This is a genomic window from Cytophagaceae bacterium ABcell3 (assembly GCA_030913385.1).
Classification (GTDB): domain Bacteria; phylum Bacteroidota; class Bacteroidia; order Cytophagales; family Cytophagaceae; genus ABcell3.
This window is the reverse complement of record CP133159.1, coordinates 4097783-4185000: the sequence shown is the minus strand read 5'-3', so window position 1 is coordinate 4185000 and position 87218 is coordinate 4097783. Positions and strand designations below refer to the sequence as shown.

The following is an 87218-nucleotide window of genomic DNA, read 5'->3' as shown; positions in this document are numbered from 1 at the left end:
TGAGCTGTGGGTAGGGGTGAAAGGCTAATCAAACTGAGAAATAGCTCGTACTCCCCGAAATGTTTTTAGGAACAGCCTCGAGGTCGAGTCTATGAGAGGTAGAGCTACCGATTGGACTAGGGGGAGTCACATCCTACCAAATCCAGACGAACTCCGAATGCTCATAGATATACTCGGGAGTGAGGGCTGGGGTGCTAAGGTCCCAGTCCGAGAGGGAAAGAACCCGGACCAACAGCTAAGGTCCCCAAATCTACGCTAAGTTGAACTAAGGTGGTCCAGCTGCCGAGACAGCCAGGATGTTGGCTTGGAAGCAGCCATTCATTTAAAGAGTGCGTAACAGCTCACTGGTCGAGCGGCAGGGCATCGATAATAAACGGGCATCAAGCGTGGTACCGAAGCTTTGGATTTGTGCATTTGTGTACAAGTGGTAGGGGAGCATTCCAAACAGCGGCGAAGGGGAACTGTAAGGTTTTCTGGAGCGTTTGGAAAAGCAAATGTAGGCATAAGTAACGATAATGCGGGCGAGAAACCCGCACACCGATAGACTAAGGTTTTCCCGGCCATGCTAATCAGCCGGGAGTTAGTCGGGACCTAAGGAGAACCCGAAAGGGGCATTCGATGGACAACTGGTTAATATTCCAGTACCGGCGATATGGAGTGATGGGGAGACGGAGTAGTGAAAGGCCTGCGCACTGACGGAATAGTGCGTTTAAGCAATTAGGTATAGGGCCGGTAGGCAAATCCGCCGGCCTTGCTGAACTGCGAAAGTACTCAGCGGCTTCGGCCAATGAGATAATGGCCCTAACCAGACTTCCAAGAAAATCCTCTAAGCGTTAATCCGTATTGCCGCCCGTACCGTAAACCGACACAGGTAGTCAAGGAGAGAATCCTGAGGTGCTCGAGTGAGTCATGGCTAAGGAACTCGGCAAAATGGCCCTGTAACTTCGGGAGAAGGGGCGCCTACCCAGCAATGGGAGGCCGCAGTGAAAAGGCCCAGGCGACTGTTTAACAAAAACACATGTCTTTGCGAAATCGAAAGATGAAGTATAAGGACTGACACCTGCCCGGTGCCGGAAGGTTAAGGGGGGACGTTAGGGGCGACCCAAAGCGTTGAACTGAAGCCCCGGTAAACGGCGGCCGTAACTATAACGGTCCTAAGGTAGCGAAATTCCTTGTCGGGTAAGTTCCGACCTGCACGAATGGTGTAACGATCTGGGCACTGTCTCAGCCATGAGCTCGGTGAAATTGTAGTAGCGGTGAAGATGCCGCTTACCCGCAACGGGACGGAAAGACCCCATGAACCTTTACTATAGCTTTACATTGACTTTGGGTAAGGGATGTGTAGGATAGGCCGGAGGCTATGAAGCGGTGTCGCCAGGCATCGCGGAGCCGTCCTTGAAATACGGCCCTTTCCTTATCTGGAGTCTAATCCCGATATCTATCGGGAGACATTGTATGGTGGGTAGTTTGACTGGGGTGGTCGCCTCCAAAAGAGTAACGGAGGCTTTCAAAGGTACCCTCAGCACGCTTGGTAACCGTGCGCAGAGTGCAATAGCAAAAGGGTGCTTGACTGTGAGGCCAACAAGCCGATCAGGGTCGAAAGACGGATATAGTGATCCGGTGGTTCCGCATGGAAGGGCCATCGCTCAAAGGATAAAAGGTACTCTGGGGATAACAGGCTGATCTCCCCCAAGAGCTCACATCGACGGGGAGGTTTGGCACCTCGATGTCGGCTCGTCACATCCTGGGGCTGGAGAAGGTCCCAAGGGTTCGGCTGTTCGCCGATTAAAGTGGCACGCGAGCTGGGTTCAGAACGTCGTGAGACAGTTCGGTCCCTATCTGTTGTGGGCGTAAGAAGCTTGAGAGGAGCTGACCTTAGTACGAGAGGACCGGGTTGGACGAACCTCTGGTGTATCTGTTGTGCCGCCAGGTGCATTGCAGAGTAGCTACGTTCGGACGAGATAAGCACTGAAAGCATCTAAGTGCGAAACTCGCCTCAAGATGAGGCTTCTATACAGGGTCGTCAGAGACTATGACGTCGATAGGTTGCAAGTGTAAAGGCAGAAATGTCAAAGCTGAGCAATACTAATTACCCGGAGACTTTCTTTTTTGCGCTGCCAATTTCTATTAGTCTGCTTTTCACATGTTAAAAATATTAGAGCTTCCCCAAATGTAGGGGACGGCCAACAAGGTGACCGCAAGTATAGCGGTACACCGAAAAAAAACTTAATGGTGATCCCGATAGCTATCGGGGTAGCACAGGTGTCCGCCAAAAGGGTGGTAACCTTAAAGATCTTAATGGTGACTATTGCACGGGTGTCCACCTCTTCCCATTCCGAACAGAGAAGTTAAGCCCCGTCGCGCTGATGGTACTGCGGTAAAACGTGGAAGAGTAAGTCGTTGCCAGTTTTGTACAAGCCTTGTCGTGTAAACGGCAAGGCTTTTTTTTATGTATGTAGAGCCGATTTTCAATCGGATCACCTGGTATTTTGCGAAAGTTAAGTAGTAGGCTAAGTGCGAAACTTGCTTTTACTAAGTTTCCCTGGACTTTTTCCTGCAAATCCCTATCTAGGTTCTTCCTCCACACCTCCAAGGTCCACTAAAACCTTGGAGGTGTGGCTTTCATGCCCCTTTACCATTAGAGAGGATACTGTTGTGTCTGCTATGTCCGATAGTTTCAAGTTTGACAATTGTGTTCCGTAGACAGGAAGAATAAATTAACTGTACAAGCTAGTCTAAACCACCAACAGTGGGTTATTCTCACTCCCCCTTAACGTCATCTTGAAAAGTTTTTTTTGAACACTGGCAGTATCTTAAGAGGAGTAAGAGCTGCTCGAAACATTATCAATCAGCAAATAAACCTCTTAAACATACTATATGCGTTTACTAACCTAGTGCCTATTTCTGTTCTTTTATTCTTTAGCCAAACAAGGTGCTTCCAGAATAGCGGTGTGTTGGTTGTCCCTGTTGTATTAATATTATCCTACATGTATTATTCCTTTTGCCGTACGAGATTCGAAATGTGGGAGGGTAAGGTGTTCTGTTTAACAAATTTGACTGGGTGGTATCGCAAACAAACAAAACCTGCAACAGTACCTCTGCTAGCATTTTCAATACCACGCTGCGTTTATATTATTCGCTGACGCTAACTTAGTAGGGTTGTTTCAATATTTCTGCTTTACATGTATGTATATAAACTTTATAAATTGTACAAAATATAACAAGCTGACCTGAATACGATTACGGAGAAGGAGTTTGGGACAGTTGTTTTTGGAGTTAAATCATTAGCTGCACTACTTGATAGTGTGGACGTGCAGTTTTTTTGTGTCTTATCAAGAGTTTAAGCATCTATAGGTATATCGATTGTGGTTGTACTAAAATACCTTTTGTTTAACGTTTTATGTTTTAATTCTTTCTTATTTTTGTAGCTTCACTAGCTTATATAGGCTTCATTATTATTGGGATGATTGATTATAAAACAACACATCGGGTACCATTTATTTTCTTTGTTTTCTTTTTGATGGGTTTAGCGGCATACGCTGTTATTCTGGTTTTTCATCCAGTAATGTATGACAGGATCTCACTTGAGGATAGTTTTGTAGAAAACCTTACTGCCTTGTCTTTATTTGGATGTGGCCTTTTGTTGCTTTTTGGTGGGGCGAAGTCATCTAAAAGTCAAGTAAGGAAAATAGCTTTGATTGTTATGGGAGTTGTTTTTTTATGGGCTGCAGGTGAAGAGATTAGTTGGGGGCAACGTATTTTTGATTGGGAAACCGCTGAGTCCTGGAAAGAAATTAATGATCAGGATGAAACAAATATCCATAATATTAATAAATCCTTTTTTGATAGGTTGGTAGATAGAGGTACAATTGCTTTTGTCTTTGTTACTGCTGTTCTTTTGTCTTTTGGCTACAGGGACTTCTTTGGTATACCCGTCCCTTCTTATTTTATAATTTTGGCCTTTGCAATTACTCCATTTTACCATCAGTATAGGACAAGTGGCTTTGATTACTTTTATTTGACTTACATTCCTTTAGGTATATTGCTTTTGAGAAGTGTTTTAGTAAAAGAACTAAAACTGGCAATGAGTACGGTCATTACTTTGGTTGTTGTGTTTCTTATAGGTGTGTTACATACTACTTTTAGTGAAAATTTCCCAAGCCACAACAATAGTGCACATGAAATCAGAGAATTTCTATTTTCTTTATGTTGTTTAGCCTATGGTTGGGAAATTTATTCCTATAAAGCTGATAAAGACCATTGCTATATTAATGAAAAAGCTGGCCCTATGTGGAATACTGTGGGTAATTGAATTTCAATTTAGAGGAAATAAAGTAAATCATGTTGATAAAATTTGTAATATTCCGATATCCACGAGCTCTTCTTTTAGCTAGTTGTATTTTGCTGTTAATCCCTTCCATGACACCATTGGCAATCTGGGACTCGACATAATTGGTAATTCCTTGCCAGTGGGACTTTATTGTGTTTACAAACTTCTTGAAGGCATACAAGCCTTCCTCTTCAACAAGGTCACACCAGTAAGCCAAGAAAGCAGAGCCCTCTTCTTTTGTTTTAAACTCCCAAAAGCTCTGAAATAAGGTCTTTAACCGATAAGCCTTCCCAATAGTTGGTAACAGTTCAATAAGTACCTGCCGGTCCTGCTTCTGTTTAGCGCTAAGTTTGTGTGTGGACTTTAATAGCGTGTATTTGTGTCCTTTAAGTATTGAGTGTTCTCGGACTTCTCGCTTACGTACATCGTCCATAGCTTCATTAAGCAGTTTGACTACATGAAATTTATCAAATGTTACCGAGGTGTTAGGAAAATGTTCGAGCATGCCTGCGATAAAACCTGTAGACATATCAATGCATGCGTCGGTAATTGACAGATGTTCAACACCCTTTGCTTTTAAATGGTCTTTAATTCTTCCGATAGTGTGCCGATCCTTGCCTGGAGTAACATGAATCACACGGCGAGTAGCCAAATCTGCTGCTACGGTCACATAATCATGTCCTTTTCTTACAGAAGTCTCATCAATACCCAATTGGGTCACCGAGCTTTGATCATCTGCCCGATAGGCAATTTGTATCCAGTAGTTAAATATATTCCATATGCGCTGTGGGTACTCATTCACTAAATCAGCTGCTTTGTTCACGGGCATCTCTCGCTCAATCAAAGCCATGCTAAAAGCCTCAAACAACAAAGTAAAACCACTTCCTTTTCTAGCCCACGGCACTTCCACGGTTTTTACCTTTCCATCCGTTGTTTTGATTCGAGGGACTTTGCAATGAAGATAACATTCATGTTCAAAAAAATTGAGGTGACGCCAAGTCCTATATTGAGTATCATGAACTTTACTTTCTGGTTCAAATACGAAACCACGCTCAAAGCTAATGGTTATATGAAGTTCTTGTTTACCATTGGATGCTTCCTGAAACCTAACATCGGTTACCGACCAAGGCTTTGTTAACTGCAAAGCCAATTGAAATATTTCGATACTGTTCATTTTGTAAAAATAACTACATTATATCACCTTTCCACAGTAAATCATATAGACCCAAAAAGCTTCTATGAATGTATTGCAGGCAAATTGAATTTTAGGAAAAAACTTGATCATTCTATAGAAAGGAAGTTATATCTTACAAAAAACATTAAGAAACGTTCTGGGGAAGTTGAAATTTCCCTACTACGCATTGGGAAGTCTGTGTAGTAATGGCTAATGTCTATTTGGCTATACAAATTGGTTAATCCAAAAACATATCTAGCGCCAACTTCGATTTTTTCATTTAGCATACTGCTAACACCAGCTACTAGTGAGAAGTTGTAAAGGTTTTGTTCGTTGATATTTAAATTTGTTGTAAGTAAATGACTTAATTGAATACCTCCTTCAAAGGATAGGTTTTCAACAAATTTATACTTCAGTAAAACAGGAATGTCAATGTATAATAAACTGTTTCTTGTATAAGTATTATACATATCACTGGCAAACCTGTACCCTCTGTAAGATATCAGTAGTTCAGGTTGAATAGAAAACTTATCATTGAGCGACTTTTCAATTTGTACACCGGACAAAAAACCTGGCACCCCTTTAATATCTAGATACCTCCCTAGGTCTCCTCTCGCGGTCGAAAAAGATCCTCCTGCCACTATTCCTATTTGCATATTTTGCCCATAGTTTATATGATGAATGAATAAAATAAGAAATAGAACTTGTAAAGTAAGCCTAGTTTTCATATTTGATTGATTTATAAATAGAAAGACAGGATGTTGTTTTTTAGCATTTAATGAATACATAAAAATACCTCAAATTTATAATGAATTCTATATATTGAGGGTTAAAATTATATGTTGTATAATTAAACAAGGTAGTAATGTGCCCTGATTTTGTAATAAGGAAGTTGATGAAGTCTATAAAAAAGAAAGGAAAAAAAGTAGCGAGGGGGGGAATTGAACCCCCGACCTCAGGGTTATGAATCCTGCGCTCTAACCACCTGAGCTACCTCGCCGTTGAATTAGGTGTGCAAAGGTAGCTGTAATTTTGAATAAAGCAAATTTTTTTAAAGAATAATTAGATTTGAACCGTATTTTTTTTCATATTGACTAAAATTTAAACATATAGAATAGATGGATAAGAATAAGTTTGTAATTGAGTTTGAGTTGAATGCATCACAAAAAATGCTTTACCCTTATATTAATACAGCCCAAGGCTTAGCTGAGTGGTTTGCTGACAAGGTAGATTTTGAGGAAGATAAGATTTTTTATTTCGAGTGGGACGGTGCTAGGCACAAAGCAAAAAAAGTATCCCAAAAAATGAATCAGCTGGTAAAGTTTGAGTTTCCCGATACAAAAAACGAAGACGGTAAAGATGCTGCATATCTTGAGTTTCAACTTGATACCAATGAATTGACACAAACCTCTTTTTTGAAAATAATTGATTATTCGGAATTTGAGGATAGTAAAGATATGGAGGAGCTCTGGAATAATCTTATACAGAATTTAAAAGATAAGGTTGGAGGTTAGCTACTTTAAGCTTTCAAAAGCATTTTTTGCTCTTTCAGTTGCTTGTTTATGGTCAATGATAGGGGTAGGGTATTTGCCTGTTTCATATTCTGGTACCCATTTTTTAATGTAATCAAATTTTGGGTCGAAGCGTTTTTGTTGGAGTGTTGGATTAAAAATTCTTATAAAGGGTTGCGCATCGGCTCCAGTGCCAGCTACCCATTGCCAGTTTCCAACATTTGCGGCTAAATCAAAGTCAAGGAGTTTATTGGCAAAATACCTTTCTCCTAATGTCCAATTGAGCAGCAGGTGTTTTGTGAGAAAACTTGCAACTACCATGCGTACCCGGTTATGCATGAAGCCGGTTTCGTTGAGCTGCCGCATTCCCGCATCTACAAGAGGGTAACCGGTGGTTCCTTCGCACCATCTTTCAAATTCAGCGTCACTGTATCGCCATGGCAGGTTGTTTAAGTTTGGGTTAAATGCTTCATGTTCTGATTTAGGGAAATGATAGAGAAGTTGCATATAGAATTCTCGCCATATAAGCTCATTTAACCATGTGTCATTTAGTTTAGCCGCTTTTTTGACCATAGCCCTTGTGCTGGCAGTTCCAAAGCGTAGATGTACTCCTATTTGTGTTGTTGGGAGACTTGGATTGTCTCTGGTTTCATCATAGTGTCTGATGATTTTATTGTCTGGTTGACTAGGGGGAAAAGTCATTGATGAACGCACAAACCCGAAATGGGATAGGGAAGGAAGGTTCTGCTCGTGTCTCTTTAGGTTATGAAGGAAAGCTTCTGAGGGGTATGCTTGGGGGCTTTTGTCTGAAAATTGTTTTTTCCATTGATTCTTGTAAGCTGTAAATACTTTGTATGGGCTGCCTGATTGGGTTAAAACTTCTTCTTTTTCAAATATTACCTGATCTTTATGCAGGTTTAAGGTGGCTCCTTTTTCTTTAAGCAGTAGAGAGATCTGTTTGTCTCTGTTTACTGCATATGGCTCATAGTCGCTGTTTGCATATACTTTTTCAATTTGGTATTGATCCAATAGTTTGGAGAATACATTTTCAGGAGTGCCGTGTTCTACTAGCAAAGAACTTTTATGTTTTAAAACTTCATTGTGTATGTTGGAGAGCGCGTCGTAAATGAAGGTAATACGAGGATCGTTTTTATCTAGGTTGGCCACGATATTAGTGTCGAAGATAAAAAGTAGTAAAACAGGATTGTTGCCTTTCAAAGCTTTGAGCAGCCCGTGATTATCTTTAACTCTTAAATCCCGCCTAAGCCAAAAGATGTTTATTTTCATATTTTTTTGCTGAGTCTCTCTGTACACAACAAGCCTATTGATATAGAGTTATTTTTTTCTCTTACGTTTCTGTGGGACTTTGCTCTCCTCATTCTCCCTCTCGTCATCATCATCATCATCATCTTCTTCTTCCTCTTCTTCGTTATTGCCCTCTTCTTCTTCCTCTTTCTTTACAGGAATATAGTCAAGCTCTAATGAGTTGTTCTGTTTGCTGTCTTGCCTTTCTTCAGATGAACTTCCTTCATCAGGAGATTCAAGTTTTTCTTCCTTTTCTTGGGCTTTTTCTAATCTATGTTGGAATTCGTTCAGTTTTTCTAAGAACTCCGTTTCTGAATCTTTTGATACATTTTTACTCCGCCTCTTTCTGTTCATTAATAAATCATTGAGGTTGTCAAAGCTTTGAGTATGAAGGACACTAGCACCAGCAGTGGTCACATGGGTGTTGGTCAAAGAGGTGAGTAGCTGGTTAGTGTTGTTTCGATTGTACATTTTCAAACGAAACTTACCATCTTCACTGATCAGGTACTCTATTGTCCATTCGCCAGCAATGTTAGAAATATTGTTTATGGCGTGTTCTGTTTCAGGCTGCTGTTGGTTAACATTGCCATCTCTACTAATTCTCAATCTTCCGTCCAGCATTGTATAGGACATTCTTAACTGAAAAGTATTAAGCTCGTCTAAGCTCATACTGTTCAAGTCTAGGTCAATTTGCAAGTTTTCATCAACTTGGGAAATCCATGCGCTTAATTGGTGCATAAGTAGCTCGCTTAAATTCCCCTCGCCATAAGATGGCCGGCCTGTAAAGCTGTTTTTGGGTGAGAAGTTCCTTAACATAAGCAAGCTGAATACCTGCCTGTTTAACTCATTTTCATTAGCTTGTATCTCAGATTCAAATGCAGTTACATCTTGGGCGAGGTTGTTTGGGTAGCCACTTATTTTTATATCGAGACCAATGTCAGGAGCTTCCAGATTCCCTGTAACATCTAGTATAGTTTTTACTGGATATTTTCTGGCACCTTCTGTTTTTGCTGTTTCCTCGTCTAGGTTAACCAGAATGTTCCGTAAGGAGACATATTGATCATAGCTGGCCGTTATGTCTAAAATTCCACCATAAGGATCCCCTGTCCAGGTTATGGAGCTTCCTGGGTGTATGGTAAACTCTTTGTTTATTAATCCTGCAAGGGTGAAATTATATGCTCCCTTGGTAATACGATAGTTGCCATACAAGTGAAAGTCTCCTCTTGTATCTATGTCCATTTTTATATTTCCTTCACCATTGCCTCTGATGATATCTCCTGCACGCTTGTCAAATATAATTTCCATGTACGCATCAGGTGTCACATCGAGGTTGAAATCGAGTCTAATTCCTGAAAGGTCAACTTCTTTAGACGTGCTATCCTGTGCTTCTTCTTTATCTTTTTTACTTTTGAAACTTATAAACTCTTGCTTTTCATAACTACTTGTATGATGGAGAGGAATATGTATTCTGGAACCTTTGTTAGTCGTGGCGTTGGCATTTATTTCCAAGTCGTCAAATGTGCCTAGCATTTCCAAGTTTCCTGTCATAAAAGCCGTACCGTAAAACATGTCGTTTTGGTCTTCATTGAGATTGAAAACTTGAAACTGGTTGAGGCTTGATTTTAGGTTAACCACAAAGTTGTTAAAGTTGTCATGAAATAAGCCGCCATCCAGATAAGAGATATTGTCTTTTTCGTCTTTTAGCTTCAGGCTTTTAAAGCCTATAAGGTTGTCATCAAAATAAATGAAATCATCAAAAAAGTATGTGGTACCCAAATAATCTACTTTGAATTGCCCTTGGTGCACATCTGCTTTTCCATTGTATTTCATGCTGCTCAGTGGCCCTGTAATCTTGAATGTGCCAGTTACTTTACCCGAAATATCAGAGGCAAAGCCTTTTAATATAGGGTTTAACAGTTGCAAGTCTGTGTTGTTCAGGTATGCTGTTAGGTTGGCCTCGTGCTCTTCTTCTCCTTTGCCTTCTTTAATATAGCCTTTAAGGTTTACGACTGTTTTGGCAACCCGTTCTACATCAATGTCCAGTGAGAGGTGCCCTTTTTTCTGATCATAAGCTGTAAATCCTGAAACGTTGCCTATGCTTATGTTTTCCAATACCAAATCCTTGATATAAGTATTGCTGTTTATATTAAGGTTGCTGAAGATATCTTTGAAAACTACTTTACCATCTAAAACGCCTTTTATATTAAAGCCTTCTATAAGCGGGTTAACTGTTTCAAGTTGGAAGTTTCCTACAGTCAAAGTTGCGCTTTTCTGAGCATCGCGATCAGAGAATGTGCCATTTAAAGATAGGGCTTGTAAACCATTAAATATGCTGAAGTTGTTAAAGGTGATATCTTTGTTGTTATAAAGAATTTCTGTATGGTCGGAAATAGTCCATGTTTTCTCCAATAGGGTAAAAGAGGAGTTTTCCATTGTCAAAGACATGGTGTTGTCTTTTTCCAATGAGAGATTCCCATTTAGTAAAATATTGTTGTTGCTGTTCTCTTGGTATATCCTGTTAAAGAACTTTATGTTTCTGTTGTCCCATATTCCTTCAAGCTGTAGGTCCCGGGTCTTCGGAGCTTTTGCAAATTGCTGGTTCTTGCTGTTTAAGTAGAAAATGCCTAGTACGGCAGAGCTATCTGCTACTTTTGATGTAGAGAGGTCCAGGTAAGCATTGTAGAGCTCATTTTCTTTGTAGTGAATTGTATCAAACTCAGTATGGAGGTTGAGTATAGATGTTTGACCAGAAGTAAAATGTCCGTTGATTTTCAAGTTCTTGCTTAAATGTAAGCCTGGTACATAAATAGAAAATAAGGCATTGAGCCTTTTTATGTTTACGTCAAAATTAAGCGAGTATTCAGATAGCGATGTTGTATCTTTGGTTTTGTAATACTCAGATATTGCTTTTTGGTCATTTTGAAGGTCAAGTAGGTACTCTTTGTATAGCGTTTCGACATCAGACATTAGTCTGGTAAACTCGAAATTACCTTTTGCTTGAACTGTTAATAGGTCTGAAAAAACATTTAAAGAACGCCCTTCATCACTTTTGAGGCTTTGTGCATATAAGTAATCAATGAAAACCTCTTTGTTTTCCAGGTATAGGAGGTATGTATCCGTAAATTGGATACTGCCGATTAAATCATCTAGGTTGAGACCTTTGAAGTTAAGGTCAAGGTTGGTTTTTACTAAAGTTTCTACTTTGCTTAACCCTAATGGTTTTAAGTTGGCTTTGTCAAATGCTGCTTTAATATTTACAATATCATTGTTGTCTCGCAAGTCTACTTTTCCTGTTGCATTAAAAACAAGGTTCGTATCCTTAACAGAAATGTCACCATTAAATAAACGATTGGTTAAAGTGGCTTTGGTCGTAATGTTTTTGTAGTTATAATTATATAGGTCTATTTTGGATATTTGGGCATTTACGTCTACCTCAGCATCTGTCAAAGCAAAGCCTTTCCCTTTGATTTCTCCCTCCATATCTATTTTGCCTGTGTGAGGCGTTTCCAGCAATTCTCCTAAATTGAAGTCTTCTGTTTGAATTTTGCCACTATAGGTAGTCAATTGGTCGGGTTTGTCGGGAAACTTTAAATTGATGTCTGATATTACCCGTCCCAGATCCGAGTCAAAATTCCCGCTTGCGACAAAATCATAAGGGAAACCTACAAATTCGCCGTCCCCGGAAATATTGCCGAATTTTGTGAGTACATGGAATGTCTTTTTATCAAAGTATTGACGTAAGTCGCTTGTTTCTATATTAGACTTTTTGAATTTGAAATCAATAAAGGTTTCGTCTGTATCAGGCAGACCATCAAAGCTTCCTCTACCTCTAATGATGCTATTATTGCCAAATGCCAAATCAAGATCTTTGACCGTAAACCTGTTTACCCTACCGTTGAAGTTTCCTGAAACTATAGCGTTTTCTTTGTAATGCTCCAGGAGAGGAATGAAATTCGCCAAGTCATCCAGCGATATCTTGCTATTTCCTGCATGTGCCGTAATGTCGATTAGCTCGTTAAAGTCTGCCAGGTCTAGAATATCATCATATTCAAATAGCAGGTAGTCTTTTAAGTGGCTTTTGCCTATTTTGGCATCGAGGGCAGCAAACTCCATTTTGGATTTGGTGATAAGATAGTCTGACTTGAGGTTGTGAATTCTCATTTTAGACTGTGTCTCAAAACCTTTGAGCGAGTTAACTTTTATTGCAAATGTGTCTTGGTGTACTTTTAAATTATTGATATCCCCATAGATGCTGTCAATGGTGAAGTGATTATAGTCAAAACCTACTTTGTCAAGGATCTTCCTTTGGTCAAAATAAGTAAACTGCATATTTTCCAGTTTGACACGGTCAACTATAAAAGGGATGGTGTTTTCCGGATCTTGGACTTCGCCCCCTAGTTGCCTTATAGATTCAAGAAATTCAGTAATATTTACTTCTCCTTCAGGAGCGAAGCGAATAACCTTCACCGAGCCGTTTTTAAGTGTAACCTCTTGCAGACGGAAGTCCAAGTTTGCCAAAGTTCCTAGTTCAAAGTCTATAAGTGCTTCTTCGGCAAAAATCATTTGATTTAAAAAGCGATCTTCTACGCTTAGGCCTTTGATTTTGATTTGATCAAACCAAGAAATGTCTACCGAATTGATATTGACAGGGTGGCCTAATTCTTTTGATAAATAGTTTGTTACTTTTTTTACCGCTTTGGTTTGAACGGCCGGAAATTGTATGGCAATGATTGCTGAAACCAACAGAAAAAATAGGAAAAGTAGTATTATTAAGGTTGTTTTGAAGAAACCTTTTAAGAATTTTACCAAAAAGTGTTTAATTTGGGTCAAATTGAATTCCTATGGATTTAACAATCTTGGCTATAGAGTCGTCTTGCGATGAAACCTCTGTTGCTATAATTAAAAACGGCAATATTCTTGCCAATGTTGTGGCTACCCAGTCCATACATGAAAAATATGGGGGTATTGTCCCTGAGCTTGCCTCAAGGGCGCATCAACAAAATATAGTCCCTGCTGTAGCAGAGGCTCTGAACAAAGCAAATATAACAAAATTTATGTTAAATGCCGTAGCATTTACCAAAGGTCCTGGACTTTTAGGTAGCTTGCTGGTAGGTGTTTCTTTCGCTAAATCATTTGCTTTGGGGCTTGGATTGCCGCTAATCGAAGTAAATCATATGGAAGCCCATATCCTTGCACATTTCATAGAAGACCCTAAGCCCTCTTTCCCTTTTTTGTGCTTAACGGTAAGTGGGGGACATACACAAATTGTTAGGGTCGATGACCATTTGTCAATGACTGTACTAGGTGAAACGCAGGACGATGCAGTGGGCGAAGCTTTTGATAAATCGGCTAAACTTTTAGGATTACCCTATCCCGGAGGGCCTTTAATTGATAAATATGCCAAAGAAGGAAACCCTAAAGCTTTTCCTTTTCCAGATGTTGATATGCCTGGTTTGACATATTCATTCTCCGGGATTAAAACCGCTATCCTTTATTTTTTAAGGGATAAACAGAAAGAAAACCCTGACTTTATAGCTCAGAACTTGCCTGACATTTGTGCCAGTATCCAATTTACTTTAATTCGGATTTTGCTAAAGAAACTTGTAAAAGCGTCTAAAGAAACTGGCATTACAAACATTGCTATTGCTGGAGGTGTCTCTGCTAATTCTGGTTTGCGTAAAGCATTAGAGGAGGAAGCTGCTAAAAGAGGGTGGGATATATTCATACCACGCTTTGAATATTGCACAGACAATGCTGCTATGATTGCTATGGCTGCACATTTTAAATACCAAAAGAAACTTTTTACTGATCAAGAGGTTTGTCCTGAGCCACGAATGAAGATTTGAGCATGTGGTTAATTTATGACTCCATTTCAGAGCCTTAGGATTTTGTAATTCTGAGGCTTTTGCTATCTCGCTTCCTAGGCGTAACGGTTAAAAAGCTTTTACTGTTACCCCAATAGTTCCTTGCATACCTGTGACTCTGAAAGGGAACTGGTCAATTTGGGGAACGTTATTTGCATAATGATATCCGCCGTATCCTATACTTGCCAGTAAAGCCAAGCGGTGGGTTAGCCAAAAGCGGTTTTCCACAGCTCCTATAAAGCTGACGCCAGGCGCACTTGATGCCAAATCAGGATCCTCTCCATTTCTCATAGACAAGTTGCTGTAGCCTACTACAAATGAGGTGGATAGTGTGTAAATGTCTGTACTAAAGAGGTGTAGGGTAGAACCAATTCCAACATTTAGTGCCTGAACTCTGTAGGGAAGGCGGTTGCTAATCCTGTTGTATTGAAAAAAGCTTGTAATACCTACCTTCTCATGAATGTTGTAAGTGAGCCGAACGGGTACCTGCCAAGAATCATTTGCTGAAGGTGCGTCTTCAGAAAACCACCTGTAGCTACCGTAGCCAACTCCTATATCAGATAATATGCTCCCTCTTGTCAAACTTTGTGCCTGAATGCTAGTTATAGAACAAATTAAACCTATTAACAGTAGGAATTTTTTCATTTTAAATGTTACTTTTTAGAAATAAAAGAAAATATACTATAGATTTGTTAAGAATAATGCAGTATTTTTTGACATAGAAAAAGGAGGACAAGAATGGCCGGGGATAAGAAAATCCAAAAAACGGTAAATATCAGGAATAAAAAAGCTTCATTTGAATATCACTTTGTGGATGTTTATGTAGCGGGTATAGCCCTTACTGGAACAGAGATAAAGTCCATTAGGCAGGGGAAAGTAAACATCCAAGATGGTTTTTGTTACTTTAAAGGAGAAGAGTTATATGTGAAAAATATGCATATTTCTAAATATGAAGAAGGTACGCATTTTAACCATGATCCATTACGCGAGAGAAAACTTCTCCTAAAGAAAAAAGAGTTAAGAAAGCTTTTTGAAAAGTCTCAGGAAAAGGGCCTGACCATTATTCTTGTGCGTTTGTTTATTAATGATCGAGGATTAGCAAAGTTGGAAATTGCATTGGCCAAGGGTAAAAAACTTTACGATAAGCGGGAAGATATAAAGCAAAAAGATATAAAGAGGGAAATGGACAGAATGAAATATTGAGTCGTATGGGGTTCTCATCTGCAGATAGCAATAAGCCAACAAAGTACGGGATTTGCCATTTAAGTGTGGTTTCTGTCCGAAAAGAGCCATCTGATAAGAGTGAAATAACCACCCAATTATTATTTGGTGACGGCTTTGTCATTTTAGACGCTTCAAAAGATGGGAAATGGCTGTATATCCACATTGCATGGGACAATTATACCGGTTGGATTGATGCCAAACAGTTTAAAGTTATTTCTGAGGATTTTTTTAAAATACTCCATTCCATGCAGTGGCCTTTTTGTAAAGACTTGGTAGGGCTTTTGCATGGAGCTCATAGGGTAACGCCTGTACTTTACGGAAGCAGCCTGCCCGTGCTAAACAATAATATTACTTCTATAGAAACAGAAGCCTTTCGGTTTCAAGGAGACGTAAACTACCCGATCAAAGTGGCCAATTTTCAATATATGAAAACAGTGGCTTGTTATTACCTGTCTGCTCCTTACTTATGGGGCGGAAAGACACACTTTGGTATCGATTGTTCAGGCTTTATTCAGCAGGTTTCAAGAATTTGTGGAATAAAGATGCCTCGGGATGCCTGGCAGCAAGCCAAGGAAGGGCAAGTGGTTTTCCCTGGGAGTGCCAAACCTGGCGATTATGCTTTTTTTGCTGATGAGCATGGCGAGGTGATACATGTCGGGATAATTCTTGAACATGATAAAATTATCCATGCATCCGGTGAGGTTCGCGTCGATTTTGTCGACTCTAAAGGAATTTCATTGAAAAGAGGCAAGAATTACACACATCTTTTACATTCCATCAAGCGCGTTTTGCCAGACTAATAACCTGAACTTTAAGGGAGACTGGGAAGTTATCTTTCTTAAGGAAAGTGTTCTATTTTTCAGGAATATTTTATACCTTTGCGCTCCGTCTTTGGCGGATTGCGATTATTTCTAAAAATTTTATTGTTTAACCACGTAAATTTCAGCAGGATAGCTCTACTGTTGATGTATTAAAGAGCTGTTATAATGACAGATAATTTTGATTGGGATTTGGCCGATAACAAAGGCTTTGGCTCAAATTATTCCGAAAAGGAAAAAAGTCAGATGGAGCAAATGTATGCTGACACACTGACTCAGGTTAATGAAAAAGAGGTTGTTAAAGGTACTGTCGTAGGTATTACTGACAAAGATGTAATCTTAAACATTGGATTTAAGTCTGATGGTTTAGTTCCTTTGTCTGAATTCCGTGACATTGAAGACCTTAAGCGCGGTGATGAGATCGAAGTTTTCGTTGAAGACAGAGAAGATACTAACGGTCAGTTGGTTCTTTCAAGAAGAAAAGCTAAGATCGTTAAAGCTTGGGAGCTTATCCAAGGTGCGCTTGATAATGATGAGATTATTGAAGGTTTTGTTAAAAGAAGAACCAAAGGTGGTCTTATTGTTGACATTTATGGTGTTGAGGCTTTCCTTCCAGGTTCTCAGATAGATGTTAAGCCTATCAGAGACTTTGATGTTTTTGTAGGTAATAAAATGGAAGTTAAAGTGGTGAAAATCAACTACAGCAATGACAACGTGGTTGTTTCTCACAAAGTACTTATTGAGAAAGATATTGAGAAGCAGAAAGCTGTTATTCTTAATAACCTTGAAAAAGGACAGGTTCTTGAAGGTGTTATTAAGAACATGACTAACTTCGGTGTGTTCATCGATCTTGGTGGTGTTGATGGCTTGCTTCACATTACTGATATTTCTTGGGGTAGAATCAATCATCCTGAAGAAGTGCTTCAACTTGACCAGAAGGTTCACGTTGTTGTTCTTGACTTTGACGATGAGAAGAAGAGAATATCTCTTGGCATGAAACAGCTTACTCCTCATCCTTGGGATTCTCTTTCTGAAGATATTCAGATTGGGTCTAAGGTTAAAGGTAAGATTGTGAATGTTGCTGATTATGGCGCATTCCTTGAGATTTTACCAGGTGTTGAAGGTTTGATCCACGTTTCTGAAATGTCTTGGTCTCAACATTTAAGAAATCCTCAGGATTTCATCAATGTTGATGATGAACTGGAAGCTGTTGTTCTTACTATCGATAGAGATGAAAGAAAAATGTCTCTAGGTATCAAGCAGCTTACTGAAGATCCATGGACGAAGCAAAATGTACTTACTAAATATGCGGTTGGTACTAAGCATAAAGGTATCGTTAGAAACCTAACTAACTTTGGTCTGTTTATTGAACTTGAAGAAGGTATAGACGGCCTTGTACACGTATCTGACCTTAGCTGGACCAAGAAGATCAAGCACCCTTCTGAGTTTATCAAAGTAGGAGAGGAGCTTGAAGTAGTAGTTCTTGAGCTAGATGTAGAAAACAGAAGACTTGCTTTAGGACACAAACAACTTGAGGAGAATCCTTGGAATACTTTTGAAACTATCTTTACTCCAGGATCTGTTCATAAGTGTACCATCATTTCTAAAAATGATAAAGGTGCTGTTCTTGAGCTTCCTTATGGAATCGAAGGTTTTGCAGCAAGCAAGCATCTACAGAAAGAAGATGGTAGCAATGCAGATGCTGGTGAAACTTTAGACTTCAAAGTATTGGAGTTCTCTAAAGATGAGAAGAAGATTCTTTTATCTCACACTAAGGTTCACTCTGAAACTAAAGAAGAGGCAGCAGCGGCAGCAGCTCCTAAGAAAAAATCTGGTGGTAAGGGTGGCGCTGCAAAACAGCCTGAAGCTGAGAAGTCTACTCTTGGTGACATAGAAGCACTTTCTGCGCTTAAAGAGCAAATGGAAGGTGGAGCTAAAAAGGAAACCAAAGACAAAAAAGAAGGTGGCGAAAGCGCTGAATAAATAATTTGAAAAATAAAGTCCCCTTTTTGGGGACTTTATTTATTTTTTTATAACTTTGCAATCGCAAAAGGGTTCCGTGGCCGAGTGGCTAGGCAGAGGTCTGCAAAACCTTTTACAGCGGTTCGAATCCGCTCGGAACCTCAAAAAAGAAAAGCTCCTAAAATTAGGAGCTTTTTCTGTTTTATAGCTAGTTTAAACATTCTTTGTTTGATCTAAGTTTTTTAAAAGTTCTTTTTTCTATTCACCTATGGTTTCTTGTCCTTTTTGTAATGTTTCTGAAAATGATGCTTTTTTTAGCAGCTCTAATTTTTTGGCAATTTATAATTTGGCACCTATCCTTCCAGGGCACTCTCTGATCATTCCTCGTAAACATAAAGAAAGCTTGTTTGAGTTAAGTGATGATGAGCTTGGGGAGTTTATGAAACTGGGTCGAGATGTGGCTAAAATACTGTCTTATGAGCTGAATACAGACGCTTTTGACTGGACTATCCAAGAGAAGGAAGCAGCTGGGCAAACCGTCCCTCATTTGCATTTACATGTTATTCCTAGAAGACTTAATGACTTGCCTAGTCCAGGGGACTGGTTTCAAGAACTTGAAAAAAGCAAGGCAGAAGACAGTAGGAAAAGGAAGAAGCTTTCCTGTGATCAGTTGAGTGCTATAACTAAAAGATTGAAAGGAGTGGCAGAAGGTTTGAAGAAAAAATAGCCAGATAGTATGCCTCTTGGGTAAAATAAAAGCGAACCCCTTTTGAAGTTCGCTTTGTGATTGTTATTCTACTAACTCTTCTTCGTGAAATGTAATTTTTGCATTGACACCAAAAGAAGTTATTTTATTATCGGTTACTTTTCCGTTCATTTCCTGAATGTAAACAGACTTTACCTGACCTCCTGTTCTTGCTGCTTCATTCACTGCGTTTTGGGCCGCATCAGAGAAACTTTTGTCCGAGGTCGCTATTACTTCTACCACTTTTACTATACTCATATCAGACAACTGTTTTAGTTAAACCATCCTTTATTCTTTAACATGGGTCTTAGCAAGGTAGTTCTAGTGCTTTTCCCGAAGGAGCAAAACTCTGCCAAAGCTACTTTCAGCTTGCAGGTGTACTCCAATAATAGAGTCCGATTATGTTTTATTGGAAAGTAACCTTGATACTCACTTCATAGGATATTGTCTGTCCGTCTAAGGTATTATCATTTAGTTCGTTTAATTGAATGTTTTTAATGTTGCCTTTTTCAGCAGCTACTGTCAAAGCATTTTGAGCTGCATCAGTAAAACTTTGGTAGGAAGTAGAAATGATGTCTACCACTTTATGGATACGCATGCCTAGGGAAATTGATAATGTATTGGTAAAACCTATGTATCTGTTGTAAAGTTCTTTTTCAAGTGTTTTTTGCTTATTTATATAAAAAGTTCCTTAAGCTTATTAATTTTTTTTCTCATGAGATAATAACCATTCGTAAACCTCCGGGTTCGCATATGTCTTAGTCCATGAATCGTGAGCTTCATCAGGATATATTGTAAGCTTTACGTTTCCTCCTGCTTCTTGGAGTGCCTTGACCATGTTTTCGGTTTCCCATGGCGGGACAATGTTGTCTTTTGCACCATGAAATGCCCATACAGGAAGGCTTTTGATTTTATGGGCTGATTCCGGATCCCCTCCACCGCAAATTGGGATGGCAGCCGCAAAAATCTCTGGATAGTTTATGGCCAATGTCCATGTGCCATAACCTCCCATGCTAATACCTGTTATATAAACCCTGTTTAGGTCAGGCTTAAGGTCGTGTAGTACTTCATCTATAAAACTTTTCAGTATCGTTACTGACCAGTAAGTGCCAGAAGGACATTGAGGCGAAACCACTATAAAAGGGAAACTGCTTTGTGATTCTATTATTGCCGGTAAGCCTTGTGTAGTTAACAGTTCAAGATTGTTGCCCCTTTCACCAGCGCCATGAAGGAAAAAAATTATAGGAAACTCCCCAGGGGTATGTTCTGAATATCCATCTGGTAAATAAAGCAAGTAATTTAAGCCGATTTCTGATTTCTTCGATAAATGTTTCAGGATCATAAATACCTGTTCGTTTTTTTTATAACAATAAAAACGGGTAATGGTTATAGGAATTAAGTGAAAAAACGGAAAAAATCCCATTATGAAAAGATTTGACAAGAAAGTGATCGTGATAACTGGCGCTTCCAGTGGTATAGGTCGTGCGACAGCTTTAGAGTTTGCCAAGCAAGGAGCTTCTGTGGTACTTGCTGCCCGTCGTGGTGATGCTTTGGAGCAAGTTGCAGAAGAGTGTAGATCCCTTGGGGGAAAAGCTATGGCTGTAGCACTTGACGTTACCTATGAAAATGATGTCAAAAATATGGCAAGTAGGGCTATCCATGAATTTGGCCATATTGATGTTTGGGTGAACAATGCAGCCGTTTCTTTAATGGGGCCGTTTGAGGATATGCCAACAGAAGACATGAAACGTGTAATGGATATAAACCTCTTTGGCTATATTAATGGGGCTAAGGCTGTCCTGCCACATTTCAGGCAGCGGAAAAAAGGTACCCTTATTAATGTGTCTTCTGCAGTAAGTATCACTGGGCAGCCTTTCTCTATGGGCTACACTACTAGTAAATTTGCCATTAGAGGATTTAGCCTGAGCCTTGAGCAAGAGCTGTCCGATGAAAAAGATATTCATGTGTGCACTGTGTATCCAGGAGTAATTGATACCCCGATTTTTAACCAAGCAGCCAACTATATGGGAAGGGCTGTTAAGGCTCCTGGTCCTGCCATGGATGCTAAGGAGGTTGCTGAAGCTATTGTGAGCTTAGCCATTTTCCCAAGAAAAGAAGTTTCTGTAGGTGCTGTGTCTAAAGTTTCAGGTGTACTGAAAACACTTGTCCCTAATGTTTATGATAAGCAATACCGGAAGGTTATTTTTAAAAATCATTTTAACGAACATGCGTCAGAACCTTCAAAAGGTAACCTGTATGAACCTATGAGACAATATGCTCAAGTAAGTGGGGGCTGGCAAAACAATAAAGAAGAGCAAGAGAAAAATGGAATTGGAAAGAAAATTTTGGCGGGAACAGTTTTGGCGGGAGCTGCTTTGGGAGCATTTTTGCTTGCTGGGAAAAACGGACAACCTGTGAAAGAGGAAAGAGAGGTGGCTGAGAATCCCGATAATGCCGATAGGGTATATCCTTAAGCATAAAACATGCAATAGGGCTTTTATTGTCAAACATTTTCCTGTTTTTGTAAAAGTCCTATTGCTTACTTTGCATGTGGCTCAAATTGATTTTATTAGTTTGTTAATGACTTTGGTAAGCTTAGGTTCTGAAGCGGTAGCAATTTCCACTATTTCATCTATGCTTACAGGGTGAAGATTTTCTGGATCACACTCATCGGTTATTAGTGAGATAGCAAAAACTTTCATGCTCATGTGTTTTGCTACGATAACCTCAGGCACGGTAGACATACCTACTATATCTGCACCTATTCTTCCTAAAAAACGATACTCTGCCCTTGTCTCCAAGTTTGGGCCATTCACGGCTGCATAAACTCCTTTGTGTGCCACAATTCCTTCTTCCGTACAAATCTGAAGGGCTTTTTCTATCAAGCTTTGGTCGTATGGTTCGCTCATGTCCGGAAAACGTGGCCCAAAGCTGTTTTCGTTGTTCCCTGTTAGTGGGTTTGCTGTCTGGAGGTTAATATGGTCATCTATAATTACCAAATCTCCTTTTTTCATGTGGTTAGATATACCGCCAGAAACATTGGAAATGAATAAGTTTTCAACTCCCATTAATTTCATTATCCTTACAGGAAAGGTGATTTGGAACATACTGTATCCTTCATAAAAATGGAAGCGGCCCTGCATGGCCATCACTACTTTGTTGCCTAACGTTCCAAAAATCAATTTACCTGCATGATGTTCTACTGTACTAAGGGGAAAGTGCGGGATGCTTGAATAAGGAATTTCTAGCTCAACATTTAAATCCTTGACAAGGCCTCCTAAACCTGTGCCCAGTATTATACCTGTGTCAGGAGTGGCATTGTATTTTCTTTTTATATATCGGAGGGCTTCTGAATATCGCTGGTCCATTTGAAAAAGTGCTATGTGTACTTAATACACGCAAAAGTAAAACTTTATTATTTTAGAATAAACCTATATTAAATTAATTTTTTTATAACCGTTTAATTTTATGTTTTGTAAGTGTTTGTGTTTCAGTGTTGCTAGATGTAGTCGGGTTTATTGGCTAATTTAATGAAAATTTTGTATTTGTCAAAGAAAATATACTTTAAAATATTGATTGTCTTGTTTGTATGTTTTAAACTGTTTATGTTTGTGTCGATTTTTTAGAAATGCTTCTTCGGTTTATGTAGTAAGTTACACTATGTCATTACATAGTTACAGTTCTGCTCGCGAAGGGTTGTTTTTTTGTCGGATACTTACTTCATACTCCGAGTATAGCAAAAGCCAATAGCCTTATTGGTTTAACTTGTTTTTTTCTGAGCCATAAATTTTTTTAGATATGTTCAGGATAACTTTTTTTAAACTTTTTTTGACATTTTGTTTTGCTTATTTCAAAACTCAGGGGCAGGAACTTGTTAGGTATGAGGCCTCTGGATTTTCTGGTGAGCACCTTATCCATAAAGAGGAAGAAGCTTTAAACGCCTCTGGTCTTGATTATGGAGCTACAGGATCTTCTTCGTCATGCTCTCATGTAAGGTTTCACCGAACGAGGTTTAACTATTCCTCATTAGAAGAGGCTTCTGGTGGTGGGGGATATGTTGAGTTTTCATTAGTGCCGGACGATGGGCAATATCTTGTACTTGCAGAACTATCAGTTACCCATTTGCGTAGGTCTGGCACTGGGCCTGAAAAGTCTATCCTGTCTTATAGTCTAGATGATGGGGAAACATGGAGTTACCAGAACAGTACACAGGATGTTCCTGTTTCAGCTTGTGGTGATTTAACAGATTACCATGCTGCTTTCCCTTTGAATAATTTGATTGCTAATAATCAAGTGAAGTTTCGGTTTACCGCTTGGGATGCAGAGAGCGCTTCTGGAATCTTCACTTTTTCGGAAATAATTGTTAAAGGGACGCTAAGGTCAGAAACGGATGAGCATTTACCGGCGCCTAGAAGTCAAGCTTCTTCAATTACATTCTCCGAAATCACGCACCAGTCCATGCAGGTTTCATGGACAAGTGGTAATGGAGAAGGACGGATCGTGGTTGTTAACACTGAAAACGCTTTTTCTGAGCCTGTAGACGGAGAGGATCCTGCGGCTGATCCTGTGTATAGAGGTAGTGGACAGCAGGTGGTTTACAATGGCGGAGGGGACAAGGTGACCATTGAAGGGCTTGAACAGTATAAGCATTATTGGGTAAGGGTGTATGAATATAATAATTATGGTCCTTATATAAAATACCGGATCAATCAAGTGGCTGGTAATCCAGCCTTTATGCACACTGCACACGATCCGGAATGTTCAGGACCTTCTTGTGCTGAAAGACTTTATTCTGCAAACTCTGGTCTGCAAACATCAAACCCTGCTACTAATACTCAATTGTGGACTTCGAGTGAAGAGGGGGAAGGATTGCCATATTTTTTTGGAAGCCCTTATGTTGATTTTGTGGTTAAAAATGGTCACAAGGTGGTGCATAGGAGCTCCGATTTTGACATGAAAGACCTTGTTGTTGAAGAAGGTGGCCACTTTTTGACCGAACGGGAAAGCAATATCCCTATTTATGTCAATATTTTTGGAGACATTATATGTCGTGGAACGATAGGGCATGAAGAGCAATTTGATGCGATCTCGTTTGGGATTGAAGATGGAACCCATAATATTAAGGGAGAAGGTAGTTTTAATTGCGCAAGAATTAGAAAGAACAACAGAAGGTCAGGGAATGGGGTGTCTTCTTTGAGAATACAGGCTGATGTTAAGTTGTGGTGGTCTTCTTCGGCTGCTTTGTTCAATGACCGAGCTGCTCTAGATAGCTATTTTGATGTAACGGTTGAGAGGGGGGCAAAGGTTTTTTCGGCAGGGGATATTTCAATAGATGGTATTGCCGGAGGTGCCAGTGGTGAAAGAGGCGGGCGCATTGCCGTGCATGGTGCACTTGAATCAAATGGGACTGTGTTTTTGTCAAACAACAATGATACGCAGCCAACAGAAATAAGGGTGGAAGAAAACGGTATTGTAAGGTGCCATAAGCTTGGCTGTGCCCCTAGTGGACCGGCTGGCGCTAGCTTGACCGTAGAAAACTCTGGTATTCTTGAGCTAACAAGTGCTGACAATCCATTTTTAGATTTCTCGGAAATTAACAATGTCTTTGACTTGCTTCCTGGGAGTATAGTTTCTTACGCTTCCAATGAAAACCAGTATGTGAACCAAGCTTTAAATTACCAGACATTACAATTTAGCGGTGAAGGAGAAAAGTTTATCCAGGATTCTCTGAGGGTAAAAGGAGACTTGGTGGTTACGGGCGCTTCATTACATTTTAGTAATTACATGACTTTTGTTGAGGGCAATTTGCATACAGAAGGCTCATGTGTGTTTGACGGGGTATTGTCTTTTTGTGGAAATAAAAGGCAGTATGTTAATGGCCCAGTGTATGGTAGTGATGTAGTAATAGATAATATAGAAGGGGTAGTTTTAACAGACTCTTTCTTGGTTAGTGGCGTATTGACCTTAAAAACGGGCAGGTTATCTACTGATGGAATGCTGGTTGTTGATTTAAGTTCTGGTGCTATCAGCGGCGCGGGCAAAGGTAATATGAACGGAGGGGTGACGTTACGAAAAGGTATCGGCAGGGGGCACTATTTTTATTTTTCTGCACCACTTCCAGGGATAATGTTGCAGCAAGTGCACGAAAATGTAGGAATAGGTTCAGGTCCTGCTGCTAATTTTTATTATTATGACGAAACTATTCCTGACCCTGATAAAGAAGTGGGGTGGACTCCTGTTTCAGATTTTAGTACTGAGCTAAATTCAGGCCAAGGGTATGCTTTGTATTTACAAAAGCCTCAAGAACTCATTTTTTGGGGTAATTATGATCATGCTTTAGAGCATGCAGAAGCTGTTCTGCCTAATACGCCGTCTGGAAACCCTGATGCCGATGGATGGCATTTGGTAGGGAATCCATATCCTTCTGCTATAGATTTTGAGTCTGATGCCTGGACCTTAGATAATATCGGTAAAACGATTTACATCTATACGGTACCTACGGAAGAGGATTGGTATGAAGAGGGAGATGGATACTGGAATACCTACGTCAGGGGAGGTGGAAGCCTAAACGGAGGTAGTCGGTACATAGGGTCTATGCAAGGGTTCTGGATCAAGGTTACTGCAGAGGGGGGAAATGGTCGGTTTAGGATACCGCGCCAGGCCAGGATTGTTCATGAAAATCCGCCCGTGTTAAGACGGGGAGTATCTGTACCTTTTTTAAAGTTGGCTGCAGGGAAAAAGGAGGGAGGTTTTCGGGACGAGACGTTAATACGTTTTTCTGATGATGCGACTAATGGTTTTGACTCGGAACTAGATTCGTATAAATTTTTAAACTCTGCTGGTTTGACTTCTATATACTCGGTAGTTGATGATAAGAAGTTGTCGGTAAATACATTGGAATATGGCAATGACACTATACGTGTGCCTTTAACTGCTTTTTTTCCAGAGGATGGGGAGTTTGTTCTGCAGCTCGATTCTTATGCGCTTTTGCAAGACCATTTTGATGTGGTGTTGGAAGATAAGCAGGATGGTAAACGAATTGACTTGTTGAGAGACTCCATTTATACTTTTACTTCAAAAAGTGATATTGTAGACAATAGATTTGTGCTACACTTTTATAATAAGCATTCAACTTTAAGTGCAGAGCATATAAGTGATAGAAATCTTAATGTTTACGCTTTTGAAAGGGAAATTGTAGTGGACAGCGAAGGGTTTAATTCTTCTGAAATGGAAGTGTCTATCTATGACGTTTCTGGCGTTCAGCGCTTCTATACAAAACTACCTAATAACAAGGAGCAAAAACACATAATCAATCCGGGGCTAAAAGAAGGTATATATTTGGTTAAGGTTTTAGTAGGTAAACATTTTTATAGTAATAAAGTTGTACTGGTTGGTTCTTAAGTTGTTAAGAAGTGAGTGGCTGGTTTTCGCTCCATGATATATTTTTACTATGAGGAATTTGTTATTTTTTTTAGCAGTATTTATGTTTTTTGATACCAATGTTCATGCAGACAATGAAGATTCTTTTAAGGGTAGAAGAGGCTTTGGGCAAAGCCCTAACCCTACAGGGACATTAGGTAGGTCTGAGACAGGATTTTCATCTTCCGCATTTGGGAGGTCTCAAAATCCTAGCAACAAGGGTTTTTCTGTATTTGGTATGCCACCTGCAATGCCGTCGGTACCTATGGATGCTGATCCGCCTGCTATTCCTGTAGGCGCACCGGGCTATAGTATGTTCTTTGTACTAGCTGGATTAGGTATTGGCTGCTATTTCATAAGGAAAAAGGCCGATACAGCTCATGTTAATAATAGATAGCGGCGACAATGATAAATATGAGTAATGCTACTGCGAGCCAGAAGAATAAGCCCATTGCCAAAGGGTACTCTTTTTTGATATCATCTTCAGGCGTTTTGTCAAGGTCGTAAATTTTGGATTTTGTAGAAGACCTGATTTTCTTGTTGTCACGGTGCATGGTGGCGGCTATAATAAAAGCCACAATGACTCCCGCTAAAAGGCCTGGTAGCCAGTAAAAGCCGTAAACCGGCGTACCTAAAGGTCTAACCCACCAATTAGCAGCCAAAGTTACCAAGAATATTAATACCAGCAGAAACCAAAACCCTCTCTTGGGTAGCTTTATTTTAAGAACGCTGGTAAATATAACCGTTATTGCCAATGCTGTCAGCAGTGCAAGAATAACTACTAAAACCTGTTCTGCCATCTTTAGTTAGTTGGTTTAGTCATGAAAACCCTTGTTCTATATTTTTGTTTCAGATAAACATGGTGTTATTTTAGCCTGAATTATATGTTAGATTTTGCCGTGAGGGATATTTTAAATCAGACCTTTTGGGTCAAAAGGCATAGCGGTACTATGTTTAAGACACAAATGTGAGCGAAGCGGCTGATTTGAAGTTGTTCGCTTACGTAATAAAAAGTTTTATCGCATATTTCAGGGTTAGCATTTTCCTTCTTACATGAAGCCACTTGTTACAGTAGTTTGTTTAAGTTATAATCACCAGGGCTTTCTTGCTGAAGCGCTTGATTCTGTTTTGGGGCAGACATATTCCAATATTGAAGTTATTGTGGTAGATGATGCTAGTACAGACGATAGCAGAGAAGTAATAGCGCATTATGTAAAACAGAATCCTTCTATCAAACTTATTCCTAATGGTCAAAATTTAGGAAACTGTCGTTCTTTTAACAAAGCCTTAGATATCGCATCGGGTGAATATATCATAGATTTTGCAACTGATGATGTTATGCACCCGGAAAGGGTAGAAAAGCAAGTTGCAGCATTTGAAAGGTTATCTGATGATTATGCTGCTGTATTTACCAATGCAGCTTATATAGATGAACATGCTGGTTTTCTCAAGTATCATTATAGGGCAGAACAGTACCCTTCTGTTCCTTGCGGAGATATTTATAAAAGTATTTTGAGCAATAATGGTATTATTTGCACGCCTACACTAATGTTTCGCACTCATGTTGTACGAGCTTTGGGAGGATATGACGAGCGGTTGAGTTATGAGGATTTTGATATTTGTCTCCGGGTTGCCCGGAAATATAAATTTTATTTTCTTAAACAGGTATTGACGGAATGGCGGATCGTAGCAGGTTCTCACAGTAAAACAGCTTTGCATGCTAAGAATATATCCACTTTTAGGGTATGTATGAAGGCCTTCTGGTTGAACAAGACCCCAAAAGAGCACAAAGCCTTGGCTAAATTTATTAAATATAACTTACGCTATTGTGTCTTTATAAATGATCATATGTATGCCTTGAAATATTGGAGCTTGTTAAAGTGCCTTGATCGGTCAGTATTTTGGTATGCACCTTTGTTTGTGATAGCCAAGTTGAAGATAAATATCTTTCCTCTTTACCGGCTTTATGTAAAATTAAAATATGGTTATGAAATCTCAAGGTAACTATGTGCACGGTAAGTGATGAAAAAAGAAGTGCGGTTACTAAGTTTTTCTTTTGAGAAAAAAAGCCAGGTGTTTTGCCCTGGCTTTGTAAAGTAGTGAATTATAATAAATCGTTAGCTAAATTGGCAAGCTCTGAGCGTTCTCCCTTTTCTAGTGTAATATGCGCATAAAGCTTGTGGTTCTTTAACCTATCTATGAGGTAAGAAAGACCATTACTTTGGGAGTCTAAGTATGGGGAATCTATTTGGTATACATCTCCAGTAAAAATTATTTTGGTGTTTTCACCGGCTCGGGAAATAATTGTTTTTACCTCATGAGGTGTCAGGTTTTGTGCTTCATCTACGATAAAACATATATTTGAAAGACTACGCCCTCTAATGTAGGCCAATGGAGTTATCACCAGCTTTTCCTTATTAAGCATATCTGTAATTCTTTGATAGTCAGAATCACCTTCGTTAAACTGGTTTTGTATAAATTTCAAATTGTCATACAACGGCTCCATATAAGGGTTGAGCTTAGACTTAATATCGCCAGGTAAGTAGCCTATGTCTTTATTGCTCAATGGTACTACAGGTCTTGCTAGATATATTTGTTTAAACAGCTTTCTTTGTTCTAGAGTACCTGCTAGTGCTAAAAGAGTTTTCCCTGTACCTGCTACTCCTTGAATGGTTACCAGTTTTATGTCAGGGTTCATAATGGCATGAATAGCGAAGGTTTGTTCAGCGTTTCTGGGTTTAATGCCGTACACTGTTTTTTTCTCCACATGCTCCAGAAGCTTCGAGTCTGGATTGTAATAACTAAGTGCTGAACTTTTGTCACTTTTGAGTATGTAAAAGTGGTTTTCAGAAACTATTTCTTTGCCAAGAAAGTCGGGAGAACATGACCCTTTTTCATAAATTTCATTGATAACCTCTGCAGGAATGTTTTCTAAAGTTGTTTTGCCTGTAAAAAGGGTGTCAACATTTTTTACTTTCCCTGTTGAATAGTCCTCGGCTGGCAGGTTTAATGATTTGGCTTTCAGGCGCAGATTTATGTCCTTGGTAACCATTATTACCTTTGCATCCTTCACTTCATTTTGAATGTTTAAGGCTGCATTTAGTATTCGATGGTCTGCCTTTTTGTCGGAAAATATTTTCTCTGCGTTTGTTTTGCTATCAGTGTCTGTAAACATGACCACTTTTAGCTTTCCTTTGCCTTTGCCGATAGGGATCCATTCTTGAAGAGAGTAGTCTCCTGATAGCTCATCCAGAAAACGTATGAATTCCCTAGCTTCAAAATTGATTATATCATTGCCTTTTTTAAAGTTGTCCAGCTCCTCTAGCACAGTTATCGGAATGGCTACATCATGCTCCTTAAAGCTTTTAACAGAATTATGATCATGTAGAATTACAGAGGTGTCTAGTACAAAAATCTTTTTATCCTTTTTCGCTTTTGCCATAGTCAGAGATTTAAAAAAAATATATATTATTAATATTGAACGTAATTTAAGACATTAGTGGTTGACATAAAAATGAACTTTTATAATAAAACAGTTTGAAAAAGTAACTGTTTTTAGTGTTTTTGATTGATTGTCAATATTTTTAAGAAATTAATAAAAATTTTATAACTATGGCTTCGTTTGATGTAGTAAGTAAACTTGACCCTCAGACCTTGGATAATGCTATTAATGTGGCAAAAAAAGAAATTTTAAACCGCTTCGATTTTCGTGATTCTAAGAGTTCGGTCGACTTGGACAAAAAAAGTAATGTTATTCACATTGTCACTGAAAACACCATGCGGATGGATGCCATTATAGATGCAATCGTTACCCGCATGGCCAAGCAAGGTCTTGATGCCAGGTCTTTGGATAGAGGAAAAGATGAATATGCGTCTGGTTCCATGATTAAAAAAGATATTAAAGTGAAGACAGGGATTGACAAAGAGACTGCCAAAAAAATGGTAAAAGATATTAAGGACTCTAAGTTGAAGGTTTCTGCAGCAATTATGGATGATACATTGCGGGTTACTGGAAAGAAAATTGATGATCTCCAAAGCGTGATTGCGTTGCTGAAAAGTAAAAATTATGAACTGGCGCTTCAGTTTACCAATATGAAATCTTAACGTTGTGATACAGAAGAACAATAAAAAAGTAATGAATGCCTGGTGTATGTATGACTGGGCCAATTCCGTTTTTGCACTGACCATTACCACAGCCATTTTTCCGGTTTACTTTAATTTAGTGGCTAAAGGCGAAGACGGGTCTCCTTATATCCCGTTTTTGGGTACTGTTAAGCACAGTTCTGTGGTTTTTACCTGGTCAGTGTCCATTGCTTTTTTAATTATTGCTTTTCTTTCACCCATTTTGTCTGGTATTGCAGATTCAGGTGGGCGTAAAAAGGCTTTTATGAAGTTTTTCGTCTATTTGGGTTCGGTATCTTGTGCTTTGCTTTTCTTTTTTGACAGCCATACCATTAACCTGGGAATTGTATGTTTTATTCTGGGGGCAGTAGGTTTTGCCGGTAGTATAGTTTTTTATAATGCCTATTTGCCGGAAATAGCCACTCCTGATCGTCATGACAGGTTAAGTGCTAAGGGGTTTTCCATGGGGTACATTGGCAGTGTAATACTGCTAATCCTTAATATTCTTATGTTGGAAATGCCCCATTGGTTTGGTATGGCAGCAGGTACAACACTTCCCGCTCGAATTTCTTTTCTTTCGGTAGGCGCTTGGTGGCTGTTGTTCTCTTTTTATTCTTTTTATTATTTGCCAGCAGATGACAAAACCAAAAAGGTCAACTTAGATCAAATTAATAAAGGGTTTAAAGAGATTAATTCTGTATTCAAAAGCTTGAAGCGTTACCCGATGCTGATGCTGTTCCTTGCCGCTTTCTTTTTTTACAGCATGGGTTTTCAGACCATTATGTATTTGGCGAGCATTTTTGGGGCGGACGAACTGAAGCTTCCTCAAACAGGGTTGATAGTAACAATTTTAATTATTCAATTGGTAGCGATAGGGGGTGCCTATATGTTTGCGGCAATGTCTGAACGTATTGGGAATATCATGACCTTGTTCTATGCTTTGATCCTTTGTGTGGGCATATGTGTGGCTGCTTGGTTTATTCAAACAGATGTACAGTTTTATGCGCTTGCGGTATTGGTAGGGCTTGTAATGGGTGGATTGCAAAGCCTGTCGCGCTCTACCTATTCTAAAATGCTGCCTGAGACAAAAGATACTGCTTCATATTTTAGCTTTTATGAGTTTACCGAGAAAACGGGAATTGTACTTGGTACCGCAGTTTTTGCAGTAGTTACTGATGTTACAGGGAGTATGAGAAACAGTATTTTAGCTTTGCTGCTATTTTTCTTTGCAGGGCTATATTTCCTATGGCGCGTGCGCAGGGTTTCTAAGAGTAAGGTAGGCGAAGTACGTCAGGTGGAAACAAATTCTGTTTGATTTTAATAAAAAAAGGTTTAAGTTCGCATTCCTTTTCCAGGGACCTTAGCTCAGTTGGTTTAGAGCGCTGCCTTGACAGGGCAGAGGTCGTGGGTTCGAATCCCTCAGGTCCCACTTTTAAAAAATACATATAGTTTATTTGAAGTGTTTGTACCGTTTATGTTGAAATAATGCATAACAACGGTATCCTACTTTTTCCCCTGTCTAATGAGCGTGTGTTGTCCGCTATGTTTGTCTAACAATGTTTCTAAGGTTCAAGTAACAATCAATGTTCGGGCGTATTATTTATGCCATACATGTGCATTGGTTTTTGTAGGTAGCGGGGTGTTGCCTTCTGCCGAACAAGAGAAGGGGAGGTATTTGCAGCATCGAAATAGCATTGAAGATTCAGGCTATGTGGACTTTCTTCAATCTATCATAGTGCCAGCGCTACCTTACCTTAATGCTGAAATGAAAGGCTTAGACTATGGTTGTGGTCCTGCACCTGTGTTGGCTGAGCTTCTAAAGGGTAAAGGGCTTTCTTGTGATGCTTATGATCCTTTTTTTAGAGATATCCCACTTGATAGTAAGTATGATTTTATATTTTCAACGGAAGTCTTTGAGCATTTCTTTTCTCCTAGGCGTGAATGTGAAAAAATTATCTCATTGCTAAAGCCTGGAGGTGTGTTATTGGTTATGACATCCTTTTTTCCTGGATTAACCAGTTTTGACCAGTGGCATTACAGAAGAGACTTTACTCATGTCGCTTTCTATCAGGAAAAGACCTTTCAATATATAGCTGATAATTTTGGGATGCGTATTATGTACTGTGATGGGAGAAATAAGGTAATATTAAAAAAGACAGGATAAACCTGCCTTTTTTAATACTAAAGTGTGCGGTAGTTACTTTAACTTAAGCTTTTTTGCGTAATGTTTTCTTGTATAAGAAGGACTAGATTCAATGTTGGTGATAACCTGTTTTAGGTTATGGTGCAGTTCGTTTTTTACCAAGCCTTTATAAACATAGTCCATTTCAATTCCTATTTCACTTTTTCTAATTTCCCTTTTCATTTGGGATATTAGGTGGTTTAAATGTGAAAGTTCAGAATCATCAATACCAAATTCCTGTTTTAGCGATGAAAACTCCCTTGTGAAATTATCCAGCCATTCATTAAGTTCGGAATCTTTTGTTGGTAAAATTCTTCCTTTGTTTTCGGTAAAATTCATAGGTTAAATGGTTTTAACTTAATTAGCAAAACTATATATATCCTTTTAATAATCCAAATTTGTATAGAACAAGGTGCTGTTTTTTCTTACATCAGTCTGTTTTTTGACAACCTTTGCAAGGTTGATCCGTAGTTTGGGGTTGTTTTAAATTGCAGGCATTCAGTCAATGCAATACCAGAAGCTTTTTGTATATTTGACTATATTTCTGGAGCAGGATCCTTGATGTACCTTTGTGTAATGATGGTTGCGCTAAGTGTTGCTGTATTACAGTATGACATGATTTATAAAACATTATGGTGTCAATAAACCCATGTTTTTTCAGTATTTATAAGTTGCTGGTATGCTTTATTGCCATTGTTTTTATGGGCAGCTTAGCCTCCTGCTCAGGAACCAAAACGCTTCCGGTCAGTAATAGATTGATTAACAGTAACTGTTTTTACAGCCCTCTACCCGAAGGTAAATATGCCCCTGATAGTAATTTTGTCCCAGATAGTAAACTGCTCGATAGATTTTCTGAAGATGCTTTGTTTATTGCCCATATTACAGGGTTAAAAAAGAAATTGGAGCGCTTGTATTTGGCAGAAGAAGAAATTAAGCGAGGATATAGTTTAAGTGCTAGGTTAGAGCTGAATGAGGTTCGTCAACAAATTGATCATCACATATCTCATGCTTCTTTACAGGTGTCTGCGCTCGCTTCAGTATTGGAATGTGAAGATGAAAGAGCAGATCAAGTGGCTAGCTATTTATTGCATCAACAAAATAAAGCGCAGCAACATCTTACTGTAGCAGCTATTACGATAGGTGCGGTTACAGCCATAGCTTCAGGTATTGTATATTCCAGACGGCCTGATGCACCTGCGGTAGATGGAATAGGCATCGTTGGGGGTATTGCAGAAGTGCTCATTGGTATTCGGTTGCTTCTTTTAAGTAAAAAAGTAGATTTTTGGCATCAGCAGAATCATCTTCGGGAAATTTGGTATGGGCCTAAGTCTTCTGACTTATATCCTCCTTTTATATGGGCGTATCTAAACTCTGTGAGAACGGATAGTGAAGTGACTATTCGGGAGCAAATAATCGACAAGTGGATAGGCTTGGAACAATTGGCGTCAGAGGATAAAAAAGAACACAAAAGACAGGTGGCGCTTTACTTTGGCAAAGGAGGAAAATACTCGGCAGATGACTTGACGAATCGGGCTAATATGCTTGATCAATTAGAGGCTCAAGTTAGCCTTCTCAAACAAGGACTTTCTAAACTCTCTTACGAAATATATGAGCAAAAGTAAAAAACCGCAGAGGTTGTCTTTGGGTGTCTCTGCGGTTTTATTAGATTTGTTAATTCCTGATTCTCGCTTCTGGTTCATCTGGTCTATTCCTTTCTATGATAGAGTCTGATTCATAAATTCGGACGCCGGTGCCGCCACCAGCGGTTTTGTTTATGGTAGTATCAGCTCCTTCTCTTGGATGTTCTATAATCCTTCCCTCCTCAAGTTCTGCTGCCTCTCTTGCTGCTGGTCTTGAGGGGTCTCCACAAGAGGCTGTTAATAACAAGCCTGCTATCATTGCCAGATACAAATGTACTTTCATAATATTATCCCCTTTTATTGTTTAACAGACCTGTAGTTTGTTTTGTTAAACATGAATTATGCTGATAGATCTCATCTTGAGACTAAAAAATAATTTAGCACTTTTAGGGCGCAAAGCGCAGAAGCGCTGTGGTAAAGGTATATATATAAGGGAAGCGGCTGACTTGAAGATATTTTGCTACGTAAAAGAACGTTTTATTGCGTGTAAAGCTGAAACAGTAGTACTTCTGAAAGGGAGTGTCTTTATGTCAGATGTTTTGTTTTTTTTCTCCTTATGGCTAGATTCTTGTTATTTACTGGGAAGTGTTAAAGTGGATTTTGCACAAATGGAGAACTCTATAGCATAAATTGAGTTTACATCAGACAAAGCGCGCAACTTTTCTTCTGGCGCTTCTGTATAGTAATCTTATTAAGAAAAGTGAAAATGGAATTTAAGCTTATTACTGATTTTAGTGACATAAAGCCAAAAGATGTGGTTCGGAACCCTAGCGAAAGAAGGCTTTACGAAATTGTGGATGTTGACGAAACTTTTCATAGGGTGCTTTTGAGGTTTTATGTTACAGATCACGAAGCAGATGCTGACAGAAAAATTATGGTGCATCAAGAGGCTCTACTTAACCGATGGCAAAAAATGGTTTGATTTTAGACTGATTAACTAAGGGTAGGCTAATAAGTCTACTTTTACTTTGCATTATCTTGCGAATGGCTGGTTTATAATATGATTATTTGTAGTTTTTTATAAACTTAGCAACTTTATTCCTCTTTTCGGGTTGTTAAGTAGGTGTATTTTTCCTTATATGCTTTAATTTGCCTCAATGAAATTACCTATTAACAAGGACTACGATTCTGAAGTTTGTGGTAGTCTTCCGTTGCATTTAGTAAACCATGTACAATCCTATGGCTTTTTGCTTGTCCTAGATTATAAGGAGTTCAAAGTTGTTCAATGTAGTGAAAACAGTAGTGAGTTTTTAAATGTAGATATTGATGGAATATTGGGTAAGCCAATTGAAAAGCTTTTTAGTGAAGGGGCTTTCAAGGAGTTTTATACCAAGATTGAGCAGCGCGGATCTAATGATAGTATCCCTTTCAAAACTTCTTTAAATGGCAATGATGGGTCAGGGTTTATATGTAACATGACTATTCATTTTAAAGAAAAATATTTCCTGCTTGAAATAGAACCTGATTCTGAAGTAAATAATAAAAGCTTTAGTGATGTTCACCGTGATTTGAAATATATCCTTTCATCACTAAAAAAAGGTAAGGATTTGGAAGAACTTACCGCCATTGCTGCCCGAGAAATAAGAAAATTTGCGGGGCTAGACAAAGTGATGATTTATCAATTTGATGAAAATTGGAATGGGTTTGTCTTAGCAGAAGATAAAATTGATAGCCTAGAGTCTTACCTTTACCTATGGTTTCCCGCTTCGGATGTGCCTAGACCTGCCAGGGAGCTTTACTTGAGAAACCCATATCGTCTGATTCCTGACCGGGGTTTCCGCCCTTCTAAACTAATGCCTGTAGTCAACCCATTGATTAACTCATTTACAGATATATCCGACTGTAATTTGAGAGGTGTCGTTGCGGTGCACTTAGAATATCTGAAGAATATGAATGTGCAGGCATCTATGTCTTTGCCAATAATTGTCAACGGGAAGTTGTGGGGACTTATTTCTTGTCACCATCAAACAGCTTGTGAGTTGAGTTATGAAATGAGGGCGGTTTTTGAACTGTTAGCGGATATTCTGTCGTCTCAGATTTCTGCAATAGAAAAAGAAAAAGAACTCTCGCAAATGGCTATAATGAGCGAGAAGCTGGCAGGTATAATAGAGAAACTTTACTCAGTTGATAATATTGCCTCTGCTTTGCTTAATGAAGATACTGATATACTGAATCTTTTTGGTTTGGATGGGGTAGCTATAGTTATAGAAGGGGTGACGTCTGCTGTTGGGAATGTGCCAGGGCAAAAGGATATTAATGGGGTTGTACATTGGTTGCAGCGAGAAAATATTGATAAAGTGTTTACAACCTCTAGTTTAGTAGAGTATCATTATGAAAGCATCGATTATGCTGACATTGCTAGTGGTTTATTAGCTATACCTATATCTTTGCGCGACGGTAGCTATATCTTAGGTTTTAGACCCGAAGTTGTACAGAATGTACGTTGGGGAGGAAATCCAGAAGAGAGGGTTCAAATGGAAAAAGATGGCATAAACTACCATCCCCGCTCTTCTTTTTCTGTGTGGCAAGAAACTGTAAAGCATACCTCTGAGCCTTGGAGTTCCCGGGAAATTGAAATTGCAGAAAAACTGAGGGTTGCAATTCTTGAGAAATTAGTGAATGTTTAAAATTGCCAAGAAATAATGGATACACAGGTAGATCCTAATAATCAACTAAACTATGTGGTGGGGATAGGGGCTTCGGCAGGTGGTCTGGAAGCTATCAATGAAATGTTTGATAATGTACCTCCTGATGCAGGCTGTGCTTTTATTTTAGTCCAACATCTATCTCCTGACTATAAAAGTTTGATTGCTGAGCTTTTGGCCAAGCATACTGAAATGAAGGTGATCGAGGCTGAAGATAATATGCTGGTGCGGCCTAACTGTGTATATGTTATTCCTGTAAAAAAATACCTTACTATAAGATTTGGAAGGCTTAAGGTGTCTGAGAAAGAGGTGGCTAAAGCACCTAATGTTGCTATTGATAAATTCTTCGAATCTCTGGCTTTTGATCAAAAAGATAAGGCTATTTCTATTATTTTATCAGGAACAGGTTCTGATGGAACAAAAGGCGCCAAGGTGGTAAAGGAAAACGGAGGGAATGTCATTGTTCAGGATCCATTGTCTGCTAAGTTTGACGGAATGCCTAATAGCGCTATATCGGCTGGGGTTGCCGATGTGGTGGTGGCACCGGAGTTTATTGCTGAAGAAATTATTAAACTTACTTCTAACAAGCCAAAACGTAAATCATATGTAGAGAAAGTGTCTGATCAGCAAAGAGATGTGTTGGGAAAAATTTTGGATATTGTAGGACGAGAAACATCTTTTGACTTTAACTTATACAAGAAACCTACCATAGTTAGGAGGCTTTTAAAGAGGATAGCCCAACTTGAAATTAGTTCTCCGGAAAAATATCTTCGTTATTTAAAAGAGAACCCAGAAGAGGTTCATCTTCTTTACCAAGAGTTTCTAATCACTGTTACTCGTTTCTTTAGGGACAATGAGGCGTTTCATATTTTGGGGACCACGGTTTTACCAGAAATTTTAGATAAAAAAGATGGGGGTGATATAGTTAAAATCTGGGTGGCAGGGTGCAGTACAGGGCAGGAGGCCTATTCCATTGCTATTCTAATTATGGAATATATGGAAATGAAGGATAAAAATTTCGATGTTAAAATTTTTGCCACAGATCTGGACAAAGACGCCATTGATGTTGCCAGTAAAGGCGTGTACCCTCATAGTATAGAGGGGGAGGTAAGTTCAATAAGGTTGGGCCGTTATTTTTCTAAAGTAGGAGGTGGTTATCAAATTAACCAATCTATTAGGAGAATGGTTATCTTTGCCCAACATAATATTATAAAAGACGCCCCTTTTAGCAAGACGGATCTTATTTCTTGTAGAAACTTACTTATTTATTTTCAGCCGGAGCTCCAAAAAAAGGTTTTGGCCACTTTCCATTTTTCACTAAATCCAGATGGAGTACTGTTTCTTGGGCCAAGCGAAAATCCAGGAGTTGCAAAAGAGTACCTTTCCACATTGCACTCTAAATGGAAGATTTATAAAAAGAATAAACATGCTGGCGCATTGAGTGATAGGGGGCAAGTATCGTCGGCTTCTGTTTACAATAGCTTTGCCAGCAAAGAGCATTTTGAGAAGGTTCAAAGTAGAAAAGGTGAAGATATTAATGAACTGTTTTGTAGTTCAGTGTCAGAAGATTTTCATTATGCTGGTGTGTTTGTCAATGATAGTTTAGATGTTAAACAGGCTGTAGGGGATTTTAAAAAGTATTTAAGTCTTCCTGAAAAGAAGCTTACCATGAACCTACAGAAAATGGTGCATCCAGATTTGGTTGTGACGCTTTCGAGCTTGGTTCGTCAAGTTTTAAAAAGACGGGAGAAAGTTGTTAAGAAAGGAGTTAAAATTAGGGATGGCGAAAATATAAGGGTTATTAGTTTGGTAGTGAGACCCGTAGAAGATAAGCCTAAAACCGCATTCATTCTTTTTGGAAAGGAGTATGACTTTTCTGTTGCAGAGAGAGCTGATAGCGCAGAGGTTGATGATAATGAGATGAGGGTTCATTATGAGGAACTTGAGGGTGAATTGAAAGAAACCAAGGCTAACCTGCAAAGTACAGTAGAAGAGTTAGAAACTTCTAATGAAGAACTGCAATCTACTATAGAAGAACTGCTTTCTGCTAATGAAGAACTGCAAAGTACCAACGAGGAACTGCAATCCTTGAACGAAGAACTGCATACTGTAAATAGTGAGCATCAGCAGAAGATTAAAGAGCTGATAGAGTTAAATGATGACCTTGATAACTACTTTCGAAGTACTGACATTGGTCAGGTGTTTGTCGATGAGGCCATGAGGGTTAAGAAGTTTACTCCTGCTGCTACCAAGTTGGTCAATTTGATCGAAGCAGATATCGGCAGGCCATTAAACCATATTTCTAATAATATTCAATATCAAGAACTTCAGGAAGACGTAGAACAGGTGGTTAAGCACCATACTATCGTTGAAAAAGAAATTGGGCTGAAAGAGGGTAAGTTTTTTCAGATGAGGGTTGTTCCATATATTACTCAGGCTGGCGGTTATAATGGAGCGGTTATGACCTTTGTGGATATTACCCGAGTTAAATCATTAAACAACTTGTTTGGTGGAGTGCTTTCTAGTTCTGTAAATGGTATTATGGCTTTTACTGAAGAAAGAAATGCTGATGGAGAGTTAATTGACTATAGGTTTGTTCTGTCTAATAGGGCGGCTAATTCTATGATTGGTTTTGAAGAGGAAGATATTGCTGGGCACAAAATGCTAGAGGTTATTCCTGTTTTTAAAAGTCAAGGTTTGTTTGATAAGCTCAGGAAGGTTTCTGAAACAGGAATACCTTTACGTCTAGAACATTTCATGATGATAAACAATCATAAAATATGGTTATTGACCTCTGCTGTGCGCATTGAAGGAGGTATCGCTCTGAGCATGTCCGATATCACTGAGAAAAAGAAAAGTGAAGAAAATACCAGTCTTGCAATAAAAAACCTTAAAAATACTGAAGAGAAGCTACGAAAACTGAATGAAGAGCTTGAGGTTAGGATCGAGGAGCGGACTAAGGAACTGCGTGATAATGAAGAACGTTTTAGGCTGGCGGTCAAAGCTACCAATGATGTTATTTGGGATTGGGACATACTTTCTAACCAAGTATGGTGGAGTGAAGGGTTGAATGATTATTTTGGTATAGATAATGCAGAAGACAGCAGTATCGGCATTGAGACTTTTTATGATAATATACATGAAGATGACCGCGAAAAGGTAATTAAAGGGATAAATAAGTCTTTAAATACTGGCGATAGTGTATGGGGTGATGATTTTAAATTTAAAAAAGCCGATGGTTCTATTGCTTATCTGTTTTCTCGTGGCTATGTCCTCAAAAATGAATATGAAATGCCTTACCGCATGGTTGGCTCTATGATAGATCTTTCAGACCTGAAACAAACACAAGAAGAACTCAACGAAACTAATGAGAATCTAGTCAAGATCAATAATGATCTTGACAACTTTATTTATACTGCATCGCATGACTTGAAAGCTCCAATTTCCAATATCGAAGGACTTGTGTATTCACTCGAAGGCGAATTAGCGGAGAATAAAAATGAGCATATCCTTGAAATGTTGGATTTGATAAAAACTTCTATAGAGCGTTTCAAAAACACCATCAAGGATTTGACTGAGATCTCTAAAGTGCAGAAAAACCTGGAGAATGAATATGACTTTATAAATGTGGAAGATGTGCTTAAGGAAATTAAAATGGTTATTCCTGAGATAATAGAAGAGAATAATGCAAAAATTAATTTGCTCTGTCAGCCATCGTGCAAGTCTATAAAATTTTCGAAGAAGAATTTTCAAAGCATCCTTTATAACTTTATAACCAATGGGATTAAATATCGAAAGCCAAAGGTGGCCCCTGTAATTGATATAGATATTTGGGAGGAGGGCGACTTTAATGTTTTGATGATACGGGATAATGGTTTAGGAATTGAACCGGAGAAAAAAGCTAAAGTATTTGATATGTTTAAAAGGCTTCACGACCATGTGGAAGGTACAGGTCTTGGGTTATATATAGTTAAAAGAATAATGGACAACTCCGGGGGTAAAATTGAAGTAGATAGTGAACTAGGAGAGGGGAGTACTTTTAAGCTTTATTTCCCAAAATAATGTCAAGAAAAGATAGAAGTATGCCATAAGAGGCAAGTAGTCGCCAAAAAAAATCCCCATTTCTAACTATGATCAGAGATGGGGATTTTTTGTTGCAGTTCTCATATTATTTTTCTTTTGTAGAAAAAGGTACCATTGTTAAAAGGTTCATTAGGTCGTTGCTGATCAGGGTTTTTACTTCCTCTTTTGGCTTCCCTAGCTTTGATTCCAGCTTGTTTAATAAAACTTCTTCTTTGGAAAACTCGATCCTGTTGCCCGCAGGCCTAACATTTTTTAAAGATCTGTTAAACTTTCTTCTCGCAAATATAAAGGTTGCTTTTGCTCTGTGTCTTCTCATATTTTTCTTTTTTAAAAGATTAAAAATTGATTTTTACTTACATTGATATAAAGGTATACTCTTTTAATGTATTCCGCAAGTCTAAATCAATAATGTTAAAAATATGTTGATAATAACTAAGCTCTGTACGGAAATTAATATGTTCTTGCTATAAATAACCTTTAAAATGTGTTAATTGTTGTTGTTATATTACACAAAGCTTGTTTTAGACATACATTTCCCTGTAATCCAGCGCCTTTTTTAGTTTGTCTTCCGTTAACGGTTTTTGCATAAAAAACCACTTGTCTTCCCTTATTTTGTCAAACTGTTCTTTGTCTTTCTCATAAGTAGAATTGGTAAGAATTATTAGTCTTACCTGGGTTTTGTTGCAGAAGTTCTTTCTTTTAAAGTATTCCAGAAACTCAAACCCATCCATAAAAGGCATGTTCAGGTCAAGTACAATGAGTTCGGGAGCTTTTTGGTTGTGTGTTTCTATGTAGTTTTGAAGTATATTTAAAGCCTGTTCTCCATTTACAGCTACTAGAAGTTTTTCAACAGGAAGTTTTCTTTCAATTAGTCTGCGGTTTACCAAATTGGTGGTTCCGTCATCATCTATTAGTAATATGCCATTGATTTTTTTCATAATCTATTGAGATGGTAAGATTATTAAAAAAACCTTGGGTTGTTAAATTTGTTCGAAGTGTACAGGTTGAGGTGAGGGCAGAAAAAAGCAAAAAGAAGATGTTGGAAATGTAGCAGAAGTTAATGCTATACTCGGGATAGAAATAAAAAAGCCGGATTTTAAGGAGTGTTTCCTTTGAAATCCGGCTGTAATGTTGGGGTGCTATTTTTTATTGATCGATAGAAATAAGTTCTACCTCAAAGATAAGCGTGGTGTTAGGTCCTATTTTTCCGCCAGAGCCTCTTTCACCGTATGCCAGATCTGAAGGAACGTATAGTTTCCATTTTGAACCAACAGGCATCAGTTGTAAAGCTTCAACCCATCCTTGGATAACACCGTTGACAGGGAAGGTCGCAGGCTGTCCGCGTTCTACAGAACTGTCAAAAACACTGCCATCTATTAATGTGCCGTGGTAATGGGTAGTTACTTTGTCAGTTTCTTTAGGCTTAGGGCCATCGCCTTCTTTTATTATCTCATATTGTAGTCCACTCGGAAGTTCTACTACACCTTCTTTTTTCTTATTTTCTTCCAAGAACTTTTTTCCTTCAGCAAGGTTCTTTTCCATTTTCCTTGTCTGTTGCTCTTGCATATAAGCTGTCAGAATCTCGTTGGCTTTTTCTTGGCTTATTTGCAGGTCTTCGCCTTTATAAACATCCTGGAAAGCTTTGTTAAGCATTTCAAGATTAATATCTTCAAATCCCTGTGCCATTAAATTTTGGCCAATGTTGATGCCAAGACTATAGCTGATGGAGTCTTTCTCTGAACTGAGAGTACTTTGTTGTGTCATTTTCTTAGAATTAACTTTTCCTTGTTTTTTTTGCGCAAAACCTGCAAACGAAACAGGTATAAATGCTAGACAGATTAAATAGGCTCTGATTTTCATTGCTTTAATGTTGCCGTGAGGACACGAAATTATAATTTTTAAATTCAAAACGGAAAAAAAATACATTTTTTCTTGAATCCATGAACATGATGCATCCACATACAGTTCATTTTTTCGGCTCTAAATTGAATTGTTATAGTTGAAAATGATCAATAGGTTATCAGTTGTAAAGTCATCGGCTGGCCTAGGTAGGGAGCAGAATAAGTAAAGCGGTTGTATTTAATTTTTTTGACAAAGACACATAGTTAATAACACCAGCTTGGTTTTTGCCGTTCTTTTATATAGAGGAGGATGATTATGAAAAAAATGATGGATGTATTAGATAAAGTTGCAGCCAAATGGGTAAAGGCTGTAAGCCCTGCAAAAAGAAATAGATCTACTATGCTTCCTGAGGATGTGGATCTCAAGCCAAAGGATGGGAGAAATCTTATTGCTTCTGATGATGTTGGCAATGGTGTCAGTTCGCTAGGACGGATTGGAAAAGCTGGTAGATATATGACAAGTAGAAATAACCTTACCAATAGGACTTTTACTGAAAGGGGAAGGTATTACAGGCGTACAAGAATGAGAAGGAGGTGTGCTTAGAAAGCTCTTGTCTGTTTTTTGTTATCGAGTTTTTTTCTGTTCTTTTTTAGAAACATACACGTATTGAAAGTTTAAAGTTTTATTTTCTGATGTGTGGCTTTGGTCAGGTGGCGAAGGTTTGTCTTCTCCATCTTTCTTTTCTTTTACCTCTTGGTCTGTTCCTTCTAGCCAGTAGGGGTACTCTTCTTCTTTATCATGATCTTCATTCATCCATTCATACTCGGGCTCTTTGATTGGAAGGTTCCATGACCTAAAGTGCCAAGCCACGAGCAGTCCAGAAAGTGCTCCCATTAGGTGGGCTTCCCATGAAATGTGCATGTTGAATGGAAATAGCCCCCAAAAAAGGCTTCCATAGAGAAAGGCAATAAGCAAAGAAAGTGCTATGGAAGGCCTATCTTTTCTAAATATTCCCCCGAAAAAAAGGAAGAAAGCGAAACCGTATAACAAACCACTTGCCCCGATGTGAAACGATTCCCTGGCAAGGCACCAGATCCACAGGTTGGTAATGGCCCAGATTAAGAACAATATCTTATAGAAGATGTCATAGTAAAAGAACCTAATGGCTGTCGTGAGCAATATAATGGGTATGGCATTAGAATAAAGGTGCGATGTGCTGCTGTGAATAAATGGGGAAGTGATCAACCCTGGCAAACCTTTGATGTTTCTTGGATAAATGCCTAATTTGTAAAAGTTTAAAGAAAGTTCTCGATCCAGTAGATATACTAATGCCGCAATAGCGACTATCAATGTCCCTGGTATGAGGCTTTTAAATAAACGTTTTTTTTCTTCTAGCATATATTCTTAAAATTATCAACAAAGTGATCATGGAAATGGTTTTTTTATTGGTAATCTGGCACTTTTTTTAATATAAGCCTAAATTTGAAAAAAACATACCTATATGAGTAATACTATTATAAGAGTAGGAGGGGTGCCTGAGCATTTTAACATGCCATGGCATGAAGCTATAGAGCAGGGAAAATTCCGGGAAAAAGGCCTGGAGGTTCGGTGGACTGACTTTCCAGGTGGTACGGGGGCTATGAACAAAGCACTTCGGGAAAATGAAATTGATGTAGCAGTTATTCTTACAGAAGGATTTATTGCTGATGTGATCAAAGGAAACCCTGCTTCAATTCTTGGGTTTTATGTTGTTTCACCTTTACGCTGGGGTATTCATGTTCCTGCAAAATCTGATATAAAAGAGGTTGAAGATATCAAAGACCGAGTATACGCTATCAGCAGGCCAGGTTCCGGATCTCACTTAATGGCTTTTGTCGACGCTGATAAAAGAAAATGGGATGCTTCAGCCTTAACCTTCAAAGAGGTAGGGAATCTAAACGGGGCCAGAGAAGCATTGAAGACAGGGGCTGCCGAGGTGTTTTTTTGGGAAAAGTTTACGACTAAGCCATATGTAGATAATGGCGAGTTCCGAATAGTCGGGGAAAGGCCCACGCCATGGCCATGTTTTGTGTTGGCTGCCAGAAATGCATTTATTGAGGATAAGCTTGAGGAAATTCGGAGCTTGTTGTCAGTGTTGAGAGAGCAGTGCAAGGTTTTTATGCAAGATTCCGACAATGTTAGTAAAATAGCTAAAAGATATAGTCTTAGAAAGGAGGATGTGGAGACTTGGATTGCTGGTACTGAATGGGCAACGGGACCACAGGTTTCATTAAATACCTTAAGTGAGGTGATGAAAACTTTAAAAAAGCTTCAGGTGGTAGAGGAAGTTGTCCCGCCAGAGCAACTTTGTTCAGTTGCTTGCAGAATGGTATAAAAGTCAAATGGCTGTTTCTCGATTTGTGAAACAGCCGTTTTATCCTGGATATAATTAAGTATAAAAGAACAATAAATCAGCACGCCATTGTTGGTAAAGCGGCTGATTTATTGTTGCTTTTATGCAAAATAGCTTTGAATTGCATGCCTGCCCTTTCTTATAGAAGAACAAGAAGTAGTACAATAGCTAAAAGTAGTGCACCACCAGAAATATACAACCCTGGGCCTCTTTGTTCAGCTTTAAGTTCTTTTTTAATACCTCTGACTTCTTTTCGCAGCTCTTTCTTTTCTTTTCTGTTGAGCTCACTCTTGTCCATTTCATCAATCTCCTGCAATCTTTCCATTAGCTGATCTTCTTTAGAGACCACTTCTGTGGTAGCAGGGGTTCCATCTTTTGTACTTGCAGCCTCTACATTGAAACTTGCAAAAGTTGTCATTGCTGCTAAAGTTATCGCTTTAAGTGTGAGTTTTTTCATGTTCTATAAGCTTTTTATTTTAAATAACAGGAGAGTCAGGTGATTGTTAAGAAGATGGTGGTTGCATCTTAAAATTTTTGCTATAATTTCTATGCGCATGATTCAAAATCCGTATATTCAAGGGAATTATGAAAAGTTTATTTGTTTTATTAATTCTTTTCCTGCATTTGGAATATGGATTAACTGCGCAAAATTTAAATAGGATTGACGGAGGTAGTGACCTGTATAGTAGCTATAGTGCAAAACTGGATTCTTCCTTGCAAACTTTTATATTTCCCCAAAAGGTGTCATCGATGAGTGTTGAATTCGCGGAAAATGGGTTTGTGTTAGGGTTTCAAGTGGTGATTGGAAGGGACTCTTTTTCTGTAATGCCACTTTTGCATCCTCAAGACGGAGAAGGTCAACTTTCGGAGCTTATTATTTTTGACAAACCTGTTGACAAATTTAAAATACTTAACCCTGTTTCTGATATTGAACTGACTTTGCATGTAAATCATTTGCCAGCTTTTGGCACTACTCCAAAGGGAAAGGATAAAAATATATTAAAATCAGGAAGCACAACAGTTTGTGAAGGAATAGACATAGTTACTCCTGAAATCTGGCGTGATGGCTTGGAAGGGCCAGTTGCGCCACCTAGTGAAACTCAGGTAAAGCATGTGGTGGTGCACCATTCGGCGGGGGCAAACAATTATAGTAGTGCTGTAGATGTAGTTAGAAATATTTACCTTTTTCATACTAAGCCACCATCAGAAGGAGGGAGAGGGTTTAATGATATTGCTTATAACTACCTGATCGGTAATGATGGATCGATATTTCAAGGTAGGGATGACCAAGGTCTGTTTGACCCCGACAATGTTTTGGGCGCTCACTTTTGTGCAAAAAACAGCAATACTATGGGGGTTTGCCTGATGGGTACTTTTAGCGCAGTCAGGCCTTCTTTTGAAATGGCAGAATCTTTATATGGCTTGATATCATGGAAGCTTCGGAAGGAAAGCCTTAGCCCTTTTAGTTCTTCGCAACACCCTATCAGTAATCCTGACAGGTGGCTTCAGGTGGTGGCTGGTCATCGGCAAGGGTGTGGCAGTACTGATACGAGCGCTTTTAACACTAGCCATACTTTATGCCCTGGTGATTCTGTCGCTCATATGTTAGGGGAGATGAGAAATCATATCTATGGAAAGATGCAAAGTTGTGATTATGTGAGCAGTATTGAGGAAGGCGAGGAGGATGAGGTGCGGCTATGGCCAATGCCTGCGTCTGCCTTCTTTAAAGTGTATGTGCCAGGAGAGCATGCTTATAATTTGTCTATATACACTTCTGAAGGTGTACTGAAAAAGTCACAAACTATAAAGGCCAAAGTAGAGGAACGGGTAAATATTGCAGGTTTAGCTAGTGGCCTTTATTTTGTATATTTAGAGACCGGAGGCTTAAGAAAGGTAAGGAAGCTGATTAAACAGTAGTTTTGCTAACAAGCAGAAAAGCTACTATAAGTTATAGTAGCTTTATAAAGTCTTGCTAAAAAGGACCATAGATCAAGGTTTGTACAAGACCGTTTGCCACCGCCATAATAATGGCAAAAATAAATGCCCAAAAAAAGTTTGCGACTTTAAACCCTAGCACCAGTTTATCAACCAGTAGAATAATTAAACCAGAAATGACAAAGCTGAATAAGCCAAAGGTTATCCATGTCAATGGGAGTGCCAATATGTTCAGGACCCAACCCAACGTTCCATTTAGAACTGAAATTAGAATACCTGTCCATATGGCATGTCCATAGCTTTTTACAGATATTCCTTTTAAGTATTTAGCTCCCAGCCATACAGCCAAACCGTTCAATAGTACGACTACTATTATATTCCACATAAATGTTTTTGCTCTTTGTAAAATAGTTATAGTTGATTAACCTTCTCTTGGTATCTTTGTTAAAATAGATAGGTAAAAGCATAGATTTTTTACCCTAGTTTTTATTATTATAGCATTTCAATGTTTCATAGCTTGTTTATAAGAGCATAGCTGTTGCAAAAGAAGTTTTTCGAAAAGTGATTTTTAGGAGATTTTTATTATGAGTTTGTCTATTGTTATAATGATCGCAGCCTGGATATTCGTAATTGTTTGGATAGGTTCTGTGATTTATACCCAACGGAATATACACCCGCGGGCACTGTTCATTCTTTTTATAGTAGAACTCTGGGAAAGGTTTAGTTACTATGGAATGCGATCCTTATTGGTGCTTTATATGATTAATCACTTAGCATATAGAGATGACCCTGCTTATGGGATTTACGGAGCTTATGGTGCTTTGGTCTATGCTACACCCGTTTTGGGAGGGATAATAGCAGATAAGTTTCTAGGTTATAGGAAGTCTATTTTATTAGGCGCTATTCTCATGGCATTTGGGCATTTTGCACTGGCTTTTGAGTATGAGTATGTATTTTTCCTGGCTTTAGGTTTCTTGATTATAGGGAATGGCTTTTTTAAACCTAATATTTCAAGCCTTGTGGGGCGTTTGTATCCAGAAGGTGATCCTAAAAAAGATAGTGCATTTACTTTGTTCTATATGGGTATCAATACCGGGGCTTTTCTTGCGCCATTGACTTGTGGTGCTGTTGGAGAGATTTTCGGGTGGCATTATGGTTTTGGATTGGCTGGAATTGGGATGGTTCTGGGGCTTGTCATTTTTATTTACGGCAACCGCTCGGGAGCTTTTGGAATGCAGGGCCTTCCGCCCTTGGAGGGAGAAATCCATAAAAAAGTATTAAAGGTATTTTCAAGGGAGCAGTTGATATATATACTTTCTTTTTTGTCTGTTCCGCTTTTTGCTGTACTGGTAAATCAGAATGAAATAAGTAGCCGGATACTTATGGTGGTAGGCGCATCTATGATTATCTACCTTTTTGTTTTGGCTTTAAAAGAAGAAAAAGTGGCAAAGGAAAGGTTGTTCGTTATTTTGATCCTTTTCTTTTTTACCACCATGTTTTGGACCTTCTTCGAGTTGGCAGGAAGTTCTCTTATGTTGTTTACCGATAGAAACGTGGATAGGGAAGTGCTAGGGTTCCCTTTGCCTGCCAGTATATTTCAAAGTGTAAACCCTTTATTTATAATTTTGCTTGCACCTGCTTTTGCAGCGCTCTGGTCTTTTTTGGGCAAACGCGGAAAAGAACCGTCTGCTCCTTTAAAGTTCTCTACAAGTTTGATCCAGTTAGGGCTAGGTTTTGGAGCGTTGGTATTAGGGGCTCAGTTTGCCGGTGAAAATGCACTTGTGCCTTTAGTTTTTCTTATTTTAGCATACCTGCTTCATACGACAGGGGAATTATGTATATCACCAATTGGGCTCTCGTTGGTAACCAAATTGTCTGCGACTAAAATTGTAGCTTTTGTAATGGGTATATGGTTTTTATCTTCCTCTTTTGCGCATTTAATCGGGGCTGAAATAGCTAAGCTCACTTCTTTGCCACAAGAAGAAGGTGATGTGGAAATTCCGCTACAAGCAAGCCTTTCAGTGTATACGGAAGTTTTTGGCCACATAGCATGGATTTCTATTGTAACAGGGATCTTCCTTATTTTCCTAGCACCTCAATTAAAAAGGTGGATGCATGGTGTGAAGTAGGGTAGAAAACTTGTATTGTAGACAGTCGCGGCTTTTATTGATAAGAGTAAAGTTTTTTGGAAGGCAGCGTACCTTGCCTATTGGTGGCTTTTTTAGCAGCCCTCTTATATCTTTACCTGGTGCAGAATGTTTTTTTGGGGGGAGTAGAATAAACCTGGAAAATGCAGTAAAGCTTTCTATTATATAACAAAATAACTTCAAATCAGTCGGCTCACATGTATGTATTAACCATAGCGCCGCTAAGCTTTTCGGTATTAAAACACTAATTTATTGTTGTTTTGCTCTTTATGACGAAATCTTCGCATAATTTAGGACAAAAAAAAGCAGGAACTTTTCCTAGTCCCTGCTTATAGTCAAAAAGACACCTGTATTTACTAAACTTCTTCTTCTAGTTCTGCATTTAACTCGCTTGTTGGCCTTGCTGGTCCTCTGTTTACAAAAACCTTTACGGGTTCTGACTTTTTCTTTTGAATGGCCTTTCTTAGCACCAGTTCAAAATCAGAAAGTGCATTAATAAAGTATATATAGGAATCATAAGGTGAGTTATATGGGCTAAAGTAGTTATGCACCATTCCGTCACCCCAATTTTTTGTGCACATATAATAAAAATGATCCGAGATCTGGAGTTTAGACCATTTTTCCAAAATATGAGGGTTTTTTAGTCTTTTTACATCTTCTTCAAGGGCATATAGCTTCGATAGGGTTTCTGACTGCATAGGGTTGCTCAACCATGCAGAAAGGTCTCTTTCTGTGTCTGCCCATGATGTATAGTGGTGTGCGTCATACAACCCTTTGGCATCGTATAGGTCAACGACTTCAGAAGGGGTGTTGAAGCTGAAGCCTTCCATTTTTAGTACTTCTTCTGGTAAGTGGTCCAGAAAACGGAATATGCCAGTTCCTTCCCATTGGTGTTCGCCAAAGGTTTCATAATCCATGAACAAGTTAATGGTATCAGCTTGGTAGCTATTTATTTTTAGCCAGTCGGCGTATTTTTGAGCTGTTAAAGGATACTCTGACCAATTGGTGTCAGAAAACCTGAAAGCTACATCATCAGACAGTTTGTGGTTTTTCAACAGGCACTTGATCTTTTTGTTGTTTGGTGGAGAGTAAAGGATATTAGGAGTTCTCCCATGCAGCAGCCGATCTACGCCTTCTGCTAAAATGGCCTTGTAGCCCATGCGCTGTACAAAGTCGGCCATTTCATTGTTGTATATCAGTTCGGTATTTCTAAATACTTTTGGTTTCTGGTTAAAATGCTGCTGTATTTTTGCCCCATGTTTATCTACTTGCCTTACAAACTCATCTTTTGAGTACATATAGCACAATGAGTGGTAATAAGTTTCGGCCAAAAACTCAACACAGCCAGTATTTGCCAATTCTTTAAAAGAATCAAGTACATCTGGACGGTATTTTTCAAACTGCTCTATAGCTACCCCACTGATGGAAAATGATAGTTTGAATTTTTTACCGTGCCTTTTGATCAGTTCCAACATTTTTTTGTTGGCAGGAATATAACATTTGTCAGCAACCTTGTTCAGTATTTCCCTGTTAAGGTTTTCGTCTTCATACTGATGATCATTACCAATGCTAAAGAAGGAATACTGCTTTAGCCTGTAAGGTTGATGTACCTGGAAGTATAAGCAAATAGATGACATATGTTAGTTAAGGTTTATATAAAGTTGTTATAAATATTACTTACTTTTTCGGCAGCATTTTCCCAACTGCATTCGTTCAAATCTTCAAATGCATCTTGTATGACAGTTTTTCTAAGGGCATCGTTTTGCAATAAAGAGATTATATGGGCAGACATTCTGTCGATGTCCCAATAGTCTGCTTTGAGTGCTCCGTTAAGAACTTCAGAAACCCCAGATTGTTTAGAAATAACACAAGGAACACCAAACTGTGCAGCCTCTAGAGCCGATAGGCCAAAAGGTTCTGAAACAGAAGGCATGCAGTAGACATCAGCTATAGCCAGTAGCTTGTGTACTTTTTCTTTGTCCAAAAAGCCAGTGAAGTGGAGCTTGTTGCCTATTTGTTTATACGCACCGGTTTCAATGAGCCCTCGTAAGCGGTCGCCTGTACCTGCCATTACAAACCTGACGTTAGGCACATGGCTTGTTACTTTAGATGCTATGTCCAGAAAATATTGGGGGCCTTTTTGTCCTGTTACCCTCCCTAGGAAAAGGATGAGTTTTTCAGGAAAATCCTTGATGTCATGGTACACATGTACTGGGTCTGCGCCATTGTGTACCGGATGGATTTTTTTAGGGTCTATGCCGTAATGGTTTTTAGCAATAGAGCCTGTATAATAGCTTACAGGTATGACACTGTCTGCAAACTGCATGGCTTGTTTTTCGAGGTCAAAAATCCAATTTTGAGCTTCTGGGCCACTGCGGTCATACTCTAATGAGTGGATGTGAAGCACAAGTGGTTTTCCCGTCCTTTGTTTAATTTCCATGCCTGCTATAAAAGTCATCCAGTCATGGCAATGAATGATATCAAAGTCTTTGTCGGCAGATAGTCTTAAAGCATATTTGGCATATTCAGAAACTTTCCAAGCTACATCTTCACCATAAAGTTCGCCAAACTGAAAAACATTAAACTCAGTGTCAAAGCGTTCATGGTAGGATTCCTGATATTTGTCAGTAGACGTTTCTTTTTCTATTTCCCCTTGTTTTATAGATCTTCCATAAGGAAGTATTTCAGCCTCAATAGTTTCTACTTCACGGGCGAATTCTTTATAATGTCTGCCGGTTTCAACCTTCTTTAAGTTTTCTATGTCAACATTGTTGAGACCTATCAGCTCCACATTCTCAACCATAAAGGAAGGGTCGGATTTTGGAATGATCATGGTTAAGTCTGCATACCTTGATAAGGCTTTGCAAAGTCCTAGGCAGGCAACTCCAAGACCTCCATTTATTATAGGAGGAAATTCCCAGCCAAGCATTAAAATCCGTGGTCTTTTCATAAACTGAAATTTTTGAGCAATGGAAAAAATTATTAAAAGCAATTCACTCTGCAGGGTGCCTTGATTTCGTACTTACCTTAACTGTAAACCCTGCGAATGGTTTAAAGAAATATTTTTATTTATAAATTTAGGATAATTTAGGGAATATGTTCTAGAAAAAGTACAATTATTGGCATCTATTCGCCCAAACCCCTTTTTTTAACGTTTGTTTATATTATACGGATGAAATGAACATTTTGCCGGGTTTGGTGTAAAAAAGATAGAGGAGGTTTAGCTTTGAGGTAAAAATTAATATTTTAGGCTTTATATTAAGATAAAAGCAATTTTTATAGTTTTTTTGTGAGTATATGGAGAATTACATGAATATTAACCATAATCAGGTAACAGTTCAACAATTTCCTGATTATGTACAAAAGTGGGATAGGGAAGACAATGATTTTTATTTCTATTGTACTAAAGCAGTTCTGAAAGTATCAGTTGTTTCTGACAAAGTTTTAAGATTTCGGTTTGCTACCGAAGATGGATTCCCAAATGACTTTTCATACTCTGGTGCCTATACCTATAAAGGCAAGGTCAAGTCTCTTGACTTTGTTGAAGAAGAGGATCACTTTATTATCATCACTAGTTTTCTAGAGTGTATTATAACTAAAAAGGGGCTTACCACCAAAATTCTCGACAAAGAGGGCAGGGTGCTTCAAGAGGACGAAAAAGGTTATCATTGGGAGGAGCATAAAAAATACGGCGGAAATATTGTGATGACCAGTAAGAAGGTTCAGAGTGGAGAGCACTTCTTTGGTTTAGGCGATAAAGCTTCTGATTTTGACCTTCGGGGAAGCAGGTTTGAACTCTGGGGCAAAGATACCTACGGATATATGAAGCACTCCGATCCGCTTTATAAAAACATCCCGTTTTTTCTCAGCCTCCATCACAAGGTAGGTTCTGGGGTTTTCTTTGATAATTCTTTTAGGAGCTTTTTTGATTTTGGGCACGAGCGGAAAAATGTATATAGCTATTGGGCCCAAGGCGGGGAAATGAACTACTATTTTATATATGGCCCCAGTTTGTTGGAAGTGGTAGAGACTTATACATTGATGACTGGCACCCCTGAAATGCCGCCTTTGTGGTCGTTGGGCTACCATCAGTGTAAGTGGAGCTATTACCCAGAAAAACAGGTAAGGGATATATGCCGTCAGTTTCGGGAAAAAGAGATTCCCTGCGATGCTATTTACCTTGACATAGACTATATGGAAGGGTTCAGGTGCTTTACCTGGAGCAAGGAGTACTTCCCTGATCCGAAAGGTATGGTTTCCGATCTTTCAAAAAGTGGATTTAAAACAGTGGTGATTATAGATCCTGGAATTAAGGTAGATAAGGATTACTGGGTTTATAAGGAAGGATTGGAGAAAGATTACTTTTGCAAACGTATGGATGGCCCACTGATGAAAGGTTCTGTATGGCCGGGCGAATGCAATTTTCCTGATTTTACCAACCCTGAAGTGCGACAGTGGTGGGCTGATTTGTTTAAAGGTTTAATGGAAACCGGTGTAAAGGGGGTATGGAATGATATGAACGAACCGGCGGTTTTTGAGATTGAAACTTTCCCATACGATGTTAGGCATGATTATGACGGGAATCCTTGTAGCCATAGGAAAGCACACAATGTTTATGGCATGCAAATGGCCAGAGCTACTTATGAAGGGGTGAAAAAGTATATGAACCCTGACCGTCCTTTTGTTATTACCAGGTCGGGATATGCTGGTGTTCAACGTTATTCTTCTGTATGGACAGGGGACAATGTTGCTACGTGGGAGCATTTGTGGCTTGCCAATGTTCAGTGTCAACGGTTGAGTGTTTCTGGTATTTCGTTTTGTGGCTCTGATATAGGTGGTTTCATAGAGACTCCTTCTGGGGAAATGTACATACGGTGGCTACAATTAGGGGTATTCCACCCGTTTTTCCGTACGCACTCATCGGGTGACCATGGCGACCAGGAACCGTGGTCTTATGGGCCGGAGTATGAAAAATTAGCAAAGAAATTTATTGGTCTAAGGTATCAGTTGTTGCCTTATGTTTATACGACTTTTTGGCAATACCACAAATATGGTACGCCTATGTTGCGGCCTATTGTGTTTACCGATCAGCAGGATACAGAAACCCACTTCCGTCAGGATGAATTTGCTTTAGGCGACAATCTGCTTGCCTGTCCTGTATACCAAGAAAAAGCCGATGGAAGATGGTTGTACCTGCCAGCAGGGAAGTGGTTTTACTATTGGACTGATGAGTTGGTCAACGGAGGTACGGAAGTTTGGGCTGAAGCTCCAATCGATAAAGTGCCTATTTATATTAAAGCTGGCGCTGTCATTCCTCACTACCCTGTTATGCAATATGTTGGTGAATTCGAACTTGAAGCACTGACACTGCATGTTTACTATACCAACAAGAGCCATAAAAGTACTTTGTATGAGGATGATGGTGATGGTTATGGATACGAGAAGGGGGAATGTGTAATCAAATCTTTTAAAACCAGTGGCGCTGAGGGATCATTTTCTGTGCTACAAGGGACCAATGGGACATTTGAACCTAGATATCAGCATTATGAAGTTGTTTTTCACGGCCTTCCTTTTGAACCATCGGCAATTGAGTGTGATGGAGAAGGTGTGGAGTTTGATGTAGAGGAAAGTTTAGTGACCGTTAAAATAAATAAGAACTTTCAGAAACTTATTCTTACGGCTTAGGTGTTATGCCTGTACATAACATAACCTGCTAAGCCATCTGAAAAAAATGCCTTTCGTGGATAAACCATCGGAAGGCATTTTTTTCTTACCCTTGCATTTTGAAAAAGGAGATGCACATCAGGATCCAACCCGCTATAAACAGCAAACCTCCAATAGGTGTCACTGCGCCCCATTTAGTAACACCGGAAAGAATAAGTATGTAAAGCGATCCGCAAAATATCAAGATACCGCCAATAAAGCAGTAACCTGCATAATCTAAAAGGCGACTTTGGTAGAAACTGCAAATGATTCCCGCAGCAAGTAATGCCAGTGAGTGGTAAAACTGGTATTTTACTGCTGTTTCAAAAGTCTCTGTTCTTCCTGCCGCTTCTAGAGTGGCACGTAAAGCATGTGCGCCAAAAGCACCTATCATTACCGCAAGGGCACCAGAGATACTGGCTGCTATTAAAAAGATTTTCTGCATAGTTTAAAGTCCGTTTGTTTAGTTTTGATATACTCTTTTCCCAAATATAGCACTACCTATTCTCACCATGGTGCTACCTTCTTCTGCAGCTATTTTATAGTCACTGCTCATTCCCATAGATAGTTCCTGAAAGGCAGGTAGCAAATTCTTATAATCAGTTTTTAATGTATCAAAAAGCTTTTTCAGCATACTGAATTCACCACGAATAACTTGTTCGTTATCAGTATTGGTTGCCATGCCCATTAGGCCAGTTATGCGGATATGTTTCATTTCCTGAAATTCTTGTGAATTTAGGATTTCAAGTACTTCCTCTTCCGATAAACCGAACTTTGACTCTTCTTTGGCAATATGCATTTGAAAAAGGCAATCGATGACGCGGTCGTTTTTTTTAGCTTCTTTGTTTATTTCTTTAAGGAGCTTCAAAGAATCCACCGAATGGATCAAGCTTACAAAAGGAGCAATGTATTTAACTTTGTTTCTTTGTAAGTGCCCGATCTGGTGCCATTCAATATCTTTGGGAAGTTCTTCATATTTGCTGGTCATTTCCTGCACTTTGTTTTCTCCAAAAGCCCTTTGTCCCGCCACGTAGGCTGCCATGACAGTTTCGGCTGGATAAGTTTTGCTTACGGCGATAAGTTTACAGCTATATGGGCTTAATTTCTGCTGTAATACATCTATGTTCTGCTGTATATTCATGTCCTAGGTCCGCCTTTTTTTGTGATTTTTGGTAAAATTGTGCAATTTGGAAACCTTCTTAAACTTTAGTTATTTAAGATATATACAATAATAAAAGGAATATTTCAAAAAAGTATACATATATGCCATTATTAGGTTCTCTACTTAAGAAAGGGATAAAGTTATCAAAGGTTATAGAGCAGGAAACCAAGCCTTCTGAAGAATTGCAGAAAAACGAGCTTCTGAAACTTTTAAAAAAAGCAAGAAATACTCAGATAGGGAAAAAGTATGGCTTTAAGGAAATCATCCCGGTGTTTGGTGACAAAAATAAAGCAGCTTTTTATGAAAAATACCGTTCGCTGGTTCCTGTTTACAATTATAACAAGATTTATAACGAGTGGTGGCAAAAGGCAAAAGAAGGTGAAAAGGATGTGTGCTGGCCGGGATTGGTAAAGTACTTTGCTTTGAGTTCAGGAACATCAGAGTCTGCCAGTAAATATATTCCGCTTACTGATGATATGAATAAGACCATCAAGCGGACCAGTATAAGGCAGATTTTGTCTCTTTCTAATTATGATTTGCCTCCTGAGTTGTTTGAGAAGGGTATTTTGATGCTTGGCGGAAGTACCCACCTCAATAAAAACGGCCACTACTTTGAGGGGGATTTGAGTGGGATACAAGCGAGTAAAATACCTTTTTGGTTTCAGCATTTTTATAAGCCAGGCAAAAAAATATCTCAGCATCGCGAATGGGACAAAAAGCTTGACGAGATTACTGTCAATGCAAAAAAATGGGATATCGGGTTTATTGTTGGTGTTCCTGCATGGCTTCAGATACTTATGGAAAAAATCATTGACTATTATAAAGTCGACAACATTCATCAGGTATGGCCAAACCTTAAAGTATTTGTGCATGGAGGGGTATCGTTCGAGCCTTATAAAAAAGGGTTTGAGAAGCTTTTAGGAAAACCTCTTATATATATTGAGACTTACCTGGCTTCTGAAGGTTTTATTGCTTTTCAGGTAAAACCAGGGAGCAAGTCTATGAAGTTGATTTTAAATAATGGAATATTTTTTGAGTTTGTTCCATTTACCAGCAGTAACTTTGGCCCTGATGGAGATTTGGTAGATAATCCTGAGACTTTAATGATAGATCAGGTGGAAGAAGGTAAGGATTATGCTATTTTGTTGAACACATGTGCTGGTGCTTGGCGTTATTTGATCGGCGATGTAATCAGGTTTACCAATGTGAAAGAAGCGGAAATTATTATTACCGGACGGACTAAACACTTCCTTAGCTTATGTGGGGAGCATCTTTCTGTGGACAATATGAACAAGGCCATACAGCTTGTGGCTGATGAATTGAATATTAATATTAGAGAATTTACGGTTGCTGGCATTCCTTATGACAGTCTTTTCGCTCATAAGTGGTATATTGCAACCGATGACAAGATCGAGGCTGCACGTGTTCAGGAATTGCTTGACAATAAGCTTAAAATGCTTAATGATGATTATAAAGTAGAAAGGTCGGCTGCATTGAAAGAAATCTTTGTTGATGTGCTTCCTGTATCTGCTTTTTATAATTTTATGAAAATGAAAGGCAAAGAAGGTGGGCAGAATAAATTCCCAAGGGTTATGAAAAAAGGACAGTTTGAGGAGTGGGAAGAGTATCTGAAAAATAATAATTTAAAGTAAAGGATGATTAACTCTTTGATCTCCGGTGTAGGATTTGGCTTTCTGCTGACCATTATGCTCGGCCCGGTATTTTTCGGGCTTTTGCAAACCAGTATTAATAAAGGTTTTAAATTTGGTGTATATTTTGCCATTGGCGTGGCTGTTAGTGATGTGAGTTTTATCCTTATTACCTACTTCGGAATAGCTGGATTTTTAGACAATGAGTTTTTTCAGAAACTTATTGGCATATTCGGAGGGATCTTTATGAGTGTTTTTGGACTTTACTATTTTTTTAAACCAGTTGAGGAGGTACTGCCTGTAACTACTATTGAGGAAAATGCCCGAAAATCCAGCTTTATACTTAAAGGTTTTGTACTCAATATCTTTAACCCTTCTGTATTGTTTTTCTGGGTAGGTGTAGTTAGTTTTATTTCTGTTCAGTATGAGGATAATCACGTTCAAATCCTTTCTTTCTTTACGGCAGCGGTTATTACGGTGTTAACTATGGATATCCTCAAATCTTATATTGCAAACAAGATCAAAAAGTACTTTACCACAGGCTTTCTTAAATTTCTGAACAAGGGGCTTGGTGCTGCTTTGTTTCTTTTTGGGTTAAAATTGATCTATGACTCGTTTGCAGGAACCTTTCATGAGCATGGCCCCCTTTTCTAACCTATTTTATGAATACCAAGTTTAATGGTGCTTTGTTCGAACTCTTTGCACCTTATTCTCTTTATTAATGTTTAGAAGAAAGTCTACAAAGAAATTGTGCTTACAATGAAAAAAGCTTTTTTTATTTTAATTACTGCGCTTCTTGCGGCATGTGCAAGCCCTGAAAAACCTGGTGAGAATATCTTGACCGAAGACCAAATGGTTGACATCTTACTGGATATTCACACTAAGGAGGCTTTGGTCAAAACACAGAACTTCCCTAATGATTCAGCAAAAGCTATCTATAGAAGATTGGAGCAAGATGTTTTCAAAAAACACGACATTAGCCGTAAGCAATATGAGGAAAGTTACGGGTTCTATTTAAGAAATGTCAAATTGCTGGATGGTATTTATGCCAGATTGGTTGATAGCCTTAGCTTAAGAGAGGGCAAGGGAAAAGTAAAGGTAAAAGATTAAGACTATATGTTATTTCCTGATTCGGTTGAACAAAAACTCGGATTTGATCAGATAAGGCAGCGCTTGGAGACCTATTGTTTAAGTAAACCAGGACGGGCGTTTGTATCTAAAATAAAGTTCTCGGGTGATCATAAGTATTTGCAGGTATTGCTGAGGCAGACTGCTGAGTTTCTGACTATCCTGAAGCAAGACATAAGTTTTCCAGTGTCTGGCTTTTTGGATATATATCCTTGTTTGGAAAAAATACGCCCAGAAGGGACTTTCCCGGAAGGACAGCAGTTCCTAGACATACTCAGCTTGCTTAAAACGCTTGATGCTATACACAAGTTTTTAGATTATTCTGAAGAGGAGGAGTACCCCCACTTAAAAAATTTGGCCAAAGATGTATTTGTGGACAGGGTTGTTGCTAAGCAAATTGCGCAGGTGCTAGATGATAGGGGCGAAGTTAGGGACAACGCCTCGCCAGAATTACTTCAGGTCAGGAGAGAGCTTTTGTCTGAAAAATCCCGGATTAGGAAGGAAACTGACCGTATGTTGCGGCTCATTAAAAAAGAGGGCTATTCGGCAGAAGATGTATCTGCCACCATTCGAAATGGCCGTATGGTTATTCCTGTTGCTGCTGAGTATAAACGGAAGGTGAAAGGGTTTATCCATGACGAGTCGGCTTCTGGACAAACTGTGTTTATTGAGCCTGCAGAGGTTCTTGAAATCAATAATAACATCAAAAGTTTGGAATATCGCGAAAGGAGAGAGGTTATCAGGTTATTGATTGCTCTTTCAGATAGCGTGAGACCTTATCTGCCTCAATTGCGAAAAGCTGCTTTTTTTATTGGCGTTATTGATTTTATAAGGGCCAAAGCTTTATTGTCAATAGAACTAAGTGCTGTAGTTCCTTCTGTGCATAAAAACCCTATGATGAAGTGGAACAATGCCAGGCATCCTTTGCTGGAACTGGCCTTGCATGCCCAGGGGCGCAAGATTGTTCCGCTTAACTTTGACTTAAATGCTGACGAACGGATATTGGTGATATCGGGGCCTAATGCCGGTGGTAAATCAGTAAGTTTGAAAACTGTCGGCTTATTGCAGTATATGCTACAATGTGGCTTGCCGGTTCCTATGGACGAATCTTCGGAAATGGGTATTTTTCAAGATATCTTTATTGATATTGGTGATGAGCAATCTATTGAAAATGATTTAAGCACCTACAGTTCCCATTTGAGCAATATGAAATTTTTCTTGAAAATGGGAGCAAAGAAAAGCTTGGTGCTTATAGATGAGTTTGGAACAGGTACAGAACCGCAAATGGGTGGGGCTATAGCAGAAGCAATTCTTGAGCAGTTAAATCAGCTTGGTGTTTGGGGCGTAATTACTACCCATTATACAAACCTGAAACTTCTTGCTGGTACATTGCCAGGTTTTGTGAATGGTTCGATGCGCTATGACTTGAAAAGACTGGAACCTTTATATGAACTGGAAATAGGGCGGCCAGGCAGTTCTTATGCCTTGGAGATTGCCCAAAAAACTGGTTTGCCGCACCAAGTGATTGCTGTGGCTCGGGAGAAAGCCGGAAAATCTCAGGTGGATTTTGACAGGATGATCCGTGACATGGAAAAGGAAAAGCATAAGCTTGTGGAAACCAGCAGGAGGATTAGAGAGAAGGAGAGGAAGCTGGAAAAGGATCTCAAAGAATATACTTCTTTGAAGGAAGATCTTGATAAAAACAAAAAGGAGTACATCAACAAAGCTAAGGCAGAGGCCAAAGAGTTGCTGAAGGATGCCAATAGACGTATTGAAGAAACCATACGGAACATCAAAGAGTCTAAGGCTGAGAAAGAAACCACGAAGAAATTGCGGGACAACCTGCGACAGTATTCTGATAAGTCCTTAAAAACGGAAGTTGAGCAGGAGTATAATGCTCCAGATTATGAAGTAGAGGAGGGCGAAATAGCTGAAGGTGACTATGTGCGGGTAAAAGAAAGCGGTGCTGTGGGAAAGGTTACGGCGCTCAAAGGTAAAAATGCTGAACTGGCTATAGGTGAACTCAAATCTAATGTCAAAGTTCAGCGCTTAGAAAAGATCAGCCGTAAGAAATATCGTGAACACCATGCAGAGAAAAAGGAAAGCAGTGCTACCTTAAGCGGTTTGAATAAAAAAATGATGGCTTTTACTCCCGATATTGATGTAAGAGGCAGAAGGGGCGAAGAAGCACTCGCAGAAGTGGATGGTTTGTTGGACAGTGCCATTATGTTCGGAGCTAAAGACCTTAGGATTGTTCACGGAAAAGGGGATGGCATTTTGCGCACACTGATAAGGGAGCGTTTAAGAACCTATCCTCAAGTAGTGTCTATAGATGATGAACATGCTGACCGCGGCGGAGCCGGAGTTACTTTGGTGAAAATGAGGGCTTGATCTTGAGTTAAAAAGCGGAAACGAAAATTGATTAAACCTGAAGTATGTAATAGAAAGTTCTAATGCATATTTCAGGTTTAATACATGATTCGATACTAAGCCATTTTGCGTAATAGAGACAGGTTTACTGCATCCATTTCCTCTTTTTTAGGGGTTTCAATTACTTTTGGGTGGTCGGGGAAGTGTTGCATGATATACTTAAAGGCTTCTGTGCCTATCTGCCCTTGGCCTATGTTTTCATGCCTGTCCAAGTTGCTGCCCAATGCACCTTTCGAGTCGTTGAGGTGAAAAGCTTTTAGATTGCGCAACCCTACTGTTTGTTCTATTTCGTTAAAAGTAGCTTCGCATCCTTGAAATGTCCTAATATCGTACCCCGCTGCAAAAGCATGGCAGGTATCAAAGCACATGCCTAATCGTTCTTCGTTGGCAAGGTTCATTATCTTTTTTATTTGGGCAAAACTTCTGCCTATAAAAGCCCCTTGACCGGCTGTGTTTTCTAACAATACCATCGACTTCAGGCCAGCGGTATGTTGAATGACAACTTTTAAACCTTCAGCTATTTTTTGGATAGCCTCTTCTTCGGAAACGTATTTATTTGATCCAGGATGGAGTACGGTATAACTGAGACCTAAAGCATCGCATCTGATCAGCTCTGCTGCTAGAGAAATAATGGATTTCTTGCGAATTTCTTCATCTTGCGCAGCTAGATTTATAAGGTAAGTGGTGTGCGAAAAAGCTTTTTTTATGCCAGCTTTTTGCATACTTTTCCTAAAACGATCAGCCTCTTCATTTGTAACCGCCCTTTCCCTCCACTGCCTTTGGTTTTTAGTGAATATTTGGATACAGTCCATGTTTAGCTTTTCGGCTTCTTCACAAGCTTTTTCAAGGCCTCCACTTATACTGCAATGTGCTCCGATCATCATATAAAAATAAAATAGTTCAGGCAGGAAAAGTTTTTACCGCTTGAATATTAATAAGAAATAATGTTAAAGCCTGCTGATAAAGTCTACTGGCGAGGCAAAAAGCAACTAGGCGTACTTTAGTAAGCTAATAAAATATTGAGATTTCTAAATGGGTAACCCTATTATTTTTTCCCTCTTACGCTACTCTTCTGTTGCTACGGATAACATTTTCCAGCACTGACTGTTTTTCTTAAAAGCTATTTTATGGCAGGAAAAGACACTTTTGCGCGTAAGGTTTTGGTGGCAACTTCTATTATTGTTTTGGTTGTTTCCGCTACATTGATACTTATCTATGCTAGGACATTTTTTTTGTTACTTTTTGGAGGGATGCTTTTAGGTGTCTTTTTAAGGGCAATTGCTTCTTGGCTTAGCCGTAAAATTAAGTTTCTGCCCACAGGGTTGAGCTTGGCTTTTGTTATTCTCTTTTTAATAGGTTTAATTACTCTGTCCATTATTCTTATAGCCCCAACAGTAGGCGAACAATTTCAGGCTATCCGTGATGCGGTTCCTGAATCTATTGCTCAAGTTGAAAGGTGGCTTAGAGGCTTTGAATTTGGCCAGCAGGTACTAGAGCAGTTACGTGGCGCATTTGATGAATTGGCCGTAGAGCAAGAGCAGATTGCAGAAGCTGCTGGTATATTGTCATCTACGTTGGGGGTGTTAGCAGATATACTTATTATTTTTGTGATAGGTATTTTCTTTGCAGCAGACCCGTATTTATATAGAGATGGTATCGTTTCTCTTTTTCCCCCATCGCAGCGGCAAAGGTTAAATGAGGTAATTCATACAAGCTATAGATTTTTAAGCTTATGGTTATTGGGTAAGTTTTTTACCATGGCAGTGGTAGGTATTTTATCAGGCATCGGATTGGCTATTATGGGTGTTCCTATGGCTATAGGGCTGGCGTTTATTGCTTTCCTGTTAGATTTTATCCCTAATATTGGGCCTATTATCTCGGCCATTCCGGCAATGCTCATCGCTTTTTTGGTAAGTCCCGCACATGCACTGTATGTGGCGCTCTTATTTTTTGTAGTTCAATCTATAGAGAGCTATATTTTTGTTCCTTTGATTTATAAAAAAACTGTTTCGATCTCTCCGGTAATGACGCTTATGTCTATTGTTTTTTTTGGGATAATCACTGGTTTATTAGGTATCATTTTGGCCACTCCTATAGTGGTAGTGTTCAAAGTCTTAATCGATGAGCTATATATCAAGGATTACCTTCAGGGAGGGGGTAAAAAGAATTTGATGGTTACGGAGGTTTAGTGAGGTTTTAAATTCTGTTTTTGTATGATCTTGTTTGAGGAAAGAAAGTATTTTATCAATAAGCTGGTACTTTCCATGCTGCTGGTTTTACTGGGAGTGGTATTGGCCGGAGTTTATCAACAGGTTGTAAATGATATACCTTTTGGGGCGCAGCCACTTTCAGATACAGCCTTGGTGGTGGTGTCTTTGATGCCTTTTACTTTACTTCTTATGATGTTTCTGATCAGTATGAAGGTCAGAATGGATGAAACAGGACTTTTTTTTAGGATCATACCTTTCCAACGGAGGTATCACGTCTATTATTGGGAGGAGGTAGCTTGCGTTTGCTTAAAGCATTACGACGGAAGCTCTGAAATCAAAGTACCTTTCGGTTCTAACACAAAAGGCTGTAAAGGGTTGCAGCTAGTCCTTAAAGATGGGAACAAGATATTTTTTAGCTCAACAAAGACTGAAGAATTGGCACAAGTGCTAAAGCAGTTATCTGTTAAAGGAATAGTGAGAACCGAAGCCGAGGCTGAAGAAAAGTAAAAGGCAAGGGCAGAAAACCTTGTCTTTTCAAGTCTGTGTATCCTCGTAATAGAAAATTTTCAGGTTTAAAGTCCCTATAAGGCTTGAGGTTCTTGCTGGCTCAGGCAGTGAAAGCTACCAAGTCCCCAGATTAGGTCTGTAGAATCCAAGCCCACTACTTTTCTGGAAGGGAAGCATTGAGCAAGTATTTCTAATGCCTTTTCGTCATTTTTGTCGTTGAAAACAGGCACTACTACGGCTGCGTTCCCAATATAAAAATTGGCATAAGAAGCAGGCAGGACCTGATCTTCATAAATGACAGGTTTCGAAGGCATTGGTAGCTCAATAATATTCATCTGTTTACCGTCTTGAAGGCGCATTTTATGCAGCTCTTTAAGGTTTTCCTGGAGAGGGGCATAATTGTTTGATGCTTTATTTTCTTCCACGACCGTTACCACAGTGTCTTCGTTTACAAACCGGGTTATGTCATCCACATGTCCGTCGGTGTCATCTCCTTCTATACCTTCTCCTAACCAGAGTATGTGCTCTACACCATAGTAGTTTCGAAGGAAACCTTCAATTTGATATTGGTTTAGAGTAGGATTTCTGTTAGGGTTTAATAAGCACGCTTTGGTTGTCAAGACCGTACCTTTGCCATTAAAGTCCACAGAGCCACCTTCCATGACAATACCTGGATGAAATACTGGTATATTATAGTGGATGGCAATTTTTGTAGGAATCACATCATCCAGATCATAAGGTGGGTACTTTTCGCCCCAAGCATTGTACCCCCAGTCAACAATAACCTTGGGAACTTCGGCACCTGGTTTTACAAGAAAAGCAGGGCCATGGTCCCGACACCAAGCGTCATTGGTAGGAAACATAAAAAACTTTACCTTTTCCAGGTCTACACCTTCATCTTGCAAGTGCTTAATGGCTTTAGCTTTCATCAAATCGTCGCCTACATTGATGTGCACCATTTCACCTGCGGTCAATGCTTTGATAAATTTACTGTAGACAGGATATATGGATGCTATTTTCCCAGGCCAAGAATCTTCTTTATGAGGCCAGCTCAGCCAAGTGGCAGTGTGTGGTGCCCATTCTGCTGGAAAATAATAGCCCAGTTCTTTAGGTAAGTTTTTCAATTTCTTTGTGTTAGTCAATAAAACGTTTACAAATTACATCATAAGAATCAATTCTTCTGTCGCGAAGAAAAGGCCAGTGTGTCCTGTAGTTGTCCGTTTTGCTGAGGTCAATTTCCTGTACATGTACTTCCTCTTTGTCATGAGGAGCTTTGTAGAGTAACCTCCCAAAGGGATTGGCCACAAACGAGCCGCCCCAGAAATTCATGTCCCCTTCTTTTCCTGTGCGGTTTACAGAGACTACATGAAGCCCGTTGGCTACTGCATGGCTCCGCTGAATCGTCTGCCAGGCATTGTACTGTTCCTCATTGACGTCTTTGTCTTGAGCGTCTGCCCAACCAATGGCGGTAGGGTAAAATAAGATTTCTGCACCCATCAATGCGGTGATTCTAGATGCTTCAGGATACCACTGGTCCCAACAGATGAGTACACCTATTTTTGCAAATTTAGTTTCAAATATCCTATAACCGGTATCTCCTGGGGTAAAGTAGAATTTTTCGTAATACCCAGGATCGTCAGGAATGTGCATTTTCCTGTATTTGCCCAGATAGGAACCGTCAGCATCCAGTACTGCTGTTGTATTATGGTATAAGCCTTCAGCTCTTTTCTCGAAAAGAGAGGCGATAATTACGACATTTAGTTCTTTGGCCAATGCAGAAAGCCGGTCTGTAGAAGGGCCGGGAATTTGCTCTGCGAGCTTAAAGTTTTCATAGTCTTCCACATCGCAGAAGTACAGGGAGCGGAAAAGTTCCTGTAAACAAATAATGTTGGCGCCTTTGGCAGCCGCCTCTCTGACTTTTTCGACAGTTTTGGCGAAGTTGACCTCAGGGTCTTTTACGCAAGACAACTGTACCAGTCCGATATTTACTTTTTTTTCTTTCAATTCGGGCAAATGTTTTAATGCTGCGAAATTACTAATTTTTACATTTTTGCAACCAAAATTAGGGAAAAGCAGTTCGTATGCAAAGGCTTTAACCTGGATTATACGAAAAAGCTTTACCTTTTTAGGACGATTGGGGAAAAATTAAAATAGCTAATCTCTGTCTGAACATCTAAGGGTATCTTTTTAAGAAACGAAAGTCACGGAATCTACCATTTCCAGTTTGGCCACAGCCTCTTTTTTTTTAGACTTTGCCACTGCTAACTTCATTCTACACTCAGCATCAAACTCTTGATCTGTTATTTCCCCTGCCAGCTCGTTTACGGTACGCATTACTTCGCTTGTGTTTTCATAACTGTAGGAAAATTGTATGGTATCCATTTCGTATTTCTCCACTATAGTTGCTTTGTTCAGCGCTTCGGCGGCTGCCGTTTTATAGGCTGTGATCAATCCACTGACACCTAGCTTAGTGCCTCCAAAGTACCGGACAACAATTACAAGTACATTGGTAAGGTTATGGGAGCGGATCTGGTTTAGAATAGGGTCGCCTGCTGAGTGGTTGGGTTCGCCATCGTCGTTGGCACGTATACGTTCTCCGTTTTTTCCAAAAATCCACGCAAAACACACATGCCGCGCATCATAAAACTCTTTACGCTTTTCGTTTATTATCTCTTTGGCATCTTCCTCGCTATGTGCCGGAAAGGCAAAGGATATGAACTTGCTGCCTTTTTCTTTATATAAGCCCTCGGAAACTCCTTCTATGGTCAGAAATCTATCTTCGTCAGTCATGCTGTTTCAGGTATTCTTCTGCTTCTTGTTTAATTGAAAGGTATTGGGCTGAATTTAATGCTTTTTTATAATAATCAATAGCTTTGCTCTTATTTCCTGTGTTATGGTAAACCCTTCCGAGGCCAGCATAAGCAAAGCTTTTATAGTCGGTGGTTGGATTGTTTACCTGTTTAGAAACTTTGAGTGCCTGAAGGTAATAGGACTCTGCTTTGCTCATATTTTTGTGATGCTTCTCATGGATCATTCCTAAAAAGATGCATCCAGCCATATCGAAATATTTGTTCTCTAACTTTCGTAGCTGAAAACTGTTTTTTTCTGCTTTTTCATAATGTCCTGACATGACCAAGGCTTCTGTATATCTTGTAACAAAGAAAGGGTTGTCAGGATATTGGTCTACTAGTTTCTGGCCATACATTAAAGCTACTTCGGGTTTGTTCTCATATTTCAGATTCATACCTGTAAGGTACTGAAGGGCTTCTATACGTGTAAATATCCCCTCTTTGCTGGCATGCAGTAATTGTTGAAGCCCTTTTTCAATATCTCCAGAAGTAAAGAAAACCATAAAAGGTTTGACGGCCGGTCTTGATTCTGGGTATCGCACTACATAGTAATTATATAGACCCGTAGTAAAGTAGAACTCTGCAAATTGCTCTTTTAGGCCAAACCCTTCTTTCATATAGGCATATGCTTTTCTTGCTTCGTTCATGGTTTTGAAATAGTCCTCATTAAGGTTGTGGTAATAAGACAAGGCACTATGGGTAGCAAGCTGAAAAAAGATAGCTTCCGGGTCTTTTTTATTCGTATTGTATAGCTTTTGGGAATAGTGAAGCGCTTCCTTTAGTTTTTCATAGTAGTTGTTTGACCGTTCTTTAAAGCTGTTTTCTGCCATTATTCTCCAATACTCGGTGTTTGCTTTTAAAAAGTAGTAGGCCGGGTGCGAAGGATATTTATCTTTGACTTGTTTGAATATAGCCTCTGCCTCATCAAACTTCAGGTTGTACACTTTGTCCAGGCCTGCATTGATTTTTAAGCAGATTTCTTTGTCATTTATAATAGTTTGGGCTTGAACCCAATGATTTAAAATGCCACTGAGAAACAATAAGGTGATAAGAGAAGCTAGTTTCATATTGAAAGTAACGCCATTGCGGTTATAAAAATATCAATATTAATGCCATAATAGACATAAAAATTCCATAAATGTTTGTTTTGGTCAATCTTTCACGAAAAAACACGAAAGCTGAAAGAGTTGTCACCAAAATAATTCCGATGTTTAACACAGGGAAAAATATTGTCCCGTCATTATTGAAGTCTGAGAGTGCTTGTAACAAAAAGTAAATGGTAAAATAGTTGGGAATGCCAAGCATAATACCTCCTGCCACGTCTTTCATGGCAAATGTTACTTTTTTGAAGCGAAAGCTTATCAATACGACGCCGGTCAATGCCGCTGCAAGAAAAGTGGCCATGGGGAAATAAGGCTGAGATTCAGGTGTCATGTAGCTGTAATTGATGTAATTGATATAAAAATCAATACCGCCCCCCAATAGAAATACAACTATTGGTAAAATAAAAGAAAGCCTTTGTTCTTGCTTAGGGAGCAAATCGTTGCTTTCTCTAATGGATGTTAGTACAATAGCTACGATTCCTGTAGCTATGCCAATGTAGTTAAAGATGTTATAGTCAACGGCTTGTGTTTCGAAAAATATAAGGCTGCCTGCTACTGGAATAATCAAGGAAACCTTATTGGCTACACTTGCTACAGTCATATTTACTTTTTCTACCGTAAGGGCCATCAGGTAAAAAGTGATAACAAATACTGCCCCTGTGATGCAAGCTGGCAAAAGCCATGGCTGGGCCTGCTCTATGACTGCAATAGGGGAGGTAGCTGTGTATATGCTTCCTGTGACAACGCAAACAAAATAGTTAATGACAATGGCTACAAATGTATTGATTCTCCACAAGTGAAAAACTTTAAATACAATGAAAAGCGTAGAGGTTAAAACTATTGTCAGGATTAGGTTTAGCATGCAATATTCAAAGTTCTTACGGTTTGCTTGGGGGAAGCTAACAGGTCGCAGGTTTAAAATGATCCATCTGCGAAAATGCAAAAAAAGTTTGTGTTTCAGGAATTGTTGGATATAAATTTATCTTTGTAATTAAGAAAGCAGTATTGTCTTACCGGGGGAACAGTTTATTTCTTTGGCGGCTGCTGAACGGTAATCACGAATGACAAAACCACGGCTAATTGATATTCCAAAAATAGGTAGCGATGACACAGGATTTATTTCTGTTGCCCAAATAGGTGAACAAGTGCCTTTTGAGATACAACGGGTATTTTGGATTTATGACGCCACTGGTCAAAGGGGGAACCATGCACATAGGAGGGGAGAGCAGGTGATTGTGGCTTTGAAGGGGGAGGTGCGTATCGCTCTTTCTACACCCGACCGTAATACATCGCACTTTGTACTTGCGAACGCCGACCAAGGGTTGTTGCTCCCTGAAATGCACTGGATTGAATTTCATATGGCTAAGGATGCAATATTGCTATGTATATCTTCAGTACTTTATGCAGAAGATAATTATATAAGGACTCCAGAACATTTTTTCTTATAGCTTTTGAAGTATAAAGTAATCACGCATACTGCCGCTGAACACCCTTTTGCTGGAGAGGCGTTTCTGTTTAATACAGAAAAACACCTTTGCTCTCAGCCTGGGGCAGAAAGGTACACTTTTGATTTAGTCAATATCAAAACCGAGTTGTCAGAAGCTCGTTTTACCATGTTTTTGAAAGGAAACAACGCTTTTAGCCCATTGAGAGCACCCTTTGGCTCTTTAGAGTTCCTTTCAGGTGTGCCTTTTCATTATCTTGAAATGCTTTTAAAAGAAGTGGATAAACTTGCCTATCAGAAACAGCTGAAATCTGTCACTGTTGTTTCTTATCCCACTTGCTATGCGCCTGAGAACAGTCAAATGTTGCACTATTTATTTACAGCTTGTGGGTATAGTCTGGAGTTTAATGAGCTGAATTTCCATATTTGTCCCGATGCAAGAAGCTTTATGCAAAGAATTGTTCTTAACCAGCGGCAAGAGCTGAAAAAATGCAGGGAAAAAGGGTATACCTCCAACTACGGCCAAATACAGGACTTAGAAGCTGTTTATGATGTTATTTCCAGGGCTAGGAAACACAAAGGATATCCGTTGACACTTTCTTTGGAACAGTTCAAGGGGTTGCCGGAGCGGTTTCCCGATGACTTTACTTTTTTTTATGTGAAAAATAAGGAAAAATATATTGCTGTAACTTTGGGTGTAAGAGTAAATAGCCGTATTCTGTATAACTTTTTTATGGCTGCCGACCCAGATTATAAGTCAGATAGCCCAACCATTATGCTATTGGAGGAGCTTTATAATTACGCTCATTGTCATGGTTATGAAATATTGGATTATGGCATGGCCTCTGAAAAGGGGGCGCCAAACCATGGGCTTATACGCTTTAAAGAGCGAACAGGGGGCATTCCTTCTTTAAAACCAGTATTTAAGAAAAATATAAGGTTGTCCATTTAGATGTCTTGTGTATTATTAGCTTACTAAGGCTCGCTTAATTACTTTTTGCCTCGCCGGCAGGGCCTTACTTTTTTTCTTAGACAAAAAAAGTAAGCAAAAAAGTCAAGGCCCTGAAATTTGCTAAACTTTATAACCATTACGCTAAAAAATTAGAAACTCACCCTCCTTGCGTCGGGCTCAAACAGCAAATTTTTTGGCCGCTTCATGGTTATAAAGTTCTTAACGCAATTTCATCAATGGCCGCCTTATTGTCTAACAATGATACATACCCCCATTATGGAATGGTAGTTTAAAGGATATTATCATACAAGTAAAAAATTATTACCTCCTAGGGCCTTAAATGGGTAAACTTAAAAAGCTATTCCTTTTACAATTCATAGTTCATATACCTTATAAATATCGTTTCCTGCTACGATTCTTAAGTGTAGGTGGTGTTCTTTGTATGTAAGTAAATGGGTCACCCCTTTTGCTTTTAGTCTCATGAGCCCATCTTCATCCAAGCTTATAAGGCCTGCATAGGCAGGTTTTTTTAGCTGCGGCCCTTTTTCTGGTAAATCTAAATGAATGTTGTAGACCTCTTTTAAGCGTTGCTTCCAAGTAGGGAGGTAGTCTCTACGCTTGGGCAATGTTTGAAAATCTACGTATGAAGCACGTTTTCCGTAGTATTTTAAAGCTGTAAACTCTAAGGGTTGGATGAAAACAGCGTTTTTTGGGGTTTTCTCTCTTATTTGCAGCGCAATGTCTGTTTCAGGATTGGCGCGGAGGTTGCTGGAAGAAAAATGGTAAGGTTTGTCTCCTGGAAGGGCTTCTTGAAAAATGGAGAACAACATACCGGCGGCTAAACATGCGGAGCCAATGACAAATACCTCTAATCTTTTGTTCTCTTTAATGCTCCTTTTTAGAAAATGTTTTTCTAATAAACCAGCTACTGCGATAAATCCCAGTAACTTCGCCCAGATCATGGTCCTGAACCACCATGAGCTAATGATTAACATACTGTCCTGGTACAAGCCTCCTATGTAAATAAATGTGCCAAACACAATCGTCATGAGCATGACAAATACCCGTTGGTCTTTTTGGTGAAAATAGACCAAGCCGATAGGTATAAGGAACAGCATCAACAATATGCCTTGTTTAGAAAAATGCAGTGGATGGTAAAACTCTGGGTGCCGAAACTTATATACTAAGCTGATATAATCAGTATTGGCAATGGATGCTAAGGCTTGTTCTCCTTGTGAAAATCTGATCGACCAGATAAACACACCTGCGCAAAGCACATAGAAGAAAACGGAAAGTATAGCTTCAAATAAAGGTACTCGTTGTGAAACATATACTTGATAGATAAATACGGGGATAAATAACAAGAATAAGTGCAGCCCTATAATCGGTTCCAGCAGTGTGGATGCCATGGTCAGTGCAGTACCTTTGACTATTTTGTCAGACAGAACCAAGACTATTGCCCAAATACCCAATGCTTTTGCTATGCTGGCTCCTTGTAAGCTATTGCGCCACATTTCATCGCCCCCTGTATTGGCATTGTAGCTTATTAATAAAGTAAGCAAAACGACAGTATAGGATAAATAGGTGTTTTGTATGAAGTGGCTGCATAACCGTAACATGCCTATGACTATCCCTACAGTGGCAAGTATATGAAGAATTAAAACGATGGTTTCTTGAAAGGGGTAAAAAAATGATAGAATAGAGGCACTTACCATATGTTCATTCCATCCTGCGGCTTTAATGCTCTGTATGAACAGGTCGTTGGTTAAAATAGTGCTTTCTTTGAGATGGACGCTATAGGATAAAAACTCGCTATGGGTTTCTGTACCTATCTGATATCCTTGGAAAAGAACCAGGATTGCCCACATGAAGAAACCAAAGACCAGTTCCCGCAACCTATTTTCAGATAGTAATTTCATGCGCAATTCTTTCAATTTGAGGTGCAGAATATCTAAGTTTGCTGTTCTTTAATAATCTACTTTTTTAATTGTTTGTTTAGGATATTGAAATATGAAGTTCCTGAAAGCGTCTTTTTTGTCGGGTATTTCTGTGGCGGTGAAGTCGGCAGGGAGCTTTGTTATCAATAAACTGGTAGCTGTCTTTTATGGGCCTGATGGCATAACTTTGCTGGCGCACTTTCAAAACTTCTTGTCCATATTCCTGACTTTACCTACGGATGGTATAAACCGTGGACTGATAAAGCACTTGTCGGACAAGGAGGTCAATAACCACCGATATAGAAGTATCTTCTGGGCAGCGCTTTTATTGAACCTACTTACTTTTCTTGTCATCGCCTTAGTAGTGCTGGTTTTCCGCTCTTATTTTACTGAGCTTTTTTCAGCAGGCTTGTCCGAAGGTTTTTGGTTGATGGCTATTTTTGTGGCCATTTTGTTCCACTTGTTGAACTACTTCTTTTTGTCAGTGCTACTTTCGGCTGGCAAGCTCAAGGCGTATGTTTGGATAAATGTCCTAAGTACAGTTATTGCCGTGGGCATACTGGTGCCGGCACTTTATTCCGGCGCAACGGGACCGGTACTGCTGGCTTATGCTTTTGGCCCTCCCTCATTGTTTTGGGTAGCTATTTTATTATCCATTAAAGTGAAGCCTGTTTTACGGCTTTTAAGGGACTTTAGGCCAGAGTGGAAAAGTTTTAAAAGTTTATGGGGGTTTGTTTTGATGGCTGGTAGCGTGGTGGTGTTTGGCAAAACGGTGGACTTTTTTGTGAGGGATTTTGTAATAGATCGTTTTGAGCTGTTTCAAACAGGGTTGTGGCAGGGAGTGGCTAAGTTTTCAGATTATTATTCTGTGGCTTTTGTTACCATTATTTCAACGGTTTATTATCCTAAAGTTTCAGAAATTATCAATGACAAAGCCGCATTGAGCGCTTATGTAAGGCATGTTATGAAAGTGCTGACGCCTATATTGGCCGTAGGTTTGCTGGTGATCTATTTCCTGAGGGAATTTATCTTAGAGCTTTTTTTTGATACACGCTTTAAGGAAGGCGCGTTTTTAATGGATTACCAGTTGCTGGGAGATTTCTTCAAGATGCTTTCATATATCCTTTCATTCATTATAAGTGCACAAGCGCGAACATGGCTTTTTATATGGTCCCAGGCAGCATCAGCAGCTTTGTACGTGGTACTGATTCTTATTGCCACCGAGTTGTGGGGACTGGAAGGACTGACCATTGCCCATGCTATCCGTTTTGCATGCTACCTGCTCTTTACTGTGGTGGTCTATAAAGGCATTGTTTTTGGGTTGAAATAAACTGTAGTGACAAGGTATGGAACTTTTTTTTACCCTTACCTATAACTATCATAATCTTCCAACATACTTAGGTAATTGTCATATCTTGTGGCGGGAAGCACGCCTTCTTCAACTTGCTTTCGAACAGCGCAGCCGGGTTCGTTAATGTGTCTGCAGTTGTGGAACTTGCACGCTCCTAGTAAGTCGCGCATTTCTGGGAAATAATGGGATAGTTCTTCATTGCCAATTTCAGCAAGTCCCATTTCCTTGATCCCTGGCGTGTCTATAATATAGGTGTTTTCTCGCAGACGGAACATTTCTGCAAAAGTGGTGGTGTGTTTTCCTTTGTTTGCAAAAGTTGATACCTCAGACGTTTTCAGGCTCAAATGTGGGGCTATCGTGTTCACCAAAGTAGACTTTCCGACACCTGAATGTCCGGACAGCAGACTGGTTTTATTATCCAGGAACTGGTCAAATGTTGCTATCCCTTCGCTGGTTTGGGTAGAAGTAAAAAGGCATTTATAGCCTATACTCTCATACATCTGGGCCAGTTCAGTTTGGTAGTTCTTAAGTTCGCCCTCTAAGATATCCTGTTTGTTGAAAACCAAAACTGCTGGAATTCGAAAAGCTTCGGCTGAAACCAGAAAACGGTCAATAAAGCCTAAAGAGGTGCGTGGAAACGAAAGGGTAACAATTAGTATCGCCTGGTCTATATTGGCTGCGATCATGTGCGAATGCCCTTTTTTATGCACAGATTTTCGAAGTATGTAATTCTCTCTAGGTAGGATGTCAGTAATGGATACCGACTCGGCCGAAGTTTCCTGTTCAAAGTCAACCCGGTCGCCTACTGCCAGTGGATTATTTACTTTCAACCCTTTAATTTTATGTTTTCCTCTCAGTCTTCCTTTATAGATGTTCTGGTTTTCGTCCATTACATCGTACCACGATCCTGTAGACTTGATTATTACCCCCTTCATATACCTTCGAAATATTTTTTACAGTAATCCATTATTCTTTGTGTACTTCCTGTGTGTTGTTTAATGAAGGCTTTGGTGCCTTCAGCTATTTGTACCCTCTTGTTGTTATTGGTGTAAAGGTCGTTAAAAATAGGTTCAAACTCCTCTAGTGAATTAACAGGGAACGCCAAGCCTTGTTTTTTCAAATCTACAGCCTCTGGAAACCTTTGGTAGCGAGGGCCAAAAAACAGTGGCATACCAAATACAGCAGCTTCCAATATATTGTGAAGTCCCTTACCAAACGCACCGCCGATAAAGGCATAGTCTGCGTATTGGTACAATGACGATAACATACCAATATTGTCAATAAAGAGAATGTCCGCTTCTGTAGGTTCTTGGTTTTGTATTTCAGAGAACTTAATAGACTTCTTGTTTATTCGGGAAATATAGCCGTTAATTTCTGCCTGTTTTATCTCATGTGGCGCAATAATGAGTTTTAATTCGTGCTTGAAGTTATTGATAAACGGGATCAGTACTTCCATGTCCTCCGACCAGCTACTGCCAGCGAGAAGCAGCGGCTTATTTTGACGAAACTTTTCTATAGTAGGTAGCTTAGTGGCCTGTGCCGCATTTTGACTTACCCTGTCGTATCTGGTGTCGCCAGTTACTTCAAAGTTTGAGAAATCGTTTTGGACAAGCACTTCCGCACTTTCCTGGTTTTGTAGAAATAGGGCTTCTACTTGTTGTAATACTTTTTTATAGGGGGTGGCCAGTTTTTTAAAATAAATCTGGTTGTGTCTGAATAGGCAGGAAATGGCTACGACTGGTACATTGCGGTTATGCAATTCTCTGAGGTAGTTGTACCAGAAATCATATTTAGTAAAAAAAGCCAAAGAGGGGTTGACAATATCTAGGAAATGTTTGGCATTTTTACTAGTGTCGGCAGGCAGGTAAAACACATAATCGGCATGCTGGTAGTTTTTTCTTACCTCATAACCTGATGGAGAAAAGAAGGTGAGGATGACGGAGGTATCGGGGTAGTTATTTTTGATGTTTTCCAGTACCGGTCTTGCTTGTTCAAATTCGCCCAAAGATGCGGTGTGGAACCAGATTTTACGTTTGGTGTCACTGGCGAGTTGTTGAGAAATCTTTTGAAAAACTCCCTGTCTGCCTTTTTTCCAAAGTCTTGCTTTGGGATTAAAAAAGGCTGCTACCGATACGGCTATAGTGTAAAAATGAATAGATGTTTCGTAAAGTGTTTTGAACACGGTATACTTGAGTTAGTAAGTGTAAATTTAAAACAAATTAGGTGTTTTATTTCATTGCGAAAACAAAAAAAAAGAGCTACATCAAATGCAGCTCTTTTTTTGTTAATATAACCGTAACTTATCTAGAAGCTAAATATTTAGAAACACTTTCTTTTGTAGCTTCCATGGCTTCTTCGCCTTCTTCCCAGTTAGCAGGACAAACTTCACCATGCTTTTCGTGGTGCTGAAGAACGTCTACCATTCTCAATGTCTCATCAACATTTCTACCTAATGGCAGGTCGTTGATGGTTTCATGTCTTACGATACCGTGCTTGTCAATAAGGAATGTTCCTCTTAGGGCTACCGGAGTTCCTTGGAAAACAAGTTGACCTTCTTCATTATAATCCCAGTCACCAGCAAGAACACCATAGTTAGTAGCAATGGTCTTAGCAACGTCAGCTACAATTGGGTATGTAACACCTTCTATTCCTCCTTGGTCTTTTGGTGTAGCTAACCAAGCAAGGTGAGAGTTTTCTGTGTCAGTAGAACATCCAACAACTGCTACATTTCTTTTTTCAAATTCTGGAAGTAACTCCTGGAACTTAAGGATTTCAGTTGGACAAACAAAAGTAAAGTCTTTAGGATAGAAGAAGAAAACTACTTCTTTTTTTCCAAGATATTGCTCAAGAGAGAAGTCCTCCACGCATTCTTCTCCGTTAATAGCAGCTGGAGCAATAAATGAAGGGGCTTTTTTTCCTACAAGTGTCATTTGTAATATATTTTAAGTTAAAAATAAGAGAATTAAGTAATTTTTATTTCTTTGCCAGGATCATTTTTGCTACCGCTAATCTGTATCCTGATATCTTTAATGTTAAAGTTGTTTATGTTTTTCTTTTTAAAGTAAGCCTGAATGATCTCGTCTAATTGGGCATCTTCAAAATCTATGATTTCTTTTGTATTGGTGCAATATATATGGTTGTGATAGTCCATATTGGCATCGTACCGTTGTTGTCCTTCTGGCGATAGCACTTTGTCACATAGTCCAGTATTAACAAAAGTATCTAAGGTTTTATATACCGTTCCTAAAGAAATACTCGGATTATTAGGTTTGACATATTCGTAAATCTGCTCCGCAGAAGGGTGATTGTTAAGTTGCCACAATGCCTCATAGATAACTATCCTTTGGTGTGTCACCTTGATGCCGGCACCAGCCAGTTTTTCTTTAAGCTCATTATAAGAAAATGTTTTATCTGAGGCATTCATAATCCTTACTAAGTGATAATAATTATTATCTAAAGGCAAATATAAAGTGATTTGTTCACTTTGTGTAATTTTTTAGAAAATTATTTGTAAGTGTTTGTATTGTAATGGGTTATTTGGGGTGGTGATGTTTGTGAAAGCAAAGGGCTGTCAAAAAAAAGTTATTTGATGTTGAATATTGCTTTTATTGCTAAAACACTATTGATTTTTTTGATGCCAGTCAGGTTTTTAAAGCTGTCTTGGTCAGCGTTTTTGGGGTTTATAAAACCTAGCACTAGTACGAGGAACAGGACGATGATCTTTATTAAAAAAATAATGTTCTTTTTTTCAGGTACGCTCATGATAGCCTGTTCATATTTGTTAAAATGAATCAGAAAAAAGTTTTATAAGTGCTAATCTATGGCAATTATAGTAAAATTTTTATAAAATGTATAATGATTCTTTGTAATTCTTGTATAATTTTAACCCATATTATGCAATAGGGTTCGTGGTGAGGGGCAAAACAACAAACAATCAGCGCATTTATGTCGCAAAGTAGCCCTATGGTTTAAGAAATAAATGCGAGCAAGCGCTGCTTTGAAGTTGGTTTGCCACATAATAGAAGTTCCTGTTGCATATTTCGCGTTAAACTTGTCAATAACGATAAAAGCAATATCCTTAGATCAAAAAAATAATGATGGTATGGTAAAAGTATTATTTGTCTGTTTGGGAAATATTTGTCGTTCTCCTATGGCAGAAGGTGTTTTTCAGCGTCTTGTGGAACAAAGAGGGTATATGGGCAAGATTTTGTGTGACTCTGCTGGCACATCTGGCTGGCACATTGGTAAACTGCCTGATTCGCGCATGAGGGGAACTGCTCATAGGTATGGTATTGAGCTTACCCATAAAGGAAGACAATTAACTCCGTCAGACTTGCAAGAATTTGATTATATGGTAGCTATGGACAAAAGTAATTTTAACGACATCCGTGGTTTAGAAAACCAATGCAATGGTGTTAAATGTAAGTTTTATATGATGCGACAGTTTGACACTGTGAAAGACTCGGAGGAAGTGCCTGATCCTTATTATGGCGGAGATGATGGGTTTACAGAGGTATATGAAATTTTAGATAGAAGCTGCAGGAACTTTTTAGAACATGTGGTTAAAGAAAATAACCTTTAAAGCCTATGGCTACTGAGCATGATTTAAATTTATTGTTGTCAGCGCTTTTTAACAAGCCTTATGAAACATATAAGTATAGCCACTTAAGCGGCGGGTGTATCAATACTGTTTACTTGGCAGATGGAGGGGGCAATAAATATGTGGTTAAGGTAAATGATCTTGATAAAGAGGATATGTTCCGGGCTGAAGCGGCAGGGGTAAAGGAACTAGGCAAAGCCAATGCGGTGAAGGTACCAGAGATTATAGCTTGGGGTACGCATGGTAGTTTTTCTTATATTCTCATGGAGTATGTGGTGCCTGGTGTGCCTAATAAGGATTATTGGGAAAACCTTGGGCGGTGTTTGGCCAAACAGCACCAAGTCCACGGTGATTTCTATGGTTTTCTTAAGGACAACTATATTGGCTCTTTGCATCAGGAAAATGAGGTTTCTGACGACTGGTTCAGCTTTTTTATTAATAAAAGGTTACAGCCGCAAGTGAGATTGGCTTTGGCTAATGGTAAATTAAATGGAAAGGATGCTGATAAGTTTAGTAAGCTTTACACCCGATTGCCTAGTTTATTGGTAAAGGATAAACCTGCTTTACTACATGGAGATTTGTGGAGTGGAAATGTGGTTACGGCTGACAGTGGCTATGCCGCATTAATAGATCCGGCAGTATATTATGGACACCGGGAAATAGAATTGGCTTTTACAAAATTGTTTGGTGGTTTTGGGCCAGGGTTTTATGCAGCTTATCAAGAAACAAATCCGGTTGAGTATGGATTTGAAGGCCGAAGTGATATCTATAACTTGTATCCGCTATTGGTTCATGTAAACCTTTTTGGCGGTAGTTATATCAATTCGGTCAGGAGCATACTCAACCGGTTTGTCTAAAATGGATTATTTGCCTGCCGATGACTTTTTCTTTTCGCCTTTGGCCGCAGCTTTCTTCTCTTTAGGCGCTGCTTTTTTAGCTTCTGGTTCTTCTTTAGCTGGCTTGTCTTCCGTTTTTGCTTTTTCTTCTTTTTTAGCTTCAAAAGCTTCTGGAAGATATTCGCTAACGATGTTGTACCAAGCTACTAGCTTTTTTATGTCCGAAACATACACCCGCTCTTCGTCAAAATTAGGCAGAACTTCTTCTAAAAGGTCTTTCAGTTCCTGGTTAGAAGCTTTCTTGGGATCAAGATCTATTTTCTTGCCTTTCTTTTCATAAATACTGGCAAATACATCTTCAAGTGGGGCAGAACCTTCCTGATCTGTTGTGTAAATAGAAATCTCTTTTAATAGACTTACCCTATTATTGGCAGTTGCTATTATTTTGTTTTTCTGCTCATCCAACGTTTCCAGGATAACACCATTACGGGTAGGTTTTACCACTTTAAAAAGTCCGCCTTTACCGGATACTGAAGCTATGTCTTTAAGATCCATTTATTTTAACGTGTTTTTTTGATTAGCTTAATCAAAGTTTAAATTTAATTGGAATAGAGGTTTCAAACCTATAACCAGGAGCATTGAACTGTAGTTCTTTTACAATCCTTTTTGCCTCATCTCCACAGCCGCCTCCTATATTTTTAACTACTTTTATATTACTTACTGTTCCGTCTGCTTCAATTACAAAGTTTACAATGCATTCGCCCTGGACTCTATTTCTCTTGGCCATTGGTGGATAAACCATGGTTTCATAAATAAAAGCGACCAACGAGTCTTGTCCTCCAGGGTAATATTCTGCAGAAGGAATGTCTTTACCTGATTGTGCAAAAGAACTAAAAGATAAAGCGAAAAGGAAACAGGCTACGATTATTTTTTTCATGTTTGTCTATAATATTGGTTGATAAAACCAAAGTTAATAAAAAATATAAGAAAAGTTATAAAAAATATGCTTTTCATGCACTTTGTATTGCATTAACTATATAGGAGATGATTTGTTCTTTTCCTTCTCCTGTTTCTGAAGAGGATCTGAAATGTTCAGGAAATTCCACCCAGTCCTTCTGCATCTCCTGTAAAAAAGCATTTACATTGCTGGTGGTTTTTGAATTGGACTGCTTGTCTGTCTTGGTAAATATGATTGACAATGGAATACCTTGTTCTCCCAGCCATCTGATAAAGTCGAGGTCGATGTTTTGTGGGGGTATTCTCGAATCAACCAGTACAAATACACAAAACAGGTTTTCCCGGTTCAAAAGGTAAGCCCTGATCATTTTCTCCCATTCTGCTCTTTTCGCTTTGCTTATTTTTGCCCATCCATAGCCTGGCAAGTCTACCAGATACCACTGCTCATCTATTAAAAAGTGGTTGATAATCTGTGTTTTACCTGGACGACCTGAAGTTTTGGCTAGTTTCTTTTGGTTGGTCAGCATGTTTATGAGTGAGGACTTTCCAACATTGGACCTGCCTATAAAGGCAAACTCTGGTTTATTCGGTTCTGGGCACTTTTTATATTCTGTTGTACCAGAGATATATCTTGCTGTTTTTATCATAGTTTTGTTTTCCTTTAAGCTTATGCTTACTTGTTCTTTGGTGAAAAATAAAATATATTTATCTTTCGTTTTATTTGTAATAATTTAATTTATAAAAATTAAATAATGTTGATCCACAGGTGGTTGAAATGCCTTTTTTTATTGGTTTCTTTTAGTTTTCTTCTTTCAGAAAATGCTTTGTCACAATCTGCTCGGAGTTTAAAAAAAGAAGCTAAACAAGCTTTTAAACTAGCAGAGTATCATGATGCGCTGCAAATATACCTAAAACTTGATAGTTTTAAGCCAGATAACCCATTTTATCTGGCAAGGATCGGTACTTGTTATTTGTTTGGGTCGCCCAAAACGAAGGCTGCGGCATATTTTGAAAAAGCGCGCAGTTTAGGGTATAAAGGGGATGAATTGGACTTGTATCAGGCAAAAGCTTACCATTTTAGCCATCAGTTTGAAAAAGCCATCGCATTGTATGAAAAGGCGTTAAGCAAATTTGATCCTGAAAAAGAGGAAGGCGATGTGGCCATGATCGAACGGAACATTCAAATGTGTCGGACAGGAATAGAATTGGTCAGGGACTCTCTAAATGTGGAGATCCACAACTTGGGACCAGTTATTAACAGCCGGTACCCTGAGTATGCCCCTGTCATTTCTGTCGATGAGCAGACGCTGATTTTTACTTCCCGTAGGCCTGGTACTACAGGAAATAGCAAAGATGTTATGACCGACCAGTACTTTGAAGATATTTATATAAGCCATAAAGATTCTTCAGGTGCATGGGGAGAGCCTCAAAATATAGGTGGAAATATCAATACTGGCGGACATGATGCTTGTATTGGGATGTCGCCTGATGGGCAGATGCTTTTTATTTATAAAGATGTCGGTATGGGCGACATTTATTATAGTACGCTTAAGGGGGCGGAGTGGAGCAAGCCAAAGAAAATGGGCGGAATTATCAATACGCCTAAAAGCTGGGAACCTAGCGCCAGTATTACTGCCGATGAGAAGACAATATTTTTTACCAGCGATAGAAAAGGCGGTCATGGTGGAACAGATATTTATATGGCTGTAAAAGATGATGACGGGTCATGGGGACCACCTAAAAACTTGGGACCTACCATCAATACTCCGTTTGATGAAGATGCGCCTTTTATCCACCCCGACGGAAAAACCTTATATTTTAGCTCAAGGGGGCATAATACCATGGGGGGATATGATATTTTTGTCTCCGAGTATTTTGCAGAAGCTGATAGTTTTTCTGCTCCTGTTAATATTGGGTACCCTATCAATACAGCAGATGACGATATTTTCTTTGTATGGTCTGCCGACGGAAGCCGTGGGTATTTTTCATCGGTTAGGGAAGAAGGGTATGGGGACAAAGACTTATATGTGGTCCATAGGCCTAAGCCTAAAGTATCTCTGATAGTTTTAAAAGGTAAAGTGTTCTCAGAAGAAACGGCAAAGCCTGTAGGTGCGGATATAACTGTAACGGACAATGAAACGAATGAGGTAGTTAACCAATTTAACGCCAACAGCCATACAGGTAAATATACTGTTATTGTACCTCCAGGAAAAAACTATGGCGTGTCAATTGAGGCTGCGGGATACCTTCATTTTTCGGAAAACATTTTCATTCCCGAAAAAGAGGATTACCATGAACTGGTCAAAGATTTCTACCTAGAGCCAATTTCGGAGGGGAGCAGAATTGTGCTGAAAAATGTTTTCTTTGATTCGGATAAGTATGTGCTGAAGAATTCATCTCATGCAGAACTAGACCGTATTGCTAAGCTGCTGATAAATGAACCAGATGTTTTTGTGGAAATTGCCGGCCATACCGATAACATAGGAAATGAAGCTTACAATCAAGAGCTTTCGGAAAAAAGGGCTGCTTCTGTGGTAGACTACCTGGTAAGTAAAGGTATAGAAAAACATAGAATGGTGCCGATCGGGTATGGCGAAAAGTTTCCGGTGGCCACCAATCAGGATGAGGAAGGGAGGCAGCAAAACCGAAGAACTGAGATGATTGTTATTGAGGATCCGAAGAAAGCTGAGGGTGGCAAAGGGTATTATTATTCTTTGCCTAAAGAATAACCTAGTAAAAATTTGGGCTATGCAAGGGGGTTATTGCATAGCCTTTACTTTTATCTCAAGTTTTTGATTTGTTCCAGTGCTTCTGCTGAAGTGTGTACCGGTAGTTTGCATGTTTTGTCAACACACACATAGATAGTGGTTTTGTTGTTGATAGCAATGCGGTTTTTTAGCAGTGGTAGCGTACTTTTTTCTTTCGTTCCACATATTACCATCGACGGGATAAACGCACTGTCTATTTCCTTTCTTATATTGTTGAAATCAGGGCCTACGATGACGACTTCCGCTATGGGGCTGCTTAGTGTAACAAATAATGATGCCCAGTTCGAAAGGAAGTCAGGGTCTGTCGTAAGGATATTCTTAGTACGAGAAAGCATTTTATAGCTGAGGTCAATATAATCTGCTTTGTCCAGTATTTTACCCAACCACAGTAGGTTTTCTGCCATTACCGAGTTTGACGCAGGGATTACATTGTCAAATATTTCTTTTTTTCTGGCAATGAGCTTCTCTGATTCGATGTCTGTAAAATAGAAGAGTTCTTCTACTGGGTCAAAGAAGTTTTTCATGACATAAGACATGTGCTTATCTGCCAATTGTAGCCAGTCTTCTTTTCCAGTAGCTTGATATAGGGCTATGTAGGCTTTTATGACCAGTGCATAGTCTTCCAAATACCCTTCCTGCGAAGCTTTCCCGTCTTTATATGTGTGAGAAATTCGGTCTTCTCTTGATAGTTTGTCCTTAATGAAATTGGCATTTTGTAGGATTAAATCCAGCAGCTCGTCTTGTTTTAGAAACCTGTAGGCATCAATCAAGCCTTTGAGCATAATACCATTCCACGAGGCCAAAATTTTATCGTCAGTCCCTGGTTTTTCCCTTTGTTCTCTTACGTCAAGCAATAGCCGGAGCCACTTTTCTTTAAGCGCTTTTAATTCCTCTGGAGACAGGCTGTGTTTGTTGGAAAATGCTTTATCGGAAAGGGTTTTGTGGAGGATGTTCTTTTCTTGCTCCCAGTTGCCCCTCGTTTGGATGTTGTAATAATCCTTGAACAACTCAAAGCTATCATTGGGGATGATGTGTTTTAATTCTTCTGCCGACCATACATAATACTTTCCTTCTTCGCCTTCGCTGTCAGCATCAAGTGCAGAGTAGAAGCCGCCTTCCTCGCTGGTCATTTCTTTTTTTAGCCACTCTATGCTTTGTAGCACGATGCTTTTATAATTGTTGTCTTTGGTTACCGCATAAGCTTGGGAATACAGGCTTATCAGTTGTCCATTGTCATAGAGCATTTTCTCAAAGTGGGGGACCAGCCAGTTTTCGTCTGTCGAGTATCGGGCAAAACCGCCGCCTGCCTGGTCATATATCCCGCCATAGGCCATTTTGTCTAATGTGAGCTTTAGGTGCCTTAGCGCCTCCTCTTTGCCTGTCTTTAGGTAATAACGCAGTAGAAAACCATAGATAGAAGGCATGGGGAACTTCGGTTCTGTGCCAGTGCCTCCCCATTTACCGTCGAAGTTTTTGGCTAAGTTTTCATAAGCTTTGTCAAGGTCGCTCGGATCTAAAGTTTCAGAAGTGTCGGATAGGCCGTATTTGGTGACTTCACTATGTCTTAGAACTTTGGTGAACTCTTCTGCAGAAGTTTCAAGTTCTTCTCTGTTGTTTTCAAAAGCCTTGCTGATTTGTTTTAACAAGTGCGTCCAATGGGCTGGAGGAAAGTAAGTACCGCCATAGAAAGGCTTGGTGTCCGGCATTAAAAAAACATTTAAGGGCCAGCCTCCATTAATGTTCATCGCCTGTACCGCATCCATATAAACCTGGTCTATGTCAGGACGTTCTTCTCTGTCTACCTTAATGTTGACAAAGTGCTCATTCATCAACTCGGCTACCTCTTCGTCTTTAAATGACTCCTTCTCCATAACATGGCACCAATGGCAGGCAGAGTAACCAATACTTACTAGGATGGGCTTGTTTTCTTCTTTTGCTTTGTTCAGTGCCTCATCGCCCCATGGATACCAGTCTATAGGGTTATAAGCATGTTGTTGCAGGTAAGGACTGCTTTCTTCAACTAGTCTATTGGCCTTTTGAATGCCTGAAGGATTTTTTTTTGGTTCGTTATTGGTCATACAAGCAGAAAAGTTATGGATAGTAAAGAAAAATTTGCTCAGGAAATCTTTTTCCTAATGGTTTCAAGCTCTTCAGAGACATCAAATTCTTGTTTAAAACCTTTTATTTTTTGTAATGTTTCATTCAAGAACTTTTTATGTGCTACTGAGTCCGGGTGAAAGGGTTTATGGTGTATGGCTCTTACCACTTTCTCCCAGTCTTTTATAAGTTTACGGGTTTTTTCAGACATATAAGTCTCTTTAAACTTTTCCCATATATATTTTTCGGCTACAGGGTCAGGGTGTATCATATCTTCTTTGTAAAAGCGGTAATCCCGCAGATCATCCATCATTATTTCATACGAAGGAAAATAATACACGTCACTGTAGCTTTTTGTGATTTCATATATTGCATACCTAAGTATAGATTTGCTGACCGAGTTTAGCTCCATCGTGTCTTTGATATGCCTGACAGGACTAATAGTAAAGAGGGTTTTGACTTTAGGGTTAATCTTTTTTAGGTTGCTATAGAACTGGTCAAAAGCAGAAAGAATGGCGCTGGGATCTAACAGCTTCTTATTAAAGTTTTTGGCCGGAAGTTTATGGCAATTGGCTACTATATGTTCTTGTCCGGTGAGCTCATAGACAAAAGATGTACCAGGAGTTATGGTAACTAGGTCTGCATTTTGTATGGTATTGGAAGCCATTTGTGTAATAGAAGAAATTCGCTTAACAAGGGCTTCTTTGCTGCTTTCCCATATTTCAGAGTGCAGGTCAAAATGGTACCAGATCCCGTCTCTCTCGAGTAATAGATCTTCAGTCGGTGATTGGTTCAGCGTAGCTTGGTTTAATAATCTAAAAAGAGAAACCGGATTATAGATTATACCAAAAGGGTTAATTGTTGTTGGGAATTTGTTGTCGCGCAGAAGCGTACCTATCACATTTGAAAAGCATGAACCAGCCGTTACTATGTTGGTTTTATGGGTGATTTGTAAAGTAGATACAGGTAGTTTTATTTCCGTTCTGAACATACGCACTTGCTTCTATGCGCAAACTAATAAAAATATTTGAATAAGGTGGTTGAGGTGCGTTAAACCTTGATATGAAAATTAGGAAATAAGTTGTGCCAGAGTCTAACAGATCCCTCGTTCCTCGGGATGACAGGTTATTATGAAGATTTTAATTAGCAGAAAACCAGAATTTAACCGTCATTGCGAGACGTAAGGTAGTGGTTGTTAAAGTTCCTGAGGTGAAATTTTAAGGCTTTAGTTCCTTATGAAACAATGCCGCGGCAATCTGTTGGGGTGAGCTGTGTAGGTTGATTTTTAGGAGTAATTATTATGTGCTAGTGTTTGACAGGTCTATAAATTATCCTTTAATCACCTATTGAGCTAACGTAACCTATGGTTCATTCTCCACTTTTTCTTACCTTTTTTGCTTGTCCAAAAAAGGTAACCAAAAAAAGACACTATGGCTGAAAGGCATATTGCCACGCACTAAACGCACAATCCCGCCCTGCCAAAAAATGCCTTAACTGACGATTCATTGTCAAAGGCATTATTTTATGGCGGCATTTTTAAAAATCCGGCACCCCACAAGCCGCAATATGCCCACGCCAGCCATAGAATCCCCGCCCGCCCTTAGTAGCTACCGGTCTGCTGATTATGGAGTTATTTTTTTTGTCTACTTTTCGGCTCTTACCAGTTTGGAGGTTATAGTAAGTTTTGGCTGTTAGTTTTCATGACTATGTTTTACTCATATCTTAGCCATGCCGATAAAAAATCGGCACTACAATCATAATTTTATAATATCCGTCCTTTGCTATAACACCTCTCTGCAAAACTTTAAACAGATGCCGGAACGGGTCCGGCAACATGGTACTTATTGTTTTACAGGGAATGGCAAACAAAATGTCAGTTTCATTATCAGTAAAATGAACTTTGGTAAGGTTGTTTTAACTAGAAAAATAAACAACATAGCTGCCTCCCCGCACCTGTTGCGGGGTCTGTTTGGGTTACAGCATGAGTGTCTTGACAATGGTAGGTGCCAGAGTCTAACAGATCCCTCGTTCCTCGGGATGACAGGTTATTATGAAGATTTTAATTAGCAGAAAACCAGAATTTAACCGTCATTGCGAGGCACAAGATAGCGGCAGGTAAAGTTCTTAGGTGTGAAATTTTAAGGCTTTAGTTTCTTATGAAACAATGCCGCGGCAATCTGGTCGGGGTGAGCTGT

The 87218-nt window shown here is 39.2% G+C and carries 75 protein-coding genes, 3 tRNA genes and 2 rRNA genes (1 of these 80 cut by a window edge); 40 read left to right on the top strand and 40 right to left on the bottom strand.

The features are described from left to right. The 3 genes from RCC89_16995 to RCC89_16985 all read left to right on the top strand — a co-directional run. Positions 1-2109 (top strand): 23S ribosomal RNA (locus RCC89_16995) (it extends 793 nt beyond the left edge of the window). 188 nt (positions 2110-2297) lie between these two features. Continuing rightward, positions 2298-2409 (top strand): 5S ribosomal RNA (gene rrf, locus RCC89_16990). 1054 nt (positions 2410-3463) lie between these two features. Further along, on the top strand, positions 3464-4312 hold the full coding sequence (locus tag RCC89_16985) for a hypothetical protein (protein ID WMJ74850.1): 849 nt from the start codon (positions 3464-3466) through the stop codon (positions 4310-4312). Here the strand turns inward: RCC89_16985 and RCC89_16980 are convergent. The 3 genes from RCC89_16980 to RCC89_16970 all read right to left on the bottom strand — a co-directional run bounded on the left by RCC89_16980 (position 4287) and on the right by RCC89_16970 (position 6504). Beyond that, positions 4287-5504 carry an ISL3 family transposase gene (locus RCC89_16980; GenBank protein WMJ74849.1) on the bottom strand — a complete coding sequence of 406 codons (1218 nt, stop codon included), beginning with the start codon at positions 5502-5504 and terminating at the stop codon, positions 4287-4289. The genes RCC89_16985 and RCC89_16980 overlap by 26 nt on opposite strands. Before the next feature lie 107 nt (positions 5505-5611). Continuing rightward, positions 5612-6160, bottom strand: coding sequence for a porin family protein (locus RCC89_16975; GenBank protein ID WMJ74848.1), 549 nt, complete (start codon positions 6158-6160; stop codon positions 5612-5614). Between the two features lie 270 nt (positions 6161-6430). Then, positions 6431-6504, bottom strand: a tRNA-Met gene (locus RCC89_16970). A gap of 118 nt (positions 6505-6622) precedes the next feature. On the opposite strand from RCC89_16970, the gene RCC89_16965 reads away from it, so the two are divergent. Next, on the top strand, positions 6623-7018 hold the full coding sequence (locus tag RCC89_16965) for an START-like domain-containing protein (GenBank protein WMJ74847.1): 396 nt from the start codon (positions 6623-6625) through the stop codon (positions 7016-7018). Here the strand turns inward: RCC89_16965 and RCC89_16960 are convergent, their stop codons facing one another. Both RCC89_16960 and RCC89_16955 read right to left on the bottom strand, forming a co-directional pair. Then, complete coding sequence (locus tag RCC89_16960) at positions 7019-8302, bottom strand: deoxyribodipyrimidine photo-lyase (GenBank protein WMJ74846.1); 1284 nt, start codon at positions 8300-8302, stop codon at positions 7019-7021. It abuts the gene before it with no gap. A gap of 48 nt (positions 8303-8350) precedes the next feature. Beyond that, positions 8351-13129 carry a translocation/assembly module TamB domain-containing protein gene (locus tag RCC89_16955; GenBank protein WMJ74845.1) on the bottom strand — a complete coding sequence of 1593 codons (4779 nt, stop codon included), beginning with the start codon at positions 13127-13129 and terminating at the stop codon, positions 8351-8353. 32 nt (positions 13130-13161) lie between these two features. Here RCC89_16955 and tsaD point away from each other — a divergent pair, with 32 nt between their 5' ends. Continuing rightward, positions 13162-14166: a tRNA (adenosine(37)-N6)-threonylcarbamoyltransferase complex transferase subunit TsaD gene (gene tsaD / locus RCC89_16950; protein WMJ74844.1), complete on the top strand. Its 1005-nt coding sequence runs from the start codon at positions 13162-13164 to the stop codon at positions 14164-14166. Between the two features lie 87 nt (positions 14167-14253). On the opposite strand, the gene RCC89_16945 is transcribed toward tsaD, so the two are convergent. Next, a complete protein-coding gene (locus RCC89_16945; protein WMJ74843.1) occupies positions 14254-14829 on the bottom strand; it encodes a hypothetical protein in 576 nt (191 codons plus the stop codon). Positions 14830-14922: 93 nt separating this feature from the next. Between RCC89_16945 and smpB the strand changes: the two genes are divergently transcribed. The 5 genes from smpB to RCC89_16920 all read left to right on the top strand — a co-directional run bounded on the left by smpB (position 14923) and on the right by RCC89_16920 (position 18915). Beyond that, positions 14923-15387: an SsrA-binding protein SmpB gene (gene smpB, locus RCC89_16940; GenBank protein WMJ74842.1), complete on the top strand. Its 465-nt coding sequence runs from the start codon at positions 14923-14925 to the stop codon at positions 15385-15387. Between the two features lie 5 nt (positions 15388-15392). Then, positions 15393-16208: an NlpC/P60 family protein gene (locus RCC89_16935; GenBank protein WMJ74841.1), complete on the top strand. Its 816-nt coding sequence runs from the start codon at positions 15393-15395 to the stop codon at positions 16206-16208. A 186-nt stretch (positions 16209-16394) separates the two neighbouring features. Then, positions 16395-18209, top strand: a complete 1815-nt coding sequence (rpsA, locus tag RCC89_16930) for a 30S ribosomal protein S1 (protein WMJ74840.1) — start codon at positions 16395-16397, stop codon at positions 18207-18209. A gap of 70 nt (positions 18210-18279) precedes the next feature. Then, positions 18280-18350 (top strand) — tRNA-Cys (locus RCC89_16925). 106 nt (positions 18351-18456) lie between these two features. Continuing rightward, positions 18457-18915 carry an HIT domain-containing protein gene (locus RCC89_16920; protein ID WMJ74839.1) on the top strand — a complete coding sequence of 153 codons (459 nt, stop codon included), beginning with the start codon at positions 18457-18459 and terminating at the stop codon, positions 18913-18915. 63 nt (positions 18916-18978) lie between these two features. On the opposite strand, the gene RCC89_16915 is transcribed toward RCC89_16920, so the two are convergent. The 3 genes from RCC89_16915 to RCC89_16905 form a co-directional block, all read right to left on the bottom strand. Continuing rightward, on the bottom strand, positions 18979-19191 hold the full coding sequence (locus RCC89_16915; protein ID WMJ74838.1) for a dodecin family protein: 213 nt from the start codon (positions 19189-19191) through the stop codon (positions 18979-18981). A gap of 148 nt (positions 19192-19339) precedes the next feature. Continuing rightward, positions 19340-19531: a dodecin domain-containing protein gene (locus RCC89_16910; GenBank protein WMJ74837.1), complete on the bottom strand. Its 192-nt coding sequence runs from the start codon at positions 19529-19531 to the stop codon at positions 19340-19342. A 102-nt stretch (positions 19532-19633) separates the two neighbouring features. Then, positions 19634-20275 carry a prolyl oligopeptidase family serine peptidase gene (locus RCC89_16905; protein WMJ74836.1) on the bottom strand — a complete coding sequence of 214 codons (642 nt, stop codon included), beginning with the start codon at positions 20273-20275 and terminating at the stop codon, positions 19634-19636. Positions 20276-20357: 82 nt separating this feature from the next. Here RCC89_16905 and RCC89_16900 point away from each other — a divergent pair, with 82 nt between their 5' ends. Beyond that, entirely contained in the window at positions 20358-21407 is a 1050-nt protein-coding gene (locus RCC89_16900; protein ID WMJ74835.1) for an SDR family oxidoreductase, read from the top strand. 81 nt (positions 21408-21488) lie between these two features. On the opposite strand, the gene RCC89_16895 is transcribed toward RCC89_16900, so the two are convergent. After that, entirely contained in the window at positions 21489-22301 is an 813-nt protein-coding gene (locus RCC89_16895) for a purine-nucleoside phosphorylase (GenBank protein WMJ74834.1), read from the bottom strand. A gap of 430 nt (positions 22302-22731) precedes the next feature. On the opposite strand from RCC89_16895, the gene RCC89_16890 reads away from it, so the two are divergent. Both RCC89_16890 and RCC89_16885 read left to right on the top strand, forming a co-directional pair. Continuing rightward, entirely contained in the window at positions 22732-26334 is a 3603-nt protein-coding gene (locus RCC89_16890; protein ID WMJ74833.1) for a T9SS type A sorting domain-containing protein, read from the top strand. 49 nt (positions 26335-26383) lie between these two features. Further along, positions 26384-26749 (top strand): hypothetical protein, encoded by a 366-nt coding sequence (locus RCC89_16885; protein WMJ74832.1) that lies wholly within the window; start codon positions 26384-26386, stop codon positions 26747-26749. Here the strand turns inward: RCC89_16885 and RCC89_16880 are convergent. Next, the gene (locus RCC89_16880; GenBank protein WMJ74831.1) at positions 26736-27152 is read right to left on the bottom strand and encodes a hypothetical protein; all 417 of its coding nucleotides are present in this window, start codon (positions 27150-27152) and stop codon (positions 26736-26738) included. The two genes, RCC89_16885 and RCC89_16880, sit on opposite strands and share 14 nt — an antisense overlap. A gap of 253 nt (positions 27153-27405) precedes the next feature. Between RCC89_16880 and RCC89_16875 the strand changes: the two genes are divergently transcribed. Beyond that, a complete protein-coding gene (locus RCC89_16875) occupies positions 27406-28356 on the top strand; it encodes a glycosyltransferase (protein ID WMJ74830.1) in 951 nt (316 codons plus the stop codon). Positions 28357-28456: 100 nt separating this feature from the next. Here RCC89_16875 and RCC89_16870 read toward each other — a convergent pair whose 3' ends face one another. Beyond that, positions 28457-29794 (bottom strand): PhoH family protein, encoded by a 1338-nt coding sequence (locus RCC89_16870; protein ID WMJ74829.1) that lies wholly within the window; start codon positions 29792-29794, stop codon positions 28457-28459. Positions 29795-29964: 170 nt separating this feature from the next. Between RCC89_16870 and RCC89_16865 the strand changes: the two genes are divergently transcribed. The 4 genes from RCC89_16865 (at position 29965) to RCC89_16850 (ending at position 32638) form a co-directional block, all read left to right on the top strand. Then, positions 29965-30456: a YajQ family cyclic di-GMP-binding protein gene (locus tag RCC89_16865; protein WMJ74828.1), complete on the top strand. Its 492-nt coding sequence runs from the start codon at positions 29965-29967 to the stop codon at positions 30454-30456. A gap of 4 nt (positions 30457-30460) precedes the next feature. After that, positions 30461-31789 carry an MFS transporter gene (locus tag RCC89_16860; protein ID WMJ74827.1) on the top strand — a complete coding sequence of 443 codons (1329 nt, stop codon included), beginning with the start codon at positions 30461-30463 and terminating at the stop codon, positions 31787-31789. 39 nt (positions 31790-31828) lie between these two features. Further along, positions 31829-31903: transfer RNA gene (locus RCC89_16855), tRNA-Val, on the top strand. Between the two features lie 93 nt (positions 31904-31996). After that, positions 31997-32638: a class I SAM-dependent methyltransferase gene (locus RCC89_16850; GenBank protein ID WMJ74826.1), complete on the top strand. Its 642-nt coding sequence runs from the start codon at positions 31997-31999 to the stop codon at positions 32636-32638. Between the two features lie 33 nt (positions 32639-32671). On the opposite strand, the gene RCC89_16845 is transcribed toward RCC89_16850, so the two are convergent. Beyond that, positions 32672-32995 carry a hypothetical protein gene (locus RCC89_16845; GenBank protein WMJ74825.1) on the bottom strand — a complete coding sequence of 108 codons (324 nt, stop codon included), beginning with the start codon at positions 32993-32995 and terminating at the stop codon, positions 32672-32674. 293 nt (positions 32996-33288) lie between these two features. Between RCC89_16845 and RCC89_16840 the strand changes: the two genes are divergently transcribed. Next, the gene (locus tag RCC89_16840; GenBank protein WMJ74824.1) at positions 33289-34278 is read left to right on the top strand and encodes a hypothetical protein; all 990 of its coding nucleotides are present in this window, start codon (positions 33289-33291) and stop codon (positions 34276-34278) included. 49 nt (positions 34279-34327) lie between these two features. Here RCC89_16840 and RCC89_16835 read toward each other — a convergent pair whose 3' ends face one another. Beyond that, positions 34328-34579 (bottom strand): hypothetical protein, encoded by a 252-nt coding sequence (locus RCC89_16835; GenBank protein WMJ74823.1) that lies wholly within the window; start codon positions 34577-34579, stop codon positions 34328-34330. 58 nt (positions 34580-34637) lie between these two features. Between RCC89_16835 and RCC89_16830 the strand changes: the two genes are divergently transcribed. The 4 genes from RCC89_16830 to RCC89_16815 all read left to right on the top strand — a co-directional run bounded on the left by RCC89_16830 (position 34638) and on the right by RCC89_16815 (position 41003). After that, on the top strand, positions 34638-34925 hold the full coding sequence (locus RCC89_16830; GenBank protein ID WMJ74822.1) for a hypothetical protein: 288 nt from the start codon (positions 34638-34640) through the stop codon (positions 34923-34925). A gap of 77 nt (positions 34926-35002) precedes the next feature. Further along, the gene (locus tag RCC89_16825) at positions 35003-35218 is read left to right on the top strand and encodes a hypothetical protein (protein WMJ74821.1); all 216 of its coding nucleotides are present in this window, start codon (positions 35003-35005) and stop codon (positions 35216-35218) included. A 175-nt stretch (positions 35219-35393) separates the two neighbouring features. After that, a complete protein-coding gene (locus tag RCC89_16820; GenBank protein ID WMJ74820.1) occupies positions 35394-36923 on the top strand; it encodes a GAF domain-containing protein in 1530 nt (509 codons plus the stop codon). A 15-nt stretch (positions 36924-36938) separates the two neighbouring features. Then, the gene (locus RCC89_16815; GenBank protein ID WMJ74819.1) at positions 36939-41003 is read left to right on the top strand and encodes a chemotaxis protein CheB; all 4065 of its coding nucleotides are present in this window, start codon (positions 36939-36941) and stop codon (positions 41001-41003) included. Between the two features lie 106 nt (positions 41004-41109). On the opposite strand, the gene RCC89_16810 is transcribed toward RCC89_16815, so the two are convergent. The 3 genes from RCC89_16810 to RCC89_16800 all read right to left on the bottom strand — a co-directional run bounded on the left by RCC89_16810 (position 41110) and on the right by RCC89_16800 (position 42884). Then, positions 41110-41340 carry a hypothetical protein gene (locus RCC89_16810; protein WMJ74818.1) on the bottom strand — a complete coding sequence of 77 codons (231 nt, stop codon included), beginning with the start codon at positions 41338-41340 and terminating at the stop codon, positions 41110-41112. A 205-nt stretch (positions 41341-41545) separates the two neighbouring features. After that, the gene (locus RCC89_16805; protein ID WMJ74817.1) at positions 41546-41962 is read right to left on the bottom strand and encodes a response regulator; all 417 of its coding nucleotides are present in this window, start codon (positions 41960-41962) and stop codon (positions 41546-41548) included. Between the two features lie 208 nt (positions 41963-42170). After that, positions 42171-42884, bottom strand: a complete 714-nt coding sequence (locus tag RCC89_16800) for an FKBP-type peptidyl-prolyl cis-trans isomerase (protein ID WMJ74816.1) — start codon at positions 42882-42884, stop codon at positions 42171-42173. Positions 42885-43190: 306 nt separating this feature from the next. Between RCC89_16800 and RCC89_16795 the strand changes: the two genes are divergently transcribed. Continuing rightward, positions 43191-43469 (top strand): hypothetical protein, encoded by a 279-nt coding sequence (locus tag RCC89_16795; protein ID WMJ74815.1) that lies wholly within the window; start codon positions 43191-43193, stop codon positions 43467-43469. Between the two features lie 21 nt (positions 43470-43490). Here the strand turns inward: RCC89_16795 and RCC89_16790 are convergent, their stop codons facing one another. Further along, positions 43491-44264 (bottom strand): rhomboid family intramembrane serine protease, encoded by a 774-nt coding sequence (locus RCC89_16790; protein ID WMJ74814.1) that lies wholly within the window; start codon positions 44262-44264, stop codon positions 43491-43493. Between the two features lie 103 nt (positions 44265-44367). Between RCC89_16790 and RCC89_16785 the strand changes: the two genes are divergently transcribed. Further along, on the top strand, positions 44368-45240 hold the full coding sequence (locus RCC89_16785) for a substrate-binding domain-containing protein (GenBank protein ID WMJ74813.1): 873 nt from the start codon (positions 44368-44370) through the stop codon (positions 45238-45240). A gap of 157 nt (positions 45241-45397) precedes the next feature. Here RCC89_16785 and RCC89_16780 read toward each other — a convergent pair whose 3' ends face one another. Further along, the gene (locus RCC89_16780; protein ID WMJ74812.1) at positions 45398-45715 is read right to left on the bottom strand and encodes a hypothetical protein; all 318 of its coding nucleotides are present in this window, start codon (positions 45713-45715) and stop codon (positions 45398-45400) included. 128 nt (positions 45716-45843) lie between these two features. Here RCC89_16780 and RCC89_16775 point away from each other — a divergent pair, with 128 nt between their 5' ends. Further along, on the top strand, positions 45844-47175 hold the full coding sequence (locus RCC89_16775) for an N-acetylmuramoyl-L-alanine amidase (GenBank protein ID WMJ74811.1): 1332 nt from the start codon (positions 45844-45846) through the stop codon (positions 47173-47175). A 55-nt stretch (positions 47176-47230) separates the two neighbouring features. On the opposite strand, the gene RCC89_16770 is transcribed toward RCC89_16775, so the two are convergent. Further along, positions 47231-47578: a phage holin family protein gene (locus RCC89_16770; protein ID WMJ74810.1), complete on the bottom strand. Its 348-nt coding sequence runs from the start codon at positions 47576-47578 to the stop codon at positions 47231-47233. 199 nt (positions 47579-47777) lie between these two features. Here RCC89_16770 and RCC89_16765 point away from each other — a divergent pair, with 199 nt between their 5' ends. Next, entirely contained in the window at positions 47778-49322 is a 1545-nt protein-coding gene (locus RCC89_16765) for a peptide MFS transporter (GenBank protein ID WMJ74809.1), read from the top strand. Between the two features lie 374 nt (positions 49323-49696). Here the strand turns inward: RCC89_16765 and RCC89_16760 are convergent, their stop codons facing one another. Together RCC89_16760 and RCC89_16755 are read right to left on the bottom strand one after the other, a co-directional pair. Further along, a complete protein-coding gene (locus RCC89_16760; GenBank protein WMJ74808.1) occupies positions 49697-50977 on the bottom strand; it encodes a glycoside hydrolase family 57 protein in 1281 nt (426 codons plus the stop codon). A 14-nt stretch (positions 50978-50991) separates the two neighbouring features. Beyond that, the gene (locus RCC89_16755; GenBank protein ID WMJ74807.1) at positions 50992-52290 is read right to left on the bottom strand and encodes a glycosyltransferase; all 1299 of its coding nucleotides are present in this window, start codon (positions 52288-52290) and stop codon (positions 50992-50994) included. 347 nt (positions 52291-52637) lie between these two features. Between RCC89_16755 and RCC89_16750 the strand changes: the two genes are divergently transcribed. Next, the gene (locus tag RCC89_16750; protein WMJ74806.1) at positions 52638-55025 is read left to right on the top strand and encodes a glycoside hydrolase family 31 protein; all 2388 of its coding nucleotides are present in this window, start codon (positions 52638-52640) and stop codon (positions 55023-55025) included. A gap of 85 nt (positions 55026-55110) precedes the next feature. Here the strand turns inward: RCC89_16750 and RCC89_16745 are convergent, their stop codons facing one another. After that, positions 55111-55488, bottom strand: a complete 378-nt coding sequence (locus tag RCC89_16745) for a DUF423 domain-containing protein (protein ID WMJ74805.1) — start codon at positions 55486-55488, stop codon at positions 55111-55113. Between the two features lie 18 nt (positions 55489-55506). Next, positions 55507-56184: a YggS family pyridoxal phosphate-dependent enzyme gene (locus RCC89_16740; protein ID WMJ74804.1), complete on the bottom strand. Its 678-nt coding sequence runs from the start codon at positions 56182-56184 to the stop codon at positions 55507-55509. A 122-nt stretch (positions 56185-56306) separates the two neighbouring features. On the opposite strand from RCC89_16740, the gene RCC89_16735 reads away from it, so the two are divergent. The 4 genes from RCC89_16735 to RCC89_16720 all read left to right on the top strand — a co-directional run bounded on the left by RCC89_16735 (position 56307) and on the right by RCC89_16720 (position 61373). Then, entirely contained in the window at positions 56307-57857 is a 1551-nt protein-coding gene (locus tag RCC89_16735; protein ID WMJ74803.1) for a GH3 auxin-responsive promoter family protein, read from the top strand. A 3-nt stretch (positions 57858-57860) separates the two neighbouring features. Further along, positions 57861-58508, top strand: a complete 648-nt coding sequence (locus RCC89_16730) for a LysE family translocator (protein WMJ74802.1) — start codon at positions 57861-57863, stop codon at positions 58506-58508. A gap of 105 nt (positions 58509-58613) precedes the next feature. Then, positions 58614-58964, top strand: a complete 351-nt coding sequence (locus tag RCC89_16725) for a DUF4296 domain-containing protein (protein ID WMJ74801.1) — start codon at positions 58614-58616, stop codon at positions 58962-58964. Between the two features lie 6 nt (positions 58965-58970). After that, positions 58971-61373 carry an endonuclease MutS2 gene (locus RCC89_16720; protein WMJ74800.1) on the top strand — a complete coding sequence of 801 codons (2403 nt, stop codon included), beginning with the start codon at positions 58971-58973 and terminating at the stop codon, positions 61371-61373. A 95-nt stretch (positions 61374-61468) separates the two neighbouring features. Here RCC89_16720 and RCC89_16715 read toward each other — a convergent pair whose 3' ends face one another. Further along, on the bottom strand, positions 61469-62296 hold the full coding sequence (locus RCC89_16715) for a deoxyribonuclease IV (protein ID WMJ74799.1): 828 nt from the start codon (positions 62294-62296) through the stop codon (positions 61469-61471). Between the two features lie 243 nt (positions 62297-62539). Between RCC89_16715 and RCC89_16710 the strand changes: the two genes are divergently transcribed. Further along, on the top strand, positions 62540-63601 hold the full coding sequence (locus RCC89_16710) for an AI-2E family transporter (protein ID WMJ74798.1): 1062 nt from the start codon (positions 62540-62542) through the stop codon (positions 63599-63601). A 24-nt stretch (positions 63602-63625) separates the two neighbouring features. Next, positions 63626-64129, top strand: a complete 504-nt coding sequence (locus RCC89_16705) for a hypothetical protein (protein ID WMJ74797.1) — start codon at positions 63626-63628, stop codon at positions 64127-64129. A 74-nt stretch (positions 64130-64203) separates the two neighbouring features. On the opposite strand, the gene RCC89_16700 is transcribed toward RCC89_16705, so the two are convergent. The 5 genes from RCC89_16700 to RCC89_16680 all read right to left on the bottom strand — a co-directional run bounded on the left by RCC89_16700 (position 64204) and on the right by RCC89_16680 (position 68943). Beyond that, the gene (locus tag RCC89_16700; GenBank protein WMJ74796.1) at positions 64204-65253 is read right to left on the bottom strand and encodes an agmatine deiminase family protein; all 1050 of its coding nucleotides are present in this window, start codon (positions 65251-65253) and stop codon (positions 64204-64206) included. Positions 65254-65263: 10 nt separating this feature from the next. Beyond that, on the bottom strand, positions 65264-66133 hold the full coding sequence (locus RCC89_16695) for a carbon-nitrogen hydrolase (GenBank protein ID WMJ74795.1): 870 nt from the start codon (positions 66131-66133) through the stop codon (positions 65264-65266). A gap of 183 nt (positions 66134-66316) precedes the next feature. Beyond that, a complete protein-coding gene (locus RCC89_16690) occupies positions 66317-66919 on the bottom strand; it encodes a YigZ family protein (protein ID WMJ74794.1) in 603 nt (200 codons plus the stop codon). Further along, a complete protein-coding gene (locus tag RCC89_16685) occupies positions 66912-68045 on the bottom strand; it encodes a tetratricopeptide repeat protein (protein ID WMJ74793.1) in 1134 nt (377 codons plus the stop codon). The genes RCC89_16690 and RCC89_16685 overlap by 8 nt, the downstream gene beginning before the upstream one ends. 22 nt (positions 68046-68067) lie before the next feature. Beyond that, a complete protein-coding gene (locus RCC89_16680; GenBank protein ID WMJ74792.1) occupies positions 68068-68943 on the bottom strand; it encodes a hypothetical protein in 876 nt (291 codons plus the stop codon). Between the two features lie 199 nt (positions 68944-69142). Between RCC89_16680 and RCC89_16675 the strand changes: the two genes are divergently transcribed. Continuing rightward, a complete protein-coding gene (locus RCC89_16675; protein WMJ74791.1) occupies positions 69143-69529 on the top strand; it encodes an FdtA/QdtA family cupin domain-containing protein in 387 nt (128 codons plus the stop codon). Between the two features lie 3 nt (positions 69530-69532). Next, positions 69533-70477: a GNAT family N-acetyltransferase gene (locus RCC89_16670; protein WMJ74790.1), complete on the top strand. Its 945-nt coding sequence runs from the start codon at positions 69533-69535 to the stop codon at positions 70475-70477. Between the two features lie 374 nt (positions 70478-70851). Here RCC89_16670 and RCC89_16665 read toward each other — a convergent pair whose 3' ends face one another. Further along, positions 70852-72396, bottom strand: a complete 1545-nt coding sequence (locus tag RCC89_16665; protein ID WMJ74789.1) for a DUF6798 domain-containing protein — start codon at positions 72394-72396, stop codon at positions 70852-70854. Between the two features lie 91 nt (positions 72397-72487). On the opposite strand from RCC89_16665, the gene RCC89_16660 reads away from it, so the two are divergent. Continuing rightward, the gene (locus tag RCC89_16660; protein ID WMJ74788.1) at positions 72488-73744 is read left to right on the top strand and encodes an O-antigen translocase; all 1257 of its coding nucleotides are present in this window, start codon (positions 72488-72490) and stop codon (positions 73742-73744) included. 35 nt (positions 73745-73779) lie between these two features. Here RCC89_16660 and rsgA read toward each other — a convergent pair whose 3' ends face one another. The 4 genes from rsgA to RCC89_16640 form a co-directional block, all read right to left on the bottom strand. After that, complete coding sequence (gene rsgA / locus RCC89_16655) at positions 73780-74700, bottom strand: ribosome small subunit-dependent GTPase A (protein WMJ74787.1); 921 nt, start codon at positions 74698-74700, stop codon at positions 73780-73782. Then, a complete protein-coding gene (locus RCC89_16650) occupies positions 74697-75947 on the bottom strand; it encodes a glycosyltransferase N-terminal domain-containing protein (GenBank protein WMJ74786.1) in 1251 nt (416 codons plus the stop codon). The genes rsgA and RCC89_16650 overlap by 4 nt, the downstream gene beginning before the upstream one ends. A 118-nt stretch (positions 75948-76065) precedes the next feature. Then, positions 76066-76695: a peroxiredoxin gene (locus tag RCC89_16645; GenBank protein ID WMJ74785.1), complete on the bottom strand. Its 630-nt coding sequence runs from the start codon at positions 76693-76695 to the stop codon at positions 76066-76068. A gap of 32 nt (positions 76696-76727) precedes the next feature. Next, positions 76728-77189: a transcriptional repressor gene (locus RCC89_16640; GenBank protein ID WMJ74784.1), complete on the bottom strand. Its 462-nt coding sequence runs from the start codon at positions 77187-77189 to the stop codon at positions 76728-76730. A gap of 678 nt (positions 77190-77867) precedes the next feature. On the opposite strand from RCC89_16640, the gene RCC89_16635 reads away from it, so the two are divergent. Further along, the gene (locus tag RCC89_16635) at positions 77868-78347 is read left to right on the top strand and encodes a low molecular weight protein-tyrosine-phosphatase (protein WMJ74783.1); all 480 of its coding nucleotides are present in this window, start codon (positions 77868-77870) and stop codon (positions 78345-78347) included. 5 nt (positions 78348-78352) lie between these two features. Continuing rightward, the gene (locus RCC89_16630) at positions 78353-79222 is read left to right on the top strand and encodes a fructosamine kinase family protein (protein WMJ74782.1); all 870 of its coding nucleotides are present in this window, start codon (positions 78353-78355) and stop codon (positions 79220-79222) included. 6 nt (positions 79223-79228) lie between these two features. On the opposite strand, the gene RCC89_16625 is transcribed toward RCC89_16630, so the two are convergent. The 3 genes from RCC89_16625 to yihA all read right to left on the bottom strand — a co-directional run bounded on the left by RCC89_16625 (position 79229) and on the right by yihA (position 80805). Next, complete coding sequence (locus tag RCC89_16625; protein ID WMJ74781.1) at positions 79229-79756, bottom strand: DUF5606 domain-containing protein; 528 nt, start codon at positions 79754-79756, stop codon at positions 79229-79231. 31 nt (positions 79757-79787) lie between these two features. Beyond that, positions 79788-80138, bottom strand: a complete 351-nt coding sequence (locus tag RCC89_16620) for an energy transducer TonB (GenBank protein WMJ74780.1) — start codon at positions 80136-80138, stop codon at positions 79788-79790. 73 nt (positions 80139-80211) lie between these two features. Next, positions 80212-80805 (bottom strand): ribosome biogenesis GTP-binding protein YihA/YsxC, encoded by a 594-nt coding sequence (yihA, locus tag RCC89_16615; GenBank protein WMJ74779.1) that lies wholly within the window; start codon positions 80803-80805, stop codon positions 80212-80214. Between the two features lie 105 nt (positions 80806-80910). On the opposite strand from yihA, the gene RCC89_16610 reads away from it, so the two are divergent. Next, the gene (locus RCC89_16610; GenBank protein WMJ74778.1) at positions 80911-82887 is read left to right on the top strand and encodes an OmpA family protein; all 1977 of its coding nucleotides are present in this window, start codon (positions 80911-80913) and stop codon (positions 82885-82887) included. A 50-nt stretch (positions 82888-82937) separates the two neighbouring features. Here RCC89_16610 and RCC89_16605 read toward each other — a convergent pair whose 3' ends face one another. Both RCC89_16605 and RCC89_16600 read right to left on the bottom strand, forming a co-directional pair. Further along, entirely contained in the window at positions 82938-85004 is a 2067-nt protein-coding gene (locus RCC89_16605) for a thioredoxin domain-containing protein (GenBank protein WMJ74777.1), read from the bottom strand. Positions 85005-85042: 38 nt separating this feature from the next. Then, positions 85043-86014, bottom strand: a complete 972-nt coding sequence (locus RCC89_16600) for a GSCFA domain-containing protein (GenBank protein WMJ74776.1) — start codon at positions 86012-86014, stop codon at positions 85043-85045. Positions 86015-87218 lie beyond the last annotated feature (1204 nt).

What these genes read in the sequence shown, in the direction of transcription:
- RCC89_16635 (WMJ74783.1), top strand. Translation starts at nt 77,868, where the DNA reads ATGGTAAAAGTATTATTTGTCTGTTTGGGAAATATTTGTCGTTCTCCT.
- RCC89_16885 (WMJ74832.1), top strand. Translation starts at nt 26,384, where the DNA reads ATGAGGAATTTGTTATTTTTTTTAGCAGTATTTATGTTTTTTGATACC.
- RCC89_16690 (WMJ74794.1), bottom strand. Translation starts at nt 66,919, where the DNA reads ATGACTGACGAAGATAGATTTCTGACCATAGAAGGAGTTTCCGAGGGC.
- RCC89_16915 (WMJ74838.1), bottom strand. Translation starts at nt 19,191, where the DNA reads ATGAGTATAGTAAAAGTGGTAGAAGTAATAGCGACCTCGGACAAAAGT.
- RCC89_16835 (WMJ74823.1), bottom strand. Translation starts at nt 34,579, where the DNA reads ATGAAAGTACATTTGTATCTGGCAATGATAGCAGGCTTGTTATTAACA.
- RCC89_16795 (WMJ74815.1), top strand. Translation starts at nt 43,191, where the DNA reads ATGATGGATGTATTAGATAAAGTTGCAGCCAAATGGGTAAAGGCTGTA.
- RCC89_16780 (WMJ74812.1), bottom strand. Translation starts at nt 45,715, where the DNA reads ATGAAAAAACTCACACTTAAAGCGATAACTTTAGCAGCAATGACAACT.
- RCC89_16760 (WMJ74808.1), bottom strand. Translation starts at nt 50,977, where the DNA reads ATGTCATCTATTTGCTTATACTTCCAGGTACATCAACCTTACAGGCTA.
- RCC89_16895 (WMJ74834.1), bottom strand. Translation starts at nt 22,301, where the DNA reads ATGGACCAGCGATATTCAGAAGCCCTCCGATATATAAAAAGAAAATAC.
- RCC89_16870 (WMJ74829.1), bottom strand. Translation starts at nt 29,794, where the DNA reads ATGGCAAAAGCGAAAAAGGATAAAAAGATTTTTGTACTAGACACCTCT.
- RCC89_16820 (WMJ74820.1), top strand. Translation starts at nt 35,394, where the DNA reads ATGAAATTACCTATTAACAAGGACTACGATTCTGAAGTTTGTGGTAGT.
- RCC89_16755 (WMJ74807.1), bottom strand. Translation starts at nt 52,290, where the DNA reads ATGAAAAGACCACGGATTTTAATGCTTGGCTGGGAATTTCCTCCTATA.
- RCC89_16960 (WMJ74846.1), bottom strand. Translation starts at nt 8,302, where the DNA reads ATGAAAATAAACATCTTTTGGCTTAGGCGGGATTTAAGAGTTAAAGAT.
- RCC89_16630 (WMJ74782.1), top strand. Translation starts at nt 78,353, where the DNA reads ATGGCTACTGAGCATGATTTAAATTTATTGTTGTCAGCGCTTTTTAAC.
- smpB (WMJ74842.1), top strand. Translation starts at nt 14,923, where the DNA reads ATGGCCGGGGATAAGAAAATCCAAAAAACGGTAAATATCAGGAATAAA.
- RCC89_16685 (WMJ74793.1), bottom strand. Translation starts at nt 68,045, where the DNA reads ATGAAACTAGCTTCTCTTATCACCTTATTGTTTCTCAGTGGCATTTTA.
- rsgA (WMJ74787.1), bottom strand. Translation starts at nt 74,700, where the DNA reads ATGAAGGGGGTAATAATCAAGTCTACAGGATCGTGGTACGATGTAATG.
- RCC89_16850 (WMJ74826.1), top strand. Translation starts at nt 31,997, where the DNA reads ATGAGCGTGTGTTGTCCGCTATGTTTGTCTAACAATGTTTCTAAGGTT.
- RCC89_16715 (WMJ74799.1), bottom strand. Translation starts at nt 62,296, where the DNA reads ATGATGATCGGAGCACATTGCAGTATAAGTGGAGGCCTTGAAAAAGCT.
- RCC89_16745 (WMJ74805.1), bottom strand. Translation starts at nt 55,488, where the DNA reads ATGCAGAAAATCTTTTTAATAGCAGCCAGTATCTCTGGTGCCCTTGCG.
- RCC89_16980 (WMJ74849.1), bottom strand. Translation starts at nt 5,504, where the DNA reads ATGAACAGTATCGAAATATTTCAATTGGCTTTGCAGTTAACAAAGCCT.
- tsaD (WMJ74844.1), top strand. Translation starts at nt 13,162, where the DNA reads ATGGATTTAACAATCTTGGCTATAGAGTCGTCTTGCGATGAAACCTCT.
- RCC89_16660 (WMJ74788.1), top strand. Translation starts at nt 72,488, where the DNA reads ATGAAGTTCCTGAAAGCGTCTTTTTTGTCGGGTATTTCTGTGGCGGTG.
- RCC89_16740 (WMJ74804.1), bottom strand. Translation starts at nt 56,184, where the DNA reads ATGAATATACAGCAGAACATAGATGTATTACAGCAGAAATTAAGCCCA.
- RCC89_16710 (WMJ74798.1), top strand. Translation starts at nt 62,540, where the DNA reads ATGGCAGGAAAAGACACTTTTGCGCGTAAGGTTTTGGTGGCAACTTCT.
- RCC89_16645 (WMJ74785.1), bottom strand. Translation starts at nt 76,695, where the DNA reads ATGACACTTGTAGGAAAAAAAGCCCCTTCATTTATTGCTCCAGCTGCT.
- RCC89_16905 (WMJ74836.1), bottom strand. Translation starts at nt 20,275, where the DNA reads ATGATCCTGAAACATTTATCGAAGAAATCAGAAATCGGCTTAAATTAC.
- RCC89_16675 (WMJ74791.1), top strand. Translation starts at nt 69,143, where the DNA reads ATGACAAAACCACGGCTAATTGATATTCCAAAAATAGGTAGCGATGAC.
- RCC89_16830 (WMJ74822.1), top strand. Translation starts at nt 34,638, where the DNA reads ATGCTGATAGATCTCATCTTGAGACTAAAAAATAATTTAGCACTTTTA.
- RCC89_16620 (WMJ74780.1), bottom strand. Translation starts at nt 80,138, where the DNA reads ATGAAAAAAATAATCGTAGCCTGTTTCCTTTTCGCTTTATCTTTTAGT.
- RCC89_16800 (WMJ74816.1), bottom strand. Translation starts at nt 42,884, where the DNA reads ATGAAAATCAGAGCCTATTTAATCTGTCTAGCATTTATACCTGTTTCG.
- RCC89_16765 (WMJ74809.1), top strand. Translation starts at nt 47,778, where the DNA reads ATGAGTTTGTCTATTGTTATAATGATCGCAGCCTGGATATTCGTAATT.
- RCC89_16665 (WMJ74789.1), bottom strand. Translation starts at nt 72,396, where the DNA reads ATGAAATTACTATCTGAAAATAGGTTGCGGGAACTGGTCTTTGGTTTC.
- RCC89_16610 (WMJ74778.1), top strand. Translation starts at nt 80,911, where the DNA reads ATGTTGATCCACAGGTGGTTGAAATGCCTTTTTTTATTGGTTTCTTTT.
- RCC89_16865 (WMJ74828.1), top strand. Translation starts at nt 29,965, where the DNA reads ATGGCTTCGTTTGATGTAGTAAGTAAACTTGACCCTCAGACCTTGGAT.
- RCC89_16900 (WMJ74835.1), top strand. Translation starts at nt 20,358, where the DNA reads ATGAAAAGATTTGACAAGAAAGTGATCGTGATAACTGGCGCTTCCAGT.
- RCC89_16920 (WMJ74839.1), top strand. Translation starts at nt 18,457, where the DNA reads ATGGTTTCTTGTCCTTTTTGTAATGTTTCTGAAAATGATGCTTTTTTT.
- RCC89_16875 (WMJ74830.1), top strand. Translation starts at nt 27,406, where the DNA reads ATGAAGCCACTTGTTACAGTAGTTTGTTTAAGTTATAATCACCAGGGC.
- RCC89_16985 (WMJ74850.1), top strand. Translation starts at nt 3,464, where the DNA reads ATGATTGATTATAAAACAACACATCGGGTACCATTTATTTTCTTTGTT.
- RCC89_16720 (WMJ74800.1), top strand. Translation starts at nt 58,971, where the DNA reads ATGTTATTTCCTGATTCGGTTGAACAAAAACTCGGATTTGATCAGATA.
- RCC89_16975 (WMJ74848.1), bottom strand. Translation starts at nt 6,160, where the DNA reads ATGCAAATAGGAATAGTGGCAGGAGGATCTTTTTCGACCGCGAGAGGA.
- RCC89_16965 (WMJ74847.1), top strand. Translation starts at nt 6,623, where the DNA reads ATGGATAAGAATAAGTTTGTAATTGAGTTTGAGTTGAATGCATCACAA.
- RCC89_16625 (WMJ74781.1), bottom strand. Translation starts at nt 79,756, where the DNA reads ATGGATCTTAAAGACATAGCTTCAGTATCCGGTAAAGGCGGACTTTTT.
- RCC89_16705 (WMJ74797.1), top strand. Translation starts at nt 63,626, where the DNA reads ATGATCTTGTTTGAGGAAAGAAAGTATTTTATCAATAAGCTGGTACTT.
- RCC89_16890 (WMJ74833.1), top strand. Translation starts at nt 22,732, where the DNA reads ATGTTCAGGATAACTTTTTTTAAACTTTTTTTGACATTTTGTTTTGCT.
- RCC89_16790 (WMJ74814.1), bottom strand. Translation starts at nt 44,264, where the DNA reads ATGCTAGAAGAAAAAAAACGTTTATTTAAAAGCCTCATACCAGGGACA.
- RCC89_16845 (WMJ74825.1), bottom strand. Translation starts at nt 32,995, where the DNA reads ATGAATTTTACCGAAAACAAAGGAAGAATTTTACCAACAAAAGATTCC.
- RCC89_16770 (WMJ74810.1), bottom strand. Translation starts at nt 47,578, where the DNA reads ATGTGGAATATAATAGTAGTCGTACTATTGAACGGTTTGGCTGTATGG.
- RCC89_16825 (WMJ74821.1), top strand. Translation starts at nt 35,003, where the DNA reads ATGGAATTTAAGCTTATTACTGATTTTAGTGACATAAAGCCAAAAGAT.
- RCC89_16945 (WMJ74843.1), bottom strand. Translation starts at nt 14,829, where the DNA reads ATGAAAAAATTCCTACTGTTAATAGGTTTAATTTGTTCTATAACTAGC.
- RCC89_16750 (WMJ74806.1), top strand. Translation starts at nt 52,638, where the DNA reads ATGGAGAATTACATGAATATTAACCATAATCAGGTAACAGTTCAACAA.
- yihA (WMJ74779.1), bottom strand. Translation starts at nt 80,805, where the DNA reads ATGATAAAAACAGCAAGATATATCTCTGGTACAACAGAATATAAAAAG.
- RCC89_16730 (WMJ74802.1), top strand. Translation starts at nt 57,861, where the DNA reads ATGATTAACTCTTTGATCTCCGGTGTAGGATTTGGCTTTCTGCTGACC.
- RCC89_16810 (WMJ74818.1), bottom strand. Translation starts at nt 41,340, where the DNA reads ATGAGAAGACACAGAGCAAAAGCAACCTTTATATTTGCGAGAAGAAAG.
- RCC89_16735 (WMJ74803.1), top strand. Translation starts at nt 56,307, where the DNA reads ATGCCATTATTAGGTTCTCTACTTAAGAAAGGGATAAAGTTATCAAAG.
- RCC89_16785 (WMJ74813.1), top strand. Translation starts at nt 44,368, where the DNA reads ATGAGTAATACTATTATAAGAGTAGGAGGGGTGCCTGAGCATTTTAAC.
- rpsA (WMJ74840.1), top strand. Translation starts at nt 16,395, where the DNA reads ATGACAGATAATTTTGATTGGGATTTGGCCGATAACAAAGGCTTTGGC.
- RCC89_16805 (WMJ74817.1), bottom strand. Translation starts at nt 41,962, where the DNA reads ATGAAAAAAATCAATGGCATATTACTAATAGATGATGACGGAACCACC.
- RCC89_16910 (WMJ74837.1), bottom strand. Translation starts at nt 19,531, where the DNA reads ATGCGTATCCATAAAGTGGTAGACATCATTTCTACTTCCTACCAAAGT.
- RCC89_16725 (WMJ74801.1), top strand. Translation starts at nt 58,614, where the DNA reads ATGAAAAAAGCTTTTTTTATTTTAATTACTGCGCTTCTTGCGGCATGT.
- RCC89_16600 (WMJ74776.1), bottom strand. Translation starts at nt 86,014, where the DNA reads ATGTTCAGAACGGAAATAAAACTACCTGTATCTACTTTACAAATCACC.
- RCC89_16935 (WMJ74841.1), top strand. Translation starts at nt 15,393, where the DNA reads ATGGGGTTCTCATCTGCAGATAGCAATAAGCCAACAAAGTACGGGATT.
- RCC89_16605 (WMJ74777.1), bottom strand. Translation starts at nt 85,004, where the DNA reads ATGACCAATAACGAACCAAAAAAAAATCCTTCAGGCATTCAAAAGGCC.
- RCC89_16880 (WMJ74831.1), bottom strand. Translation starts at nt 27,152, where the DNA reads ATGGCAGAACAGGTTTTAGTAGTTATTCTTGCACTGCTGACAGCATTG.
- RCC89_16680 (WMJ74792.1), bottom strand. Translation starts at nt 68,943, where the DNA reads ATGCTAAACCTAATCCTGACAATAGTTTTAACCTCTACGCTTTTCATT.
- RCC89_16815 (WMJ74819.1), top strand. Translation starts at nt 36,939, where the DNA reads ATGGATACACAGGTAGATCCTAATAATCAACTAAACTATGTGGTGGGG.
- RCC89_16775 (WMJ74811.1), top strand. Translation starts at nt 45,844, where the DNA reads ATGAAAAGTTTATTTGTTTTATTAATTCTTTTCCTGCATTTGGAATAT.
- RCC89_16640 (WMJ74784.1), bottom strand. Translation starts at nt 77,189, where the DNA reads ATGAATGCCTCAGATAAAACATTTTCTTATAATGAGCTTAAAGAAAAA.
- RCC89_16840 (WMJ74824.1), top strand. Translation starts at nt 33,289, where the DNA reads ATGGTGTCAATAAACCCATGTTTTTTCAGTATTTATAAGTTGCTGGTA.